This is a genomic window from Pseudidiomarina tainanensis (genome assembly GCF_004214835.1).
Taxonomy (GTDB): domain Bacteria; phylum Pseudomonadota; class Gammaproteobacteria; order Enterobacterales; family Alteromonadaceae; genus Pseudidiomarina; species Pseudidiomarina tainanensis.
The window spans coordinates 1,552,243-1,667,585 of sequence record NZ_PIQJ01000001.1 but is presented as its reverse complement, the minus strand read 5'-3'; the positions used below and the strand labels follow the sequence as shown (position 1 = coordinate 1,667,585).

The window sequence follows — 115,343 nt, the reverse complement described above, 5'->3', positions numbered from 1 at the left end:
GGTCCGATGGACTTGCTGTTATATCTAATTCGCCGCCAAAAGCTCGACATTGTTGATCTTCCAATACTGCCAATTACCAAGCAGTACATGGAATATGTCGACATGATGAAGGACTTAAAACTTGAGTTGGCTGCTGATTATTTGGTGATGGCAGCGATGCTTGCTGAAATTAAAAGCCGTATGTTGTTACCACGCCCACCAAGCGAAGATGAAGATGAACACGACCCTCGTGCTGAATTGGTTCGACGATTACAAGAATACGAAGCCATACGCCAAGGTGCCGAGCACCTTGACGGTTTACCGCAAACCGGCCGTGACAACTTTGTGGCACACGCACAAACCGATGCTCACGAACTGATTGAACAACAGTTACCCGATGTGACGCTGGTTGAACTGGCCGTCGCTTTTAGCCATGCACTAGCTCAAGCTAAATTGCAAAATCATCATCAAGTGCAACGTGAAAAACTGTCAACTCGCGAACGCATGAGCCGAATCTTGGATTTATTGCAGACGAAAAAGCGTCTGCGGTTAAGCGATATATTCGAGCCGCAAGAAGGGCGAGCTGGCGTTGTTGTTAGTTTTCTCGCTATTCTGGAGCTTGTAAAAGAAGCTTTAGTTGAAGTTATTCAGGTTGATGCGTTTAGCGAAATTCACGTGACAAATCGAGAGCAAATTTATGCAGATTCAACAACTTAAGCAGGCCGTTGAAGCGTTACTCTTTGTTGCCGAAGCACCACTTAGCGAGCAGCAACTGGCGGAGCATTTTGACTCGGAAAATGTGACAAAAAAGCAGCTCAAAGAAGTTTTGCGCGAGTTGCAAAGTGATTACCAAGAGCGCGGCGTTCAACTTATTTCAGTTGCATCTGGTTATAGATTTCAGACGCGCGCAGAATTGGGTGGTATAATAAGCCGTTTATGGCAAGAGAAGCCGCCGCGTTATTCACAGGCTCTATTAGAAACACTCGCATTGATCGCTTATCGTCAACCAATAACTCGGGGTGACATTGAAGAAATTCGCGGTGTGAGTGTCAGTTCAAACATTATGAAAACCTTGCAAGAGCGCGGTTGGATTAAAGTAGTTGGACATCGCGAAGTACCTGGTCGGCCGCAGCTTTATGCCACAACCAATGAATTTCTGGACTATTTTAGTTTAAACGATTTATCTGAATTACCTGCAATTCCGGAACCTCCAGAGCGAGGCAGTCAAGCCGGGCAGACCGCTCAGATTAAACTTGAGATAACCGCTGAGACAGCGACAAATACAGAGTAATATCCACCATGAGTGAAAAACTGCAAAAAGTACTCGCCCGTTCTGGTCATGGCTCGCGCCGTGAATTAGAGTCGATGATTGCTGCCGGACGCGTGAGCGTGAATGGCCAAGTGGCCAGTTTGGGTGAGCGCATCGATACCAGCGCCATCGTACGTATTGATGGACGTGAAGTTAATATCAAGCCACCAGAAGATGTGGTTTGTCGCGTGTTGATGTATCACAAACCGGAAGGTGAGTTGTGCACACGTCGCGACCCTGAAGGGCGTCCAACTGTTTATGATCGATTACCACGTATGCAGGGTGCACGTTGGGTTGCGGTCGGTCGTCTTGATGTAAATACTTCGGGCTTATTGTTATTTACAACCGATGGTGAATTAGCCAATCGATTGATGCACCCAGGTCATCAAATTGAACGCGAATATTCGGTGCGAGTGTTTGGCGAAGTTACCGATGCAATGTTGCGTAAACTCAAGCAAGGCGTGCAATTAGAAGATGGCCCAGCGGCCTTTAAAGAAATTAAACGTGGTGGTGGCGAAGGCATGAACCAATGGTTTCGTGTCGTGTTGACCGAAGGCCGCAATCGTGAAGTACGTCGGTTGTGGGAATCACAAGGCGTTCAAGTCAGTCGCTTAATACGAGTTCGCTACGGCAATATCAAATTAGAGCAAGGGCTTCCGCAAAGTGGTTGGGGAGAACTATCGCTCAAGGATATTAATTACTTGCGCGAGTTAGTTGGGTTATCGGAAGAAACCCGGTCATTTATCGACCCACGCCAAGGTGAATCGCGACAGAAACGTTATTCCCGAGCCCGTCGCATCAATGCGCAAAAACTGCAGCAACGTCAGCCGGACACCAACGCGGCAGCCGCTGCACCAGAACAGCGCAGAGCGCCTCGACAGGATTCGCGAGCGGATACGCGAGAAGATTCAAGAAAGGATTCAAGAAAAGATTCGAGAAAAGAGCCACGCAATCCACGCGGCCAAAAGCCTCGTGCGGGAAAACCAACTTTTCGAGCTGGTGCGAACAAAAAACCTAAATCAAGTGGACGCCAACGAACGCGATCATGAAGTTGCTGGCAGACTGGGAACTTACCGGGCCACTACTTGTATTGTGGCCTTTTCGCAATGATGTGTGGCGCCAAAATGGCGAGCCAGCGCAACAACAATTACTCAAGCTGATTGAACATCTTGCACCTTATCATCGTGTCGTTATCGGCGTACATCCGAGTCGATATGATGGTGTTCGCGAGAGCATAGCGAGTGAAATTCAGCTGATTCCCATAAGTTATGACGATGCATGGCCTCGAGATATTGGCCCTCTGTGGGTTTTAGATTCGGCTCAACAACCGCACGCTCATGGATTTCAATTCTCGGCATGGCATGGGTTGTATCCTAACTTTCATAATGATCAACTTTTTGCAAAGCGCCTAGCACATCAAGCCCAAATACCTTTTACTCAGCATGATTTGGTATTTGAAGGTGGTGCTATCAGCACAGATGGCGCTGGCACAGCAATTATTCACAGTGTCAGTGTGGCACGTAATAACCCAACGTGGTCACGTTCCGATATTGAAGCATACATGTGTGAAACGCTCGGAATTAGTAACCTTTTGTGGTTACATTTTGCGCATCCTGATGATGAAACCGGTGGCCATGCTGATAACCAAGTCCAGTTTTTGGATAGGAGCACCCTGGTAGTCAGTCAGCCAACATCTTCCTCACCTTTATATCATGACTATACCAAGCAGCTGAGCCAGGCGCGAAGTTGGCGCAATAGCAGTGGTGAGGCATATCAGATTGTTGTGGTACCACAACCTCAATCACTGACACCTAGTTTTGAAGATTATCTAAGTGTTCAAGAACAGCCAGGGGTTTTTCGTCGTGGCGTACGACCGTTGCTTGCCAGCTACGTGAATTTTGTACGTGTTGGCGACGTTGTTGTGGTGCCGCAGTTTGGGCTAGATACGGATGCTGAAGCACTCTCGCTTTTACGGCAAGCAGCACCGCAATTAATTGTTATTGGTGCTGCTGCTGATGAGTTTATAAAAGCGGGTGGGGCGTTGCACTGCATGACACTAAACCAGCCTGCAACAACTCAACTGATTTAATTTTCAATACGATAACTCACGCTGACTTGCGCGCGTAGTTCATTTTTCCCCGGCAGGCTAACATCTGCGGCCTCTTGTACGCGCATCATCGCCTGCTGGCGCACAGCGGGTGCGTAGCTACTTTCCTCAATCGACACAACGGAGCCGACATTGCTACCTGCAGCCGTAGCCATTTTTTGTGCTTTTTGATACGCATGTTCGACCGCTTGTGCGAGCAATTGCTGATAAATCGCGTCGGTTTCGCTGATAATAAACTCAACGTTCATAATATGAGTAGCACCGGCCTCTAGTGCCTGATCAACAATACTGTCGTACTGCTCTAAGTCGCGTAGCATGATCTGAATCTGGCGCGTGGCGGTATAGCCGCGAGCAATGCGCTTACCATCGACGTAATCGTATGCCGGGCTGGCACTTATTTGGTACGAAGTGATGTCCGTATCGTCTATTTGCTGCTTGCGCAGAAATGCTATGATTGATGCGGTAACTTGGTCAATTTCTTGCTTGATAGCGGCAAGCTCAGCACCGTCTCGGTTGACACTAATGGTCAGATTTGCCTGATCAGGCGCCACCAATGTTGCCGCATGTCCAGTCACACTAACGGTTCGTGTTGCATCAGTTGTGGTTGGTTGGCAACCGACGAGAATTGCACTAAGTAAACTTAAGATAATTGCCTGGCGAAATAACATAGCGCCTCCAAGTAGGGTTGATAGCACATCATAATGACAGTCGACAATGAAACACAACAAGCAGAGGAAACACTCGTGCGTTTGCTGGCACGTCGTGAACATAGTGCTCGAGAGCTAAAGCAAAAGTTGAAACAACGAGGTTTCGACCACAAAATAATTGAAAAGGTTCTAAATAAAGCGCAGGAGAATGGCTGGCAATCGGATCAACGATTCGCGCAAGTTTGGATTCGCGCCTGTATTGCAAAGGGAGATGGCGTACGAAAAATTATGGCTCACGCGCCGCAAAAGGGACTCTCGAGCGAATTGGTCGAGAAGATTTTGCAGACAGAACAGCCAAATTGGAACCATGCCTGTTACGAACGCTTAATCAAAAAATTTGGCGAAACGCCGCCGAATGATCAAAAGCAGCGTGACAAAATGATTCGTCACCTGATGCAACGTGGTTATAGTTTCAGCGAGATAAAGCAGGCGCTTGATCGTCAAGCAAACGCTGATGCAGACTAGTTTACCCGTTTCTTTCGTGGTAGCATTTCGCCCTATATTTTAGTCCATTTTTTACCCAAAACGTCTTAGGAAGTAGTCCATGCAAATGACCAGTGCGGAAATTCGTGAAGCGTTTCTCGCGTTCTTCGCTACCAAGGGCCATCATCGTGTCCCTTCAGCATCTTTAATTCCAGGTAACGACCCAACATTGTTATTTACCAATGCGGGCATGGTGCCGTTTAAAGACGTGTTTTTGGGCGATGAACAACGTGACTACTCGCGTGCAACCTCATCGCAGCGTTGTTTGCGTGCAGGCGGTAAACATAACGATTTGGAAAATGTCGGGTATACCGCACGTCACCACACGTTTTTTGAAATGTTGGGTAATTTTAGTTTTGGTGATTACTTTAAACGCGAAGCGATTCAATATGCTTGGGAATTTCTTACGGAAGAATTAAAGCTTCCCAAAGAAAAGCTTTGGGTGACTGTTTTCACCGAAGACGACGAAGCTTACGATATTTGGGCAAAAGAGATTGGCGTCCCAACTGATCGAATTTCACGCATTGGTGCGAAAGATAATTTCTGGGCCATGGGTGATACGGGGCCATGTGGGCCGTGCTCGGAAATTTTTTATGACCATGGCGAAGAAGTTTGGGGTGGTCCTCCGGGAACGCCTGAAGAAGATGGCGATCGTTATATCGAGATTTGGAATCTCGTCTTCATGCAATACAACCGTCAGGCAGATGGCACGTTATTGCCATTGCCAAAGCCATCGGTTGACACGGGTATGGGGCTAGAGCGTATTGCGGCGGTACTGCAGCATGTGCATAGCAATTATGAAATTGACCTGTTCCAAGCGTTGATCAGCGATGCAGCCAAAATTATCGGCACCGATGATTTAGATAATAAGTCACTGCGCGTGATTGCAGACCATATTCGTTCATGTAGTTTCCTGATAGCCGACGGTGTACAACCATCGAATGAAGGCCGTGGTTACGTCTTACGTCGTATTATTCGTCGTGCTGTGCGTCACGGGAGTATGCTTGGAGCCAATGGTACCTTCTTCCATAAACTTGTTGCCAGCTTGGTAGCTCAAATGGGAGCTGCTTACCCAGAGCTTGGTGATAAACAGAAAGTTATCGAGCAGGCATTGCAACGCGAAGAAGAACAATTCGGTAAAACGCTGGAGCGCGGGTTAAGCATTCTGAATGACGCGCTAGCAAGCCTAGATGGTAAGGTGTTATCGGGCGAGCTGGTCTTTAAACTTTATGACACCTATGGCTTCCCAATGGATTTAACCGCCGATATGGCGCGTGAACAAGGCCTGACCATTGATGAAGAAGGCTTTAACGAAGCGATGGAAGCACAGCGTCAGCGTGCGCAACAGGCATCTAACTTTGGTGTCGATTATAATGAACGTCTGAAATCGAATCAGAAATCGGAGTTTTCTGGCTATACTGAAACAGCAGGTGAAAGCACAATTGTCGAAATATTCGTCGATGGTGAAGCGGTTGCAGAGCTAGGCGCCGGCAGTAAAGGTATTGTGGTGTTATCGCGCACGCCATTTTATGCCGAAAGCGGTGGTCAAATTGGCGATACTGGAAAGTTAGTAGCCAATGGTGGTGAGTTCGTTGTTGAAGATACGCAATATATTGGCAAAGCAATTGCGCACCATGGCCACGCTGCGACGGCTTTAAAAGTGGGCGATAAAGTTGCTGCGCATGTTAACGCTGAACGCCGCGAAGCCGTGAAGCGTAATCACTCAGCAACCCACTTATTGCACGCTGCGCTACGTAACCTTTTGGGTGAGCATGTGACACAAAAAGGCTCATTGGTCACTGCAGAGCGGCTACGCTTTGACTTTTCTCACTTTGAAGCTGTTTCGGCTCAGCAACTTGATGCGATTGAGCGCCAAGTGAATGAAGAAATTTTTAAGAATCACATCGTCAAAGCAGCGGTTATGCCAATTGAACAGGCGAAACAACAGGGTGCTATGGCGTTGTTTGGTGAAAAATACGACGACGATGTTCGCGTGCTAACCATGGGTGATTTTTCAATGGAGCTTTGCGGTGGAACACATGTCAACCAAACGGGTGACATCGGTATGTTCCGCATCGTTTCTGAAGCAGGTATTGCCTCTGGCGTGCGTCGAATTGAAGCGGTTACTGGTGCTGGAGCCGTACAATATACGCAACAGCAACAGCAGCAATTACGTCAAGCTGCCAGCATGCTGAAAACTGACATCATGCATGTGAGTGAGCGATTACAGCAACAGATTGATCGTAGTCGACAATTGGAACGTACTATTGATGAATTGAATCAGAAAATTGCTTCACAAGCTGGTTCTGATTTAGTTAGCGATGCTTTGGAAATCAACGGTGTGAAGGTTGTCCTGGCTGAAGTGAATAACGTAGAAGCAAAAGCGTTACGAAACATGGTTGATGATTTAAAAAATCAACTACAATCCGGTGTAGTGGTACTCGGATTAGCTGCTGATGGCAAAGTTAGTCTTATTGTTGGCGTAACCAAGGATTTGACGGATCGCGTGAAAGCCGGTGAGGTAGTCAATGTAGCGGCTGCCGAGGTCGGAGGTAAAGGCGGCGGTCGACCTGATTTAGCACAAGCGGGTGGTTCAGAGGTGAATAATTTGAGCAAAGCGCTAGTTGTTGCCAAACAGAAAATTGAATCATTATTGCGATAAGTTACACAGCGAGGCGGATGGCTTCACGCTGAATCTGGGTGTGTTAGGTGGCTTTAATTGCTAAACTAACCGCCCTTTTGAAATATGCGATGAATAAATACGCAATCAAGTAGTGAATCTTATAACAATTGTGATATATTCAATGGGGCAGTAAATTAGACAGGCTGATAGTGCGGTAATGTTCTATACTGAACCGTATGGAAAACAGAAGTAGGGAAGGAGTAGGCTAATGTTGATCTTAACCCGCAGAGTGGGTGAGACCTTGATGATAGGTGATGAGGTCACGGTCACTGTATTGGGTGTAAAAGGGAATCAGGTGCGAATTGGGGTAAACGCACCAAAAGACGTCTCTGTTCACCGTGAAGAAATCTATATGCGTATTCAAGCCGAGCACCAAGACGGCGAGAAAACCGACAAAGAATAAGATTGCGTAAAAAAAGCTGACTTTTTAGAGTCAGCTTTTTACGTTTTGAGCAATCCTTCAGCAATTCGAATTTGCTTGAAAATAGACCGTTGTGTTGGAAATTTCGTCCAGATGCTTAAAAATCCCACAAACGATCAGCGAATTCCAAAAAATCGTTTGACATATTTGTCAACATCGCTAGAATTCAACGCCACAAGTAAGCGGTGAGGTGGCCGAGAGGCTGAAGGCGCTCCCCTGCTAAGGGAGTATAGGGTTTGTAGCTCTATCGAGGGTTCGAATCCCTCCCTCACCGCCATTTGTCAACAACGCACTCGTAGCTCAACTGGATAGAGTACTCGGCTACGAACCGAGCGGTTGGAGGTTCGAGTCCTCCCGAGTGCGCCATTTGTTGACAGTCAAAATTGAAATGCGCACTCGTAGCTCAACTGGATAGAGTACTCGGCTACGAACCGAGCGGTTGGAGGTTCGAGTCCTCCCGAGTGCGCCACTTCCTTCTGAAAAGCAAAAGCGATATTAGATATTTGATATTAGCTAAAACCTACATACCCGATACTTCGTTCTAATATCTAATATCTAATATCTAATATCTAATAGCTAATATCTAATATCTAATATCTAATATCTAATATCTAATAGCTAATATCTAATATCTAATAGCTAATATCGCTCCCGCTTATACCGCCTATATTTTTGCTAAACCCTGCCTTTAATTAAATTGTGTTATCCTGAAGTTCGATTAGGATTAAAACAATAAACTCAACACAAGTGGGCGCTGCATGACGAACCTTATCTCAGAAGCATTCATGATTATGGTGACGGGAATGATCACCGTTTTTGTGTTTTTAACGCTATTAATTGGTGCGATGGCTCTTTTGCGCGTTATTGCGGGCAAAGTAGAGTTAGATTCACCAAATCAATCGTCTGATACGCAGCAACCAAGTTCGTCGCAACTCGCGGCAATTACAGCAGCGATTCATCAATATCGTCGCCAACATCGATCGTAAAAGTAAGGAGCGCTTTCATGACAAAACCTTTGAAATTGACCGAATTAGTCTTACGTGATGCTCATCAGTCATTGCTGGCAACGCGCATGCGGCTCGACGATATGCTACCGATTGCTGAAAAGCTTGATGATATGGGCTACTGGTCAATGGAGTCTTGGGGTGGTGCGACATTTGATGCTTGTATTCGCTATTTAGGCGAAGACCCATGGGAGCGTATTCGCGAATTAAAAAAGGTAATGCCCAAGACGCCTCAACAAATGCTATTGCGAGGTCAAAACCTGCTTGGTTACCGTCATTATGCCGATGATGTGGTGCGACGCTTTGTTGAGAGAGCAAAACATAACGGTGTCGATGTATTTCGTATATTCGACGCCATGAATGATGTCCGTAATTTAGAAACGGCAATAAAAGCAGCCAAAGAAGTTGAGGGCCATGCGCAAGGTACTTTGTCTTATACGGTAAGTCCTGTACATACACTCGAAAAGTGGCTGGACATGGCGAAAGAATTAGAAGCGCTTGGTTGTGATTCGATTTGTATTAAAGACATGGCTGGTTTATTGCGACCAGAGCCTGCATTTGAATTAATTTCGGCTCTGAAAAAGTCGGTGGATGTGCCGATAGCGATGCAGTGTCATGCTACTACTGGCTTGAGTACTGCAACCTATCAGAAAGCCATCGATGCCGGTATCGATATGTTGGATACCGCTATTTCGTCAATGAGTATGACTTACGGGCATTCAGCTACTGAAACGATTGTTGCAATGACTGAGGGGACTGCACGTGATACGGGATTAAATCTTGAAGATCTCACCGATATCGCCAGTTACTTCCGAGAGGTTCGCAAAAAATACGCACAGTTTGAAGGCTCATTAAAAGGTGTTGATGCGCGTATTTTGGTTGCGCAAGTGCCGGGTGGCATGCTCACAAATATGGAAAACCAGTTACGCGAGCAGGGCGCTACAGATAAATTTGATGAAGTACTTGAGGAAATCCCTCGAGTTCGTGAAGATCTTGGATTTATCCCATTAGTCACGCCAACCTCGCAAATTGTTGGAACCCAAGCCGTGTTAAATGTGCTGAGCGGCGAGCGTTATAAATCCATTTCGAAAGAAACCCGTGGTGTGTTGCGCGGTGAATATGGTGCGACTGCGGCTCCAGTTAATAAAGAATTGCAACAGCGTGTTCTCGACGGTGAGCAGCCAATTACTTGTCGTCCAGCTGACTTAATTGATGACGAGTTAAATAAGTTAACGCAAGAGCTCAAAACAAAAGCCAAAGAAGACGGTATTGCGTTAGCAAAAAATGAAATTGATGACGTGTTGACGTATGCACTATTTCCACAAATAGGCCTTAAGTTTTTGAAGAACCGTGGCAATCCAGATGCGTTTGAGCCAGCTCCAACTGGTGAGAGTGTTAAATCCGAGAGCGGTTCGCCAACATCGAGTTCGACTAACGAAAGCGGTGTGACCGAGGTTTACGACGTACGCGTTGATGGTCGCACCTTTACGGTAGAAGTTGCACCTTCGGGACAGATTGCTTCAGCAACTCCGAAGGCGGTGCAGCCCAAGGCGACTCAGCCTACAGAGCTTAAAGAAGTCAAAGCGCCGTTAGCCGGAAATGTATTTAAAGTTCAAGTTGAGCAGGGCCAAAGCGTGAAAGCCGGTGACGTTCTAATCATTCTTGAAGCAATGAAAATGGAAACGGATATCAAAGCCGAACATGACGGTACCGTAGCATCACTAACGACCAAAGAAGGTGCTAGTGTCAATGTCGGTGACGTTTTACTGACGTTGGAGTAATACATGGACCGTATAATGACTTTGTGGGATAGCACCGCAATCGCAGCCTTTACGTGGGGCGCCGCAATCATGATGATGGTTGGGGCGTTGCTCCTGTATTTAGCCATTCACAAAAAATTCGAACCGCTCCTGTTATTGCCAATAGGCTTTGGTGCCATTCTAGCGAATATACCGCAAGCAGGTTTCACAGAGCCAGGCGGCTTGCTTTACTACATCTACTATGTCGGCATTGAGACAGGTGTGTTTCCGTTGCTCATTTTTATGGGCGTTGGCGCCATGACCGATTTCGGACCGTTGCTCGCGAACCCCAGAACTTTGCTATTAGGCGCCGCAGCGCAATTTGGTATTTTTGCGACATTACTTGGCGCGATTGCATTAAATGGTCTTCCGGGTTTTGACTTTACTCTGGCTGATGCGTCGGCAATTGCAATAATCGGCGGTGCAGATGGGCCGACAGCAATCTTTTTAGCATCACGATTAAGTCCTGATTTACTCGGTGCAATTGCCGTTGCCGCCTATTCGTACATGGCGCTAGTTCCAATTATTCAGCCGCCAATTATGAAGCTACTTACGACGGAATCTGAACGTAAGATTCAGATGGAACAGTTACGTCCCGTGGCTCGTCGGGAGAAAATTTTATTCCCATTGGCGGTGTTATTCCTGACATTACTGTTCTTACCGACCGCAACACCGTTGGTCGGCATGTTCTGTTTGGGGAATTTGATGCGCGAGGCAGGTGTTGTCGATAGGTTGAGTAAAACCGCGCAAAATGAACTGATTAATATTGTCACCATATTTTTGGGGCTGGCAGTCGGTTCCAAGCTATCAGCGCAAGAGTTTTTGTCGTTACAAACTCTCGGTATTTTGGCCCTAGGTGCTGTTGCTTTTGGTATTGGTACAGCTTCAGGTGTATTAATGGCCAAACTGATGAGTAAAGTCAGTAAACAGCCGATTAATCCGCTAATTGGCGCTGCAGGAGTGTCAGCGGTACCGATGGCTGCGCGGGTAGTTAATAAAGTTGGTTTAGAAGCAAACCCACAAAACTTTTTGTTAATGCATGCAATGGGACCTAATGTTGCTGGCGTGCTTGGTAGCGCAGTCGCGGCAGGTATATTACTGGCGCTGGTGGGTTAGTTAGAAAGCAATCTATGTCATGTGGTTAACAGCGCAGGTGATACAGTTACCGTCCTGTTAACCACAACATGAGAGTGTAAAAACCTGCAATAAATGCACTAAAAATCGCAATATAGATAAACCCTTTTAGTCCTTGTCGTAAAGTCCAACCGTGTGTTCTTAAATAGACAAACCACACGACGCTCAGAATGAGTGGAATTAAGAATAAAAAGCGAGTCATGATTGCTTACCTGCTGTTTGTTGTCGTTGCTGCCACAATGCTAAATCAGCCACGGCTTGTCGAGCTTGTTCTAACAGCGGGTCGAGGCGTGTAATATTATCCGCTACTTCATTCACCGCTCCCTCAGACATACTTTGTTCAAGTTTCGCAGCAACTTTGGAAAGCTTGGTTAATCCGAGGTTTGCAGATGCGCCTTTCAGTGAATGGAAAAAGCGCTTAGCTTGGTCGTGTTGCCCTTTTGATAAGAACTCGACGACTTGTTGTGGCGCTTGGTGATAGTCACTATAAAGACGTTCTACGAGTGTTTGGTATAAGTTTAGGTTGTGCCCAAGCCGTTCCAGCGCACCGTTGAAATCGATGCCATTATGATTGGTTGGATAAACGATTTGATCCGTTGACTCATGTGCTGGCGTTGCCGAAGAAGCGGACTTGTGCGCTGTGTACTCACCTCGGACACACCATTTTTCTAGGGCATCAATGAGCCTCTCTTCATCAATCGGTTTACTAATATGATCTTGCATACCAGCAGCTAGCGAGCGTTCAATGTCTTCGCTACTGCTATTGGCGGTCATTGCGATGATGGGCAACTGCTGATAAGAGAAGAAGCCGCGGATTTTTTCAGCTGCGGTCAGGCCATCCATTACCGGCATTTGAATATCCATAAATACCAGAGCATAATTTTTCGCCTTCACCATTGCGACCGCTTCTTCACCGTTACGTGCAACATCAACCACTAAACCCGCTTGTTGTAGCATTTCTTTGGCGATCATTTGGTTAATATCGTTATCCTCAACCAACAGAACCGGTGCGCTACATATGTCCTCGAGTCGATTTGATGCTGTTGGAGTTTCGGTTTGCCCAGCAATAGCCAACGCTGAGCAAAGCACTCGCAATAACGCTGAGCTGGTATAAGGCTTGACGATATATTCAGCGACACCGATTTGTCGCGCCTGCTCAATCATATCTTTTGCATGATAGTTAGTGGCCAGAATTAAGCGAGGCAGCTGACCCTCTTGGCACAATAACTCTTGGCAAAATTCGAGACCACTGATACCGGGCAACTGCCAGTCAACAATCACTGCATCAAAATCGTGCTGCTCAAGAAGCTGGAGGCCTTCTTCGGCGGTACGGCAACTCACCACATCGACCGAATAACTGCGTAACAACTCGGTGAGCATCTCGCGAGTGGTCAAGTTATCTTCAATGGCAAGTACGTGCTTATGTTGCAAGCGTTTAATAAGAGAGTCACGGCTTGAATCGTCTTGATTCTTTTGTAGCGGGAAGCGCATTTCCAAAAAGAAGGTTGAGCCTTGCCCCAGTGTACTGATCACACCGAGACCATGTTGATTCATCAATTTTACGATGCGCTGACTGATAGCTAAGCCAAGCCCAGTTCCGCCGAAGCGCCGGGTTGTTGATGCGTCAGCTTGCGTGAAAGCGTCAAATAGTCGTGCGCGTTGTGCTTCATCCATGCCGATACCGGTATCCGTCACTGATAAACGCAAATAGACGTTCTCAGAGTCAACATCAAGTAAGGTTGCGGCAACGACAATCTCGCCATCTTCGGTAAACTTAATGGCATTGCTGACCAAATTAACCAGTACCTGATTTAATCGAAGTGGGTCACCAATTAAACGCGTTGGAATATTGGTTGGCAAATTTATAATAAACTCTAAATTCTTATCATATGCTCGATACGCAAACATGTCTGCTAGGTTCGCAAGCACTTCCTCTAAGTCAAAAGGAATCGCTTCAATGGTTAATTTACCTGCCTCGATTTTGGCGAAATCAAGTAAATCATTGACGATACCCAACAAAATCCGTGATGAACTCTCAATTGAGCGTAAATAGCTACGTTGTTGGTCATCAAGATCGGTCTTTAAACTAAGCTGTGTCATACCGAGAATGGCATTTATCGGTGTGCGTATTTCGTGGCTAACGTTAGCCAAAAACTCACTTTTAGCTTGGTTTGCGGCAGCAATTGCATGCAACTGGCGCTCGCGCTCATCGATTGAGTTAGGTGTTGTGTTTGAAACAGGAGCAGGCGGCGCTTCTTGTTCACGTTGACGGCGCCGTGATAGCCATTGTTTTAACTTTCGTGGAAATTGCATCAACTGCCTCAAATCAACGTTACTGTTTCTTCGTTGGTCTATCATGCCATGCAAGCCATGTACTGCCAATGTTTAACAGTGATCAACTAGCATAGACTAACCGTTTATAAACCAGTAATATTTCGCCATAACTTATGGCTCGACGATATAAGGCAGGAAAAATTTTGCAGTCACAATTTGCCGAACTGTTGGCGACTCTCGCCAAATCCGAGCACGTTAACGCCTTACGAGGTATTCAGCGTGGCGTTGAACGCGAAACTTTGCGCATTACCGAACAAGGGAAGTTAGCAGCTACTCCTCATCCTAAAGGGCTTGGCGCCGCGCTGAAGCATCCTTTAATCACCACCGATTATGCTGAGACTTTAATGGAGTTTATCACGCCAGTCGCGTCAGATATCAATGTGACGCTTGAGCAATTGGCTGATATCCATAAAGTAACTTACCAAGAATTAGGTGATGAATTATTGTGGCCACTAAGCATGCCGTGCTTTGTAGGCTCAGCCGATGACATCGTCATCGCGCAATACGGCAAGTCGAACACTGGCAGAATGAAAACCCTTTATCGCAAAGGGTTAACTTATCGATATGGTGGCGGCATGCAGATTATTGCTGGCGTGCACTTTAATTTTAGTCTCTCAGATGAATTTCTTGCGTTGCTTGCCGAACACGAGAATAAGACGTTTAATCAAGATTTTATTTCGACAAAATATTTTCATCTTATTCGAAATTACAAACGCGTATGCTGGATCATCCCGTACCTATTTGGCGCTTCGCCAGCCATTTGCAAATCGTTTTTACAACATACCGAAGACAATATTGAGTTTTCATCAATGGGAAAAGGGACTGTTTATCGCCCTTATGGTACCTCGCTACGCATGAGCGACCTTGGCTACACCAATAAAGAGCAGGCGGATTTAAAAATCACCTATAACACGCTTGAAGAGTACGTTGGTGGTTTACGTCGAGCGATTACAAAGGAATCGACAAGATTTAGCAAAATCGGCGTTAAAGTAGACGGTGAATATCGCCAACTCAACAATAATATCTTACAAATCGAAAATGAGTTTTACTCAGCCATTCGTCCTAAGCGAGTGGCGCGCTCGGGTGAAACGCCAACGCAAGCATTAGAGCGTGGTGGTGTTGAATACATTGAGGTGAGAGCGCTGGATGTAAATCCATTCAGTCCAGTAGGGATTACCGCTGAGCAAATCCGGTTTTTAGATTTGTTACTTATTTACTGTGCGATTTCGCCGAGTAAAGAAATGAGTTGGGATGAGCAGGTTATTGCCGATAAGAATTTTAACCGAGTGGTTATGGACGGTCGTAATCCTCGCCTAACGCTCAACGATAATAATTATGAGCGTCCAATTTCTGATTGGCTGGAAGACATCTTCGCTGATTTGCAACAAATAGCAAAAGTCATGGATGGAGCCAACCATAGCAGTGATTACAGCAACACGGTTGCACAACAGTATCGTTGTGTTTTAAATCCAGAGTTGACCTTATCGGGTCAGTTTCTATCGCATTTGCTCGAAAATCAGATCGACAATAGTGAGTTTGGAATGACTTTAGCTCGTCAGTACAAACAACAACTGACAGGAAAGCCCTTAGCATATTTTTCTGAAGCAGAATTTGAGCGTTTACGCGATGCTTCATTAACTGCTCAAGCCGATTTGGAAGCACAAGACGCAAATTCGAGTTTTGATGATTTTTTACAGGAGTATTTCCGCCGCGCTGCCTGTCAGTCGCCGGATTGTTAAGACATGAAATTACGACTTACGCTGATAGTCACCGCAATGACTCTGGTCGGTTGCGCTTCGGCGCCGCCGGAAGAACCTGAAAACTTGTGTCGGATATTCGAAGAAAAGCGCGATTGGTATGATGCTGCCGCAGATATGCGGGACAAGTGGGGCGTACCGATTCAAGTCCCTATGGCGATGATGTATCAAGAAAGCTCGTTTAAACACGATGCGGTCCCGCCGCGCGATTATATTCTTTGGATTATCCCGTGGGGTCGAGTAAGTAGTGCATATGGTTATTCGCAAGCTAAGACAGCCACTTGGGACGATTATGTTCGAGAAACCGGAAATTCTTGGTCGTCTCGAGATGACTTCGAAGATGCGATCGATTTTATGGGATGGTTTATTTCGAAGAGTCAAAAAATCAATGGTGTTTCGAAATGGGATGCCTACGCACAATACTTAAATTATCACGAAGGTTGGGGTGGTTACCAACGTCAAACGTATCGTAGCAAACGTTGGTTGGTAAGCACCGCAGAGCGCGTTAAAGCACGCGCTAGCCGGTATGGCGCGCAGTTGCGCCAATGTGAGGATGATTTAAAACGTGGTTGGTTATGGCGCTTATTGTTTTAATAAGCGCTATTACTTCTCTTATTACTTCTCTGGTAAAAAGCGCACAACTTTCACTAAGTTGTCGCTACTTTCAATCACTTCCATTGCGTAACCATTTATCCGCAAACATAAAGCCTGTTGTGGAATGTCACCCAAGGTTTCGATAATTAAACCACTGACGGTTTTCGGACCATCGGTTGGTAACTCCCAGTTCATTTCTTTATTTAAGTCGCGGATGTTAGCGACGCCCTCTACGAGTACCGAACCATCGGGCTGAATTTGGGTAGTCTCACTCGGCGCCGGCGTGATACTGGTTGTGAAGTCACCAACAATTTCTTCAAGGATATCTTCTAAAGTCACCAAGCCCTGAATGTCGCCGTATTCGTCAACCACTAGGCCGATCCGTTCTTTGTTACGCTGAAACTTTAGCAGTTGAACATTCAGCGGTGTACCCTCAGGAATATAGTAAATATCGCGGGCTGCACGAACAATTTCTGACTTATCCAAATCGGCATTATTTTTCGTCATGATTTGCATAATGTCGCGGGCATGCAGAAAGCCAACAGCATCATCAATCTCGTTGCGATAGAGCAAAATGCGAGTATATTGCGCTTGGCTCAGCTGCTTGATAATCGATTTCACGTCATCCTGTACATCGATACCAGATATTTCCGCGCGCGGAATCATGACATCTTCAACTGTTACTTTTTCTAAATCCAAGATACTAAGCAGCATCTCTTGGTGGCTCGACGGAATCATCGAATTTGCTTCATTTACCACGGTACGCAATTCTTCCGAGCTCAGTGCATCTTGGCCGGCAGCACCATTGGGATTAATGCCCAGTAACCGCATAAAACCATTGGTAATGAAGTTTACCGTTGCAACGAAAGGATACATGATGCGTAGCAATGGCTTCAGTACAATCGAGCTTGGGAAGGCAATGCGTTCAGGGTGTAATGCCGCAATTGTTTTAGGCGTGACCTCGGCGAAAATCAGTACTATCAGCGTTAGGCCAAACGTCGCGATAACAATTCCAGCATCGCCAAACCAGCGCAGACAAATAATCGTAGCAATTGCAGATGCCGCAATATTGACGAGGTTATTACCAATGAGGATGAGGCCGATAAGTCGATCTGGGCGATCAAGTAAATATTGGACGCGATTGGCTCCGGCATTACCTTGTTGAGCAAGATGTCGAAGTCGATAGCGGTTGACTGACATCATTCCAGTTTCCGAGCCAGAGAAATAAGCCGAAAGCAGTAACAAAACCCCGAGAATGATAAGTAGGGTCGAGGTGGATATCTCGTCCAAAAAATATTCCTATAATTTAAAACTGAACGACTAATTTAGCCAGCTAGGCAAACAAGTCAAGCACTTCGATAGCTTTTCAGCCATTAATTACAGCGAAAGTATAATATCTTTGACGAATCTGCTACCAAAGTAGGCAAGCGATAAAATAATGCTGGCGGCGACACTCGTAATAACCAGTGTTCGACCTCTGGCTTGTTTAACCTGATGCAAGTACAGCACCGCAGCATACAAACTAAATGCAACTAAACTGAGCACAGTTTTGTGAGCTTGTCCCTGTGCAAACATATCATTGAGGAAAATAAAGCCACTGATTATGGCCACTGCCAACAACAAGGTACCGGCACTCAATAACCGAAAGAAATAACGCTCCACTGTCATTAATGGCGGTAATAAACCGGTTAATGCTTGTGAACGGTGGTGTTTCAACACATAGTTGAGATAAAGCAGTTGAACCGCGTACAAAGTCGCCAACATGAGTACTGCATAGGCGAGTAATGACAGCAGTATGTGGATGACCAAGCCATGTGCTTCGCTCAGCGGCGCTCCCCAATTAACCGGGCTCACGACCATGAGAATGACGCTGACTGCGGCAAAAATATAAATAATTGGGCTCAGTAACAGCCCCCCCGCGCGGCGGTTACGCAGCAGGGTTAAGCTTGCGAGTAGTAATGCGACGGTGCTTAGACTGGTGGTGATATTTAAGTGATTAAAGTGATCAGTTTCCAAATATTCCCAGAGCAAGGCCACATGACTAACGATAGCGAGCAAAGGCACAACGAATAATAGCCACGACGCTGGTTTCGCTTGCACCAGATTACGCCATAACAATATGGCTGAGAGTACATATAGTGCGACACTGAACAGAAGCAATATGGTCATGGCGGTTATCATTTTACTGTGGTTAAGAATGAGAATATTCCAAGTATATGCATTGTCGCGCTCAAACCCAATAGGATCAGGAAACTTTGCTTGATTTGCGATATACTCGCCGCCATATCGACTTAAATGCTAATAGATAAGTACCAACAGAATAAGTGCCAACAGAGAGTGAGCAGATTCGCATGTTTGAGAATTTAAGCGAACGATTGTCGCAATCGTTGAAAAACATAACCGGTCGAGGCCGACTCACCGAAGAAAACATTAAGGATACCCTACGCGAAGTCCGCATGGCGTTGCTGGAAGCGGATGTCGCGTTACCCGTGGTGCGCGAGTTTGTAAGTCGCGTAAAAGAGCAAGCGCTTGGCGTAGAAGTAAACAAGAGTTTAACCCCTGGACAAGTATTCTTAAAAATAGTCCAGAAAGAACTCGAGCATGCCATGGGCGACGGTAATGTCCCAATTAATCTTGCGGCGCAACCTCCTGCGGTTATTTTGATGGCTGGTCTGCAAGGTGCGGGTAAAACCACTAGTGTGGGCAAGCTAGCGCGTTATTTGCGCGAAAAACAGAAGAAAAAAGTTCTTGTTGTGAGTGCAGACGTCTATCGTCCCGCTGCAATCAAACAGCTCGAAACATTAGCTACCGAAGTAGAAGTTGAATTTTTTCCTTCAAACACTGAGCAAAAACCAGTAACGATTGCGCAAAATGCTATTGCTCATGCGCGCAAGAAGTTTTTTGACGTTGTGTTAGTGGATACCGCCGGTCGTACCGCCATTGATGAAGCCATGATGGCTGAAATTCAAGCCTTGCACCAAGCGATTAATCCGGTAGAAACGCTATTTGTAGTTGATGCGATGACGGGTCAGGATGCTGCGAACACAGCCAAAGCATTTAGCGAAGCTCTCCCACTAACGGGTGTGATTTTAACGAAAACCGACGGTGACGCGCGCGGCGGTGCAGCTTTATCCATTCGTCACATCACCGGTAAACCGATTAAATTCTTAGGTGTCGGTGAAAAGAACACAGCATTAGAACCGTTTCATCCAGATCGTGTTGCCTCACGCATTTTAGGTATGGGTGACGTGCTGTCGTTAATCGATGAGCTAGAAACCAAGGTTGATCGCAGTAAGGCTGAGAAGGTCGCCAAGAAAGTAATGAAAGAAGGTAAGTTCTCGTTAGAGGATTTCCGTGATCAACTAGCACAAATGCGTGATATGGGCGGCATGATGGGCCTCATGGACAAACTTCCCGGCATGGGAAAAATGTCAGCTCAGGTGAAAGGGCAGCTTGATGACAAGATGACCGTTCGTATGGAAGCAATTATTAATTCCATGACCCCAAAAGAGCGTGAGTACCCGGATTTAATCAAAGGTTCGCGCAAACGTCGTATAGCGGCTGGCTCTGGTACGCAAGTACAAGATGTGAACAAATTGCTCAAGCAATTTATGCAAATGCAAAAAATGATGAAAAAAATGAAAGGCGGCGGCATGGCGAAGATGATGCGCAGTCTTGGCGGAATGGGTGGGAAAATGCCACCAGGAATGTTCCCGAAAGGCTAGTAAAAACTTGCATTCGGACTAAATTTCGGGTAAATTCCACGACCTCTTCGACCCCGGTCGGAGACTTTTTTATTTACTTAACATTAGAAACTGTATCGAGGAACGTAATGGTAACCATTCGTTTACAACGTGGTGGCGCTAAAAAACGCCCATTCTACCAAATGGTAGTTACTGACAGTCGCAATGCCCGCGACGGTCGTTTTATTGAAAACGTAGGCTTCTTCAACCCGGTCGCTCGTGGCCAGGAAGAAAAATTGCGCGTTGATTTAGATCGTGTTGATCACTGGGTATCTAACGGTGCATCACTTTCTGAGCGTGTAGCGAAGTTAGTTAAAGACGCGCGCAGCGCGGCTTAATGAATTAAATCCGTATTATAGGTGGCTATGAATACTCCTGCTGAAACCGTCGTCGTTGGTCAACTGGGCGCAGTGTATGGCATAAAAGGCTGGATTAAAGTTCAAAGCTATACCGATGATCCGGAAGCCATTTTTGAATACAGCCCTTGGCAAATTATTAAGCAGGGTAAAACGCAAGCAGTTCAAGTCGAAGAATGGCGTCGACATAATAAAGGACTCATTGCAAAGTTAGCTGGTGTCGAAGATCGTGACCAAGCCCATGTGTTTACAGGCGCGGAAATCATTATTGATGCAGAGCAACTACCTGAATTGCCAGAGGATGAATTTTACTGGCGCGATTTGATTGGTATGACCGTGGTGAATACTGACGGTTATGACATGGGAGTCGTAGACCAGATTATGGCCACAGCATCGAATGATGTGATGGTGGTGAAAGCGAATAGCAACGATGCATTTGGTCGCTCAGAACGATTGATTCCGTTTATTCAGAGTCAATATGTACAAGCAGTCGACAAAGAAAACAAACGTATTGTTGTGGATTGGCCGTCGGACTTTTAATGACTGCAAAATTACAGGTAGGGGTCATTAGCCTCTTTCCTGAAATGTTTCAGGCCATTACCGATAACGGTGTGACTGGTCGGGCTGTTCGTGATGGGGTGTTGGATATCCAACTGATTAACCCACGCGATTTTACCCAAGATCGGCATCGCACTGTTGATGACCGCCCTTATGGCGGAGGTCCTGGCATGTTGATGATGGTGCAACCGCTCACTGATGCGATTGCAGCAGCCAAACAACAGCTTGGCGCCAATACCAAGGTGATTTATATGTCACCTCAAGGTCGCAAACTTGATCACGCTGGTGCTCATGAGTTAGCTCAGCATGACAAGTTCATCATAATCGCCGGTCGCTATGAAGGCATTGATGAACGAGTAATTACTCGTCACGTTGATGAAGAATGGTCGATTGGAGATTACGTGTTAAGTGGTGGTGAGTTACCCGCCATGGTGATGATTGACACGGTAGCACGCTTGATTCCCGGTGTTTTGGGGCATCAAGATTCAGCTAGCGAGGACTCATTTGCCGATGGCTTGTTAGATTGCCCACACTATACACGACCTGAAGTTTTAGATGGTGAGGCGGTTCCCGCAGTATTACTCAGCGGAAACCACGAAAATATACGCAAGTGGCGTTTGCAGCAGTCTCTTGGGAGAACCTGGTTGCGACGTCCTGAATTGTTAAAACACCTAGCTCTGACTGACGAGCAGAGGCAGTTGTTGGATGAATTCATTCAGCAACATGAAGATGCTTCTGATACAGGTTCGGGCAGTTAATCTAGGCAAGTGAGGCTATCATGGCAAAAGTAAACCAAAATTTGATCAAAGCGATCGAAGACGAGCAATTGAAAAGCGACCTTCCAGCGTACGCGCCGGGTGATACAGTGGTCGTTAATGTTAAGGTAACCGAAGGTAACCGTGAGCGTATTCAGGCATTTGAAGGCGTGGTTATCGCAAAGCGTAATCGTGGCTTACACAGCGCAGTAACTGTTCGTAAAATCTCGAACGGCGAAGGCGTTGAGCGTACTTTCCAAGTACACAGCCCAATCGTAGATAGCATTGTTGTGAAGCGTAAAGGTGCGGTACGTCGTGCTAAGCTTTACTACCTCCGTGAGCGTTCAGGTAAATCTGCACGTATCCGCGAGAAGTTGTCTTAATAAGCATCAAGCTTATTCGAAAAAACCCGCCGCTGGCGGGTTTTTTTATGGTACAAATGCGCTATTACACACTAAATTGCCCTGCGGAGTTGAGGACATGCCGAATTCAAAGCACGAACAACATGAGCTAGACGTATTGCGTCAACAAATTGACGAAACGGACAGTGAGTTGGTGCGATTGTTATTACAGCGACGTCAATTAGCAAGCAAAGTTGGCGTAGTAAAACGTAAGTTAGGGCAACCTTTATATGTGCCAGAACGCGAAGCTGCAATGCTGGTCAACCGCCGCGAGCAAGCCGCTCAAGTTGGTCTATCGCCTGAATTGATCGAGGATGTGTTACGTCGAGTTATTCGTGAGTCTTATCAACAGCAGCAAGCTGCAGATGTTCATCTAGAGACGAAATCGGTGGTTATTTTTGGTGGTGCTGGCGCACTCGGTAAGTTGTTCGTTCGATTGTTCGAATCGGCTGGTGCTGCCGTCAACATCATTGAAAAAGATAACTGGGAAATGACGGAGTTATATTGCGCACAAGCCGATTTGGTGCTGATTGCCGTTCCTGTTGTTACCACCGTCGATGTTATTGAAGCATTACCAGTACTTCCGCCCAGTTGTGTGCTTGCTGATGTGACGAGTATCAAACAAAAGCCATTGGCAGCTATGCTAGCGAAACATAGTGGCCCAGTAGTGGGCCTTCACCCAATGTTTGGGCCGCAGCAAGTAACCCTTGCAAAGCAATTAATGGTTGCCTGTCACGGCCGCGATGAAGAAAGCTATCAATGGGTGTTAGAGAGCATTCAACGTTGGGGCGCACAGATAAAATTTATTGATGCGAGTGAGCACGATCAAGCAATGTCTTTTGTGCAGGTCTTGCGTCATTTATCGACCTTTGTTTACGGCGCTCATCTTGCCCATGAAAAAGTCGACGTACAACAGTTGCTAGAATTAAGCTCCCCCATTTATCGGCTTGAGTTAATGATGGTCGGCCGATTATTTGCGCAAGATGCTCATTTATACGCAGACATTATTTTGTCGGAACCACACAATTTCTCAATGCTACGTCGCTATGTACGTTTGTTCGAGCAGTTATTATCAGAACTTGAACAAGGCAATAAGGCCGGATTTATTCGACGATTTGAACATATTCGTGAGTATTTCGGTGATTTCGCACAGAAATTTTTAACTGAAAGCCAACGCTTATTAGACGTCGCTGGCGATACGAAGTAAATCAGCGAGTTGCTTTGGACTAACCGGTTTATGTAGAAAAGTGTCAATGCCTGCTGCAGTACAATGTTGCGCAAAATCGTCATGTTGATGACCGGTGATCATGGCTGCTTGCGGTGCGGCATCGCCAAGCTGAGCAACTATTTCACAGTACACATCAATCCCATTAATATCGGGTAATTCGTGGTCCAAGAGAACCAGTGCAGGGCGTTGCTCCACTGCCAGTGCAACCGCTTCTTTGCCTGTTTCTGCAGTGATGACCTCAACAGGATATTGCTGAACCATGGCACGTAACACTTCGAGCGAAATATAATCGTCGTCAACAATTAATACTTTATTAGCTGATTGGCTCATTGTTCTATCCTATACTGCTAAAAGAATAATACTGTATTGAACAGAAGGACGACTGAAAATGCAACGGGTAAAAATTTGGGATAGCTTTGTTCGGTTAAGTCATTGGTTGATGGTTATTCTGGTGGTACTCATGTGGTACACCGCAGAAGAAGGGCTGATGGATCGTCATCTACAACTTGCGGGAATACTTGGGGCGTTAGTTATTACGCGCGTTCTATGGGGATTTTTGGGGAGCGAATCTGCGCGTTTTTCGCGTTTTGTCAAAGGCCCTAAAGCTATTTCTCAACATATTTCTGAATTTAAATCTGGGCATTATCAGCCATCAAACACGCATAATGCAGCGGGCGGCTGGGCTGTACTCGCATTGTTATTATTATTATTGGTGCAATTTGGTTCGGGATTATTTGCCAGTGATGACATCTTTTATTCGGGGCCATTAGCGAGCAGTGTTGGCAGTGATTTCAGTGAAATAGCCGGTGAAGTGCATGAAACGATTTTCAATGTCTTACTGGCTGTGATTGTCGTGCACGTTGTCGCGATTATTCTGTATCGGCTTCGTGGTATCAACCTAATAAGTGCAATGATACACGGTTATCGCGAAGGGGTTGCAGCACCGAAACTGGTACCAGGTATCGTTGGAATAATCGCAGCAGCGATTATCGCTGCTGCGTTATATTATTGGATTAATTAGTCTTTATACTGATCGTGGCAGCCCTTGCAGTTGCGAGCGGCTGTCATGAAGGCATTTCGAATAGCGCCTTGATCACCTGAGGCGGCTGCCTGTTGCAATGCTTTAGCATCTTGTTGCAACTGCTCTGAACGCTCGACGAAGTCTTCCCAGTTATCCCAAATAGCTGGTAACGCATCAGTATTATTACCAGGCATTGCACCTTCTTGGCTAAAGCCAACCCAAGGAATGCTCGTTAATGCGGCAAAATCATTCGCGCGCTCGGTAAAAATAGTGCCGTCGAATTCGATATCACCTTTCACCATATCGCCCATCACGGCAAAGTTGTTTTGCATAATTGATAATGCCTTTTGACGGTACTCGACAGCTTTGTCAGCATCATTAAACGCATGTTGTGCAATTGCACTTGCAGAAACAGTCAGTGCAACAATGCTGACGAAACTACCTGCGACCTTGAATATTGACTTCATGTTGTTCTCCTAATTGTGTTGTTTAACGACTGCAATACGCTTTTCATCCTTAAATGGATTGCGCATAGTCATTGATCCCCTTTAATGTGGACATGATAACCGTAAAAATCATAAAAGGGGAACCAGATGAACGGGATTAAACATCTCAGTAAACTGGCACTGTCAGTTTGTGCAGCGTTGCCATTGGTGGCAGCGGCTTCGCAAACGACACCAGTGCGTGGTTTACATGATAATTCGTCAACATTTATTGCATTGCAAAATGCAACAATTGTGACGGAACCAGGAAAAAAGCTAGAAAATGCAACGTTGGTGATTAAAAACGGCAAAGTCGTGGCCGTTGCTCGCAATAACCGAGCGCCAGAAGGAGCTCGCGTTATTGATGTGAGCGGACACACCATCTATCCGGGCTTCATTGATGCCTATAGTAATTACGGCGTACCGGCCGTTGAAAAGCCAAATCGCGCGCCGTATCGCAGTACCACACCGCAGTACAATAATAAACGTGAAGGTGGTAATGCAGCGAATGACGCAATTCACTCACAAGTTGACTGGGTGGATAAATTTGCAACGGATAGTAAATCAGCAAAAGATTACATCAATCAAGGTTTCACCGCGGTTCAAAGTGCTCGTTTAGATGGTATTTTCCAAGGGCAAGCGGTTACCGTATCACTCGCGGATACAATTGCTAACAATGCCGTTTATAACCCACGTGCGCGCCATTTTGGTTCGTTTGATAAAGGCTCATCATTACAGCAATATCCGTCATCATTAATGGGTTCAATTGCGCTGATTCGTCAAACTTTGTCTGATGCAAACTGGTATGAGCAAGCGTATGGCAAAGATGCTTACAACCGTCCTGTTGAATACAATGCGGCATTAGCTGAGCTTGCCAATGTTGAACAAGAAGGGCTGGTATTCAAAGTTTCTGACGACCGCTCACTGTTGCGCGCGTACGATGTGCTTTCGCAATTCCAAGTTCCGGTAACGTTCTTAGGTTCAGGCTATGAATATGCCCGTCTGGATGCGATCAAAAACACTAAGTCAGCGATTATCCTGCCGCTTAATTTCCCAGCCGCTCCAGATGTTAAAGGGGTCGATGACCATTTAGATGTCAGCTTAGCTGATTTGCGTCATTGGGAACGTGCGCCAGGTAATGCGGCGGCTTTGGCTCAGGCAGATATCGACTTTTCATTTACATTGCATGAGTTGAAAAAGGCCGATGATTTTTGGCCGAATTTGCGCCGTGCTGTGCAGCATGGTTTAGATGCGGATAAGGCGCTTGCAGCGTTAACCACGGTACCGGCGAAGATTGCTGGTGTTAGTGATAAAGCCGGTAAACTGGCTCCGGGTTACATGGCCGATTTCGTGATTGCTGAAGGCGACTTGTTCACCAGCGGCACGATTAAATCAGTTTGGTTACAAGGTAGCGAGGTTGAGCTTGCGCCGCTAAATCAAGCTGATTTCGGCGGAACATTGGCTGTGACTGTAGCGAACCAGCAAGCAGAACTTGTATTGAAATCAGGCAAATCGATTTCAGGTGAGTTCAACAGTAATAAGATTCGCGACGCCAAGCGCACCGATTCGACAGTTGAGTTCGTGGTTGATGCAAACTTCGCTGGTTTAGACGGTGCATGGCGTATGCGTCTTGAACAAGCATCTGCGGACGGTTTTACTGGCGTTGCAATTGCGCCAGATGGTCGCGAGCTCCCGCTAACTGCAAATCGTACGGCTGCAGGTGAGTCGGCAACAGATAGCACAGCAAATACCGTTTCTGAGTACGTCAGTAAAGTAACATTCCCAAATGTGGCTTATGGCTTAGACGGTTTGCCTGAGCGTCAGAATGTGCACATTAAGAATGCGACTGTTTGGACAGCCGATGAAGCTGGCGTGCTTGAGAATACTGATGTGTTGATTCGCGATGGTGAGTTCTATCGTATTGGTAAAGACTTACGTACGCCTTCTGGTTACACGGTGATTGATGGCACTGGTAAGCATGTCACGCCAGGGATTATTGATGAGCACTCGCACATTGCAATCGAAGGCGGTGTAAATGAAGGTTCTGAAGCAATTACCGCAGAAGTACGCATCGGTGATGTGGTGAATCCAGATGATATCCATATCTATCGTTCACTTGCCGGTGGTACCACTATGGCGCAGTTGCTGCATGGTTCTGCAAACCCAATTGGTGGTCAGGCGCAAGTCATTAAATTGCGTTGGGGTGCGGATGCAAACACATTGAAGTTCGACGCAGCACCACCAAGCATTAAATTTGCGCTAGGTGAAAACGTGAAACAAAGTAACTGGGGAACCACGTTCACGGTACGTTATCCGCAAACCCGTATGGGTGTTGAAGCGGTTATGCGTGATGGTTTCACAGCTGCGCGAGAGTACAAACAGCGCATGGATGCCTACGAAAAATTAAGTCGCAGTGAAAAAGCGAAAACCGCGCCACCGCGTCCTGATTATCGTTTGCAAACGTTGCTTGAAATTCTGCGTAGCGAACGTTTTGTTCATGCTCACTCTTATGTTCAATCAGAAATTCTGATGCTGTTGCGACTGGCCGAAGAGTTTGGCTTTACCTTGACCACCTTTACGCACATTCTTGAGGGCTACAAGGTCGCTTCAGAAATGGCGAAGCACGGTGCCGGTGGCTCGACGTTTGCAGACTGGTGGGCATTTAAATTTGAAGTGTATGATGCGATTCCGCAAAACGCTTGTTTAATGTCAGAAAAAGGCGTGTTAACAAGTATCAACTCAGATAGTAATGACCTGCAACGTCGCTTGAATACCGAAGCTGCGAAATCAGTGACTTACTGTGGTATGTCTGAGCACGAAGCGTTGCAAATGATCACGTTGAACCCAGCGAAACAACTGAAAGTAGATCAGTACGTGGGTAGTATCAAAGAAGGTAAACATGCCGACTTTGTTATCTGGAATGGTCACCCACTCAGCGCTTATTCAGCAGTTGAGGAAACTTGGATCAATGCTCGTAAATATTTTGACCGTGCGCGTGACATGCAACTGCGTGCTCAGTTAGAAACTGAAAAGCAGCAATTGATTCAGAAGTTACTACGTAGCCCTGAAAGCGCTCGAAACGGCAACGGTAATGGCTATAAGAAACCTCAACCAACTTGGCATTGTGATGATAATCATGATGTTTGGAGCGAACAATTTACCGTTCATGGCGAACATCTACATGTGCAAGCACATCAAGGAGAGCAACTATGAAAAAGTTAATAACAGCCGTTGTTGCTGCGAGTTTGAGTGCGGCAGCCGTTGCCCATGATATGGTTCCTGGTAAAACGCAAGAGCAACCAGTGTTGTTGCAAGGCGGTACGCTTAACACGGTCACCAATGGTGTGTTAGCCGATACCGACTTGTTGTTCGAAAACGGCAAAATCACCGCGATTGGCTCGAACCTAGCAGTACCTGAAAATGCCCGTGTTATCGATGTAACGGGTAAGCAGGTTTATCCAGGTATTGTTGCATTAGATACAACCTTGGGTTTGATCGAGCTCGCTGCGGTTCGTGCTACCAATGATATGAGTGAAGTCGGGGATATCACACCGGAAGTGAGTGGACATACAGCTTACAACCCTGATTCAGAAGTTATTCCTACTGTTCGCTACAACGGTATCACGCACGCTGAAATTGTCCCGCAACGAAATCTCATTGCTGGTCGTTCAAGCTTGTTACAAACTGATGGCTGGACGTTCGAAGACGCTGCCGAAGCGCTCAACGTTGGCGTTCATGTTAATTGGCCTCGAGTTGGCATTAACACTTCGTGGTGGGAACGCCGGTCGCCGGAAGAGCAACGTAAAGCCAATGCTGAAGATTTGAAAAAATTGAAAGCTGCATTTGTTGATGCGAAAGCTTATTACGATGCGAAGCAAGCGAACGAACTCAATGGTACTGATGTGCGTTGGGAAGCAATGACTGGACTATTTGATGGTTCCAGTAAGTTGTTTGTTCATGCTCACGACAAACGCCAAATGGAGCAAGCGATGGAGTTGGCCTCAGAGTGGGGCTTTGAGCTTGTTTTGGTAGGTGCCCGCGACGCTTGGCGTATTGCTGATAAACTTGCAGCGCAAGATATCTCAGTTGTCTACGGCGAACCGTATGGCTTACCAACGCGTCATGATGAGGCTTATGACCAAGCTTACGCAGCGCCAGCGGCTCTCGCAGCAGCCGGTGTTGATTTCGCAATCGCCTATTCAACTGGCTTTTGGGATATTCGTAACCTTGCTTTTGCAGCTGGTAATGCCGTGGCTTTTGGTCTTGGTAAAGACCAAGCATTAGCGGCGATTACGCTAAAACCTGCAGAAGTGATGGGCGTAGCCGATAAAATTGGTTCACTAGAAGTTGGTAAGCACGCATCACTCTTTGTTTCTGACGGGGATGTGATGGATCAACTCGGCCAAAAAGTGCGATTGATGTTTATCGATGGTGCGGAAGTTGATCTTAACAATCGTCATAATCAGCTGTATCAAAAATATCGTCAAAAACCGTAAAGAAATGCTTATTTGATGAGCCTTACGAGAAAGCCAGAACACTGTTCTGGCTTTTTATTGTGTTTTAGCAAAACTATCAAAAGTAAGTATTGTGTTAGTGCACAGTAATTGGCAGTATTTATAGAAAGCTATCTAAAAAGGAACAAACGATGCCATTACACCGCCAATTTTCCAATGACGGAAAAGAGCTGATTATCGCCATTAAAGGAAAATTCGATTTCGGTTTGGTTCAAGAATTTCGTCAGGCATACAGTAACGTAGGTGACCAACAACCGACCGTATTTATCGATTTACGAGAAACTGAATATTTAGATAGCTCCGCGTTGGGGATGCTTCTTAATATGCGTAAATCGTTAGGGAAATCAGTTAAAAGTATACATATTATTAATTGTCGACCTGAGGTAAGAAGTATTTTAGATATTTCGCGCTTCGATAAATTATTTGTTATTGAATAGTGATGGCTAATTTTTACGAGCCTGCAACCCCATCGTGTCACGTTACGGTTATCGATGACGGCTCAAGTATTGCGCGAGAAGTTATTGCGCAACTCTATTCAGCTAAACACTGTGATGTTGCCACTTGTTCGTTAGCGGAATTTCCAAACAAACCGATACGTAATAACTCAATTGTTTGTATAGTTGCGGCAGGTGATATTGGATCCGATTCTCTGAGTAGAATACGAGAGTTCATACCGTCAAAGACGATTAAAAGTATTGTGATTACTGACAACCCAATACTATTTGAACGGTTAGGTATGCTAGCCTCAGATGCTTTGTTATGGCCGTTAGCATCCGGACTTTTGCAACAACGTCTACTCTATCTGCAGCAATTACAGGTAGCCCAAGATCAAATCGATGGTTTACGACAATCGTTAGCTTGGCACAAAGCACGTGTCGACCGAGAGCATCAGCTCGTTGAACACATCTTTCAAAACGCTCTGAGTCGCAATTATCTCGAATATGCCCACGTTCACACCTATTTGACCCCAGTGTCTAAATTCAACGGCGATTTGTGCCTGATTGCACCAGGTCCGTTGGGAAATATTTATATGCTTATGGCCGACTTTACCGGGCATGGCCTAGCTCCGGCTACCGGTGCGTTGCCGCTCTCACAAGCTTTTTTTGCAATGTCTGATCGCGGCGTTTCTGTAGCTGAAATGGTCACAGAGTTTAACTACCGTATGAGTCGGCTTTTACCTGATGACATGTTTTGCGCCGCAATTTTATTGGAATTATCAGCAAACGGTGAGCGTGTTACGTATTGGAATGGCGGTATGCCCGCTGCATTGTTGTTTAACGAACATGGTGAAATTTTAAAGCGCCTGAGTCCGGCGCACATGGCATTAGGTGTTGTTGATGATCATGAATTTGATAGTCGCGTCGCAACATTTCGAGCCCCGCGTGGTAGTTCAATCGCTCTGTTTACCGATGGCGTAACAGAGTTACTTGGTCATCAACATAAGTTCTTAGGCTCAGAAGCGCTTGAAATGTTGTTATCGCGCTATCCTCGCAATGAGGACTTTGCTTCATTAGTTGATGAACTCGAACGGTTTCGAGGCGAAACGCCACTGCATGACGATTTGTCGTTAGCCATCTTAAGTTGCCAACCCACGGGCTTAGGAGAAGTGAAACCTGAACCTGAGCAGTTTGGCCTACCGTTTATTTTTGAATCAGTGCTCCAGCCTGAACATTTAATGACGATAGATCCAGTGGCGCATATTCTCTCAGCGCTGAGTCAATTGCCGCATCTGCGCCGCCACCGTACCACAGTGTATTTATTCTTAGCCGAAGCATTTAACAATGCGCTTGAACACGGGCTACTAGAACTTGATTCATCTATGAAACAAGATCCCGAAGGCTTTGCAGAGTACTATCGACTTCGCTTAGAGCGTTTGCACGGATTACAACAAGGTGAGATTCGTATTCGAGTCCACTTTGAGCCAAGTTCCAAACAATTGACCGTGAGTGTAACAGATAGTGGCAAGGGGACTGCAGATGTCGCAGCTTTGGCAAAATATACTGAAAAGAGCCACGGGCGCGGTTTGGAGCTATTACGCCAGATGACTACAGACCTAAGCTGGGATGCAGCAACGCGAACCGTATCATTTAAGTATCTGCTGTAATATTAGCCACCAGCTAATTTTACTTTGAAGCCATGTTGCTCCAACCAAAGTTTTGCCTTTTCCCGTTGATCGCCTTGTAACTCAATAGTGCCATCCTTTACGGCACCACCGACGCCGCAGGTTTTGCGTAACTGCGAAGCATAATCAGCGAGAAGTTTGGGTTGTTGTGGCAGATCGATTAACACGGTAACGCCTTTCCCTTTGCGGCCTTTCGTCTGACGTTGAATTCGAACGACTTGTGACGTATCGACGGGACTTGCCGTATCGTCGCTGACATTTTCGGGCGTCGCTTCGGCTTGTTGAAAACCGAGTTTTTGAAGTTGTTCTTGTAGACTGCTCACAATTTCCTCAAATTCAACTTGGAATAAATAGACTAGGTGTTATATATTTTTGGCATAAGTGTTTGGTCATAAACGAGCTATGCCATGAAGTTGCAGCAACTGCGTTATATTGTCGAAGTATTAAATCATAATCTCAACGTTTCAGCGACTGCTGATAGTTTATATACCTCTCAGCCGGGTATTAGTAAGCAGGTGCGCATGCTTGAAGACGAACTGGGCGTGCAAATCTTCGAACGCAGTGGCAAGCATCTAACCCATGTGACACCTGCGGGTGAAGAAGTTATTGCGATAGCTCGTCAAATATTATCGCAGGTAGAAGCCATTCGCGCGGTTGCCGGTGAATACACCCAACCCAATCAGGGTAAATTGAATATAGCCACCACGCATACGCAGGCGCGGTATGCACTGCCGAATATGATCAAATCCTTTATGCAACGTTACCCAAATGTCAGTTTGCATATGCATCAAGGTTCACCCGAACAAATTAGTGAGGCGGCGGCAAAGGGGGTTGCCGACTTTGCAATTGCAACCGAGGCATTGCATTTATATCAAGACCTCATCATGTTGCCGTGTTATCACTGGAATCGTTCTATCATTACACCGCCGGATCATCCGTTAGGCAAATTGAGTGAAGTGACAATAACCGACTTGGGTGACTATCCAATTGTTACCTATGTGCATGGCTTTACTGGCCGCTCAGAGCTTGATCGGGCATTTAATCAAGCCGGTATTAAGCCCAATGTCGTATTTACTGCAACCGACGCTGATGTGATTAAAACCTATGTACGAATGGGATTGGGCGTCGGGGTAGTTGCCAGTATGGCGATTGATGCGAATAACGATGCTGATTTGATTAATATTCCAGCAGCCCATTTATTTGCGCCAAGTACGACGAAAATTGGTTTCCGAAAAGGGACGTTTTTGCGTAGCTACATGTATGATTTTCTAGAAGGTTTTGCGCCTCATTTAAATCGTTCACTGGTTGACTCGGCGATGATGAAAAAGTCGCAAGATGAGATCGATCGATTATTCCGAGATATTGAGCTGCCCACACTTTAATCGAGGCGGAGCAGCTCATTTATCAGCGGTTAACACTCGATGATATTAACGGCAAGCCCACCACGTGCGGTTTCTTTGTACTTAGTTTTCATATCATTGCCGGTATCCCACATGGTTTTGATAACCTTATCCAACGATACTTTGTGATCACCGCTACCACGCAAGGCAAGCCGAGCGGCGTTGATAGCTTTAATTGACCCCATTGCATTGCGCTCAATGCATGGTACTTGCACCAAACCACCCACAGGATCGCAGGTTAAGCCCAGATTATGTTCCATACCGATCTCTGCAGCGTTTTCAACGGCACTCACTCCGCCGCCCATTAATTCGGCGAGTGCACCGGCGGCCATTGAACACGCAACACCGACTTCGCCCTGACAACCCACTTCAGCGCCGGAAATTGACGCATTCTTTTTATATAGAATACCAATCGCTGCTGAAGTTAGTAAAAAGCGAACGACGGTTTCCTCATCCAGAGGCGCAATGAACTTATCGGCATATTTCATGACTGCCGGTATAATTCCTGCTGCGCCGTTTGTCGGCGCAGTGACCACGCGACCGCCCGCAGCGTTTTCTTCGTTTACCGCGAGCGCAAAGAGATCAACCCAATCCATGGTCTGCATTGGATCAGCCGATTTTTCATTCTTTAAACGTTGATATAAGCCCGGGGCTCGACGGCGAACTTTAAGGCCTCCAGGAAGAATGCCTTCGGTACGAATGCCTCGTTCAATGCACTCGTCCATGGTTTTCCAGATATGCATCAGGTTTTGGCGGATATCGGCTTCGCTACGGAACACTTTTTCGTTTGCTAGCATTAAAGAGCTAATACGTAACCCATGTTCGTTACAGTGTTTTAATAGTTCATCACAACTATCAAATGGATATGGAATTGGCTTCGAAGACTGCTCAATAGCTTCTTCTAGTGATTCTTCAAAATCGGCATCGCGAACAATAAAGCCACCGCCAATTGAGTAATAAAGATCTTTGTAGACAACTTCATTGTTCTTATAGAGCCGCAATTCCATAGCGTTAGCGTGACGCGGCATCGTTTTGCGGCGATGGAAAACGATGGCTCCTTCGCGCGGAAATTTAATTTCGTGCTCACCCAACAACGCCAAGCGTTGTGTTTCGTCGGTACGTTTTAAAAATTCATCTACAGTTGTGGTATCAACGGTTTCCGGTTGTTCACCCGCCAACCCAAGAATAACTGCTTTGCCGGTACCATGGCCTTTCCCGGTCTGGCCTAATGATCCAAACAGTTCCACCACAATTTCGTCGACATTTGCTAAGCCTATGGCTTTATCTGCCGCCATTAAAAATTCATAGGCAGCGCGCATAGGGCCGACGGTATGCGAACTTGACGGGCCAATGCCAACTTTGTAGATATCAAACACACTGATCATAAATTAATTATGCTTCCATTAGTCGTTTAAGGGGCGATATATAAATTGCCGTTCAGGATACACGTGATCAGCTAGTTCACGCAAAATTCCTGCCGTAGCACCCCAAATATTTCTTTGCTGATAGGGAATAAAGTATACCTGATCGTATATGAAACGTCGTAACCGGTATACATAATGTTTGTTTTGATGGAGCACTTCGCGCAACGGCACGGTGAAAATTTCAGCAACCTCGCGATGATCGCGTTGCAGAGGCTGGCGCGGGTTGATCAGCACAACGTAGGGACGAATCAGAAAATTACTCATGACTGGGTAGTCGTGTAATTGACCAACCAATGTAATGTCTTCTGGTTGCAATCCGATCTCTTCTTGTGCCTCACGTACGGCGGTGGCATACAAATCGCGGTCATGTGGCTCTTGCCGTCCGCCGGGAAAACTTATTTGTCCGGCGTGATGGCGTAATTGGGCACTCCGCTGTGTCAGTATCAAGTGAAGCTCGCCGTTGTCTTCAAACAATGGAACTAATACGGCAGCTGGGCGCAGACGCTTTATCAACGGACGCTGAATGTTTGGTGCTGGGTGCAATTGAAAGCGGCGCAAAAAATCATGACGTGTCATGACTGACGAGCCCCAAATTGCTGTGTTAACACGGGGATAATGCGCGCAACCTTATCAAAGGTTTCTTGATATTCACTCGCACAATCCGAATCGGCGACGAGACCGCCACCAGCCCAACAATGTATGGTTCCTTGTTGCACATTCTGCAATCTTTCAGATCGCGTCGCCACGAGTGTGCGAATCGCAATACTGGTATCTACGCGTCCATGCTGGGAGAAATAGCCAAAACTGCCACAGTAAAAACTACGGCGGTGGGGTTCGAGTTCGTCAATAATTTCCATCGCGCGAATTTTCGGCGCGCCGGTAATTGAACCGCCGGGAAAACAGGCTGCGAACAATTGAATATTGTGGTCGGTTGAAGTCAGTTTACCGGTAACCGTGCTCACTAAGTGATGAACCGCTGGATACGATTCAATAGCAAATAATTTCGGGACGTTAACTGAACCTGGGATACACAAACGGCTCAGATCATTTCTGAGTAAATCGACAATCATGACATTCTCAGCGCGATCTTTGGGCGAACTTTGTAGCTCTGCCGCTAACTGCTGATCTTGTTTACTATCGGTTGCTCGCGGACGCGTGCCTTTGATGGGCTTGGTTTCAACGTTCCCGTGTTCATTGATGGCCAGAAATCGCTCCGGTGAAAGTGATAATAGCGAACCGTGCTCAAGCTGCATAAAAGCCGAAAAGGGCGCATTATTGTTCTTGCGGAGCAATTCGTAGGCGTTCCAAGTGTCGCCTGCGTATAAACTGCTAAAGCGTTGCGCAAGATTAATTTGGTAACAGTCGCCGGCGCGTAAGTAGGTTTGAACCTGAGCAAATTTATCGGCGTACTCGACCGCCGACATGTTGCTTTGCCAAGTTGTCAGCAATTCAAAGGTTGTTGGCTGTGGTTTGCTATCCGGCTGGGTTAACCAAAACGTCTGTAATGCCTCCAGTTCTTCGGTGGGAGCTAACAGCCAAGTTTCACCCGTTTTCCGATTGCGCATCAAGGCTTGGGTGTATAGGCCGACGCAAAGCTCGGGGAGAGTGATATCAGCCTGCGCTATAGCCGGGATTGTTTCGAGTGCTCGACCTGCATCATAACTCCAGGCTCCGGCGAGGCCACCGTGAAACGGCAAGTGACTCGGCCCTTGATAAACCGGTAGCGAATTTAAGGCGCTTTCTAGAACCTCTGGCCATTGTAGCGATGCTGTAACGACTTGTTTGGGTTGGCGAAAGATAAAATCCCACTGTCCCGCAGTATGATCACAACTATCAAGAAATAGCGCCATCGGTTCATCTTTGCAGCGGCGAAATAGCTCAACAAAAGAATCGGTAATGGGTAACTGAACGGCTTGTAGGGACACAACATTTTCTCCGTTGCTTGAATACGCATCAGCATAACATAATCATGCATCATGGAAGAGCCATAGAAACTAGTCAGCCAGCTTGCAAAACGCTATGATAGCGTCAACTTTACGTTACCCCTTGAAATTCGAACCAAGCTAAGTTCCGAGGTATTCATGGCTACAATTCGTCAGGCAGATTTTATCGAGAGTATCGCAGATGCTCTACAGTATATTTCGTACTATCACCCATTAGATTTTGTGCAAGCGCTAGAAAAGGCATATCACCGCGAGCAAAGCGAAGCGGCTAAGAATGCTATTGCACAGGTATTAACCAACTCACGTATGTCGGCACAAGGGCATCGTCCAATTTGTCAGGATACCGGTATCGTGACATGTTTTGTGAAAGTTGGCATGGGTGTGCAGTGGGATAAAACTGACTTGACGGTGCAGCAAATGGTGGATGAGGGAACACGCCGTGCCTATACCAATCCGGACAACCCGTTACGCGCATCGATTGTTGCTGATCCAGCAGGTAGCCGCAAAAACACCGGCGATAATACGCCGGCAGTTGTGCATATTGATATGGTGCCGGGCGAGCATGTGGAAGTGATGATTGCTGCTAAAGGTGGCGGTTCTGAAAATAAATCAAAAATGGTTATGCTCAATCCAAGTGACAATATCGCCGATTGGGTTGTTGAAACGATGCCTAAACTAGGCGCAGGCTGGTGTCCGCCAGGTATGATTGGTTTGGGTATCGGTGGTACGGCCGAGAAGTCAGCGGTATTAGCAAAAGAAGCTTTAATGGATCCGGTCGACATTCAAGAATTACTCGACCGTGGCGCGCAAAATGCCGAAGAAGAATTACGTTTAGAAATTTATCATCGGGTCAATAAATTAGGTATCGGCGCTCAAGGTTTAGGCGGTGTAACGACGGTTATGGATGTAAAAATCAAAACCGCACCGACGCATGCTGCATCGAAGCCGGTTACCTTAATTCCGAACTGCGCAGCGACTCGCCACGCGCATTTTGTGCTTGATGGCTCGGGTCCTGCTGATCTACAACCACCTAAATTAGAAGATTGGCCGGATATTACGTTTGAATTGGGTGATGATGCACGTCGCGTTAACCTTGATACTGTAACGCAAGCGGATATCGAAACTTGGAAGACCGGCGAAACGGTATTGCTATCGGGCAAGATGTTAACGGGTCGTGATGCAGCTCATAAGCGCATTAAAGACATGCTCGATCGTGGTGAAGATCTCCCAGTCGACTTTACCAATAAATTTATTTACTACGTCGGTCCAGTTGATCCGGTTGGTGATGAAGTTGTTGGTCCAGCAGGCCCAACAACAGCAACGCGAATGGATAAATTCACTGATTTGATGCTCGATAAAACCGGCATTCTTGGCATGATCGGCAAAGCTGAACGTGGCCCAGCAACGGTCGAGAGTATTCGGCAGCATAAAGCAGTTTATTTAATGGCCGTTGGTGGTGCAGCTTATCTGGTGGCAAAAGCCATTAAGAAAGCGCGTGTGGTTGCGTTTGAAGATCTCGGTATGGAAGCGATTTACGAGTTTGAAGTAGAAGACATGCCAGTCACCGTGGCCGTAGACAGCACCGGTGAGAACGCTCACGAAACCGGGCCAGCTATTTGGCGCGTAAAACTGGAAGCTGCTGATGCTTAATTTGGAACTGTGGCAATTTATTGCAGCCGTGAGTGCGGCTGCAGTATTTGTTGGGTTGTTGGTTTGGTTAGTGCTGGCGCCACGGAATAAGTCGTTACAGCAAGAAGCGATGCAACAGCAAAGTTTTCTAGAGAACCAACTGCAACAACTCCGTGCACAGAACGACCAGTTAAGTACAAGTTTTGAACAACGTTTGGCGCAGCGTGAACAGCAGCTCCAGCAAGTGCAACAACAACGTAGTGACTTGCAGGCTGAACTGGCTGGCGTTCGCGCTGATTTGAGCGCCAAGTTGCAAGGTGCGGAAGAGAAGCAAAAGTTGTTGGAAGCCAGTGAAGAGCGTTTGAAGAAAGAGTTTGAGCGCTTAGCACAACAAATCTTCGAACAAAAATCAGAGCGCCTTCAAGCTAGCAGTAAACAAACGCTAGAAACGACATTAGCTCCGTTCAAACAACAACTAGAAGCGTTTAAAACCCAAGTCACGCAACAATATACGGAAGAGTTAAAGCAACGCTCTGAGCTGACAGCTCAAGTAAATTCGCTGCGCGACTTGAATAAGCAAATGGCTGCCGAAGCAGAAGCTTTAACGCGTGCACTCAAAGGCGACACCAAAGCGCAGGGTACCTGGGGTGAGGTGGTGCTTGAACGTATTCTAAGCCAATCTGGTTTACGTGAGGGCAATGAATATCACACGCAATCGCAGCATAAAGATGATGATGGCAAAACCTTCAAACCCGATGTGGTGGTTCACTTACCCAATGATAAAGATGTGGTGATTGACTCGAAAGTATCGCTGGTTGCTTATGAGCGTTATTTTAATAGCGACGATGATGCAGAGCGTGAACAGGCGTTAACTGAGCATGTGAACTCGCTTCGTAACCACATTAAGGGATTAGGTAAAAAAAATTATCAGCAACTCGACGGCGTGCGAACTCTTGATTATGTGTTGATGTTTATTCCGATTGAGCCTGCGTTTTTACTTGCGGTTGATCGCGATCCTGAGCTGATTCGATTGGCGTTAGATAATAACATTATGTTAGTCAGCCCAACCAATTTGTTAGTCGCTTTACGTACCGTCAATAATATTTGGCAGTACGAATATCAGAACCAAAACGCGCAAGTTATCGCTACTGAAGCGGCAAAACTATACGACAAGTTTGTTGGCTTTATTGACGATATGCAAAAGATTGGCAACGCGATTGAAAGTGTTCGCAAGCATTACGATGGCGCAATGAATAAGCTCTCAAGTGGGCGCGGAAACTTAGTCGGCCGCGTTGAAAACTTCCGTAAGTTGGGTGTTCAAACCAGCAAACAGATCGATAGCAAGTTGCTTCAAGATGACAGCACTGAAGACGATAACGGCTAGTGTTGCATATGACGAGCGCACAAGTTAATTGTGCGCTACTTCGATAATTTCAATGCGTTGTTGACCGCGTGGACTATCCCAATCGATTTGTTGCCCTTCAGATAAACCTAGAATAGCCGCACCGATTGGTGCAAATACCGAAATGCCGCCATCGATTGCCGCGACTTCTGATGGTAAGCACAACACTTTGGTAAACGTTGCGCCGGTCGCAATGATTTTGAAAGTAACCTTGCTACCAAGCGCTACAACGTTAGCCGGTAAAGCGTCATTCGCCACCACATTGGCGCGCGCTAACTCGCCCTCAAGTTCATCGGCGCAATCTGGCAACGGTTTGGTCGATGCTAATAAAGACTCAATTTGAATGAGATCTTTTTTTGTAATGATAATTTCTGGCTGTTGATTCATATAACAAACTCTCTTAATCAATAAAACGCGTTACAAAAGTCGGCCAATACTTGGCCTGATTGATGTTTCATTTAAATTCTTAGAAAAAATATTGGTTATTCGTGAGGTTCAGCAAAGCGCGCCGGACGTATCCGATTACGCCCGGCTTATATAGGTAAGGTCAGTGTAGTAACAGTATGTTGCGCATTTTCTTGCGCAATATAGTGGTTCATAGGTTTCCTTAAAATTCGTTCACCTAATCATAGTGTCAGGAAAAATAAAGGCAAGAAAAAAAGCCTTGCGCACAGTAGGTGGCGAGGCTTTTAGAAGTATTTGCAGTAAACTCAACTCAACGTTGTACGGTTCCCCACAAATCATATTCGTCAGCGTGCTCAATAAGTACTTGAACGCGATCGCCTGGTTGTACATCAAACTCACCATTAAGATATACCAAACCATCGATTTCTGGTGCATCCGCATAACTGCGGCCAATCGCACCTTCGTCATCAACTTCATCGATTAACACACTGAGTGTACGACCAATCTTCGCTTGCAGACGTGCCGCACTAATTTCTTGCTGAACTTCCATAAACCGTGCGTAACGTTGTTGCTTGATCTCCTCTGGAACTGGGTCTGGCAATTCATTCGCTTTTGCACCTTCAACGTCGGAGTAGGTAAAACAACCGACACGGTCAAGTTGCGCATCGCGCAAAAACTGGAGTAACTCTTCGAATTCTTCTTCGGTTTCACCAGGGAAGCCAACGATAAACGTGCTGCGTATGGTTAAATCAGGACAGATGTCACGCCACTTACGAATGCGTTCTAACGTGCGATCTGCTGAACCCGGGCGTTTCATTAACTTGAGGATACGCTTATTGGCATGTTGTAACGGAATATCCAAATAAGGCAGCAACTTACCTTCAGCCATCAATGGAATGACATCATCAACGCTGGGATATGGATAAACGTAGTGTAAGCGTACCCATATACCGAGCTGACCAAGTGCCTCACACAATGCAAGCATACTGGTTTTAACTGGTTGGCCTTCCCAAAACCCAGTTTTATGCTTCACATCAACACCGTAAGCACTGGTATCTTGCGAAATCACCAATAACTCTTTAACACCAGCATTGGCAAGACGCTGAGCTTCGCTGAGAACATCACCAATAGGGCGGCTAACCAAATCACCACGCATGCTCGGAATAATACAGAACGTACAACGGTGGTTGCAGCCTTCAGATATTTTCAAGTATGCAAAATGACGTGGTGTGAGTTTCACGCCAGTTTCTGGAACTAGATTTTCAAACGGAATTTGAGTTGGCTTCGGAACGTAGCGATGCACATGTCCCATCACCTCCTCATAAGCATGCGGCCCCGTAATTGCTAGTACGTTTGGATGAACTTCACGAATTTCATCATCTTTCGCACCAAGACAACCGGTAACGATAACTTTGCCATTTTCGTTTAGTGCTTCGCCAATGGCGTCAAGAGATTCTTGTACGGCTGAATCGATAAAGCCACAAGTGTTCACAATGACCATGTCAGCATTGTCATAGCTATTAACTATGTCATAGCCTTCGGTACGAAGTTGCGTGAGGATGCGTTCAGAGTCAACGAGGTTTTTTGGACAGCCTAAGCTGACAAAGCCAATGCGAGCTGCAGTTTCGCCGTTAGCAACGGCTTCTGGCTGGAATTTTTCAACGGTCATGTAGTGCTCAGTTAGTTACAGAATAATCTGGTGAAATTATATCACGCTTATTTTATCCAGTGCTAATCGACTCTACCGCGGGGAACTCTCCAACCAGAAATCTTGGGCTTGAATAAAGTGTGGATTATTTTGAACTTCTGGAATGACCTCATTAATTTGTCTGACAGTATCGTCACCCCAAGCGTTTTTGGTGCATGCAACGGCTCCGAGAATAATATCGCCAACCAGTTGCGTGACCGGAATAAATGCGAGCGAACGGCCTTCTGTTTCCTCGTAAAAACGCTTGACCATTGGGTAATCAATTGTGAAATCAAGACGCTTACTGAGTATCATCGACATCATGCTGGTATTCGCAGTATCGCCGGAAACATCAATGTGTTGTGGCGTTCCAATCACATACTCATCAAGCAGTGGCTGTAACTTTCCGTACAACCGACCAACGGGCTGACCAAATCGATATAATTGATCACGAAGTAAAAGCTCAAGATCGATAGGGTTGCCGTATTTTTCGATTAATTCAGCAACTAAACCAGGACGCGTAATGATTCCATGTGTTGGATAAGTATGGGTTGGATTCGAAAATGCAATCAACTCTTGTTCGTTACTACGATGGATCATACATGGAAAACAAATGTTTTTTTCCTGCTCCCACAACATACCAATACGTAATTGGGGAAGGTATTCAACCTTATGTTTCGTGTTCGGTAGCGCTTCTTTGAAAGCGTCGACTAAAGCGTCACAGAGCCCTTGATTAGCATACGGGCCTGAGACGATATGGAAAGGTGGCGCTATGTTAGCTGCCCAAACAATTTCGTGTGGTTGCTGCTGAGCAGCGAGTGGCCAACTCCAGCTGGTCACAATGATAAGAAAACTGAGTAATAATCCTTTATTTTTCATATTATCCTGCAACATTTGCTCGTGTTACAAAAATAGTAGTCATTCTCGTAATGGATTACCAGACTCATTCATCGCAGATTGTATGTGATCTACCCACATTGCCGTTGCACCGCAGACGGCAACCGGAATCATCATCAGATTGATAATTGGAATACTTGCTAACACCGCGACAATACAGCCAAACGATAAGCTCTTACCAGAATGACGCCAGAGTTCTTGGCGCATAGTACGAAATGGCACCTTATGGTTATCAAAAGGATAATCCGCATATTGAATGGTCATCATCCAACCACCAAACAGAAACCATAGAATTTGCCCTAAAATAGGCACAAATAAGAGTAATAGACCGAAGCCAAGAATACGCGGCAAGAAGTAGATAATTTTCTGAAATTCGCGTCCGATGATGCGCGGAATATCCTTTATCATACCGGCGACACCGCCATCGATAGGACCTTTCCCGGTGAGTTTGATTTCGACTTGCTCAGCAAGCAAACTATTAAATGGCGAGGCGATAATATTAGCAACGCTAGTAAACGTCAGCGCAAATATCAAGACAATACCAATGACAATAAGTGGCCACAAAAGAACTTCGAGCCAGTAAAGATAAGCTGGCAACCAAGCCATTAATTTCTCAACGCCAATTGTCGTGTAATGAAATGTTGCGTAAATCGCTGCGCTAAACAAGACAATGTTGATTGCTAAAGGAATCAAAACGTAACGTCGAAGTCCTTTTTGGAAAGCCAGCTCAAAGCCTCGCTGCACATAACTCCCACCAAATTCACTATAAACTTGCATCGTAATCCCTTTATCGGCTGTGTTTCTTTGATAAATTAATTATAACTCGTCTAAAGGTTTCTAATTTCTTGAAAATGTAAGTGTTAGTTAATCATTCTAGAACGTGTAAAGCTATTACAAAATTTACTATTATCTGCTAATGTCGAAACGATAATTAAACATGCAAAGTTTCTTCTTTTGGTAGCGAACTGATAACGATTATAAATGCGCCTAAAACACATTAAATTGGTTGGTTTTAAGTCGTTTGTAGACCCCACCAAGGTTCCATTTCCGCATCAGATGACGTGTGTGGTGGGCCCTAACGGTTGCGGTAAGTCAAACGTCATCGACGCGGTACGCTGGGTTCTCGGAGAGAGCTCGGCGAAAAACCTGCGTGGCGATGCCATGACGGATGTCATATTCAATGGTTCCAGCTCGCGTAAGCCAGTTTCTCAAGCCAGTGTCGAACTCGTTTTTGATAACTCTTCTGGGCGTATTCAGGGTGAATATGCAAACTATGCCGAAATTTCCGTAAAGCGACTAGTTACCCGAGATGGTCGCTCAGATTACTTCCTGAATAACAGTAAGTGCCGTCGCCGCGACATTACGGATTTGTTTTTAGGCACCGGCCTAGGGCCGCGGAGTTATGCCATTATTGAACAGGGTATGATCTCGCGTCTCATCGAATCCAAGCCTCAAGAGCTGCGAATTTTCATTGAAGAAGCTGCTGGTATTTCTAAGTATAAAGAGCGGCGCCGCGAGACTGAAAACCGTATGCAACATACCCGCGACAATCTCGATCGGTTAAACGATGTTCGTGACGAGTTAGGTAGTCAGTTGGACAAACTGCAACGCCAGGCTGCAGCGGCAAGGCGCTACAAGGATTTGAAATCTCAAGAGCGCAAATACAAAGCCGAATTGCAGGCATTACGTTGGTTAGCGCAAGAGCAACAAGCAGAACAAATTCGCACGACGATTCGAGAGCAGGAAACCGAGCTTGAGCGTTGGCTCGCCGAGCAACGTGGTAGTGAGCGCGGAACTCTTGAGTTGCGCGAACAAGCGGAAGAGACGAAGCAAAAGCTGGATGAGATTCAGCAGCAGTTTTATCAGTTGGGCAATGACATTACCCGCCATGAACATGAGCTACAAGGGTTGCGTCAGCAACAACAACAACGTGAACAGCGTCGCCACCAATTACAGGCGGAGATTGGGCAATTTGAACAAACGCTAGAAGATGACAAAGCACAGTGGCAGGAACTTGAACAGCAAAGAGAAATGCTGGCACCAGAGTTTGAATTAGCTGAGCAGCAACTCCAAGAAGCAGAACAGCGACTTGAGACGGAAGAGCATGCCTGGTTGCAATGGCAGGATGATTACCAACGTCATCTTGATGAACTGCAAAGACACCGTGAATCGCAGCAGCAAGTGCAATTGCAACAGCAGCGCATTGAGCATCAACTTCAGCGGCAGCATGAAGAGTTGCAAAGAAACGGCAAAGAAGTTGTCGAGCTTAAGCAGCAATTGAATGAGATTACTAATCCAGAGTTACAGCAGCAAATTGATGAATTATCAGCCACCCGCGAGCAATTAAAAGAACAACTTAGTGTTACCGATGCAAATATAGTCACTAATTCGTCGATGCTAGAGCAACTTCACGCTCAACGAGAACAGCAGCAAAGTATGCAGCAGCAACTGTTGGGCCGGAAAAGTTCACTGGAGCATCTGTTGCAAGCCGCGCAAGCTGAAAGTTGGCCGGTCGCTGTACGAGAATGGTTACTAGAGCAGGGTATTGAACCGCTCGGTCAAGTTCGTGACTTGCTGCAAGTGAATACGACATGGCAATTTGCGGCAGAGCAAATTGTTACTGACTGGCTGGATGCTTGGGTTTTGCAAGAGCGCCCAAAACACTGGCCGGAACACTTGGGTGCGCGAATCGTCGTGCTAAGGGAACAATCTGTTGCCTCTAACAGTTTAGCCGAAGCTGTTTCCGGACCTTTGCGTCAGTGGTCGTTGCTGAATGATATTAAGTGTGGTGACGAACCTAGCGCGGAATCCGTTGTCCTTAACTCAGCTGGACAACTGTGGTCAAGAGCGGGCTATCGAGCACCGCAAGTGGCAGCCGAAGATAGCCAGATTGCGCAACAACAAGAATTACAAAACGTTACCAAAGAGTTGCAGGAGCTCGAACGGCAGCTTACCGAAGTCAATGAAAAATTGGTTGAGCAGAAGTCAGTCGCTGTGGATCTTCAACAACTGCGTGAACAACAACGCGAGCATCTAAGTGAAATGCAAGCGCAGTACCTGAGCTTGTCGGAGAAGCTGCAATGGCAGACTCAACAGCGAGATTCGTTGACTACTAAGTTACAGCTCCTTGACGAGCAGAACGCTGCGACGAATCAGCAGTTGGAAATGCTTCAAATTGAACGCCAAGAACTCATTGAACAAGCTGATGTATTGCTTGAACAAGGCCAGCAGCGGCAGGATGATGATTGGCAAGAACGGCGGGTGAAATTGCAAGAATCACGTCAACAGGCGCAAAGTGCTCTGAGTGGTATACAAAAAAACCACCAACAGCTTGTTTTGCAAATACAGCAAACGGATTCACAACGACAGCACTTGCAAACCCTAATGAGTCGGATTGAGTCACAGAAGCAACAAGCGCAGGAACAGCTATCTTTATTGGAGCAACCAGACGAAGATAGCCATGAGCAATTAGAGATATTAGCTCTACAACTTGAAGAATTGATCCAGAGCCGTGAAAAAGTCGACGAACAGCGTCGTGAGTGGGCGAATCGATTAAGCGAGCAAGAGGCCCAAATTCGAGAAATTAGTTCGGGTGCTCAGGGGGTGCAAGGCCACATAGAGAAAGTGCGGGTAAAACTGCAAAGTAGCCAAATGGAACTAGCTGCGCTGCAAGAACGAACACGCAATGTTTTAGCGGTGCTGCAAGAAATGCAACAGCCACTAAAACCAGTTCTTGAGCAGTTATCTGAACAGGCGAATGAAAAAGCTTGGCAAGCAGAACTTGAGCGCTTACAAAACGCGATTCAGCGCTTAGGTGCAATCAACCTAGCGGCCATCGAAGAAGCTGAAGTATTAGCGGAACGTAAAGAATATTTGGACCAGCAACACGAAGATCTGTCTTCGTCGTTAGAAACACTAGAAACGGCAATTCGAAAAATTGATAAAGAGACCCGTCAGCGTTTTCGTGCCACCTATGATGCAGTGAACAGTGGATTGCAGGAACTATTTCCAAAAGTATTCGGTGGCGGTAGCGCTTATCTTGAACTAACTGATGATGATTTGTTGGAAACCGGCGTAACTATCATGGCGCGGCCACCTGGTAAGAAAAACAGCACAATTCATTTGCTTTCTGGTGGTGAAAAAGCGCTAACGGCTTTATCATTGGTTTTTGCAATTTTCCGTTTAAATCCGGCGCCATTCTGCTTACTCGATGAAGTTGATGCACCGCTGGATGATGCGAACGTTGGGCGCTTTTGCCGACTTGTCGAAGAAATGTCCGCAACGGTTCAATTTATTTATATCAGTCATAATAAAGTGGCGATGGAAATGGCATCCCATTTGGCTGGGGTTACCATGCAAGAAGCCGGCGTATCGCGGCTAGTCGCAGTGGATATTGACGAAGCCGTGGCGCTCACCGAAGCGTCCTAATATAAAAACGAATGATCAAGTGAGTAGCATGTTATGAGTACGATGCAGATTGTTTTTAGTATCATCGGATTAGTGCTGATTGCCGCCATTGTGGGGCATGGTGTGTGGACGATTCGGAAAAATGAAAAGCGTCAGCAAGAGCAAGCTGCGGCTGTGGAACAAAAACGTCAGCGTGCCAGCTCCAGTGATTTTGATGACGATGGTATTGGTGAGGTTCGTGTCGTGAAGCGCACGCCGAGTGCGACACCAGCTAATCCATCTGTCAGCGCAGCTGAACAATCTGTCGATACCACTAAGGTTTCTAACGATAAACCGAAGGCAGAACAAGCGCCAGCGGTTGCTCCGACAATTCGAGCCACCGATGAAGAACCTGAGTTAGATTTGCCAGAAGTGACTGTTGATGATGAAGAGGTGAAGGCGCGTGCGGTGGCAGCGAAGCCAGCGCCACAACAAGCTGATAAGAAAGATATTTCACCCCAGCCGGCGCAACAAAGTATGGATTTGCCGTTGGAACGCGACGATGACGAGCCCATTATTACCGAAGAGCCAGAAGAAGTTATTGTACTGCATGTAACGGGTAACATTGAAGGTGCAATTTTATTACAACAAATGACCGAGTTAGGCTTTAAGTTTGGCGATTTTGACATCTTCCATCGCCATGTTGATACAGCAGGAAATGGCCCTGTATTGTTTAGCTTGGCGAACATGTTCAATCCCGGTAGTTTCAATATCGATACGATCGAAACGTTCCAAACCGAAGGCGTTGCATTGTTTTTAGCGCTTCCTATTAAAAGCAATTCGCTGCAAGCTTTTAACATGATGCACAACGCTGCCGTGAAACTTGCCGCAGCCGTTTCGCGCGGACATGTCTTAGACGAACACCGTAATCCGCTCACGCGTCAGGCTGTGCAGCATATTCATCAGCGTATTCGTGAGTTCGAGCGTAAACGTTTAATTAAGCAAAATTAATCATGACTAAAGATTTATTTGATGAAACACCGAGCGCGTCGCTTGAGCAACAGCAACGCGCGACTTATCTCCGTGATCTTTTAACTCGCTATAACCGCGAATATTACGAACTCGATGAGCCGTCAGTGCCTGACGCAGAGTACGATCGACTCTTCCGTGAACTACAGCAATTAGAACAAAGTTATCCAGAATTACAACACGCTGACTCACCTACGCAGAAAGTCGGGGGGCAAGCGCTTGACGCATTCTCACAGGTTACCCATGAAACACCGATGTTGAGTCTAGATAATGCGTTTTCGGAAGATGAATTTGATGCGTTTGCAAAGCGTGTTGCTGAGCGCCTTGATAGTGCCAGCGACGTGGCGTTCTGCTGTGAACCGAAACTTGATGGTGCAGCGGTAAGTATTCTTTATGAAAACGGCAAGCTTGTTCGTGCCGCTACGCGTGGCGATGGACAAACCGGTGAAGATATTACCGCTAACGTTCGAACTATTCGTAATGTGCCGTTACAGCTTCTTGAAGATTTTCCGGAACGTTTAGAGGTACGTGGTGAAGTGTTTATGCCAATCCACGCCTTCGAGCAATATAACGAGAGAGCCGCTGCTGCAGGAGAGAAAACCTTCGCCAACCCACGGAATGCTGCTGCAGGTAGTTTACGACAACTCGATAGCCGCATGACCGCGCGTCGTCCGTTGCATTTTTATGCCTATAGCATGGGCGTGGTTAGCCCCGATGCCGATTTAGCGGCGACTCACTTCGATCGTTTGCACCAATTGCAACGCTGGGGCTTGCCGATTAGTGAAGAAATTAAGTTAGTCAGTGAGGCGGCCGGCTGCCACGCGTATTACCAAGACATCTTGCAGCGTCGTGACAGCTTGCGTTACGAGATAGATGGTATTGTATTAAAAGTGAATTCGATTGCGCTGCAAAGCGATTTAGGATTTGTTTCTCGGGCACCGCGCTGGGCTATCGCTTGGAAATTTCCAGCACAAGAGGAGTTAACGGTTATTCGAGGTGTTGATTTTCAAGTTGGACGAACCGGTGCAATAACTCCTGTGGCGCGTTTAGAGCCAGTGGCTGTAGGTGGTGTTACGGTTTCCAATGCAACGCTTCACAACGCTGATGAAATTGAACGGCTGGATATTCGCATGGGCGATACTGTTATTATTCGTCGCGCCGGCGATGTCATTCCGCAGGTCGTTCAAGTTGTTCATGAACGTCGCCCAGAAAATGCTGAACAGATTGTTTTTCCGCAACATTGTCCGGTTTGTGAGTCGCATATTGAGCGTGCCGAAGGCGAGGCGGTGGCACGGTGTACGGGTGGTTTGATTTGCGCTGCGCAGCGGCGTGAAGCGTTGAAGCACTTTGCATCTCGCAAAGCCATGGATATAGATGGTTTGGGCGATAAATTAATTGAACAGCTTGTTGAGCGCGATTGGGTTAAATCGCCTGCTGATTTATACCGTCTGCGAGTACGTGAACTTGCTCACTTGCCACGAATGGGCGAAAAGTCAGCAGAAAAAATTGTAGCGGCAATTGCCGCAAGTAAAGAAACAACATTACCGCGCTTTCTGTACGCATTGGGTATTCGCGAGGTTGGGGAAGCAACGGCCGCTAATTTAGCGAGTCACTTTAGTGAGTTATCGCTAATTTCAACTGCAGATATTGAGGCACTAGAACAAGTGACTGATGTTGGTGGCGTTGTCGCAAGCCATATTTATCAATTTTTTCGAGAGCCCCATAATCAGCAAGTCATCGAAGAGCTACTCGAACTTGGTATTGTCTGGCCGGCAGTCAAGAAAATCGCGGAGAGCGAGGCGACGCTTGCAGGTAACACATATGTGCTAACGGGTACCTTAACGCAAATGACGCGTGATGAGGCGAAGCAAGCGCTGCAAGCGAAAGGGGCTAAGGTGTCTGGCAGTGTGTCGGCAAAAACTACAGCTGTTATTGCTGGGGATAATGCTGGTTCGAAGTTAACGAAGGCTGAACAGCTGGGTGTCACAATTTTGAGTGAGGCCGATTTAATCGACCTCCTCAAATAACTCTTAAGATTGGGTATTCAACCGGGTTACGTCAACATACAGTTTCAGTTGCTGACCCGGTTGCAAGTAATTGCTGCGGCTAATTTGATTCCATTTTTCAATATCAGTAATGGTGACATTAAACCGAGAAGCAATACGGGCGAGTGAGTCTCCCGAGCGGACTTTATAGTTGAGACTACGCACCACACCAGCCGGTTTTTCCGATTGAGGCAACCAAACGACTAGTGTTTTGCCGGGGCGTAAGGGGTCGGTTGGTGCCATACCATTCCAGCTTGCTAGCTTGCGCAAATTAACATTGTACTCGCGACTGATATCCCACAAAGTGTCGCCACGTACAACTTCGTGCTCTACTTTGTAAGCTCCGCGTGATTCAGATTGTTTACTAACCAAACGCTGCTCGGCTGATAAACTGTAGTCATCAAGATCACGTGTGGCCACCGGAACTAACAAATGTTCGCCAGCGCGAATAATATGCCCTGAAATGTTATTCGCCTGCTGAATCGCTTTCGCTGTAGTGTGGTATTGCTTCGCAATAACCAACAAACTCTCACCTGACTTCACCTTATGGCGTGTCCACTGCACCAGCTCTTTGCTGTCTGCAGTAGCCAACCATGCTTGAAGCTTTTCAGCATGTTCAATCGGTAACAGCAGTCGGTGAGGGCCAACTGGGTCGGTTGCCCAACGGTTATAGGCTGAGTTGTAATGGTGCAGCGTATCTAAATCGAGTTCTGCCATTTCCGCAGCTTTCGCCAGATCGATTTGGCTTTGCGCTTCGACAATCGCTAAGTAAGGCGTGTTATCGATAGGCAGCCAGTGCTGAGCATAATCGTCGTAGTTCTTCAAAATATCAGCTAGCGCCAATAGTTTGGGTACATAAGCGCGTGTCTCACGGGGTAAATCGAGAGACCAAAAATCGGTTGGTTTACCGGCGCGCTTATTTTTCCGAATGGCATTAGCGACACGCCCTTCGCCTGAGTTATATGCTGCAAGAGCATGTAGCCAATCGCCATCAAAGCGCTTTTGTAACGCATCTAAGTAATCCAAAGCCGCATGTGTTGCTGCGTAAACATCGCGACGGCCGTCGTACCACCAATTGATCTCTAAACCATAGTGGCGAGCGGTACCCGGTATAAATTGCCATACGCCAGCGGCTCGACCATGAGAATAAGCAAATGGATCGAATGCACTCTCGACAATTGGCAATAATGCTAATTCGAGCGGCATATTACGGCGTTCTATTTCATCAACAATTAAGTACATGAAGGGTTGTGCGCGTTTTGCAACCCGCTCCATGTAGGTCGGGTTATTGAGGTACCAGTTACGCTGGCTGACTAAGCGCGGTACTTCAGGAGCTTCCATGGTGAGTTGTCGTTTAATACGAAGCCATAAATCAGCTTCTTCTTGTGGTGTAAGCTCGACCTCGGTAACGGTACTGACTTCCAATTCAGATGTTTCTGCTTCTTTTTCAACATCATTTATTGGCGCCGCAATAGGCTCTTCTGGAACCGTTTGCACGGTCGTACTGGCGTCTGCAGGTTGATCTTGCCACGGCAGAGTAGAGCAGCCACTAAGGATGCTTGAAGATATTGCGATAGCTAACCATTTTTTCATGTACATCATTCCAAAACTCTAAATTGCTGGCAGTTTACGGGATTAGAACTGGTCTTTCCACTGTCGCAGTCGAGCGAACTCTGCAACCGTTGGTGCCCGCAAAAACGGATTAATTTGTTTTTCGAAGCCGATCGTGCTGGGTAACGTTTTTAACCCATGTTCACGCAGCGCTTTCACTTGTTCACTATACCGGCGAATTTCCTGATTATTAGGTTCGGCCGCCAACGCAAACTCAAGGTTTGCTGCAGTATACTCATGAGCACAATAGACGTTGGTAGCGTCAGGTAGTTCAGCTAAGCACTGTAAAGATTTGTGAAACTGTTCAGGCTTACCTTCGAACATTCGGCCACAGCCAGCAGAAAATAATGTATCACCCACGAAAACGTGGCCTGGAGTATAAAAACAAATATGATCGAGGGTGTGCCCTGGTGTACAGAAAACGGTGTATTCACGGTCATCGCCATCAACTGAAAAGCGTTCAAGGTGTTCGAGTGGGCGACTCACGCCCTGAATATGTCCGCCACGAGGGCCATAAACCGGAACGTCATAATCTTTTAATAAATCGACCAAGCCGTTGGTGTGGTCCCAGTGATGATGGGTAATAAAAAACGCCATAATACCGACATCATGACCGCGTAACCAATCGCGAACAGGTTCTGCTTCGCCGGGATCGACAATAATTGCATCCGAGCCAGCATATGGCTGAATGGCCCAAATATAGTTATCATCAAATGCAGGAATCGCAGCGATATGCATGTAATCACCTAATGAATTAATGAATATAAACACTTTATAGGCGCAGATTATAAAGGGGGCAAGCAATGATGTTAATGCCAGCGCGTCGAATAACGTCGACACCTGCACCAACAAGCTGGTCACAGCTGCCTCATGGCGAATGGCTCCAAGCAGAGTTAAGTAAGGCGTTGGCACCGAGTTGTGCAAAAGTTTTTGGCTATCACTTTGCCCGGGTTGGACAGCTTGCGAAGGCGTTGGAACTGCCAGATTTAAGAGTACAACATGAGTTTTCTGCGGCGCTTACTGCAGGGGCTGATATTCAAACCGATCTAGAATATTGGCCATTTGCCGAAGGTGTACTCGATGCTGTTATGATGATCGGCCAGCTTGAATTTGAGCGAGATCCACACCAAGTATTACGAGAGCTGAGTCGCAGTCTGATTGCTGACGGTCATTTAATTTTGGCGAGCTTTAATCCGTTTAGCCCAGCGGTTTTGACCGGTTTTTGGCCAAGTAATACAAAAAAAGCACCATGGCGTGGGCGTTATTTTAGCAAAGCACGTATTAATGATTGGCTAGCTCTGTTAAATTTTGAAATTATTGATAGCGGTTATGTTGCACCAACGATGATGTTTGCGAAAACAAACTCACCAAGTGTCGGTTTGGGTCACATTGCAAGATACCTTCCGCAAGTTGGGTCAATGTATTACATCGTCGCTAGAAAACGAGAGTTTCCGCTGACGGTAGTGCGGCATAAACAGCGAGCAAAACCTCGTGTTAATGCATTACCGGTGGCAAATCGAGTGAAATAATCTGATTAAGAACTAAATAGGAGTTGTTGATGTTAAGTTCACAGGAATTATGTGCTCAGGCGCGCTCAAACGTGTCTGAAATTGATGTTCACGAGTTACAACAGAAAATTGCTGAAGGCGCGCGCGTCATCGATGTGCGTGAACCGGGTGAATTTGCCGCAGGTCATATCCGCCAAGCAGTCAACATGCCGCGAGGTGTATTGGAAATGCAAATAAATCAGCACCCAGCGGTCGCTGGCTATGATGATGCATTGCAGCGCATTGCGGCAGAGCCACTTTATTTAATCTGTCGCTCAGGCGGACGCTCTGCTTTAGCTGCAGAATCACTCGTTCGCATGGGATTTGAACAAGCGAAAGTTATTTCCGTCGCCGGTGGCATGCAGGCGTGGGAAGAAGCGAAATATCCACAGGTAGCAGGTGAGTAATTAGCTACTGGGATTAAAACCCGTGTCGTCCTGCAGTTTCGAACTTTCTGCGGCGGCACGGGCCAATTCGTCACAACGCTCATTTTGCGGGTGGCCATTATGGCCCTTAACCCAGTCCCAACGAATCGTGTGGCGCTGTACTGCAGTGTCGAGCGCTTGCCATAAATCTGCATTTTTTACCGGCTTTTTTGCCGACGTACGCCAACCGTTCTTTTTCCAGTTGTGAATCCACGATTGAATGCCCTGACGCAGATACTGACTGTCGGTTGTTAAGATGATATCACACGGTCGTTTAAGTGCTTCTAAAGCTTTGATAGCGGCAAGCATTTCCATACGGTTATTCGTTGTCAATTTATAACCAGCTGAGAGCTCTTTTTTATGTTCACCGTATTCGATAACAATACCATAGCCACCTGGCCCTGGGTTACCAAGGCATGAGCCATCAGTATAGATATGCACCTTTTTAGACATGAAAGCGTTACTCGTTTTTAGTTATTTGTTACTGGTTATTTGAACAACCGAGTCTAGCAGATAAACAAGACAATGTGCGTTAGATAAATTTAAATGTATTTACTTGTCCCATCACACGAAAACAAGCACACTAATAACGAATAACGAATAACGAATAACGAATAACGAATAACGAATAACGAATAACGAATAACGAATAACGAATAACGAATAACGAATAACGAATAACGGAATCCTCATGCGACAAATAGTACTAGATACAGAAACAACCGGTTTAGACCCCGCACAAGGGCACCGCATTATCGAAATCGGTGCAGTTGAAGTTATTCGTCGAAAATTAACCGGACGCACCTTCCACGCCTATATCAATCCGCAACGTGTGGTAGAGCAAGAAGCAATAGAAGTTCATGGCATTACCAATGAATTTTTAGAAGATAAGCCAGTGTTTGCACAGATTGCAGATGAGTTTCTGGCTTTTATCGACGGCGCAGAGTTAGTCATTCACAACGCCGCATTTGACGTCGGATTTATTGATCATGAATTTCGTTTGCTCCGCAATGGATTTGGTAAAACGACGGATTATTGCCAAATACTCGATACCTTGATGCTGGCTCGAGAAAAGCGTCCCGGACAAAAGAACAACCTTGATGCGCTATGTCGCGCTTATGGTATCGATAACTCAAATCGTACCTTTCACGGGGCTTTGCTAGATGCTGAGTTATTAGCTGACGTTTATCTCATGATGACTGGTGGGCAGACTAAACTTGAATTAGCCGGTCAAAATAAGAATGCTCAAGGTAGCCATAGTACTGGATGGACGCGTGTTGAGAATAAACCATCGTTAAAAATCGTTACGGCAACCGCAGAAGAAGAGCAACAGCACCAAGCTCGATTACAGCTTATTCAAAACCACATTTGGTCATAAAATCTATACTTTTTGCTGGTTTTGATGATTTTTCACGCAAACGAATCAAAAGTTGAAAAAAAAGGTTGACGATAGAATCCGGCGCTCGTAATATTCGCTCCGCATTCAGGGGGACCCATCCGGGAAACTCGGAATTAGGAAAGCGGAGCGGTAGTTCAGTTGGTTAGAATACCGGCCTGTCACGCCGGGGGTCGCGGGTTCGAGTCCCGTCCGCTCCGCCACTTTCCTGAAATTGGTTTCATACCGCTGCGGAGCGGTAGTTCAGTTGGTTAGAATACCGGCCTGTCACGCCGGGGGTCGCGGGTTCGAGTCCCGTCCGCTCCGCCATTTCAAACGATTATCTTGTCTTTTTGGAGTGTCGTGCGATGAGTTTGGCTAACGCCTGCTTGACGTGTGGGGCTTGCTGCGCGTCTTATCGTGTGTCGTTTTATTGGGGAGAGGCTACTGGCGCTCCTGAAGGCTATGTTCCAAGCGAACTAACCGAATCATTTCATCCTCATTTATTGTGCATGCAAGGCACGAATCAAAAAAGTCCGCGTTGTGTCGCTCTAGAAGGCGAAATTGGGCAACAGGTCAGTTGTTCTATTTACACGAATCGGCCGAGTCCTTGTCGTGAATTCAATATTTCTGAAAATGGCTCTAACCCGTATTGCGATAAAGCGCGCGCGAAATACGGTTTAAGTCAGCTCATTCCTGTGCAAGAAGTAGCCTAGAAGCCGTTAGATTGGGGCAAATTGTTACAATTGTGCCATGAACGGCTCTTGAGCGTGGTTGCTATGAGGGGTACATTAGTACAGTTAAATACAACCACAAGGGAGAATCATTATGCGCAAGAGCCTTATCGCTGTTGCTATTGGCGCGGCATTAACAGTTGCCGCATGTTCAGATAAAGAAGCGACTCAGCAAGTTGCAGACACTGCACAAACTGAACAAGCACAGTCTGCTGAATTCAATCAAAATAACCCATTCTATGCTGAGAGCACTTTGCCATATCATGCTCCAGATTTCTCAAAGATCAAATTTGAGCACTATAAACCAGCTTTTGAAGCGGGTATGGCCGAGCATGCTGAAGAAATTGCAGCAATTGCTAACAACTCTGAAGCCCCTACATTTGAGAACACTATCGTTGCAATGGAACGTTCCGGTGCATTATTAGGTCGTGTTTCCTCAGTGTTCTACAATGTTGCTGGATCGAACGGTAATGATGATACCCGTGCACTACAAGGTGAACTTGCACCTAAAATGGCGGCGCATCGTGACAACATCATGTTGAACCCAGATTTGTTTGCTCGCGTAAAAGCCGTTTACGACAATCGCGCTGGTCTTGAAGGTGAGGCGTTACGCTTGACCGAAGATACCTATAAAGGTTTTGTTCGCGCTGGCGCTGAATTAAGCGAAGACGCGAAAGCACAAATTCGTGAAATCAACAGCGAAATTTCTTCGCTAACAACTGAATTCCAACGCAACTTAATGAATCTTGCCAAAGAAAACATGGTTGTTGTTGAAGATAAGGCGCAATTAGCAGGCTTGAGTGAAGCTGAGATCAAGCAACTTGCTGAAGCTGCAACGGCTGCAGGTCATGATGGTAAGTATGCGATTTCCATTACCAATACAACACGTCAGCCAATTCTAGCGTCGCTTGAAAATCGTGAATTACGGCAGCGTGTTTGGGAAGCTTCAGCATACCGTGGTACTGGTAATACAGCGACGGACAACCGCCCATTAGTGAAACGTCTCGCTGAATTGCGAGCAGAAAAAGCGCAACTCCTCGGCTACGATAACTGGGGTAAATATGTTCTCGAAACCAGCATGGCTGGAACTCCTGAAGCGGCACAAAAAATGCTACGCGATTTGGTGCCTGCGGTTGTGAGCAATGTCGAAGCCGAGCAAGCTGAAATCCAAGCAATGATTGATGCGGAAGGCGGCGACTTTGAAGTTCAACCGTGGGATTGGGCATATTACGCAGAAAAAGTGCGTGCTGAAAAGTATGCGTTAGATGCTGAAGAAGTGAAGAAGTACTTCGAATTCAACCGCGTAGTTGAAGACGGTGTATTCTTTGCGATGAACCAATTGTTCGGCATTACGTTTGACCAACGCGATGACATTCCTACATACGGTGACAATATCCGCGTTTATGAAGTGAAAGACGTTGACGGTGAAACCTTAGGTCTGTTCTATGGCGACTGGTTTACTCGCGATGGTAAGCGCGGTGGTGCATGGATGAGCTCGTTTGTTAGCCAATCGAACTTGCTCGATCAGAAACCTGTTATTTTGAATAACCAGAACATCAAAAAAGCAGCAGAAGGTCCAACTTTCTTGAGCTTTGATGAAGTGAGCACCATGTTCCACGAAATGGGTCATGGCTTACACGGTATGTTCTCAGACGTCATGTACCCGTCACTTGCCGGTACCTCTGTATCGCGTGATTATGTTGAGTTTCCGTCAACTTTCCAAGAAGACTGGATGCTCAATGAAAAGGTGTTGAATAACTTTGCGAAGCATTATGAAACTGGCGAACCAATGCCAAAAGAATTGCTTGATAAAGTGATGGCAGCGAAGAACTTTAATATGGGTTACGACACGCTTGAGTATATTGCGTCAGCCCTGTTGGATTTCGAATATCACACGTTAACGCCAGAAGCCGCTGCAAGCATTGAAGACGTTGCTGCGTTTGAAGCCGCAGCGTTAGAGCGCAATGGCGTCGCAGTTGATGCGGTACCACCGCGTTATAAATCAACGTTCTTCGCGCACGTATTCGCTGGCGGTTACTCAGCAGGGTACTACGCATACATGTGGTCTGAAATTTTGGCTGCCGATGCATTCAAATATATGCAAGAGCAGGGTGGTTTAACATTGGAAAACGGTCAGAAATTCCGTGACACCATCTTGTCAAAAGGAAATAGCAAAGACCCAATGCAACAGTACATTGATTTCCGTGGCCAAGAACCAACTGGTGAAGCGCTTCTTGAGCGTCGCGGTTTAACGACACCGAAAATCGATTAACATAAATACAAAGTTAAAAAGGGGTAAAGCTTCGGCTTTACCCTTTTTTTTGTTTAATAAATAGCTGAATACTGTCAGTAAGGTGATGTTTAAGCTTAAAAATTTGATTTTTGTCAAAAATGCATCATAAATAAAGGTGACCATTTTGTCACATTAATAAAACAACCAGGGGACATTATTATGACAAGTTTAACTAAGTCATTTAACTTATCGCTGAGTGCTCTTGCTGTCGCGTCATTGCTGCCTAGCGTTGCTGCGGCACAAGACCAATCAGAAAGTCAGAATGCTGATGAGGCACAAGAACGGATTATTGTAACGGGTTCACGAATCAACCGTACTGACATGGAAACCGCTTCACCGATTGATATTATTTCTCGGGAAGACATTGAAGCTTCGGGCTTCTCAAACCTTCAACAAATTCTAGAACGCTCACCGGCGGCAGGTGCAGGGACGTTTTCGACTCGTGGAAATAGCCAAGATTCAACGGCTAACGGCGGTGCTGCAGTAAGTTTACGCGGCTTCGGTGCCGACGCAACGCTAGTATTAGTTAATGGTCGACGGGTTAATGTATCAGCGTTCGCTGAGGGGGTAGCGAATTCGTTTGTCGATATTAATACTATTCCGGTATCTGCAATTGAACGTATTGATATCTTAAAAGATGGTGCGTCAGCGCTCTACGGTTCCGATGCAGTTGCCGGTGTCGTAAACGTTATCTTGCGTAAAGACTTCGATGGTATGGAATTAAGTCTAAGTCATGGTAGTACCACCGGACCAAGTTACGACGAAACTTCAATGAGTACCGTGTGGGGTACCGGTTCAGGGCGTAATAATACCACAGTAATTTTTGATTATTATCGCAACACTTCAATTATGGGGAGTGAAATGGGTCGTTTTGGTACAGCAAACCAAGCGCCGTATGGTGGTAATGATTTTCGGTCATCACGCGGATATCCGGGTAATTTTATCCTAAATGGCGAAGTTGTGATCGACCCAGGCTGCCCGGAAGAAAATACGTTTGGTCAAACCTGTGTGTATGATTACGGTCCCGCTACGATGACTTGGCCTGAAGCAGAACGTGTAGGGGCCATGGTTCTATCAAACTTTGAAGTTAGCGCTAATGTTGATGCATACATTGAGTTTGCTGTACAACACAACAGTTCAAAAGCTGGTGGGGCGGCCACACCGCTAGACGGTGATGCTGGATTATATGTACCGGCTGATCATCCGAACAATCCATTTGGTGAGTATGTTGATATTAACCGCTATCGCACAGTTGATGCAGGTAATCGAGTTTGGGATATCGAGTCTGATACATTACGGTTCGTCGCAGGTTTGCGTGGTATGCTTGGCGCTTGGGATTGGGATGTATCGGCAACCAAAGCACGTAGTCGCGGATTGCAGACCGGCAGTAAAGACCAAGGTTGGGTACGTACAGACTTCTTGCAAGAGGAAATTAATGCAGGCCGATATAATCCATTTGGCGGTGTTACCAATGATCCGGAGGTTATTGATGCCATCACAACCAGTCTCGTCCGTCGTGGCGAATCCCATCTGACTGCAGTCGATGGAAGCATCACCGGTGAATTATTCCAGTTAGGCGATAACTATGTATCGATGGCGGCTGGCTTTGAATATCGCGAGGAAGATGTTGTCGACACACCAGATGATCAGTTCCAGCGTGGTTTGATTTTTGGTACTGAGTCGGTGTCGGCTCAAGCAGAACGAGATCAGTGGGCAGCCTATGCTGAGTTTCTAGTGCCAGTGGGTGACGCTGTCGAGGTCAGTTTAGCCGTACGCCATGATGATTATAGCGATTTTGGTTCAAGTACCAACCCGCAAGGTAAGATTCAATGGTTTGTCACTGATGACTTTACCTTAAGAGCTTCGGCCGGCACCGGATTCCGTGCGCCATCACTCGCGCAAATTGGTTTAGGTCCATCACAAGTATCCCAATTCTTTACTGATACCTATCGCTGTCCGACTCCTGATCCGAGCAATCCAGCGTGTGCTGCAACCGATTACACAATTGTGTTTAGCGGTAACCCAAATCTGGAAGCTGAAGAATCGGAAAGCTGGAATATCGGTGGCGTATGGCAGGTCAGTGATGCGTGGGATGTTAGCGCTGACTACTGGTCAATTACTCAAGATAATAAAATTGATCGGAACGATTTTGAGTTGGTTTATGAAGCAGAGTGTAACAATCAAAACAGCACTATATGTGTGCGTCTAGATCCGTTACCAGGGCAAGAGTTAGGCTCATTATCAACGTTATACAACAGCTATATCAATATCAGCTCGCAGGAAGCGAGTGGTCTCGATCTCTCTACCAACTATTTAATGTCATTGAATGATATGGGTGATCTGAAATTCGCACTAGATTGGACCTACATGACTAAGTTTGAGAAAAACGGTATTGATTATGCTGGTGAATATAACTATCCAGAGCACCGTTGGATTGGTAGTGTTGACTGGAGTCGCGATGCATGGGGCGCAACAGCCATCGTGACATACATCGGTGAATTTGAAGACTATCAGTCTCCACAAGATGTCGAGGCGAGTAAAGCGCGTACCGTAGATGCAATGATGTTGCTCGATTTACAAATGCGCTATGACTTTAGCCAAAGCACCCGTTTAACTTTTGGTGCTAATAACGTACTTGATGAAGAGCCGCCATTTGCTATTGGCGATGGTGACGGCGATTTATATGGTTATGCGTCCAGTGTCCACAATCCTCGTGGTGCATTCGTATATGCCAAAGTAAACTTCAAGTTCTAACATCGTAAAATGCAATGTTAAAAGGAGGATGGAGCTAGCTCTGTCCTCCTTTTTTTGATATACAGGTTAGTAAATAATTTGTAATCAATCGAGTACGAAAATGTCCGAGATTTTATTTGCTTCACAGCCTATCTATAGTCGCAATAATGATGTTTATGCGCACGAGTTGTTGTATCGTCACGAAAATGGTGTCAGTGCGTTTGAAGTCGGCGACAGTGTGGCAACTAGCGAAGTTTTATACAATCTCTGCACGGGGCTCCTCGATTACGTTGAACACGTGAAATTGCCTGTATGCGTGAATGTCTCAACAGAATTTCTACTCTCTGGTTTATTCCTCCCATTAGCCCCAAATCATGTCATTGTCGAATTGGTTGAACGAATAGAACCGACGCCTGAAATCATTGATGCGGTTAAACGCTGGGTAGATAAAGGTTTTCGATTTGCTTTAGACGACTTTGAATTTCAAGATAGTTGGACTCCGCTGTTAGAGTTTGCATCAATAATTAAGGTTGATATTGAGAGAACATCGTTTGATATCGCGCAACAACGGTTTGAGCAATTAAGCCAGCTTGATGCGTTATGGCTCGCCGAACGCGTTGAAGATGAAGCAACCTACGAACGGTATAAAGAACTCGGTTTCGATTTATTCCAAGGCTACTACTTAGCGCGCCCAACGGTGGTAGAAGGTAAACGTGTTCCTTCAGCAGCTGCTACTCAATTAACGCTAGTTATCAATCAATTGTTTAGTGAAGACCCTGAACTGTATGAGATTGTCGCGGCACTGCAAACCGACCCGGTGTTGGTGGTGAACCTTCTGCGTATTGCGAATAGCCCCTATTATGGCCTGTCGCGAAAAATCGAGTCGTTGAAAGAAGTTGTCATGTTGCTCGGCCTTGAGCCGCTAAGAAAGTGGGTACTGCTGATTGTTTCGGTAAAAGGGCAGGCGCCAACCAAAACGAAACTCGTTCTAATTCGAGCTTACATGTGCAGTGAACTCGCTCGCAAAAAAGATCCATTTAATCGTCTCTCAGGTGCGGCGTTTTTAGCGGGATTATTGTCCGGTTCTGATGTGTTACTCGGTATCGACAAGGAAACATTCCTAGAAGACTTACATATTTCAGAGCACGTACGTGAGGCTGTCTTGCAGCAAACTGGCGAACTCGGCAAATACCTCACTCAAATACTCGACTTTGAATATGATTTAGCCATGAAAAAGCCGGTGGAAGAGCACGGTGATTTGTTCGAAATCTATCAACAATGCCACTTCTTAGTTGATGAATTACTGAACAATGTGGTAATTGACTAAGTGCTAAGCGCTAGTGATTCGCGGCATATCCTGCTATAATTCGGGCCACTTTTTTTCTGTCCTGAACTAATGAATAGGAATCACTATGTCGACTGATAGTTCAAAGATTATTTATACCGAAACTGATGAAGCACCTCGTTTAGCAACATATTCATTGCTTCCGATTATTCGTGCTTTTACGGATGCTGCCGGTGTTTCTGTTGAAACTCGCGATATCTCATTAGCGGGTCGTATTATTGCGAATTTCCCTGAGTATTTAAAAGAAGAGCAACGCATTGGTGATGCTCTTGCTGAGCTTGGTGAATTAGCTAAAACCCCAGAAGCAAATATCATCAAGTTACCGAATATTAGTGCCTCAATTCCGCAGCTAACTGCTGCGATTAAAGAGTTGCAAGAACAAGGTTATAATCTTCCGAACTATCCGTTTGAGCCACAAACCGATGAAGAGCGCGATGTTAAAGCGCGTTACGACAAAATCAAAGGTTCTGCAGTAAACCCGGTTCTTCGCGAAGGTAACTCAGATCGCCGTGCGCCAGCATCGGTAAAGAACTATGCGAAGAAGCATCCACACCGCATGGGCGCATGGTCAAACGACTCACAAACTCATGTTGCTCATATGAGTGATGGTGATTTCTACAGCAGCGAGCAATCAACGACGTTTGCGCAAGCTGACGATCTTAAAATTGTTCTCAACACGCCTGCAGGCCAAACGGTTTTGAAAGATTCAATCAAAGTATTGGCTGGCGAAGTTGTCGATGCCGCGCGTATGAGTGTTGCTCAGTTACAAGCTTTCTTTGCAAAAGAAACTGCAGCAGCTAAAGAACAAGGCGTGTTGCTGTCATTACACTTAAAAGCCACCATGATGAAGGTCTCTGATCCAATCATGTTCGGTCATGCAGTAAAAGTTTATTTCGCCGACGTATTTGCAAAACACGCTGATTTGTTCAAAGAATTGGGCGTTGATGCAACGAATGGCTTCGGTGATGTGCTTGCTAAGATCGCTGAATTACCAGCCGATCAGCGTGCGGAAGTTGAAGCTGACATTCAAGCGGTTTACGACCAGCAACCAGAATTAGCAATGGTTAACTCTGACAAAGGTATCACCAACTTGCACGTTCCAAGTGATGTGATCATTGACGCATCAATGCCTGCGATGATTCGCGACGGCGGCAAAATGTGGAACCGTGCGGGCAAAACCCAAGATACTTTGGCAATGATTCCAGATCGCTGCTATGCGGGTGTATACCAAGCAACCATCGATTTCTGTAAGGAGTACGGTGCATTCGATCCAGCGACAATGGGTACAGTACCAAACGTTGGTTTGATGGCGCAAAAAGCAGAAGAGTATGGTTCACACGATAAGACCTTTGAAATTCCTGCTAACGGCACCGTGGTTGTGTTAAACAAAGCGGGCGAAACTGTATTCTCTCATGACGTTGAGAAAGGTGACATTTGGCGCATGTGCCAGGTGAAAGATGCGCCAATTCGTGATTGGGTGAAATTAGCGGTAAATCGTTCACGTTTAAGTGGTATGCCTGCGGTTTTCTGGCTTGATGAAAAGCGCGCACATGATGCTGAGCTAATCAAGAAAGTAAATGAGTATCTAAAAGAACACGATACTGATGGTCTTGATTTACGCATTTTGGCGCCAACTGAAGCGACTGAACACACACTGGCGCGCATGAAAGATGGTAAAGACACGATTTCTGTTACCGGTAACGTCCTGCGCGATTACTTAACAGATTTGTTCCCAATTCTTGAGTTGGGTACGTCTGCAAAAATGTTGTCAATTGTTCCCTTGATGAATGGCGGTGGCTTATTTGAAACTGGCGCCGGCGGTTCAGCTCCAAAACACGTTCAGCAATTTGTTGAAGAAAACTATTTGCGTTGGGATTCACTTGGTGAGTTCTTAGCATTGGCCGCTTCACTTGAGCATTTGGCGCAGCGTAACAATAATGACCGCGCACAAATTCTTGCCGATGCGCTTGATGCTGCAACTGCGAAGTTCTTAGAAAACGACAAATCGCCAGCACGTAAGCTTGGTCAGATTGATAACCGTGGTAGCCACTTCTATCTCGGCATGTACTGGGCCGAAGCGCTTGCAGCGCAAAGTAAAGATAGTGCTCTAGCTGAGCGTTTTAGCAAGTTAGCTAAGTTCTTAAATGAGAACGAAGCGAAGATTGTAGAAGAGCTTAACGGTGTTCAAGGTCAGTCAGTTGAGATTGGTGGTTACTATCAACCAAACGCTGATCTGGTTGATAAGGCGATGCGCCCATCACAAACCTTGAATAGCGCACTAGCAAGTCTGTAATTTATTTCAGTTACCGACTAATTCAGGGCATCCCTAGTGGATGCCCTTTTTATTTGGTTAGTGCTAGAATGCGGCTCTATTTTTCTAGTGACTTATTGAGGACATCGTATGACAGATGCGGTTGAGTATATCCAGAGCCCGTTATGCCAAGATTTTTCGGCAGAGGGTTTAACGGTAAATATTGATATCTATCGCACCGAAGACAGCGATTGGATTCTTGAAATTGTCGATGCTGACAATAACTCGACAGTGTGGGAAGATCATTTTGAAACAGATGCAGCAGCTCTTGAAGAGGCATTAGATGCATTGAAGCAAGAGGGTGTTCATGCTTTTGTTGGCTCGTTTAGCTAACGCTCCCTGTTACTGTTCATAGCAATGAAACGCTATAGCGACGTTACATTGGTGACGTCGCTAACCATTCCAGTAAATCTTGGCCGACTTCGGCGCTTGCTGAACTTAGCGCAGTTACCGCATCACTTGTCTCATTGCCGCTTAATGGCCTTTGTGCGCTGAAACTCATGCTTTTGACGACTTTGCGTTGTTTGGTGGCAATCAGTTGCGCATCGTAACGCACTATCGCAACCGGCCCAGCAGAAGTTTCTTCAATATGAAACGACTGTAAGCGCCCGGCAAGCCGCCAGTCGCTATCCAGACCTTGTTGCTCCGAACTAATATTGCTGAAGCGACTGTCGCGCCATAATGCGTCTAGCAACCAACTTTGCCATAGCGCTGAAATTGAGGTGCTCCATTTGGCGTTGGGGTAAGCTAAAATACTGCCGTTATCAGTAATGCGAACAATACGTTCGAGTTGCAACGCATCGTTGAGCTCCGGCTGTGAAACGCGAATATCAGATAATTTCACAGACGCATTTTGTTGGGCAACGGGTGCTGGTTGCAGTGTGTAATAGTCGATAGGCGTTGCCTGAGGTAACACGCTACATGCGCTCGCAAAAACAGCAAAGCCAACTGCTAAAGTAACGGTTCTTAGCATCATGGTTGGTACTCCTTCATTTGTTCTGTTTCGAAGCGCGCAGCAATCGCATTCAATCGTTTCAGCGTGACTTGTAATTCCATTAAAGTTGGCCCAACTTCCGCAATGCCTGCCATACCAGCATCAATATTACCGCGATTTTGTTGCATCAGTTCGTTAAGTTGATTGCTAGCAGCAGCTAGGTTGCCGAGAGTTTCTTCCGCTTTGTTAAATAAGGGCTCGCTGCGTTCGGTTAACTCACCTTCCAGTGCCACCAAAGAATCATTCAATTGTTTGGTACTTTGTTGTAAGTTATCGAGAACTGAAGCAAAGTTCTGCGATTGCTCAGCAAGCTCACCACTAAAGGTATCGACGTTAACTAGAATCGACTCAATGGCTTGCATATTATTTTCAGAAAAAAGTCGGTTGGCGTTATTGATGACCTGACTGACGCTGACAAAAAGCTCTTCGGTGTTGAGGCGTAACTGGGTTAGTTCAGATGGTTCTGCGACAATTTCAGGAATACCATCTTGTTGATTAATCGGCTGGCTCTTAGCCACGCTTTGTTCTAATGCAATACCGCTCGCGCCCGTTATATTCAGCAACGTCCGGGATGCCTTGGTCGCTTTTGTAATAGGCGTTTCCGCAGTAATCCGAATACGAGCTCGTACCATGCGCGCATCATTTCTATCTAAACTCAACTGTGTTACTTCACCCACACTAATACCGTTAAATTGCACAGGGCTACCAACCGTTAAACCAGAAACCGGTTCTTTAAAAAGCACATCGTAATTTTTATAAGATTGTTCTGAGTCAGCTTTTGCTAGCCAGAGGCTAAATGCTAAAGCTGCAACAAGCAGTAACAGGGTCGCAATACCGACAATAATATGGTGCGCTTTGGTTTCCATGATTTAATTCTCCGCAGTATTAGCTGACTGATTAGAATGCTGCTCAATAATGGCACGTCCGCGTGGACCATGAAAATAAGCTTGAATCCAAGCGTCTTCATGCTCCGCAACTTTCGCTAGGCTATCAATAGCAATGATGTGCTTCTTAGCAAGTACAGCAACCCGATCACATATGGCGTAGAGCGTGTCTAAATCATGTGTTACGAGCACAACGGTTAAGCCAAGTGCTTTTGATAGAGTCAAAATTAGTTGGTCGAAAGCAGCCGCACTGATTGGGTCCAAACCGGCAGTTGGTTCGTCTAGAAACACCATGTCAGGTTCTCGAATCAAGGCACGAGCGAGTGCTGCACGTTTGATCATGCCGCCGGAAAGTTCGGCAGGATAGCGTTCGCCAGCGGCGCTATCTAGACCCACGAGTGCTAGTTTTAAACGAGCTAATCGCAGTGCCTCGTTACGTGACAATGAGGTATGTTCAAATAACGGCAAAGCAACGTTCTCAGCCACAGTCATGGACGAAAATAAGGCGCCATGTTGAAATAGCACACCAATTTGCTTTGCACGCAAATGAACGGAACCTGTGGTAGGTTTATTTAAGCCAATAGCAGTGCGCAACAATACGGATTTACCCGCTCCAGAACCGCCGACCAACCCTAAAATTTCACCGGTATTAACATCCAGGTCGAGGGCTTCGTGAACCACGGAAGTGCCAAATTTAGTGGTAATGTTTTTAAGGGTTAAAATGGGCTGTACGTTTGTCATTACCATTGCATCTCCATAAAAAACAAAGCGGCAATGGCATCAAGTAAAATCACGGCGAATAGCGCTTGAACCACACTTGATGTTGTATGTTCGCCAATTGAGCGGGCGCTGTTCGTTACTTTAAAACCTTCAAGACAGCCAATCACCGCGATAATAACGGCAAAAAATGGCGCTTTGCTTAGCCCAACCCAAAAGTGACGAATTGGTACTTCATTCAAAATTGTTAAGTACTGGGTTGACGAGATATCAAGACTCGCAATGGCGACCACAGCGCCGCCAAGCAACCCAGCAATCGTTGAGATAAAGCTAAGTAGAGGCAACATAATCAGAAGTGCCAAAATGCGTGGAATAACGAGCAGTTCAACGCTATCGAGCTGTTCAACTTGCATCGCATCGAGCTCTTCGTTGACTTTCATGGCGCCGATTTGAGCGGTAAACGAGCTTGCCGTTCGCCCCGCGAGTAATATTGCTGCCAATAGCACGCCAAGCTCGCGCATAAACCCAAATGCAACTAAGTCGACGGTATAAATCGTGGCGCCGAAATCACGAAGAACGGTAGCTCCTAAAAACGCGACGACGGCACCAACTAAAAACCCCATTAAGGCAACAATCGGAATAGCCGCTAAACCCGCTTGTTGCATATGGAAAAACCATGAAGTAATGCGCCATCGCTGCGGTCGTGGCAGTACTTGCAACATTGTTAGCGATACACGCCCAATAAAATTCATCAGAACAATAAATTGGTAACCGAGTTTCGATACCCACGCGCCCAAATCAGCAATAAACGAGTACCAAGGCCTTGTTGCTTGAGGTTCTGACTGCGCTTGGATATCGTAAGCACGCAGTAATTGATGAAAAATGTCACGATGCGTAGGTTGAAGTTGTTGAGCCGATTCGAGGAGTTTTTTAAGCTGAGTCGGGGATATTAATTCGGCAAGTAAACTCGCGGTATTCAAATCGAGACGTTCAAGTTCAGCGAAGTCTAAAAGTTGGATCGGCTGTTGCGACGAGACTTGGCGTAAAGATTTATCAATGGCTGAGTAATTCTCAAAGCTCCACGCGCCACTTAGTTTAAGTAACTGTTTTGAACTATCGTATGCAACAAAGCTAGAATCTGACATTGCGCTCAACTTAGTGATTCGATTAAGAAATACTATAACAACCTTTCAACTTTTAGTCAGTTTTTAGGCATTTTTTACAGGGTTTTGTTAAGGCTAAAATCACTACATGACATACATCAACGCATACGGCACAATAGGCGAATGATGACTAGATACTGTATGAAATAGCGCATGAGCGATGTAAACCAACCGCCGCAATTTATTCACTTACGCATTCACAGCGATTTTTCTATGATCGATGGATTAGCGAAAGTGAAACCAATCTGTGAAGCAACCGCAAGTATGGGGATGCCTGCGCTCGCCTTGACTGATCAAATGAATATGTGTGGTTTGGTTCGGTTTTATCGCACCACCCACGATAAAGGCTTAAAGCCGATTGTTGGCTGTGATTTGTGGGTGTTGCCGGAAGGTTGGTCAGAAGATTCGCAAGACGAGCCTTTCAGATTGACTGCGTTGGCGATGAATAACGACGGTTATCAGCAGCTTACGCAGCTGATTAGTCGGGCATATTTAGCTGGACATCGCTGCGGTAAGCATTGTATTAACAAAGAATGGCTAGCTGAACATCAGCGTGGAATCATTCTTCTATCCGGTGGCCGTGAAGGCGATATCGGCAGAAAACTTTTGCAAAACCGTCAAGACGAAGCGCAACAGTTGCTCGAGTTTTATCAGCAACATTTTTTCGACCGTTTTTACCTCGAGCTGCAACGAACAGGACGAGCCGGCGAAGATGAATACGTGCATGCCGCAGTCACATTGGCCGCTCATTGTGATGTTCCGGTTGTGGCAACCAATGAAGTGATGTTTCTCAAACCAGAAGATTTTACGGCACACGAAGTACGCGTGGCGGTGTCTGATGGTTACACGCTCGATGATAAGCGCCGCCCGAAAAAATACAGCGCTGAGCAATATCTTAAAAGCCCAGATGAAATGGCCGAATTATTCTCGGACATTCCAGAAGCTTTGGCGAATACGGTTGAAATAGCAAAGCGTTGCAACGTAACCGTCACATTAGATGAATACGTTTTGCCGGAATTTCCGACGGGCGGAATGACACCGGAAGATTTTTTAGTCAAAAAATCGCAAGAAGGCTTAGAGCAGCGCCTAGAAGTGTTGTTTCCCGACCCAGAAAAACGTAAGGAGTTACGCAAGCCATACGATGAGCGTTTAAAAATCGAACTCGACGTCATTAACCAGATGGGCTTTCCGGGATACTTCCTCATCGTGATGGAATTTATCCAGTGGTCCAAAGACAACAATATTCCGGTTGGTCCAGGGCGTGGTTCTGGTGCCGGTTCATTGGTCGCTTATGCGTTGAAAATCACGGATCTTGACCCACTCGAACTTGATTTGCTTTTCGAGCGATTCCTCAATCCAGAGCGGGTGTCGATGCCCGATTTTGATATCGACTTTTGTATGGATCGCCGTGATGAGGTCATTGACCATGTCGCTGAGCTATATGGTCGCGAGGCGGTATCGCAAATTATTACGTTCGGTACGATGGCAGCCAAAGCATCGATACGCGATGTCGGCCGTGTTCTGGGGCATCCATACGGCTTTGTCGATAAGATTACCAAGTTGGTGCCAGGCGATCCTGGCATGACGTTAGAAAAAGCGTTTGAAGTCGAACCGCGCTTAGTCGAAATGTACGAACAAGATGATGATGTTCGGGAAATTATCGACATGGCGAGAATTCTCGAAGGTGTCACGCGTAATGCCGGTAAACACGCCGGCGGTGTTGTCATTGCACCGGAGCGAATTACAGACTTCTCGCCGCTATATTGTGATGAAGAAGGTAAACAGCCGGTTACTCAGTTTGATAAAAACGATGTTGAGGCTGCCGGATTAGTAAAATTCGACTTTTTGGGGCTGCGGACACTCACGATTATTCAGTGGGCACTAGATATGGTGAATGCGAATCGTCGACGTGATGGTCAGCCACCAATCGATATTAATCACATTCCGCTTGATGATCCTGCTTGTTTTTCGCTCCTAAAAAAGGGTGCGACCACGGCTGTCTTCCAGTTGGAATCGTCGGGTATGAAGCAGTTAATTAAAAAGCTGCTCCCCGATAGTTTTGAAGACATTATTGCTTTGGTGGCGTTATTTCGACCTGGCCCATTGCAATCAGGCATGGTTGATAACTTTATTGACCGTAAGCACGGTCGTGAAGCCATATCTTATCCTGATAAAGACTACCAGCATGAATCATTGAAGCCGATTCTTGAACCAACCTATGGCGTTATCCTTTATCAAGAGCAGGTTATGCAAATTGCTCAGGTATTGGCGGGCTATTCATTAGGTGGCGCAGACTTGCTGCGCCGAGCGATGGGTAAGAAAAAGCCGGAAGAAATGGCAAAGCAGCGTGCAGTATTTGAAGAAGGCGCGCGCAAGAACGGGATCGATGGCGACCTAGCCATTAAGATTTTTGACCTTGTGGAAAAATTTGCGGGTTACGGTTTTAATAAATCGCACTCGGCTGCCTATGCGTTGGTTTCGTATCAAACACTCTGGATGAAAACCCATTATCCCGCTGAGTTTATGGCGGCCGTGATGTCAGCTGATATGGACAATACTGACAAAATTGTCACGCTGGTTGATGAATGCGAGAACATGGGCTTGAAAGTACTTCCTCCTGATGTGAATGTTGGGCGGTATAAATTCACTGTCGATGAGCAACAGCAAATTGTATATGGTATTGGCGCCATTAAAGGTGTTGGCGAGGGGCCAATTGAAGCCATTTTAGCTGCCCGCGAAGATGGCCCATTTACCGATCTCTTTGATTTCTGCTGTCGAGTTGATTTGAAAAAGCTCAATCGCCGTGTGTTGGAAAAATTAATTAAAGCTGGTGCGATGGACTCATTAGGTCCGCATCGTGCGACAATAATGGCAACACTCGAAAAAGCAATGCGCCAAGCCGAGCAACATGCACGTGCAGAGGCGATTGGTCAAAGTGATTTATTCGGCGTTCTGACATCAGCAGCGGATGACGTTGAGATTGAACATGAGTTTGTAACGGTACCAGCTTGGCCAGAGGCAATGTGGCTTGAAGGCGAGCGCGAAACACTTGGACTATACTTAACAGGGCATCCGGTAAACCGGTATCGAAAAGAGTTAAAAAACTATGTGCCGTGCGTCCTTGCTGACGTGCGACCTACAGGTCGCGACCAAACAACAACGGTAGCAGGGCTTGTGGTCGATGTGCGCACCATGTTGAATCGACAAAATCAACGTTGGGCGATTGTCACATTGCATGACAAAACCGCGCGTTTTGATGTACGTTTTTATGCTAAAGATTATGAAAAGTATCAGCACCTACTCGAAAAAGACCAAATTTTAGTGGTAAAAGGAGAGGTCAGCTTTGATGATTACTCCTCTGCCAATACAATGACGGCGCGAGAAGTGATGACTATTGTTGGCATGCGAGAGCAATACGCCAAAGTATTGCGTTTAATAGTGCGTCATGAACAATTAGCAGGGCAAGGGCTCGCACAATTAAGACAATTGATTGAGCCATTTAAACAGGGCACATGCCCGTTGCACATCCGTTATGTGCGCCCCGATTTAACGGCAGAATATGTGGCGGCCACAGAATGGTATGTGACCCCAACCGATGAATTGATGTATGAGTTGCAGCAACAGCTTGGTCAACAGGCGGTTGAACTCGAATTTTAATGGCAAATGGGAGCCATAATGAGTCTTAAATTTTTAGATTTTGAACAGCCTATTGCAGAACTTCAGGCGCAAATCGAAGAATTAAAAGCGGTTGGCGCTAAAGGTGATTTCGATATTTCGATTGAAGAAGAAATATCGAAGCTTCAAGAGAAGCGCGAGCAATTAGTTGAAAAGATCTTTGGTGATTTAGGTGCTTGGCAAGTCGCACAATTGGCGCGCCATCCGTTACGCCCGTATACGCTAGATTACATTAAGCACATTTTTGATGACTTTGATGAGTTAGCTGGCGATCGTGCGTTTGCCAATGATGAAGCGATTGTTGGCGGAACAGCTCGAATTGATGGCACACCAGTGATGATTATTGGTCATCAAAAAGGGCGTGAAACCAAAGAGAAAATTCGTCGTAATTTTGGTATGCCGAAACCTGAGGGTTATCGCAAAGCGTTGCGCCTCATGGAAATGGCGGAACGTTTTAAAATGCCAATTATTACCTTCATTGATACCCCTGGTGCATATCCTGGTATTGGTGCCGAAGAGCGTGGTCAATCAGAAGCGATTGCACGTAACTTAAAGGTTATGGCGCGCTTGAACACACCAATTATCTGTACCGTTATCGGTGAAGGTGGTTCTGGTGGTGCCTTGGCAATTGGCGTGGGTGACCGAGTCAACATGTTGCAGTACTCGACCTATTCAGTTATTTCGCCTGAAGGTTGTGCATCGATTCTTTGGAAAAGTGCCGAAAAAGCACCATTAGCAGCTGAAGCGATGGGTGTCACGGCACAACGTTCAAAAGAACTCGGATTAATTGACTCGATTATCGCAGAGCCGATTGGTGGTGCGCATCGTGACCATGAAGAAATGGCGCGACGCCTGAAAAAGCAACTCTTAACCGATCTGGATGCGTTGGTAAATCTCGATAGCTCAGCTCGTCTTGAGCAGCGTTATCAGAAGTTGATGTCATTTGGATATTGCTAACACGGAGTGATGCGCGTTGGATAATGCGACATCGATAGCGAAACATGAAGGGGACAGTGGCAACGCTGATCTCCTTTATACGTTATTCAAGCAACGCTTGTTAGCCTTAAAACCCGAACCACATCAGCAAATTGTGGTGTGTTTAGGTGGCGGCGCTGATTCCCAAACCGTATTAGATTTAACGGATAGTTTTCGTCAAGAATTTCCCCAATTTGATTATCTCGCGGTGCACTTGGATCATGCCTTTCATCCGAGCTCGGCTGAGTGGGCGCAAGGTTTGATTGCCGATTGTGAAGATCGCGATTTCACCATGATTTGCGAGCCGCTCAAAGTTTTGTCAGGTAGTCGTATCAGCAAAGAAGCTGCCGGTCGAGAAGCACGCTATCAGCGATTGAGCGAAATTGCCGATGCGAATGCTATTTTTTTGCTAGGGCAACATCGTAACGATCAAATCGAAACGTTTCTGCTACAGTTGAAACGTGGCGCTGGGCCCAAAGGGCTGGCAGCTATGGCAATGCAGAGCACAAAGGGACTGCAGCGATGGTTACGACCGCTGTTAGATGTCAGCAAAGAAGAAATTTACCGATACGCCCACGCTCATCAGTTGTTTTGGATTGAAGATGACACCAATTACGACACCAGTATTGAACGAAATTTTCTTCGGCATGAGGTGATTCCAAAGCTCGAGCAGCGCTGGCCGCACTTTGGCCAAGCTGTACTACGAAGTGCGCAACTGTGTAGCGAAACTCAGGAGTTGATGGAACAATTACTTGCAGATCGTGTTAACCCGCACATCGATAGCGATGGCCGATTAGCAACGCGTTGGTTGGCAAATTCAGCAGAGCAATTGCAACGAGGCGTTTTGCGGTATTGGCTGCAACAAAATCAAGCGGCAATTCCTTCGTATGCGCAATTAGAACAGCTACGTACACAAATGTTATTGACTACGAATGATGCGAACCCCCGTGTAGAGTGGGGGAATTGTGTCGTGACTCGGATTACCGCAGATAATAAAGACAGACTTCTTGTTCTCACCATGCAGCCACGTTAATTTTAGTGTCTTCATCTTCTTGCTCAAGGAACAGCATGGATCAGCGTAAAGCTATTCTGTACGCGCTTGCCGCAGTATTACTGTGGTCAACCGTCGCCACCGCATTTAAATTAGCACTGCGTTATCTTACGCCCTTGCAACTGCTCACTATTGCCGCTCTTACGAGTTTACTCACCTTTACTCTGATTCTATCGGTACAACAACGCTGGCGCGAAGTCTGGCAAGTTGGGCGCAGTCGCATCGGGTTTTATGCGCTACAAGGGTTTATTAATCCGGCCGCCTACTATTGGGTTCTTTTTGCCGCCTACAATCAGTTACCTGCGCAACAAGCGCAAGCGATCAATTACACTTGGGCAATCACTATGTCGTTGTTAGCGGTGCCATTTTTACATCAAAAACTCACCGCAAAAGAACTGTTTGCTATGCTGTTAGCGTACGTTGGCGTTTTCTTAATAGCGACAGGTGGAAATTGGGACTTTGCGCAAACGAATTGGGTTGGTATTGGGTTGGCGTTATTCAGTACGTTGCTATGGGCAAGCTATTGGCTGATCAACACAAAAAATACCGACAAACCGGTACCAGCGTTATTTTGGTGTTTTGCATGGGGCTCCGGTTGGTTAGTTATCTTTAATCTCATGAACATGATTACTGATACAGAATCCACGTATTTAAACCTTAGTTGGCAAGGAATTGGCGCAGGAATTTATGTTGGATTGTTTGAAATGGGTATCACCTTTTTCTTGTGGCTCACCGCCATGCGGTTAGCTACAAAAACCGCGCAGATTTCGACGCTGATTTTTTTAAGCCCATTTATTTCATTGATCTTAATTTATTTTATACTCGGTGAAACCATTCAAATAACCACACTCATTGGTTTATCACTTATTTGTGTAGGTTTGTATCGACTCAGGGAGTGACCGTGAATAGCGGGTTTACTGATATTCTATTATTGTTGGCTATTGCTGTCGTATTGGTTTGGGCGTTTCGAAAAGTCAAACTACCAGCAATCTTGGCCTATTTAACGGCTGGTATCATCGCAGGCCCTGATATTATGGGCTGGATTGCTGATCCGGACGAATACCACTTTGTAGCAGAACTCGGCATAGTCCTATTACTCTTTTCACTCGGTCTCGAATTCTCGTTGCCAAAAATGATAGCGATGCGCGGTCAGGTATTTGGCCTCGGCGCGGGGCAAGTTGTGATTTGTACGACTTTGTTCGCGGTTCTCGCTGTTTACTTTGTTGAAGACTGGGTGAGTGCGTTTATTATCGGTTGTACGCTGGCACTCTCATCAACCGCAGTTGTCATTAAACAACTGGGTGAGTCTTCACAACTGACGTCAAAGAAAGGTCAAATGACGGTCGCAGTCCTATTGTTCCAGGATGTTGCTGTCGTCCCCATGTTGATTGTTATTCCGTTACTTGCATCAAGCAGTGATATCTCGATGTGGGAGAGCCTTGGTTATGCCTTATTGAAGGGAGCGGGAGTAGTTCTGGTATTGATGGCTATTGGTAAGTGGGTATTGCCGCATGTGTTTCGTGAAATCGCAAAGTTGCGAACTGACGAACTATTTGTATTGGCAACATTACTCGTAGCCCTCGTTGCTGGTGGTATGACGCACTTGTTTGGCTTATCAATGGCATTAGGCGCGTTTTTAGCCGGTATGATGCTTGGTGAAAGTAAATATAAGCACCAATTAGAAGCGGATATACGACCATTTCGCGACATTTTGATGGGCCTATTCTTTATTACTGTAGGCATGCAGTTAGATCTTGATGTGTTTGTGGCAAATATCCATTGGATTATTGGCATTGTCCTCGGCGTTGGCGTTGTCAAGTTAGTGATTGTCCGAGTTCTTGCCGGATTAATGGGCGAGCGCAAAGAAGATGCTTGGGGTTCAGGGTTGATGCTGTTCCAAATGGGAGAGTTCGGCTTTGTGCTGGCATCACTTGCATTGAGCTTTAAGTTATTCGATCAAACCACCGCTTCAATTTTGGTTGGTGTCGGCGTGTTTGGCATGGCACTAACGCCATTAGTTATTCAACGATGTAAATCGTTCGTGAGTTATATTATTCGCCCGACGACACAACCAGAAGAAGATAATCTGCCGTATCCTACGGATGAGCATTCTCGCGTTCTTATTCTCGGGTTTGGTCGCGTTGGCCAAACAATCGCTCGATTTTTAACGAACGAAGGTATTGATTATTTAGCCATTGATCATGATGCTAAGCGGGTTCAAGAAGCGGTTGCTGGTGGTCAAAAAGTATTCTTTGGTAATGCCATCCGCCGCGATATTTTGCGCGCTGTCCATGCAGATGAAGCGGAACTCATCATTATCAGTTTTGCCGATGACGAACGTGCGATTGATGTACTCAAAGCAATCCGAAATCTTAATGAACATGCTGAAATTATTGTTCGCAGTCGCGACGATGTGCGACTGAAAGCTATGATGGAGGCAGGTGCCACCCAAGTCGTGCCGGATACTCTCGAAGCGAGCTTGATGTTGGTTTCGCAAATTCTCAGTCGCTCTGGTGTACCGATTCGCAAAATCCTTTCACGACTGGATCACGCGCGGCGTTCACATTACGGCGACATGCATGGATTCTATCCTGGAGAAACGACAGATATGGATCCTGAAAAACTTGATAGGTTGCAGTTTCTCCATGCAGTATCACTGCCTAAAAATGCCTTCGCATGCGGTAAAAAATTGATCGAGTTGGGCCTTGATGACTTGAATCTACAAATAAAATCGGTGCGTCGTGGTGAGCAAGAATTTACAGAAGTTCATGGCGACTTCGAATTAATGACGGATGACATTGTATTACTCTCTGGCGGCCCGCGGGCTATAGAAGCTGGTGAGAGTTATTTGTTAAACGGTTAAACATGGCAAGTGGTCTTGTTTACAACTGCTAACATATTGTTACTAACGGCTTAGACAAGAATTCGTCATACTATAAGCCAAGAAATTTATCTTCAGAATATTCACCTATGGAACTGGGAAGTTATGGCTTTCAAGAAACGCGCACTATTACCCCCACTCATTTTGCTCATTGCAATTTTGCTTCTGGTATTAATGACGGCATTGCGTCCACAGCCTCCACAACGAAGCAATGAACGACCGCCAGTGTTGGTCGAAGTTGTTGAAGTGCAGCCTGCAAATATTCGCTTTGAAGTCGAGGGGCAAGGTAATGTGCGGCCGAAACACATGACCAATCTTGTTTCGCAAGTCAGTGGTCAAGTTATCGAAATTTCTGCGAACTTTGTGAACGGTGGATTCTTCGACAAAGGTGAAGTCATTATTCAGATCGACCCGGCCGACTATCGTGTTGCCTTGCAGAGTGCTAAAGCTTCATTGGCGCAAGCAAAAGCAGCATTGGCAGAGGAAAGTGCACGGGCAAAAGTGGCCAAAGACGAATGGGAATCGCTCCAGATGGGTGAGATTCCAGCCTTAGGTATTCGCGAACCACAAGTTGCTAGCGCTGTGGCCGCCGTGCAATCGGCAGAGGCTGCAGTCGCCAAGGCGCAGCGTGATTTGGACAGAACGACGATTCGCGCGCCATACGCAGGTATTTTGCAAAACAAAAACGTTGATATCGGCCAGTTTCTCACAATGAACACCCAGGTCGGCTCTTTGTATGGTTCAGAAGTTGCAGAAATCAGAGTCCCGCTTAGCGACCGTGATTTAGCTTACATTGATCTCCCTGACGCGAACCATGATGGCGCATATCCACATGTTGCCTTAACTAGTGAGGTAGCAGGTGAGACGTATACTTGGCACGGTAACCTTGTGCGTAGTGAAGGAGTGCTCGATCAAAATAGCCGTGTAATTTATGGGGTGGTGGAAGTTGAAGACCCGTATAACCAACAGTCAGACCGTCATCCAGTTCCACTGCGATTCGGGCGTTTTGTTGAGTTGGTGATTGATGGCATTGAAGCACAGCAAGTGTTTCGTGTACCACGTTACGCACTGTCAATTAATAATACACTTTGGGTTGTCGGCGATGAGCGTCGCTTAGAGCAGCGTGAAGTGAATATTGTACGTTCAGAAGCGCAACATGTTGTCATTAATAAGGGTTTAGAAAGTGGCGATTTGGTTGTGCTAACCCAACTGTCGAATGCTTTACCGAGTATGAAAGTGCGTATTCCAGGTGATCCAGTGATCAAACAACAGGAAACGAAAGAAACGCAAACCGCTGGTGTAGCAGGTAACGACAATGAGTAAGTACGATATCGATCCAAAACGAGGCATTATCGCTTGGTGGACGAACAACTCTGTTGCCGCCAACCTGTTAATGGCGCTTATCATTATTACGGGTATTTTCATGGTGGGGCAGGTGCGCAAGCAAATGTTCCCCGAAATCGAGCTTAATATCATCAGTATTCAGGTGCCGTTTCCCGGGGCAGCACCTCAAGAAGTCGAACAGGGTGTTTTAGTCAGAATTGAAGATGCCATTGAAGACGTAAACGGCATCGAGCGGGTTACTTCAACAGCACGTGAAGGCAATGGTTCAGTTTCAATCGAAGTAGAGAGCGGCTATGACGTTGAAGTGGTCATGGACGAAATCAAAATGTTGGTTGATGCAATTCCAAGCTTCCCTCAGCAAATTGAAAAACCCAATATTTATCGGATTCGACCACAACGCCAGGTGATTTGGATTAGTGTTTTTGGTGATGTCGGTGAGGCAACCCAAAAAGAGCTTGCGAAACAGATTCGCGACGATATTAAAGACATTGGCGGGATTACCAAAGTTGAAGTTGTCGGCGCGCGAGACTATGAAATTTCGGTCGAGATTTCGGAAGCTGATTTACAGCGGTACAACTTAACCTTTCAAGATATCGTGTCGGCCATTCGTGGCACCTCGTTGGATGTCGCAGGTGGCTCAATTCGGACACCCAACGGCGATATTTTACTCCGCGCAAATAACCAGGCTTATGTTGGTGATGAGTTTGAACAAATTGTTTTAATTAAGCGCCCAGACGGCACACGTTTGACGCTAGGCGATATTGCTACCGTGCAAGATGCCTTTATTGAGCGTCGTCGCTTCACGGAATTTGATGGAAAGATGGCGACTTTTGTGCGAGTTGATTCGGTTGGTGATCAAAACGATTTAAGAACAGCTGAACTAGTTAAAAATTATATCGACCGTAAACAAAAAGAGCTGCCACCGGAAATTCAAATAGCGCATTGGGGAGATTCATCATACTACCTCCAAGGTCGCCTCGATTTAATGATAGACAATATGCTGTTTGGGGGAGCGTTGGTTTTCATTATGCTAGCGTTATTCTTGCAGTTACGACTCGCGTTCTGGGTCATGATCGGCATTCCGCTTTGCTTTTTGGGCACAATTGCACTCATGCCACTACCGATGTTCGATATCTCTATCAACATGATCTCGTTGTTCGGGTTTATACTCGTGCTCGGCATAGTGGTGGACGACGCCATAGTTATCGGTGAAAGTGCCTACTCCGAGATAGAAAAGAACGGTAAGTCGATTGATAACGTTGTTATTGGCGCTAAAAAGGTCGCTATGCCGGCGACCTTTGGCGTACTCACAACGATGGTAGCTTTCATTCCAATGCTGATGGTTGAAGGCGGTATGGGCGCAATCTGGGAATCAATCGCTTGGGTTGTCATCTTGTGTTTGGCGTTTTCCTTAATTGAATCAAAATTCATTCTGCCAGCGCACATAGCCCACATGAAATTTTCGAAAAGCGGCAATGAAAAGCAAAATGGCTTTCAACGGGTGCGTAATAAAATTTCTAACGGATTGCTTTATTTCGCTAAGAACTTTTATCAGCCATTCTTGAAAAAGTGTCTGCATTATCGCTACACCACCTTGGCTGCGTTTATTGGGCTATTCATTCTTGCCATCGGCCTCATTGCTGGCGGTACCGTGCGTTGGGTATTTTTCCCGAATATTCCAAGCGACTTCATTCAGGCGAATGTAACCATGCAACCGGGTGCTTCTGAGGAAGCCACGATACGTACTTTGCAGGCGGTTGAAAAATCACTGATAGATGTTGATAAGCAAGCCGAAGAAGAAAATGGTGAAAACATTATCAAGCACATCAACGTGTGGATGAATGGAACCACCAGCGGAACCGTATTCGCTGAGCTTGAGAAAGGTGAAGATCGCAATCTGGATGGTTTCGCAATCATCAATAATTGGCGCGAAAGCACGCCAGAAATTGCTGGCGTGAAAGCACTGAACTTCCAAGGAAGCATCGGCGGTGGTGGTGGTTTTGACGTTGAGTTCCAGCTCACTGGTGAAAACCTCGAAGAACTTGCTGCAGCGGCGACCTTGTTGAAGCAAGATCTTGCCCAATTTGATGGCGTGTTTGATATTGAAGATACCTTCGGTGAGGGCAATGATGAGATTATTCTTGAGCTAAAACCGTTAGCGACCGCTATGGGCATTACCTTGCAGGAGCTTGCAAGTCAGGTGCGTTATGCGTTCTATGGTGCAGAAGCGCAACGGATTCAGCGTGACGATGAAGAAGTCAAGGTGATGGTCCGCTATCCGCTATCGGAGCGTCAGTCGGTCGGCAACCTAGAAGACATGAAATTGCGCACTGCTGATGGTTCATTGATTCCGTTCACTGAGCTGGCAGATGTGCGTTTCGCCAAAGGCTACAACACGATTACACGTATTAATCGTGAGCGTTCGGTGAATGTGCGTGCTCGTGTCGATAAAGACAAAGTGCAACCATTTGATATCGTTCGTCAAGTTCGTGAAGACAAAATTCAGCCAATTCTTGACCGTTATCCATCAGTTGGGTTCCAGCTTGAAGGGGCGTCACAAGATGAAGCAGAAGCAACAAGTTCACTGGCGCTTGGTTTTGTTCTCGCATTGTTTGCAATTTATGCATTGATGGCCGTGCCTCTGAAGTCTTATAGTCAGCCGCTCATTATCATGTCGGTTATTCCGTTCGGTATGATAGGCGCAGTTGTTGGCCACTGGATTTTAGACATGCCAATTTCGATTTTGAGTTTATTCGGGATTATTGCTTTGGCGGGTGTTGTCGTGAACGACTCACTGGTTATGGTGGATTACGTCAACCGTGCACGTGCTGACGGTGAAAGCTTACGCAAAGCTGTCGCTGAAGCTGGCGTGGCGCGTTTCCGTGCCATTATATTGACCTCGTTGACGACCTTCTTCGGTTTGGTGCCTATCGTGCTTGAGAAGAGTATGCAAGCGAAGTTGGTCATTCCAATGGCAATATCACTTGCATTCGGTATCTTATTTGCCACTGTGATCACGTTACTATTGGTACCGAGTTTGTACTTGATTCTTAATGATACGCGCCGTGGTATGAAAACGATGTTGAGCTGGTATGGTCTGACCAAGCCGCCAGAACCGAAATCAGAACAACAAAACTCTGTCACATAATGTTAAACTATTGACCTTACACTAATTGACGCTAGCAGCAATTGTGCTGCTAGCGTTTTAGTCACAGGAAGGTCATGCATGAATTTGGCGCTTATCGATATTCTCGCATTGGTATTTTTTGTGTCTGTTTGGGTTATCTACACCCAATTTGCACGTCTGCGAGCCCGCACTACTTATAGTCTGTCACACATCTTGCGCCAACTTCGTATCGATTGGATGCGCACCTTAACGCGTAAAGAACACCAGATTGCTGATGCTGCATTACTTGGAAATGTCGAGCGAACCGTCACGTTTTTTGCATCATCAACAGTCTTGGTTCTCGCAGGTGTACTAACCTTGCTGGCGTCAGCCGATAAAGTGGTTGAAGTACTACATTCAATTCCCTACACCGCAGATACCGCGCCAGATAAAGTTCAATTCAAATTAGCCGTACTATCCTTGTTGTTTGTATTTGCGTTTTTTAAATTTACCTGGTCAATTCGGCAATTTGGTTTTGTCTCAGTACTGATGGGGGCGGCGCCGCAATATCGCTCGACCGATTTCACCGATGAGCAACGCGAAGTGTTCGCACGCCAAACTGCCAAGGTCATTGATCAAGCTGGCCATGAATACAATAACGGTTTGCGTGCGTATTACTTTGCTTTGGCTTATCTGTGTTGGTTTATTCACCCATACTTATTTATTGCTTCAACTGCGGTTGTCGTACTGGTTTTATATCGGCGTGAATACCGCTCAAAAGTATTAAGAGCGCTACTAGCCACCAAAGGCTGGGAGCCAGGCCCAATTAAAGATAATGGAGAATCATAGTGACACTTGATGTACTGAAGTGGACGATTGCGAGTTATTTCGAAGCAACTGGGAAGGTTTTGCCTGACCTTCCGGATGTACTTGGGCCTTATGACGGCGAGACTTTAGTGGGGAAATCAGTGCGTGTCGGCGCAACCCAAATCGAATTTTGGGATGCGGGTGTTATCGCAGTAGAACCTGATCAACCCGGCGACAAAGACGTGATTTTTTCTTGCGCAGTGCATGGCGATGAAACGGCGCCTATCGAAATTGTGCGAGATATGCTGACAGATATACTTGCCGGCAAGCTACAGGTGACACATCGAACTTTATTTCTAATTGCTAATCCAGCAGCGATTGTGAATGGTACCCGGTTTATTGATGTGAATATGAATCGATTGTTTAGTGGTGCTCATAAACAGGGGAATACTCCAGAACATCGACGCGCCGCTAAGCTTGAACAATACGTCACGCGTTTTTATCAACAACAGCGCCGCTATCATTACGACTTACATACGGCAATTCGTGATTCAGCGCACGAAAAGTTCGCGGTTTATCCATTTACGCACGGTGGTCCATACAAAATGGAGCAGCTAACCTATTTAGCTGAATGTGGTGTTGACACGATCTTATTGAATCAAGCGCCAACCACGACATTCAGCTATTACAGTGTTCGTGAACACCAAGCTGACGCTTTCACGGTAGAATTGGGTAAAGTTCGGCCGTTTGGTGAGAATGACATGAGTCGCTTTGCTGACGCCGATGCCATGTTCCGTAAACTTATTAGTACAACTGAAATTGATCTTCCGGCTTTCGATAGCAACCGTCACCATGTTTATGACGTAAGTCGTTCTATTGACCGAACGGCTGAAGACTTCCGTCTCAATTTTGCCGATGACGTTGCTAACTTTACCGAGTTCGAGCTGGGACACTTGTTAGCAGTAGACGGTGAGAATGAATATACAGTGGAACAGCCGGGTGAGCGGATTATCTTCCCTAATGCGAAAGTAGCCCTGGGGCAACGTGCTTTACTCACTGTTGTACCGATGCCAGTTGAGAACCTGAAACTGGTCTGATTTTTAGATTTTTATGACGCACCTTGTTTGCATGTCAGTTGACGTAAAGGTAAAGTGTGCGCAATTTTTCTTAGAACGAGAAAGTTATGGCGAAAGATAAACAACATCAGTTGGACATCGTGACCAAACCGCAGTTTATTGACGGTTCGGCGCTGAAGATTCCAATGCTACAAATCCTCGCAGAGGACGGTACCATTCGTAAAGGTGCTGAGCAGCCAGAAATGGACAAAGAGCTCGCCCTGAAGATTTTCGACACGATGCAATTTATCCGCATTTTGGATGAGCGCATGATTGCTGCGCAGCGCCAAGGCCGGATCAGTTTCTACCTGTCCTCACTTGGTGAAGAAGCGGCCAGTATTGGTTCCGCGGCTGCTCTGAGTGATCAAGATATGATCATGGGACAATACCGTGAGCAAGGCGCATTAGCGTTCCGTGGCTTTACGGTTGAGCAGTTCATGAATCAGCTATTCTCGAACGAACGTGATCTTGGTAAAGGTCGCCAAATGCCTGTGCATTACGGTTGTGCTGAACTCAATTTCATGACCATTGCCTCGCCACTTGCAACTCAGATTCCTCAGGCTACTGGTTACGCCTATGGCCAAAAAATGGACAAGTCAGGCAACTGTACGATTTGTTACTTTGGTGAAGGTGCTGCTTCTGAAGGTGATTTCCATGCCGCATTGAATATGGCCGCGGTTTACAAAGTACCAGCTATATTTTTCTGCCGTAACAACGGTTATGCGATTTCGACGCCATCGCAGGGCGAACAATATGCTGGTGATGGCATTGCACCGCGCGGTGTTGCCTATGGCATGAAGACCATTCGTGTTGACGGTAACGATGTATTTGCCGTATATCAAGCGACGCAATTAGCGCGTAAATTAGCCGTAGAAGAAAACGAGCCAGTGCTGATTGAAGGTATGAGCTACCGTATGGCGGGTCACTCAACCTCGGATGACCCAACGGGTTATCGTACACGCGAAGAAGAGAATGCGTGGCGCGCTAAAGATCCGGTTGTACGTTTCCAAAAATGGTTACAAAACCAAGGCTGGATTAGCGAAGAAGAAGCGCAGCAGAATTACGATGAGAAAAAGGCTGCGGTATTGGCTGCATTGAAGTCTGCAGAAACCGTACCTGTGCCGCATATTGATGAAATCATTGAAGACGTTTATGACACCCCACCTAAGCATCTCAAGAAGCAGCTTGAGGCGCTAAAAGCGCATATCCGCAAATACCCGGAAGCTTATCCGAAAACTGCGTCGCGTATTGATGGAGGTGACAAATAATGGCCAAGATGAATCTCTTACAAGCCATCAATAATGCGCTTGATATCGCTATGGCGAAAAGCGACAAAGTTTATAGCTTTGGTGAAGACACCGGTGCTTTTGGTGGCGTATTCCGCGCGACTTCTGGACTAACTGAGAAGTACGGGCGTCACCGTAACTTCAATACGCCACTTGTCGAGCAAGGTATTCTAGGCTTTGCCAATGGCTTAGCCTCGCAAGGTAGTTATGCGATTGCCGAAATTCAATTCGGTGACTATATCTTCCCTGCATTTGACCAAATCGTGAATGAATCAGCGAAATTTCGCTATCGTTCTGGTAACGAATTTGATGTGGGTGGTTTAACCATTCGTACGCCGTACGGCGGCGGCATTGCGGGTGGTCATTACCACTCACAGTCACCAGAAGCATACTTTGCGCATACACCTGGATTGAAGATTGTTATGCCACGTAACCCATACATGGCAAAAGGCTTGTTATTGAGCGCTATTTTCGACAAGAACCCAGTGTTGTTCATGGAGCCGAAGCGTCTTTATCGTGCGTCGGTTGGTGAAGTTCCAGAAGAAGAGTACACGCTTGAGCTGGGCAAAGCTGACGTGGTGAAAGAAGGTAAAGATATTACCGTTCTTGCTTGGGGTGCACAGGTTGAAATGGCCGAGAAAGCAGCTGAAATGGCAGCCAACGACGGCATCGATTGCGAAGTAATCGATTTGGTTAGCATTCTTCCGTGGGATGTTGAAACCGTTGCTGAATCAGTCCGCAAAACGGGTCGTTTAGTCATCACGCAAGAGGCACCAATTACTGGTGGCTTTGCGAGTGAAGTGGCGGCAACCATTCAAGACGAATGCTTCTTGTACCTTGAATCGCCAATTGCTCGCGTATGTGGTTTAGATACGCCGTATCCGTTAAGCCACGAGAAAGAATACTTTGTCGATCATTTAAAAGTATACGAAGCCATTAAAGCTTCGATGACTTACTAAGAGGCCTTTGATATGAGTAAAGATTTTATCTTACCAGACATCGGCGAAGGTATTGTCGAGTGCGAGATCGTTGAGTGGCTCGTTAAAGAAGGTGACAGCATTAAAGAAGATCAGCCGGTTGTTGATGTGATGACCGATAAAGCTTTAGTGCAGATCCCGGCCAAAGAAGATGGTGTTGTTGCGAAGTTATATTACGAAAAAGGTGATATCGCCAAGGTTCATGAGCCTTTGTTCGCAATTGATAGTGGTGCAGGAGACACGGCGGAAAAGCCGTCTGCACCTGAGCCGAAACAAGAGTCAGCACCAGCGCAAAACAATACTGAAAGTAGCGTTACCGACTTTATTTTGCCTGATATCGGTGAAGGTATCGTTGAGTGCGAAATCGTTGAATGGCAAGTGAAAGAAGGCGATAGCATCAAAGAAGACCAGCCGGTTGTTGATGTGATGACCGATAAAGCCTTGGTGCAAATACCCGCAAAAGAAGATGGTGTCGTTGAAAAGCTTTATTACAAGCAAGGTGATATTGCTAAGGTGCATGAGCCATTATTTGCGATTCGTGTTGCAGGCAGTTCAACTAACACAACGTCTGCTGAATCAAAACCAGCAGCACCAAGTTCATCATCTGCTTCAACTGCGACACACGCGCAAGCTGGAAGTGCTGTAGCGCCAACGGCTGCGCGTCAAGGGAAAGCGATTGCGAGCCCAGCAGTGCGCCGTCGTGCACGTGAGCTTGATGTAGATATCAGCCAGGTGTCAGGCTCCGGCGCGAAGGGTCGCGTCATGAAAGAGGATGTTGAAGCATTCGCCAATGGTGAGCAAGCTGCGCCAGCAACGGCTGCGGCAAATACTGCCACTGTAACAGAAACGAAAGCAGGCGGTACGCGTGTTGAACCAATTCGCGGCGTAAAAGCAGCTATGGCGAAACAAATGATGAAATCGGTAAGCACCATTCCGCATTTCACCTACGCCGATGAATTCGATTTGACCAACGTAATGGCATTGCAAAAGCAATTAAAAGAACGTTATGCCGACGACGGCATTCGCATCACCATGATGCCGTTTTTTATCAAAGCATTGTCGCTTGCGTTAAAAGAGTTCCCTGTGATGAATGCGCAGGTGAATGAGGACTGTACAGAAATCACGTATTTTGACGACCACAACATTGGTATGGCTGTCGATACCAAAATTGGCTTGTTAGTTCCGAATGTGAAGCAAGTGCAAAACAAGAGCATTATCGAGGTTGCGCAAGAAGTAACGCGCTTGACTCAAGCTGCTCGCGAAGGCCGCGTCGCTCAAGAAGATATGAAGGGTGGAACGATTTCTATCTCAAATATTGGGGTGATTGGTGGTACGGTGGCAACGCCTATCATTAATAAGCCTGAAGCCGCGATTGTTGCGCTTGGTAAAGTGCAAGAGTTGCCGCGGTTCGATGCAAATGGCAACGTGGTCGCGCGTAAGATCATGACTGCAAGTTGGTCTGGTGATCACCGTATTATCGATGGTGGAACTATTGCGCGCTTTAACAAACGTTGGCAGGAGTTCCTCGAAGACCCTACCAGCATGTTAGTGCACATGAAATAATGCTAACAGGTATTAGAAAGGCCGGCTCTGCTGGCCTTTTTTTATGAATAATTAAACTAAATTGCTAAAGCTCTGCGTATATGTGACGATAACTGTTGACTAGCTTCATTAAACGTAAAGGCAACTATGGACTTTCCTGATTCGATAAAGCAACAAACCTGCCGAGACTGCTTGAGTGGCGTGTCTTTAGGATTCGAAATTCGCATGGCGTTTCAGCCCATTGTGGATTGGCAGAAGAAGCAAATAGTTTCTTACGAAGCTTTAGTGCGAGGCCCCGAGGGACAGGGCGCGGGTTGGGTATTTGAACGAATAAATGAAAATAATCGTTACTACTTCGATCAAGCCTGCCGAGTAAAAGCCATTGAAACAGCAGCGCGTTTAGGATGCGAGACTTACTTGAATATCAACTTTTTACCAAATGCTGTTTATAACCCCGAAACATGTATTAAAGCCACTATAGAAGCGGCGGATATGTATGATTTTGATTTGACAAAATTGATATTTGAAGTAACTGAAAGTGAGCAAATTATAGATAAGGATCATCTTCAGCGTATTTTTAGCAGTTACTCTAAACGTGGCTTTAAAACGGCCATTGACGATTATGGTTCAGGTTTTTCCAGAATAGATTGGCTGACTGATTTGCGGCCTGACATTTTAAAACTCGACATGTTGTTAATACGTGACATTGAGCAATGTGAAGAAAAGCAAAAGGTGGTTCGAGACGTTGTAAAAATTTGCCAACTTCAAGGCTCACAAGTATTAGCTGAAGGTGTTGAGACCCAAGCTGAATTAGATTGCCTATTAAATCTTGGTATTCACTTGTTTCAAGGGTATTATTTAGCTAAGCCAGAACTTGAAGAACTGGCAGAGGTGCCATTTGATTCGTTGTAGATAAATGGTCAATAAAAATTATAAAACAGGGAGTGTAGAAAATGCACTTTTGGCGTTTGGGGATACTTGGCCTTGCTGCCATATTGAGTACCACTACGCTCGCATCTTTTCAATCACTCCCTCTCAGTCAGTCCCTAGAACAATCCTCAATTCCTCTAAACCAGTACGCTTTGCGTAGCTGGAATACACGCGATGGATTACCGCATAACTCAATCAACCGCATCACCCAGTCGCAGGAAGGTTATTTGTGGCTAGCAACATGGGAAGGCCCGGTTCGCTATAACGGTCGGTCGTTCAAAATTTACGATGATACGACAGTCACGAAAATGCGTGAATCAGGCGCATTAAGTGTTGAATACGATGCGTTACAGCAAAAGCTTATTTTTAGTGGGCCACGAGGAAGTGTGGTGACTTACGATAAGCAATCTTGGACGCCGCAAGTTATTGGCGCCAATTTTGTGTTTGATACTATTGTTGACCACAATAATATTCGCTGGGCGGCAACCGCGAAGGGCGTTTATCGATTATCTGATAACGGTAGCGCAGTGCACTATACAACAGCCGACGGGCTTCCCACTGATTTTACCTTTCGATTATTTGCGACACCTACTACCGGCGAACATGACGCGCGACTGTACGTCGGAACTCGCCGTGGCGCCGCGTATTTCGATGAAAAAACCGATTCTTTTATATTTCGGTAGACTCAATCTCGCAAGCACAGGTGCGCGCATTTACAAGGCTTAATAACGGAACGTTGATTGTCGCAAATGATGATGGGTTGTTCTATTTAGCACCCGAGGCTGATGATTTTGAGGCTTGGCCATATCCGATGAAAGATCGTGTCACCGCCCTCAGTGAAGCCAGCGATGGTTGTTTGTTGATTGGTACGTTTGCACGCGGTATCGGCCGACTTTGTCATGATTCAGAAGACTGGCTCAGTATTGAAAATGGACTTCCTAACTCACACGTTCTTGATATTTTCACAGAACAAAATGGCACCATTTGGATAGGGACTCACGGTGGGCTGGTTCAGATACGTGAAGCTTTGTTCCGCAGCTTTACGCCAAATCATGGCCTTAGAGGTGCATACGTTCGTTCGGTTAATACCGATAGCGCTGGGCATATTTGGGTGGGCACAAATGATGGTATCAGTCGTCAACTCAGCAGTGAAAGTGGCGCTATCGCTTTTGAAGCCGTTAATGGCGACCCTCAACTTGCCGCACTATCGGTGCTAAGTCTGGCTCATGGCGACACTGATGTTGTCTATATTGGCAGTTATACGGAAGGATTGTTTCAGCTGACCAACGGCAAAGTTACTGCCCGTTTGAATCGAAAGCTCGGCCTTGCGAGCAATGAAATACGCGTCGTTTTACCTATGTCGCAAACCGATTTGATCTTGGTTGGCACAGCGAAAGGATTATATTTGGTCAGAAGCTCGCTAGGTTCGCTCGATGTAGTGCGCCACTATACTGTTGCTGATGGTATGGCGGCTGATTTTGTGTCGTCGGTTACTATTGATGGCAATGGCGCATTATGGGTGAGCTCGACACAATCTTTAAGTTATTTCCGCCCACTAAGCGACGGGACTTGGCAGCCAGAACCTATTGAACTTGCCACATTTACTGGCGCGAGCAACATTTTTTCAGGCACCTTTCATAATAATCGTATCTGGTTTGCCACCGATCACGGTATGTTGTCGCGTTCTTTAAATGGAAATGATTGGCAATGGCTATCGCGTCGCGACGGCTTGCCTTTTGATAAGACCTTTACGATTAATTTTGATGCTGACGATAACCTCTGGCTTGGCGGTGCACGAGGCATTTTGCGTATCGCAAAGAGTGACCTTGAAAAGTGGATGATTGATAATCGGGTTACCATTAACTACCAGTTATTCACCGAGGTTGATGGCATGGTCAGTCGACAACTGACTACTGGAGGACCGGCGTCGATTATCGATAAGCATGGACGGTTGTGGTTTGCATCTGCGCTTGGTGCAGTGATGGTCGACCCACGAGTGGTAGCAGAATACAACAGCCATGCGCCGGCCCCGATTATTGAGTCGATAACGACGGATAACGGTGAACTAGGGACTGATAAACGAATTGAAGCAGGTAATACACGCACTGAGTTTCGTTATGTTGCGCTCGGCTATCACATGCCGGAAGCCTTGCTGTATCAAGTTAAGCTAGTTGGTTATGATTTGCATTGGATTAACCGCGGCAATCAATTAGAAACGGCATACACTGCGCTACCGCCGGGCGATTACGAGTTTATGGTGCGCAGTCGTTATCCGGGTGGGGATTGGTCTGAAGCCACGCGTTTTACCCTACACAAATCAGCATTCTTTTATCAACAGCCATGGTTTTGGTTTACTTTCTCACTAACCGTGATTGCGTTCGTGAGTATTGCGTTGCACTTGCGTATTCGTACGCTGCAATACACCAAACGCCGTTTACAGCGCTTAGTTCAGAAAAAGACACAAGAGCTTGAAGCGATGGCTCTGCGAGATTCATTAACAGGGCTGGCGAATCGTCGCTCATTTGACCAGCAACTCGATCATGAATTACACAATAGCCGCCGCTATGGTACACCATTGAGTGTGGCGCTTATTGATATCGATTATTTCAAACAAATTAACGATACCTACTTACATACGGGCGGTGATGAAGTGCTGAAGCACGTCGCAAAGCTGCTACAGAGCCTTGTTCGTGAAGTTGATGGCGTTGCCCGTTGGGGGGGGGAAGAGTTTGCGATTATTTTCCCACAAACACGAATAAGCGATGCATTGCAAGTGCTTGAGCGGATTCGCGTGGCGATTGAAAAGTTACGTATTGCCAAGTTTGAGCAAGCGAGAATTACAGTCAGTATTGGTGTTACGGAATTAAGTAAAGAAGAGAGCTCTGCAGAGTTATTAAAACATGCTGACAGAGCTCTATATCTGGCAAAAGAGCAGGGACGTAATTGTATCGTTACCGATTAGCGATCATGCGTCGCACAAGCGCTGGGAAAAAGCGTTGTAGAAACGGGGCAAGCTTTGAGAGTCCTGAGCCAACCACTACTTCTGCTTTTTGTTTCGCAATCGCTTCGAGTGACTTGCGTGCGCATTCTTCGGCTGAAATACCGCCGGCATTATCCGGATCTTCATGACCCAATACAGAGCCGTCACCAGTTAATGAATTATGTGCCACTTGCGTATTGATAAAGCCAGGTAAAATGGATGTGACGGTTAAACCGTACTGTGCCATTTCAGCGCGTAGTGAATCCATAAAACCGATAACGCCAAATTTCGCGCCGTTATAGCCGCTGCGTAGTTTGGTTCCGACTTTGCCGGCGACGCTTGAAACAGTCACGATTTGCCCAGAGCGACGCTCGACCATTCGGGGCAACACCAGCTTGGTAAGCGCAATGACACCAAAATAATCGATTTCCATCAGTTGCCGATACACTTTCATATCGGTTTCTAAAATTAGCGAGCGTTGTGAAACACCAGCATTGTTGATGAGAATATCGATCACTTGGTCACCGAGTATCTCCTTAGCTTGAGCTGCCGCCTGTTCGGGCTGACTCAAATCAAGCGCTAATACTTGATGGCGTTCAGGATGCGCCAGTGATTGACGTACCTGTTCAAGTGCATCTTGGCGCCGCGAGGTCAGAATCAAGTGAGCACCGGCATGCGCCAATTGTTGCGCCATGGCTAAACCGATGCCTGAAGAGGCACCGGTTAGCCAAACGGTTTTACCTTGGAAGTAACTCATGAGTTATTAGCCTGCTGGGTAAACGTAATTTGCTTGGAAGCCAAGCGGAATACCAATCATCCAGTAAATGATTAAGAAGGCTGACCAAACGACTAATAACGTCAATGTAAACGGCAACATCATGGCAACCAATGAACCGATACCGGTACTCTTAACATAACGCTGGCAATACAACACCACGAGCGGGAAGTAAGGCAACAATGGGGTGATGATATTACTGATGGAGTCACCGACACGATACGCCGCTTGGGTTAAATCTGGTGAATAACCGAGCTGCATCAACATCGGTACAAAAATTGGTGAAATCAATGCCCATTTGGCTGAGGCAGAACCAATAAACAAGTTGATAAACGCAACCAAAATGATAATACCTACCATGGTCACGCCGCCGCTTAATTGCAGCGAACTTAAGAATTGAGCCCCTTTAATTGATATTAGGGTACCGAGGTTTGAATCGCCGAAAGCTTTAATAAATAAGGCACAGAAGAACGCCATAACCATATAGTAGGCCATATCTTCCATTGATTTCGACATCGCTTTTATGACGTCTTGTGAGTTCTTGAAGCTACCAGAAATATACCCATGCACGATGCCCGGGATAATAAACAGCAAGAAAATCAACGGGACGATCATTTGCATAAGCGGGGCAGTGAATGATGCTAACTCACCGCTTGCATCCGCTAGAGGTGTATTCTCGGCAGAAGCAGCGAAATACAATGCAACGAGGCCTAGCGCCATAGTCAGCACACCCGCATAAAACGCTTTACGATCGCGCGGAGTAACATCATCAAGTGCTGGCATATCTTCTTGATCACCATCAATGCGAGCAGTGCGCTGTAGGCGTGGTTCAATGACGCGATCAGTTAAGTACCACCCAACAATAACCACAACGATTGATGAAGCTGCGGTAAAGAAATAGTTATTCAATGGGTTTAACTGAATGGCTGGATCGAGAATCTGTGCCGCGCTTTGCGTAAAGCCTTGTAATAACGGGTCGATTGCCGACGGCACAAAGTTTGCGCTAAAGCCGCCAGAAACACCGGCAAAGGCAGCCGCAATACCCGCTAGTGGATGCCGACCAGCCGCATAGAAAATCACACCGCCCAACGGAATAACTAGAACATAACCAGCATCTACAGCCGTATGACTAACGATGGCTACCAGAATCAATACTGGGGTTAATAACATTTTCGGCGTGACGTTCAGCATGAGTTTAATGGCAACGTTAATAAAGCCACTGCGCTCAGCAACACCGACACCCAACATAGCGACAAGCACCACGCCTAAGGGTGCAAACCCCATGAAAGTACCAACCATGTTGGCTAAAAAGTCTGCCATTTGGTCGCCGGCTAGCAAATTCGTAATGCCGACATTTTCTCCGGTAAGCGGGTGAACAGCGTCGAATTCAATGCCAGAAAGCAGATAACTGAATACCCAAACGATGATCAGCAAGCCAAAAAACATGACCGCTGGATCAGGAAGCTTATTACCGACTTTCTCAACCTTATCAAGCATGCGGTTGAGAAAGGTACCTGAGTCGTTCGAATCACTCATGAGGAAACCCCTTGTTGTATTGTTATTATGTATGAGACGAAAGTATCATACCGTATCAACCAGCAACAACAAGACGAAAAACATGATTTGTGGAACAGACGAAGCAGGGCGCGGGCCTATCGCCGGACCCGTAGTAGCGGCTGCGGTCATACTTGACCCGAATAACCCAATCGCCGGAATTAACGACTCGAAGAAGTTGTCTGAAAAAAAGCGTGAAGCGCTAAGCGTCGAAATAAAAGAAAAGGCACTATATTGGGCGATCGCGCAATGTGATGCGGACGAAATCGATGCGCTTAATATTCTCCAGGCGTCGCTGTTAGCGATGAAGCGAGCGGTTGAAGCGCTGCCGGTGCAACCCGACAAAGTACTCGTTGACGGTAATAAACTGCCACAATTAAATGTTCCGGCAGAAGCAATCGTCGGTGGCGATGCGATTGAAGCATGTATTGGCGCGGCGTCGATTCTGGCAAAGGTAGAACGCGACCGCCAAATGTTGGCGTGGCACGAACTCTATCCACATTATGATTTCGCCAAACATAAGGCGTATCCAACCAAAGCACATTTAGAAGCGCTTGCTGCGCATGGGCCGTGTCCGGTTCATCGGAAAAGCTTTGGCCCCGTAGCGCGGCATCTTGCGGCTACATGCACACCTGACGAATAAGAGCACGTAGTTGGTTTTGTGCAGGTGCAATTTCATCGATTTGGATAAATTCATCCGGTTGATGTGCCTGCGCAATATTGCCTGGACCCATCACAATAGTCTGGCAACCGAGCGCTTGCACAAATGGCGCTTCGGTACAGTAGTTCGCAGGTTGAGCTGCGTTACCGGTTAGTTCACTGGCTAAACGCACAATTTCCGCATCTTTGTCACAACGATAGCCAGGCACGGGTTCATGCATGTGTTCAAGACATACAGCACCTGGATATTGCGCTTTAACTTCAGCTAACCGTTGATCAATTAAGCCGTATAGCTCAGTTATATTCATCCCTGGTAGAGGGCGCATATCAATATGCAGCTCGCAACACGCGCAAATGCGGTTGGCGGCGTCACCACCGTGAATTGCTCCGAAGTTTAGCGTTGGGTAAGGTACTTCAAAAGCGTCGTCGTGATAGCGTTGCTGAAACTCCTTTTGTATTCCGCGAAGTTCAGTGATGACATCATGCATGACTTCAATAGCGTTAATACCCGCCGCAGGGTTTGAGCTGTGTCCTGATTTTCCGGTAATACGTACGGCTTCGGTCATGTGGCCTTTGTGGGTAATCACCGGCGTCATTGAAGTTGGTTCGCCAATGACGGCAAAGTCGGGCTTTAAATGACCAAACGCATCAAGTTCTCGTGCACCGGCCATGGTCGTTTCTTCGTCGGCGGTTGCAAGAATATAGAGTGGTTTTTTCAATTGGCGGAGGTCAGTGCTCCGCAGCGCTTCAATAACAAACGCGAAAAAGCCTTTCATATCAGCCGTACCAAGACCATATAAACGGCCATTATCTTCACGCAGTTTAAACGGGTCTTGGGTCCAACGGCCTTCGTCCCATGGTACTGTATCGGTGTGTCCAGCTAACATTAAGCCGCCCGATTCAGCATCTTCGGGAATGTAATGAGCAAGCAGATTAAATTTACCAGCCTGATGGTCTAATTCGTGAACATCGATTTGAAAACCGAGACATTCGAGCCATGTTGCCAATTTATCGATAACCGGCTTGTTACTTGTATCCCAACTTGGATCGAGGCAGGACACGGAAGGAATCGCGACAAGATCGCGATACATTTGAATAAAACTAGGAAGCTGCGGCACATCGAATCTCCAAAACAACCATCAATGTGCCACAGCATAGCGCATTTAATTAAAAGTGATAACTACCGCGGAAGCGAACACCATCACCATATTCACTATCTTGATAGCCAACACCCACAGATAGGTTAGAATCAATGTAATAATTCACGCCAAACTGATACTGGTTGTCGCTACCGGCATCGGTGTAATCAACCCAGCCAATACCACCATAAAACTCGAACTGTTCGATGCGCTGGCGCAGATTACCTTCAACGCCCCAGAAGTTGCTATCAACAGCACCGAAATCAACGTTACCAGCGCGCACGCCAACATCTGCAGTTAGGCCGCTACTGAGCCAAAAATAGCGGCTCAATTTAATGCTCAATGCGTCACTGCTACTGCCCGCATCATTATCGAAGTTGCGATAATAACCACTGACTACATATGGCGATTTGAATTCATACGAACCTTCAACGACAATGCTGTCGCCGCCATCATGATCAGATACCCCAATACCAAAGTAATTATATGTAGCATTACCGCGATATTGCGTCTGATTCTGTTGCGTTTGTGCATGCGCAGTACCTGCAAAAACGATACCTGCGGTCAATAATGCGACAGAAAGAACACTGTGTTGCAATTTCATCGTGATTTACCTCACTTTTTGCTAGAATCTGCAAATTACGGTAGCAACTTAAAAATGTAAGCAAAAGGCGGTTTACGCAAGATTTACCCTTGTCTAGACAGGCTAAAATCCTTAGCATATACGCCTATTTTGATATCTTCATTCCCTAGGAAAAATGTTTCATGAAATCCATTCCGCATATTGATATGAGCCTTTATGGTCAAGACTTTGATGCTTTTGCACAACACGTTGGCGAAGGCTATGAAGCCAATGGTTTTGTCGCATTGACGAAGCACGGTATTGACCAGCAACTAATTGAAGATGCGTTGGATATTTCGCGTGAATTATTTGCGCTTCCAGAAGCGGTGAAAAAGCAATATCACATTCCTGGTGGCGGTGGCGCACGTGGTTACACGCCGTTTGGTACTGAGATTGCCAAAGATGCGAAACATGTCGATTTAAAAGAGTTTTGGCACGTCGGGCGCGAAATCGAAGGGGAGCCACCGTTCCCACAATTAACACCTAACGTGTGGCCACAAGAAGTTCCGGAGTTCAAAGGTAAAATTCTAAAACTCTATGAAGCACTGGATGCTTTGGGGCTTCGTGTATTAGAAGCGCTTGCCGTGTACCTCAAGCAGCCGCGCGACTTCTTTAACGATAAAGTGAACCTTGGCAACTCAATTTTGCGTCCGCTACATTATCCACCAATTATTGACGAGGGTACGCCGTCTGTTCGTGCTGGTGCACATGAAGACATCAACGTACTCACATTGTTGGTTGGCTCGCGCGAACCTGGTCTCGAAGTTTTGGCAAAAGATGGCTCGTGGATTCCTGTAACGATTATTGAAGGCGCAATTATTTGTAACGTCGGCGATATGTTGCAGCGCTTAACAAATGGTGTTTTACCCTCAACCACGCACCGCGTCGTCAACCCGCCGGCGCCGTATAGCCATAAATCACGTTATTCAATTCCGTTCTTCTTGCACTTTAATCCAGATGTGATGATCACGCCGCTGGCAAGCTGTATCTCCGATGAAAATCCGCAGCGTTTTGAGCCAATCAGCTCGCATGATTATTTGATGGAGCGTCTGCGCGAAATCGGCTTAGTGAAGTAAAACACAAAGACGATATTAGATAATGGATATTGGATATTAGAAAAAGGCTAAAAACTTAGTCGCAAATATCTAATATCAAATAGCTAGTAGCTGTTTTTAAAAGGGGTGAGAATGAGAAACTTGGGAAGCATTTTATTGGGCAGTATACTGCTGGCTGGATGCGCGCATTTACCGGAGCCGCAACCCTTTCAGCTAACCGTTGCCCATGTCAATGATCATCACTCTCATCTTCTGCCAATGGAGCGTACAGCACTTGTTGTTGATGGTGAAACACATCGTGTTGAAACCGGTGGGTTTGCCCGCGTTGCGACACAAATCGAATCAATCCGGGCCAACAATGAGAACGTGCTAGCGCTGCACGCTGGCGATGCGATTACTGGCACGTTGTTTTACACCTTGTTTGATGGTGCGGCCGATGCTGCACTCATGAACCTCGTTTGTTTTGACGCGTTCGCTTTAGGCAATCATGAGTTTGATAATGGTGACGCGGGGCTGAAGCGTTTTCTGGATGCGTTGAGTTTAAGTTCGTGCGGCACCGTTGTGCTTGGCGCGAATGTTGAACCGGAGGTGGGCGTATCGCCGTTGACGCCGAAAACGCATTGGGACAGCTTTAAACCTTATGCAGTTTACGACATGGGGGGCGAGCGAGTTGGGATAATCGGTCTCGACATTGCCATCAAAACCAAGAATTCATCACAACCCGATAAAACCACCATGTTTGCCGATGAATACGACACTGCACAGTATTACATCAATGAGTTGCGTGGGCTTGGTATCGAGAAAATCGGCTTACTCACGCATATTCAATACCGTAATGATTTGACCCTAGCTGAGCGTCTACCAGCGGTTGATTTTGTGATTGGCGGTGATTCTCATACATTGCTTGGTGATTACGGGCGTTTTGGGCTACCAAGTGTGGGGCCGTATCCAATGCAAGTTACCAATGCTGATGGCGGACAAGTCTGTATTGCGCATGCTTGGCAGTACAGCCAAGTGGTCGGTGAGTTAGCGATAACGTTTGATGGTGACCAAGTAGCCGATTGTGGTGGACAAGCCCACTTTCTAGTTGCAGAAGACGCACCTGAAGCACTGCAAAAATTCCCACAGTTTAGTGCAGTCAAAGAACATCCCGATGCTGTTGCCATGATTGCGCAATATCAAACTAAATTAGATGAATTGACCCAACAAGTGATTGGTATGGTTAACGAACGCTTGTGCATCAAACGTATGGGGCCATTGATGTCAGCTGAGTGTGGCATGGGACGTCAATCAGACGCACATCGGGTTGTTGCGGAAGCGTTCTTGGCCAGTGCACCACAAGCCGATTTTGCCTTACAGAATGGCGGTGGCGTGCGCCGAGAGATTAATGCAGGGGAGTTAACTGTTGCCGATGCTTATAGCTTGTTGCCGTTTGCGAATACTTTAGTTGAAATACAAATCACCGGCGCAGAAGTGAAACAGGTTTTGGAACAAGCGCTAAGCTACGCCATTTCGGTAGGGGGCTCAGATGGCGCTTACCCACACGGCGCGGATATTCGTTTTGATGTTGATATGACGCAAGCCGATGGAGAGCGTGTTAGTGGCCTTGAAGTTCTATCTGAAGCGGGTTGGCAAACGTTACAAGAAGACACAACCTATACAATGATCACGAATAGCTTCCTAGCCGCAGGTAATGACGGTTGGGCGCTACTGGGAGAGCTCTCTGCACAAGGGCGTACCACCGATACCTACGTTAATTACGCACAATCATTTGTTGATTGGGCCCGTAAAACAAAAACAATAAAACGGCCGAATTCGCATAGCACCAAAAGCTATCGAGCGGCCGAACAATGACAGTATTCCACGTTTCCGACAAAGCTCGGTTTGACCTAACCGTCATCGTTCTCGCTCTATTAACGGCCTTCGGGCCGTTATCCATTGATATGTACCTGCCAGCGTTTGGCGACATTGCATCAAGCTTCTCGACCGATTCAAACCGAGTCGAGCTATCACTTACGTCGTTTTTTCTTGGTCTATTTATTGGCCAGCTACTTTACGGTACCGCTTCAGATCGATTTGGTCGTAAGCCACCGTTATATTTTGGCCTTGTGCTCTATGTTGTGACGTCCATTGCTTGCGCCTATGCGCCGAACCTGGAAAGCCTGATTGTATTGCGCTTTTTACAAGCTATCGGCTCTTGCGCCGGACTGGTTATCGCGCGGGCAATGGTACGTGATTTGTATACGCCTCAAGCCTCTGCACAGGTTTTTAGTTTTTTAATCTTGGTTATGGGTATAGCACCCATACTGGCGCCATTAGCGGGAGCCTACGTGACGGCGGCATGGGGATGGCAAGCCATTTTTATCATCGTCGCGAGTTTAGCCGTGGCATGTCTCGCCATCGTTCATGTGCGTCTGCCAGAAACGCGCGCACCCAATACGGCTGTAAGAATACGCTCAAGTTTGCCAATTTATTGGAGCGTTTTACGTGACCCATCGTTCTTACGCTATTCATTAAGTGGCGGCATTGCGCAATCGGGTATGTTTGCCTATATAACCGCATCGCCATTGGTATTTATTGAACATTTTGGTTTATCACCAACGCATTACAGCTGGTTGTTCGGTGCTAATGCAGTCGGCATTATTGGTATGGCGCAGTTAAACGCGTGGATATTGCGTCGCCGCGATTCCCGCAAGATTTTAAATAAATCGTTACCAGTACTGGGTGTTGTTTCGGTACTACTCATTATTGCGGGTTGGAATAATTTCGGGCTTATTGGCGTTCTGGTGCCATTATTCCTTTATGTCAGTACATTGGGCATGGTGTTCCCCAATGCGATGGCTGGCGCGCTTGCTGAACAGCAAGAACGGGCCGGTTCAGCATCGGCAGTCACCGGCAGTCTCCAATTCTTAATTGCAGGCTTAATTTCGGCGTTGGTGAATGTGTTGGGTCATCAGCACGAGTTGGCGATGGTATTTGTGATGGGCGGCTGCGGTTTGACGGCTGTTATCATCTATCGCCTCCTGCGTTGAAAACAACGGCGATATTAGCTATCGGATATTAGATATTAGAAAAGAAAGGCCGCTGGCAAATGCTCAGCGGCCTTTTTTGTTTTTAACTAATATCTAATATCCAATAGCTAATATCGTATTTGATCTTTTAAGGGTTGTAGTAGGTTGGGGTGTTGACGCCTACAGGCATATCCAATGCAAAAACCCACAAGAAGAATAAGCTCGCCCAACCAATTAAGAATACAATCGTATACGGCAACATCATTGCTATCATCGTGCCAATACCAGTGTCCTTCTTGTATCTCACTGCAACGGCAAGTATCAGGCCGAAATAACTCATCATTGGCGTAATAATATTGGTCACCGAGTCACCAATACGGTAAGCCGCTTGGATAACCTCTGGTGCGTAGCCGATAAGCATGAGCATTGGCACAAAAATTGGTGCGGTAATCGCCCATTGTGCTGATGCTGAACCAAGCATCAGGTTGACGAACGCGCACATCAAAATAAACAAGACAAACACCGATGGACCGGTTAGGCCAACTTCTTGCAAGAAGGTGGCGCCTTTGATGGCGAGAATGCTACCAAAGTTTGTCCAACCAAAGAACGCAACAAACTGAGCGGCAAAAAATACCAACACAATGTACATGCCCATGGTGCTCATGCTTTCGGACATGGCATCGATAACATCGCGGTCGCTACGCATGACTTTGGTGATTCGTCCGTATACATAACCGGGTACGGCGAAGGTAATAAAGATAAACGCAACAATGCCTTTTAGAAATGGCGAGCCAGCGACTTCGCCAGTTTCTGGATTACGCAGAATTCCCCATTCAGGCACGATGGTGAGCGCTAATAAAATACCCAAAATCAGGAAGCTGAGACCAGCGCCAATGAGTCCTTTTTTCTCTAATGATGAAAGTGCCTCAATTTTTTGCTCGCTGAGATTAATCGACGCCTCTTTCGGGTTGTATTTGCCTAGCTTAGGTTCAACGATTTTCTCAGTCACGATGGTACCCATAATCGCGATTAAGAATGTTGAGATAAACATGAAATACCAGTTCGCTTCAGGGCCAACATAGTATTCAGGGTCAATTATGTTCGCTGCTTTGGTGGTGATACCAGCAAGCAACGGATCGACTGTACCAATCAGTAAGTTAGCGCTATAGCCAGCAGATACGCCCGAGAATGCGGCGGCAAGACCAGCGAGAGGGTGACGCCCCAGAGAATGGAAAATCATCGCTGCAAGAGGAACCAATACAACGTAACCGAGTTCAGCGGCGGTATTTGAAACTACACCGGCAAAAACGACGGCAACGGTCACGGCACGCGGATGCGCATTCATCACTAAGCCGCGCATCGCTGCTGAAAGCATCCCTGAGCGCTCAGCAATGCCCACACCGAGCAAGGCAACCAATACCGTACCCAATGGGGTGAAGCCAGTAAAATTGGTGACAAGGCCAGTGACAATGCGTTGTAAGCCCTCAGCATTCAGTAAACTGACCACCTCAATCATTTCGCCACCTGGGCGTGGGTCTTGTGCGCTTAGGCCGAAGTAGCTGGCAACGCCACTTAAAATAACGATGCCGAGAGCAAATAAAGCGAACAAGGTGATTGGATGGGGTAGAAGGTTACCGAGCCATTCGACAGTGTCGAGAAAACGCGTAAATGCGCCGCGCTTTTCAGTTGGTTGTGAGGCTTGCGTCATGCAATTCCAGCTCCTGTATTTCGAGTTGTTTTATTGTAATAAGGGCCGAATTGTACACATAAAAAAGGCCAATCGCGAGGATTGGCCTTTGATTCAGGATAAGCAGTTGTTATGCCGCGTTATCTTGCTTTTTAACCGATGCTAACGCCACTTCGCGTGCATGTTTGCCGGCAATCAAATCTTCATGAGCGAAATCATCAACATTGATTACGCGCAGACGACCTTGCTCAGCGCGGCGTAATAAGTCGACTTCTTCGTCGCTGAGTACGCCAAGCTCTTTGCCTTTTTCCGCCACTTTATCTAGGAACATAAATGGCATACGGCGATCGTCGGCGGCTTTGCGAACACGGTCGAACAATGGTTCGGCAGCAATGATATCGCGCAACGTTTGTTCTAGGTAACCAAACTGACCTTCAGGTGCCAAGAACTGACCTTGACCTAAACGCTCGCGGCTCGCATTCGGCACTAATAAGATTTTAGCAACTTTGCTATCTAATTTATCCGAAGGGCGCTTCGCGATACGTCCAAACGGATACATAATCGCTTTCATGGTTTTACCCACGGCACCAAAGTTATCTAATAATGCCAACTGGCTTTCTTGTAACTTGTACAAGGTATCCTGTAAGGCCCAATGTACCAGCGGCAAGTCGTCTTTTTGACGGCCTTCGTCTTCAAAGCGTTTTAACGTAGCTGAGGCAATAAATAAGTAGCTCAACATGTCGCCTAAGCGCGCAGAAATACGCTGTTTACGCTTCAATGAACCGCCCAATACGCCCATCGCAACGTCTGAAAGCAACGCTAAATTGGCGCTAAAGCGGTTCATTTGTTTGTAGTACTTCGCAGTGCTGTCGCTAAACGGTGCACTAGTGAAGCGCCAGAAACCTAAACCGAGTACTAACGAACGCACAAAGTTGCTCATACCGAAACCAATATGGCCCCAAATTGCTTTGTCGAAACGCTTCAAACCTTCTGCATTGGTTTCAGCTGACGCCAGCATTTCTTCCAACACGTAAGGATGACAACGAATTGCACCCTGACCGTAGATCATTAAGTTACGGGTAAGAATGTTTGCGCCTTCTACCGTAATTGCGACCGGTACACCCTGGTAACCGCGGCCTAGGTAGTTATTCGGACCTAAACAGATACCTTTACCACCGTGGATATCCATCGCGTCATCCATACATGCACGTAATTTCTCGGTCATGTGGTACTTCGCAATGGCTGAAATCACCGATGGCTTCTCGCCCAAGTCGATTCCTTTGGTAGAGAATGAGGTAACAGCATCCATCAAGTAGGCATTACCACCAATACGTGCCAATGCTTCTTGTACGCCTTCCATTTTACCAACAGGTAAGCGGAACTGACGACGAATGTAAGAGTACGCACCTGTAGCAAGCGCGATAGATTTCACACCACCAGCACTGTTTGAAGGCAAGGTAATTGCACGACCAACCGACAAACATTCAACCAGCATACGCCAGCCTTTACCGGCCATTTCTGGGCCACCAATAATATAATCGAGTGGAACGAATACATCTTTACCGCGCACTGGACCATTTTGGAATGGCACGTTCAGTGGGAAGTGACGACGACCCGTTTCAACACCTTTGGTATCATGCGGAATCAATGCGGCAGTGATGCCGAGCTCTTCTTTGTCGCCGAGCAACTTGTCAGGGTCTGACAATTTAAATGCTAAACCAAGCACTGTAGCCACTGGCGCAAGCGTGATATAGCGCTTGTTGAAGTTTAAGCGAATACCGACAATTTCTTTGCCTTCCCATTCACCCTTACAGATAACACCAGTGTCAGGAATCGAGCCTGCATCTGACCCAGCTTCTGGGCTCGTTAACGCAAAGCATGGGATTTCCTGACCGTTAGCTAAGCGAGGTAAATAGTAATCTTTCTGCTCTTTCGTACCATAATGCTGTAATAATTCACCCGGACCAAGCGAGTTAGGTACGCCGACTGTTGATGCCAAAATAGTGCTCACACCAGCAAGTTTTTGTAGCACACGCGATTGCGCGTATGCAGAAAACTCCAAGCCGCCGTATTCTTTTTTGATGATCATGGCGAAGAATTTATGATCTTTCAGATACTGCCAAACGTGCTCAGGCATATCTGCCAGCTCGTGGGTTGCTTCCCAGTCGTTCATCATTTTGCAGATTTCTTCACAAGGACCGTCTAAAAACGCTTGTTCTTCAGCGGTTAGTTCAGCTTTTTGAATACTGTGTAGATTCTTCCACGTTGGTGCGCCGCGAAATAGTTCGCCTTCCCACCAAGTGGTACCCGCATCAATTGCATCTTTTTCAGTTTCTGAAATTTCTGGCATAACTTTGCGGTAAGCATTGAGAATTCCCTTCGACAGCACACCACGGCGGAATGGGGTGAGGTTCAAAGGCACTAAAACTAATGCTAATAAAATCCACAGCACTGGGCCGACGATGTCGAACCAGCTACCAATGGCGAACATACCCACAATGCCAAGGCTCGTGACGAGCAATGAACTGCGGTAATACAAAAAGCCACCTAAGACTAGCAAGGTAGCAATAACCCATAAGGCAATGCTCATGTTTTTAACTCCGTTGTTCTACTAGAGGTCTGACCAGTAATTTGTACGTTGAGGGTAGTTGGTTTGATCACTTTTTTCAAGCATAAAAGTGTTGGTGAGAGGGATAATTAAACTTTCTTTTAATGTTTCTGTCTTAAGCTATAGTTAACAGGTTCTATTGAGAAACAATAAGTTAGGAAGGTGTATGAAACGTGTGCAAGGTTTAATGGCTGCTATAGCGCTAACAATTTCTGCATATGCAGTCGCAGCTGACGGTTTAACACCGTACGAGACACGTTATGAGGTTATTCGTGGCGGCAGTAATTATGGCGAAGCCGTGCGAACGTTGACGTTTAACGACGGGCGTTACAATTTGTACACTGAAACTGAAATCTCGCTGTTATTTTTGTCCGATCGACGCCGCTTCTGGTCTGAATTTAGCCTGAATGACGCGCAGGTCATGTCCCATGAATTCACTTACAAGCGTTCCGGAACAGGCCGTAACAAGGACTTTAGTGGCTATTTTGATTACGACCAAAAAGTGATTGTCGATAATGACAGTAAGCAGGCAATGGTAATTGATCCAAACGTTTACCATATGGATGAAGCGGCAAGTATTGAGCAGTTGCGTCTGGATATTCAGGGCAAAGACAGCACTTATCGTTACGCTGTATTAGATGAAAAAGGGCAAGCGGACGAGTTAGTGTTTAAGCGTGTCGGTGAAGAAATGCTGACTTTACCTTATGGTGAAATCAACGCGATAAAGGTAGAGCGAGTGCGAGAAAATTCGCGTCGCGAAACAGATTATTGGTTTGCACCTGAGCTTGATTACGTGCTGGTTAAAATGGCACAGCGTGAAGATGGCGATGAAGTCGCCACCTTGCAGCTCAAAACTTTCAATTAATTGCTATTCCGCGGCATAACCAGCAGGGCCAAGTAATTCCCCATCAAGTTCGGCGCCGTCTGCAGTTAAACGCAGACGGTTCGTGCAGAACCAGTTCACCACTAACGGATAAATGGCATGCTCCTGCGTGTGCACCCGTTGTTGCAAGTCAGCTGCGGTATCTTCTGGGAAAACAGGCACCGTTGCTTGTAGTATAACCGGGCCGCCGTCGAGTTCTTCCGTAACGAAATGAACGCTGACACCGTGTTCGGTATCACCAGCATCAAGAGCGCGTTGGTGGGTGTTCACGCCTTTATATTTCGGTAGTAAGGACGGATGGATATTCAACATACGACCATGATAATGGCGTGTAAACTCAGGCGTCAAAATACGCATGAATCCGGCTAACACGACAAGATCAGGCTGATAAGTATCAATTAAGCGCTGCAAATCAGCGTCGTAGGCTTCACGACTTGGATAGTCTTTGTGTGACAGCACTGCGGTGGCGATGCCAGCAGCTTGTGCTTTTTCCAAACCGCCAACATCCGCTTTGTTACTAATTACGGCAACAACTTCACCAGCGACGCGGCCATTATTGCAGGCCTCAACGATGGCCTGCATGTTGGTACCCGAACCGCTAATTAAAACAACAATTCGTTTCATGAATGGATTTCTACTTGCGCTTCGTCGCCCGTACGAGCTGCAACTTGACCAATAACCCAAGCATCTTCACCGTGCTCGCGCAGTAAACTTACCGCTTGATCAGCATGTTGTTGTGGTACAGCCATAATCAAACCAACGCCGCAGTTAAAAGTGCGATACATTTCTTTGGTGGTGACGTTGCCGTGCTGCTGTAGCCAATTAAATACAACCGGCCACTCCCAACTGCTATCGTCGATAACCGCTTTCGCTGATTCAGGTAATACCCGTGGAATATTTTCCCAGAAACCGCCACCAGTAATATGCGAAATAGCATGCACTTCATGCTTTTCAAGCAAGGCCAGTACCGACTTCACGTAAATTTTGGTTGGCGCCAGTAAATGCTCAGCTAGCGGTTTGCCGTCAAGCATTTCAGCCGCTGCATCGGTTTCACTCACTTCAAGAATTTTACGTACTAGTGAGTAGCCGTTTGAGTGTGGGCCTGAAGAGGCGAGGGCAATCAACGCATCGCCCGGAGCAACCTTGCTGCCATCAATAATTTGTTCTTTTTCGACCACACCCACACAGAAGCCAGCGATATCGTAATCGCCATGCTCATACATGCCCGGCATTTCTGCCGTTTCGCCGCCAATCAGCGCACAACCCGCTTGCATGCAGCCTTCGCCAATACCGGTTACCACATCTGCAGCAACATCGACATCCAGTTTGCCAGTAGCGTAGTAATCGAGGAAGAACAACGGCTCAGCACCTTGAACAATCAAGTCGTTTACACACATAGCAACTAAGTCGATACCCACGGTGTCGTGCTTTTTCAAGTCGATAGCTAAGCGTAGTTTTGTACCAACACCATCGGTGCCTGAAACTAAAACAGGCTGTTTGTATTTGGTTGGTAACTCGCAGAGTGCACCGAAGCCACCAATGCTACCCATTACTTCTGGGCGTTTGGTGCGTTTAGTGACGCCTTTAATACGTTCAACTAAAGCATTACCTGCATCGATATCAACGCCAGCGTCTTTGTAACTTAAAGATGGTTTTTCAGTGCTCACGGGTGGGTCCTCAGCTCGGGCAAAAAATTTGCGCGCTAGTTTAGCACTTTCAATGCGTTTGCGCGATAGTGGATTGCGTGCAGATAGTTGTTTTTTCGTTCAACTTTCAGCGTATAATAAACGCTCTCATCGTAGCGCGTGTTCGCACGCTTAGGCTGTTGTATGCAATTCAATGTTAACCAACTACAACTTGTTCCCGCGAGTCGTGAAGATATTGAAGCTTTAGAGCAAATTGAAAATTTAAGCTTTGTTACTGATCGCATTAGTCGCCGCAGTTTCCGGCGTTTTATTGATCAAAACATTGGTGATTTCAAAGTTGCGAAATGGCATCAGCAGGTGGTGGGTTATTATATTGTCTTGTACCGACAAGCCACTGAATTGGCGCGGCTATATTCGCTAGCGGTACATCCTGATTTTCGTCGTCGTGGAGTCGGCCGGCTGCTACTTCATAGCGCAGAAGATGATGCTGATGCGCGCTACTGTTTATTCATGCGTCTTGAAGTGAAAACCGATAATACTGCGGCGCTCAAGATGTATCATCATGCCGGCTATTACGATATGGAAATTCGTCCGGAATATTACGAAGACGACAGCGATGCATTAGTTTTGCAAAAACTTTTACCGCGATTCGAATCCAATGAACTAGATAACGGTAATCAGCGATTAGTGCCATACCGCACTCAAACCACCGAGTTTACCTGCGGGCCGGCAAGTCTGCTGATGGCGATGGCGTATTTTGATATTCCCTGCCATGACCCACATCATGAAGAATTAGAAATTTGGCGCGAGGCGACCACTATTTTTATGACCTCGGGGCACGGTGGTTGCGGCCCGCATGGCTTGGCTCGAGCCGCATTAAAACGCGGACTCTCGGTCGAATTACATGTGAGTGAACAGGGACCATTACTGCTTGATTCAGTGCGCAGTGCTGAGAAAAAGCAAATCATGGCGCGCATTCAAGAATCTGATATTGCTGCGCTACAGCAAGCTGAAGTACCAATTGTGGTTGGCGACTACTCGGTGAGTCAGCTATTACACGATTTATATCAAGGGAAGCTGGTCATAGCGTTGATCAGTACCTATGTATTCGACGAGAGTAAGGCACCGCACTGGGTGTTGATATGTGCCGCCGACGAGCACTATGTGTATATTAACGACCCTGATCAAGACAGTTTTCCATGGCAATCGCCAGCTGAACGCCAATACCTTCCTATTCCTTTAGCAACCTTTCGACGCGCCTTTGGATTCGGCAAGCGAAAGCAAAAAGCTGCGGTTGTCGTTCATACAATGTAAACGTAACTCACTGACTTTATTTACTTTCTCTTAACTTTGTTGTGGTTCGGTTGTGGGCTTTTGTCTGCTACGTTGAACATCTGGTGGATTTTTACTCACCAGTTTCTTGCAGCCGAATGTCGTATCCCGCCGCTGCTGTGTATCACTGGCTTGCAATAAGCCAATGACAACAATAAAAAGAGATAATACAGCATGAGAAAAACGAATATCATTGCGCTGTCAGCATTGGCAGTATCTATTTCTGCTGCCTTTGCGCAGCCTCCAGAACACTCAAACGCAAAGCCACTTCAAGCAGTCCAGTCGGTTGAATCCGACCAACCTCAGCGTTACATCATTAAATTCAAAGAGAACAGCAAAGCAGCTAAGCGCGCGGGTAATCGTGGCCGCTCTGAGCTAGCACTAGCACATGCCAGAGGAATGGTCGAAAAGGCCGGTGGTAAGGTAAAAGTGAGCATGCGCCACAATCTCGCCATTGCCGCTGAAATGTCACCGAAGGATATGAAACGGTTCCAGAAGAACCCGAATGTCGAATTTATCGAAGTTGATCAAAAACGCCGCTTTATGGCGCAAACCGTGCCTTACGGTATTAATATGGTGCAGGCAAATTTAGTTGACGATAGTGTTGCTTCCGCAGCTGCCGGCGGTAAAAAAATCTGTGTAATCGATTCAGGTTTAGATTTACCGCATGAAGATATGGGCACCCGCTTCGACACCATCAATGGCACAAATAACAGCGGTACTGGCAATTGGTATGATGAAGGCGGCCCGCACGGCACTCACGTTGCCGGTACTATTGCCGCATTGAATAACGGATTAGGTGTGCGTGGCGTGATTGGTAGTAACCCGAACATGCACATTGTGAAAGTGTTTAATGCCAGTGGTTGGGGCTACTCATCATCGCTGGTAGCAGCCATCGAAACCTGTGCTGACAATGGCTCAGACGTGGTGAATATGAGCTTAGGTGGTGGTGGTGCAAGCCAAACCGAAGCAAACGCCATGCAGAACTTGTTTAACCAAGGTGTGTTGTTAATCGCTGCGGCAGGTAATGACGGTTCTGCCTACAGCTCAACTGACGCGCTCTCATACCCAGCGTCATACAACGCTGTAATGTCAGTTGCAGCTGTCGATAGTAATAAAGCGCTTGCGTCGTTCTCGCAAAAAAACAGTCAGGTAGAAATTGCGGCACCAGGCGTGAACGTACTTTCAACTTATCCTGAGGGCACCGGTAGCCAAGGTAACTATGGCAACATGAGCGGAACCTCGATGGCATCGCCACATGTCGCCGGTGTTGCCGCGTTAGTTTGGTCACATCACCCGACTTGTAGTGCTTCGCAAATTCGTGATGCGTTGAATGCATCAGCGCAAGATCTCGGCTCAGCAGGCCGTGACGTGAAGTTTGGTTACGGGTTAGTGCAAGCAAAAGATGCTGTTGATTATCTCGATGCCAACGGTTGTGGTGGTTCAGGTGGCGGTGGCGATCCTGAGCCGCCTGCAGAAGGTGAGTTGAGCAACGGCGTTACGGTTTCAAATCTAGCTGCGAGTACTGGTGCTGAGCTCTATTACACGCTCAATGTGCCGGCCGGCGCTACTGATTTGAGCTTTAGCATGAATGGCGGCTCAGGTGATGCTGATTTGTATGTGCGTTTTAGCGCACAGCCAACCACATCAACCTATGATTGTCGTCCATACCAAACAGGTAACACCGAAACATGTACGATTTCGAACGTACAAGCTGGCACTTATCACGTCATGGTACGTGCTTATTCAAGCTTTTCCGGTGTGAACTTAACCGGTTCATTCACCGAGCCAAGCAGTGGCGGTGGAGAAGGTGGTTCAGCCTCAGCAACAGACCTATCTGGTGCAACCGGCTCGTGGACGCATTATTATGTTGACTTGCCAGCAGGTATGACGAGCTTGAACGTAACCATGTCAGGCGGCACTGGTGATGCCGACCTATATGTTCGCCAGGGCTCACAGCCAACTGGTTCGAGCTATGATTGTCGTCCGTACCGTTCAGGTAACAACGAAACCTGTGCGATTGACAATCCAGGCAGCGGTCGCTGGTACATCAGCTTGCAAGGTTATCAAGCCTATTCAGGCGTCGACTTACTGGTTGAATGGCAGTAACGCTGTTTAATTGCGCTGTCGGCACTTGAAATGGCTGACAGCGTCACCATATAGGTGTAGACTTAAATACGTTAACCTTAGGGGCTGATTTGGATTCGACGGAATACACGAAACCCAAGGTGCATGCCGAGGTGAGGCAGGCCTCGTAAAAAGCCTCAAACTAATAGTTGCAAACGACGACAACTACGCTTTAGCGGCTTAATAACCCGCTGAGTCCGACCCCTAGCGCTTTGTCTGTGAGACTAGGATCAGTCGGTTCACCCCAAAGCAGACTCGCGTGGAGGCTTCGCCCGTAGCCAAAGCGTTAAAACCAATCGGGATCGTCACCTTAAGTAGCCTGTCTGTCGGCGACTTGGTGATTAACTAAAAGACTGACTAAGCATGTAGGACCGAGGATGTAGGTATTACGGACGCGGGTTCAACTCCCGCCAGCTCCACCACATTCAAATAAAACGCCGCTCAATGAGCGGCGTTTTTGTTTTCAAAACTAGAAGCAATAGCTACGCGACTTTACTCACCGCTGGCGCAGCTTTCGGTGCCGCTTTCTTCGCTGGTTTTTTCGCACCAAGGGCAATCAATACTTGGTCGCGCTCTCGAGCGAGGAAGAATGCCAAGTCTTCAATGGTTTTCTCATCGGTGACGGTTTCGCTACGTTCAAGTAGAGGCAATAGTCCGTCCACCATGTCCAACATTTTGTCGTAGGCGTCGGCTTCAGCTTTACTTTTAAACGTCATTTTTTCCTCTCCGTCTCGCACAACAACGTATTGGGTTACTACAGCCATGGTTCATCCTCTTGGATATCGATAATATACTGTGCATTTATACAGTTATCGTGTACCTCTTGCAACCTTACCAGCAATGTTTACGAGGTGAACCAAAGGTAACTCACTGATGAGGTTTCAATTTTTTCTTTGCGGCGAGAATTTCATCTAACGGAGCTTCTTGCGAACCGGGCATATTTTCGTCAGCTGCAACTTGCAGTTCACGCGCGTCGTATTCCCATTGTTCTAACACTTCCAGCTTTTCATTATCGCTTAAGTTGGTGTCGTTCAGAATGTCGCTTGGCTTGTTGTAGACCGCTGATGGGTCTCGTAATATCGCGTCGAGTCTCATAACGCCTCCTTAACTCAAGTGAGTTAATGCTAAGTCTCGTGTGATTTCACCCTTAAGTTTAGTCAAGTTAGCCGGTCTTGCCATTCTTCGTCATTCTAATATGGCAACATTGCCTGACAGTTTAAAACTTTGGCCGTGATTCTAATTTAAGAGCGAAAGCGCTATGATCGCGCCACTGTTAACCGCTACGTTAAATAAGAAGTGACACCATGAGCTTACCTAATTGTCCGAAATGTGATTCAAGTTATGTTTACGAAGACCAAGCACTGCTGATTTGCCCAGAGTGCGGTCATGAGTGGAATCCAAATGAAGTTGTCGAAGACGATACCAAGCAACTCAAAGATGCGAACGGTACGCCATTAGCCGAAGGCGATAAAGTAACGCTCATTAAAGATTTGAAGGTGAAAGGTTCGTCGCTAGTGTTAAAAGTAGGTACTAAAGCGGTGATTAAACGCTTTGTTGATGGCGATCACGATATCGATTGCAAAGTCGATGGCGCTGGCGACATGATGCTGAAATCACAATTTGTAAAGCGCCAAGGTGGCAAGGACGATTAAGCGTTATTCGTAAATCCCCATAAATAACTTAAGTGCCGACCTAGCGTTTGCTACGTCGGCACCGTTCTGAGCAGTATTTCACTTCATCCCAACAGCGTTCCCACTTTTTACGCCAAGTAAATGGACGGTCACAAACTGGACACACTTTTGTTGGTAAGTTTTGTTTCTTCTTCATGCCCCATTATTAGTATCAAACTCATTATTCAGATCAGTTTGAAAAACAACCAAATTTGACGGTGTAACAAGCGGTTGATAGGGTGAAAAACACACTCTCATTAAAAAGGCGTGCGCATGGACAGTTTTCTTACAAGTTGGGGGCAGTCTGTTTACACCAGTTTGGGATTTTTCTGGATGGCGCTCTGGGCGTTCGTGCTTGGCTATTTTATTAGTAGCCTGATCCAAGTTTTGATTACCAAACAACGCATGCGTAAAGCTATGGGAGATAACAACTTAAAGTCCGTCTCGTTAGGCACGTTCTTCGGCTTTATCTCGAGTTCATGTAGCTTTGCTGCGTTATCAACCACACGTGCTTTATTTAATAAAGGTGCGGCTTTTAGCGCGTCGATGGCATTTATGTTGGCATCGACCAATTTGGTTATCGAATTAGGATTTGTGATCTCGATTTTTCTCGGCTGGCAATTTGTGGTTGGAGAATATATCGGCGGGCTTTTATTGATTGCTTTGGTCTGGCTCTTCATCACGTTAACAAAGCCACATAAGTTGATTGAGAACGCTCGCCAAGATGAAGATGACGAAACTCACGAGCATGGCAGCGCTTGGTCTGATTTATTGCAATTAGATACTTGGCGCCAGGTTGGGCACAAGTATGTGATGGAATGGCAAATGGTGTGGCAAGACGTATTACTTGGCTTCACAGTCGCCGGAATTATCTCTGTGTTTGTGCCCAGTAGCTTTTTTGAATGGCTCTTTTTAGGGGTAGGAACGAATACGGAGATGAGTTTCTGGGCACTGTTACAACAAGCTGTGGTGGGCCCTATTGCTGCATTCTTCACCTTCATTGGTTCCATGGGAAATATTCCGTTAGCAGCGGTTCTTTATGGTGAAGGTGTTGCTTTTGCTGGTGTCATGGCCTTTATTTTTTCAGATTTAATTGTATGGCCGGTGCTACGTATTAACGCTCGCTATTACGGTTGGAAGATGGCGCTATACATTGCGCTCATGCTGTTCGTCTGTTTAGTCGCTGCTTCTCTTATCATGCATTACGGCTTCTATTGGTTTGACTTGTTACCGGACGCATCGCAGTGGGCATCACCAGCGGAGCAAGAGCACTTTAAACTCAATTATGGCTTTGTGCTAAATATTCTATTCTTGATTATTAGCGCCGTGCTAGTGCTGCTATGGCGTCAACACCGCCGCAATAGCGAGCATCACCATCATCATGATCACGGCAGCTCAGATGGTGTCGGTGCCAAAATTATGAATGGTTTAAGTGTTATGAGTGTGATCTGGTTAGTCGGTGGTCTTTGCATTTATTTGCTTGACTTATAACCAAATGTTAACGAGCATCCTGTTGATAAAAACAACAAAATGGGATGCTCGTTGTGCGCAAATTACTACTAATCATTGGATTCTTTCTTTCAACATCAGCAGTAGCTGGTGTATCCGCATGGGTGCCTTTTGAGCACGAAAGCGGCCATATTCGTGTCAAAGTCCTGGTTGAAGGCGTTGAAGGTTGGGCGATTATGGACTCGGGCGCCAATATCAACGGTATTAACCAAGCATTTCTCGAAAAGCATGGTATTTCGCCAAAACAGCATCGCGGTAAAATCAAAATTCAAGGCGTGCACGGTACCCAAGAGCGCACCGCTTATCGAGATATTCAAACTGAGATGTTTGGACAAAAACTTGCGTTAGATTATGTTGAGTTGAACTTTGGTGGCGAGGATACTGCTATTATTCTTGGTTCACCGGTGCTTGAACAATATGTGCTGCAGTTCGATTATCCCAATAGTCGGATGCGGTTTATTGATCATGACTCGATCGATATGGCCAATGTCAAAAACTTACCGATGCGCCCACGCCGAGGTATTGGTGACCCGATTGTTAAAGTCGAACTGAATGGTGAAACTGAAGTTTGGCTGATTCTTGATACCGGCAGTACCAGTGGTGTCTATCTCAGTCGTGAAGTTGCAGAAAAGCATGACTGGTTAACGAAATTTCCAGTCGTGCAAGGTATTTCACGCGGCGTGAATACAACGGGTAATGTTGAGATGTTTCGAATTCCAACGTTAAGCTTTGGTCCGTTCGAACTAGAAAACGTTGGTATTACGGTGCCAGAAGCCGGTGTTAATGCAAAGTTTGGTGAAGCTGAAGATGAGCTGAATACCCGCATTGGCAGTGTTCGTGTCGACGGCTTAATTGGTTATGACGTGTTACAACACTTTATTTTGACCATCGATTATAAATTCGGACGTGGTCACATTTACGCCGAGTAATTTAATTCTAGAGGTAGGTTTATGCGTACAAAGATATTAACGTCTTCTGTTTTATTGTTGGCTTTAGCCGTCAACCATGCACAGGCTCAAGAAACAGAAACGACTCTTAATGCGTACGCGGCAGGCTATGTTGCAGGTTATACCTGTAGCGCAGTATTTAACGCGAATAAATCTGAAGCGGCTATTCGTGAACATGAGTTAACCGGCATTTATCCGCTTATTGCCGATAGAGTTGCTGACTTAAGTTCCTCTCTAAATCGTTATATTGATCGTGACAATAAATGGGTGCGGGTGGCATACGACGATGGCGCTCGCGAGCGCATATCGGTGTGGCGTGATCGCTTAGGATGTGTTGACCTTCCAGTCGGGGCTACCATTGCTGACGCCGCTAAGGTATCGCGACCTTTTACCAACCAAGAAGTTACGAAAGACAAAGGTGAACCTTGGCGTGAGCGCCAACCGGTGAATCATGTCACCGGAAATTTAGAGCTTGATGGGGTGATTCAAAAGGCCTTTTCAAAACACTATGGTGCTGGCGCTCGCACCACCGCGATTTTGATTGCTACACCTGAAAAGATTATTGCCGAGAACTATATTGATGGTTTTACACCAGAAACTTCGCAACGTACGTGGTCGGTAGCTAAAAGCATTGCGGCCAGTGTGGTTGGTGCAGCCGTATTGCATCGCGATGTTGATGTTAAAGCGCCTGCAACCATTGAAAATTGGCAATCTGAGTTAGACCCTCGCCGTCATATTACCCTCGAAAATTTATTGCACATGGCTTCTGGCCTAGATAGTAACGCGGCAGGGAATCGTACTGACCGTGTCTATATGGGGGGAGGTCGCGTTGTTGATACTGCGGCAACGACCGCACTTGAAGTAACGCCGGGCTCGCGTTGGAAGTATGCGAATAACGATACCATGCTAGCCATGCGCGCCGTGCGCGAAGGGTTCGACAATGCTAATGATTATCTGAAATTTCCGTATGAGATGTTACTCGACAAAATCGGCATGCAACATACGTTTTTGGAAACCGATTGGAATGATGATTTTATTATGTCGTCACAAGTGTGGACAACGGCTCGTGACCTTGCGCGGTTAGGGGTATTGCACTTACAAAATGGCATGTGGCAGGGCGAACGTATTTTGCCTGAAAACTGGTTAAGCTATATTAGTGAAGCGGCGCCGGCTCAGCCTGCGACAGGTTCACCGGGTTATGGTGCGCAGTGGTGGCTATATAATGAACGCTTCCCTGATTTACCGAATGACACCATAGCCGCTCGTGGTAATCGTGGGCAGTACTTGGTGATTATCCCGAGTAAGAACCTAGTTGTTGTGCGGCGTGGCTATGATATCGCTGGCGAAGCCGGCTTTAGCGAACACGATTTTGTGCGCGATGTTCTTGCGGCACTTAAATAACTTGAAAAAAATGGCAACGCAGGGAACCTTTCTGCGTTGCCGTAATACAGCGTTATCTTTCCTTCTTTAAGAATTCCTTAAGCTTCCCCCTCTAATCTTACTGCATGACTAAACAGCATCTATTGCTTTAAGCAGGAGTCGCTCATGCAGTACGAACTTATAAACCGTTCTCACACGC

General features: G+C 46.4%; 97 protein-coding genes, 5 tRNA genes and 1 other RNA gene (2 of these 103 only partly in view). 71 read left to right on the top strand and 32 right to left on the bottom strand.

From position 1 onward, the window contains the following. The 4 genes in view from CWI82_RS08125 to CWI82_RS08110 are tightly spaced (at most 8 nt apart) and all read left to right on the top strand, a layout consistent with a single transcriptional unit that may run on beyond the window. A protein-coding gene (locus tag CWI82_RS08125; protein WP_130203133.1) for a segregation and condensation protein A crosses the window boundary here: on the top strand, positions 1–696 show its 3' portion. It extends 138 nt beyond the left edge of the window; only the last 696 of its 834 coding nucleotides appear in the window; the start codon falls outside the window, past its left edge; its stop codon occupies positions 694–696. Beyond that, a complete protein-coding gene (gene scpB, locus CWI82_RS08120) occupies positions 677–1,270 on the top strand; it encodes an SMC-Scp complex subunit ScpB (protein WP_130203132.1) in 594 nt (197 codons plus the stop codon). The genes CWI82_RS08125 and scpB overlap by 20 nt, the downstream gene beginning before the upstream one ends. A gap of 8 nt (positions 1,271–1,278) precedes the next feature. Next, positions 1,279–2,337, top strand: coding sequence for a 23S rRNA pseudouridine(2605) synthase RluB (rluB, locus tag CWI82_RS08115; RefSeq protein ID WP_130203131.1), 1,059 nt, complete (start codon positions 1,279–1,281; stop codon positions 2,335–2,337). Continuing rightward, entirely contained in the window at positions 2,334–3,377 is a 1,044-nt protein-coding gene (locus CWI82_RS08110; RefSeq protein ID WP_130203130.1) for an agmatine deiminase family protein, read from the top strand. Before rluB ends, CWI82_RS08110 begins: the two co-directional genes overlap by 4 nt. Here the strand turns inward: CWI82_RS08110 and CWI82_RS08105 are convergent. Further along, on the bottom strand, positions 3,374–4,063 hold the full coding sequence (locus CWI82_RS08105) for an SIMPL domain-containing protein (RefSeq protein WP_165383899.1): 690 nt from the start codon (positions 4,061–4,063) through the stop codon (positions 3,374–3,376). The two genes, CWI82_RS08110 and CWI82_RS08105, sit on opposite strands and share 4 nt — an antisense overlap. Positions 4,064–4,096: 33 nt before the next feature. Here CWI82_RS08105 and CWI82_RS08100 point away from each other — a divergent pair, with 33 nt between their 5' ends. The 9 genes from CWI82_RS08100 (at position 4,097) to CWI82_RS08060 (ending at position 11,608) form a co-directional block, all read left to right on the top strand. Beyond that, the gene (locus CWI82_RS08100; protein WP_092854228.1) at positions 4,097–4,567 is read left to right on the top strand and encodes a regulatory protein RecX; all 471 of its coding nucleotides are present in this window, start codon (positions 4,097–4,099) and stop codon (positions 4,565–4,567) included. A 79-nt stretch (positions 4,568–4,646) separates the two neighbouring features. Beyond that, positions 4,647–7,247, top strand: coding sequence for an alanine--tRNA ligase (gene alaS / locus CWI82_RS08095; RefSeq protein WP_130203128.1), 2,601 nt, complete (start codon positions 4,647–4,649; stop codon positions 7,245–7,247). A gap of 229 nt (positions 7,248–7,476) precedes the next feature. Next, positions 7,477–7,671 (top strand): carbon storage regulator CsrA, encoded by a 195-nt coding sequence (gene csrA, locus CWI82_RS08090; RefSeq protein WP_092854232.1) that lies wholly within the window; start codon positions 7,477–7,479, stop codon positions 7,669–7,671. Between the two features lie 202 nt (positions 7,672–7,873). Continuing rightward, a tRNA-Ser gene (locus tag CWI82_RS08085) sits at positions 7,874–7,966 on the top strand. Positions 7,967–7,978: 12 nt separating this feature from the next. Beyond that, a tRNA-Arg gene (locus CWI82_RS08080) sits at positions 7,979–8,055 on the top strand. Positions 8,056–8,081: 26 nt separating this feature from the next. Continuing rightward, positions 8,082–8,158, top strand: a tRNA-Arg gene (locus CWI82_RS08075). A 289-nt stretch (positions 8,159–8,447) separates the two neighbouring features. After that, the gene (locus CWI82_RS08070) at positions 8,448–8,675 is read left to right on the top strand and encodes an OadG family protein (RefSeq protein WP_092854234.1); all 228 of its coding nucleotides are present in this window, start codon (positions 8,448–8,450) and stop codon (positions 8,673–8,675) included. A gap of 17 nt (positions 8,676–8,692) precedes the next feature. Beyond that, positions 8,693–10,474, top strand: coding sequence for a sodium-extruding oxaloacetate decarboxylase subunit alpha (oadA, locus tag CWI82_RS08065; protein ID WP_130203127.1), 1,782 nt, complete (start codon positions 8,693–8,695; stop codon positions 10,472–10,474). Between the two features lie 3 nt (positions 10,475–10,477). After that, positions 10,478–11,608 carry a sodium ion-translocating decarboxylase subunit beta gene (locus CWI82_RS08060; protein WP_092854238.1) on the top strand — a complete coding sequence of 377 codons (1,131 nt, stop codon included), beginning with the start codon at positions 10,478–10,480 and terminating at the stop codon, positions 11,606–11,608. A 216-nt stretch (positions 11,609–11,824) separates the two neighbouring features. On the opposite strand, the gene CWI82_RS08055 is transcribed toward CWI82_RS08060, so the two are convergent. Beyond that, a complete protein-coding gene (locus CWI82_RS08055) occupies positions 11,825–13,939 on the bottom strand; it encodes a response regulator (protein WP_165383898.1) in 2,115 nt (704 codons plus the stop codon). A gap of 164 nt (positions 13,940–14,103) precedes the next feature. Between CWI82_RS08055 and gshA the strand changes: the two genes are divergently transcribed. Continuing rightward, positions 14,104–15,699, top strand: a complete 1,596-nt coding sequence (gene gshA, locus CWI82_RS08050; protein WP_325049926.1) for a glutamate--cysteine ligase — start codon at positions 14,104–14,106, stop codon at positions 15,697–15,699. Positions 15,700–15,702: 3 nt separating this feature from the next. Further along, the gene (locus CWI82_RS08045) at positions 15,703–16,311 is read left to right on the top strand and encodes a transglycosylase SLT domain-containing protein (protein WP_130203124.1); all 609 of its coding nucleotides are present in this window, start codon (positions 15,703–15,705) and stop codon (positions 16,309–16,311) included. Positions 16,312–16,332: 21 nt separating this feature from the next. On the opposite strand, the gene CWI82_RS08040 is transcribed toward CWI82_RS08045, so the two are convergent. Beyond that, on the bottom strand, positions 16,333–17,601 hold the full coding sequence (locus CWI82_RS08040) for an HlyC/CorC family transporter (RefSeq protein ID WP_092854246.1): 1,269 nt from the start codon (positions 17,599–17,601) through the stop codon (positions 16,333–16,335). A gap of 87 nt (positions 17,602–17,688) precedes the next feature. Then, entirely contained in the window at positions 17,689–18,480 is a 792-nt protein-coding gene (locus CWI82_RS08035) for a cytochrome C assembly family protein (RefSeq protein WP_130203123.1), read from the bottom strand. Between the two features lie 182 nt (positions 18,481–18,662). Here CWI82_RS08035 and ffh point away from each other — a divergent pair, with 182 nt between their 5' ends. The 6 genes from ffh to tyrA all read left to right on the top strand — a co-directional run bounded on the left by ffh (position 18,663) and on the right by tyrA (position 23,331). Next, entirely contained in the window at positions 18,663–20,036 is a 1,374-nt protein-coding gene (gene ffh, locus CWI82_RS08030) for a signal recognition particle protein (RefSeq protein WP_130203122.1), read from the top strand. Between the two features lie 107 nt (positions 20,037–20,143). Next, positions 20,144–20,392: a 30S ribosomal protein S16 gene (gene rpsP, locus CWI82_RS08025; protein ID WP_055438631.1), complete on the top strand. Its 249-nt coding sequence runs from the start codon at positions 20,144–20,146 to the stop codon at positions 20,390–20,392. A 27-nt stretch (positions 20,393–20,419) separates the two neighbouring features. Beyond that, positions 20,420–20,950 (top strand): ribosome maturation factor RimM, encoded by a 531-nt coding sequence (rimM, locus tag CWI82_RS08020; protein ID WP_130203121.1) that lies wholly within the window; start codon positions 20,420–20,422, stop codon positions 20,948–20,950. Next, positions 20,950–21,726, top strand: a complete 777-nt coding sequence (trmD, locus tag CWI82_RS08015; RefSeq protein ID WP_092854252.1) for a tRNA (guanosine(37)-N1)-methyltransferase TrmD — start codon at positions 20,950–20,952, stop codon at positions 21,724–21,726. The genes rimM and trmD overlap by 1 nt, the downstream gene beginning before the upstream one ends. 20 nt (positions 21,727–21,746) lie before the next feature. Then, positions 21,747–22,106: a 50S ribosomal protein L19 gene (rplS, locus tag CWI82_RS08010; RefSeq protein ID WP_092854254.1), complete on the top strand. Its 360-nt coding sequence runs from the start codon at positions 21,747–21,749 to the stop codon at positions 22,104–22,106. A 97-nt stretch (positions 22,107–22,203) separates the two neighbouring features. Further along, a complete protein-coding gene (tyrA, locus tag CWI82_RS08005) occupies positions 22,204–23,331 on the top strand; it encodes a bifunctional chorismate mutase/prephenate dehydrogenase (RefSeq protein ID WP_130203120.1) in 1,128 nt (375 codons plus the stop codon). Here tyrA and CWI82_RS08000 read toward each other — a convergent pair. Then, positions 23,305–23,682, bottom strand: coding sequence for a response regulator (locus CWI82_RS08000; protein WP_092854258.1), 378 nt, complete (start codon positions 23,680–23,682; stop codon positions 23,305–23,307). The two genes, tyrA and CWI82_RS08000, sit on opposite strands and share 27 nt — an antisense overlap. A gap of 58 nt (positions 23,683–23,740) precedes the next feature. Between CWI82_RS08000 and CWI82_RS07995 the strand changes: the two genes are divergently transcribed. Beyond that, positions 23,741–24,373: a cytochrome b/b6 domain-containing protein gene (locus tag CWI82_RS07995; RefSeq protein WP_130203119.1), complete on the top strand. Its 633-nt coding sequence runs from the start codon at positions 23,741–23,743 to the stop codon at positions 24,371–24,373. Here CWI82_RS07995 and CWI82_RS07990 read toward each other — a convergent pair. Then, the gene (locus tag CWI82_RS07990) at positions 24,370–24,840 is read right to left on the bottom strand and encodes a c-type cytochrome (RefSeq protein ID WP_130203118.1); all 471 of its coding nucleotides are present in this window, start codon (positions 24,838–24,840) and stop codon (positions 24,370–24,372) included. The genes CWI82_RS07995 and CWI82_RS07990 overlap by 4 nt on opposite strands. Positions 24,841–24,966: 126 nt before the next feature. Here CWI82_RS07990 and CWI82_RS07985 point away from each other — a divergent pair, with 126 nt between their 5' ends. From CWI82_RS07985 to CWI82_RS07970, 4 genes are all read left to right on the top strand, one after another. Continuing rightward, positions 24,967–28,068, top strand: a complete 3,102-nt coding sequence (locus CWI82_RS07985; RefSeq protein WP_130203117.1) for an amidohydrolase family protein — start codon at positions 24,967–24,969, stop codon at positions 28,066–28,068. Beyond that, a complete protein-coding gene (locus CWI82_RS07980; RefSeq protein WP_130203116.1) occupies positions 28,065–29,351 on the top strand; it encodes an amidohydrolase family protein in 1,287 nt (428 codons plus the stop codon). Before CWI82_RS07985 ends, CWI82_RS07980 begins: the two co-directional genes overlap by 4 nt. A gap of 149 nt (positions 29,352–29,500) precedes the next feature. Then, on the top strand, positions 29,501–29,806 hold the full coding sequence (locus CWI82_RS07975; RefSeq protein WP_130203115.1) for an STAS domain-containing protein: 306 nt from the start codon (positions 29,501–29,503) through the stop codon (positions 29,804–29,806). A 2-nt stretch (positions 29,807–29,808) separates the two neighbouring features. After that, the gene (locus tag CWI82_RS07970; protein ID WP_130203114.1) at positions 29,809–31,473 is read left to right on the top strand and encodes an ATP-binding SpoIIE family protein phosphatase; all 1,665 of its coding nucleotides are present in this window, start codon (positions 29,809–29,811) and stop codon (positions 31,471–31,473) included. 2 nt (positions 31,474–31,475) lie between these two features. Here CWI82_RS07970 and CWI82_RS07965 read toward each other — a convergent pair whose 3' ends face one another. Further along, positions 31,476–31,814, bottom strand: coding sequence for a translation initiation factor (locus CWI82_RS07965; RefSeq protein WP_130203113.1), 339 nt, complete (start codon positions 31,812–31,814; stop codon positions 31,476–31,478). An 84-nt stretch (positions 31,815–31,898) separates the two neighbouring features. Between CWI82_RS07965 and cysB the strand changes: the two genes are divergently transcribed. Further along, a complete protein-coding gene (gene cysB, locus CWI82_RS07960) occupies positions 31,899–32,873 on the top strand; it encodes an HTH-type transcriptional regulator CysB (RefSeq protein ID WP_092854275.1) in 975 nt (324 codons plus the stop codon). A 29-nt stretch (positions 32,874–32,902) separates the two neighbouring features. Here the strand turns inward: cysB and CWI82_RS07955 are convergent, their stop codons facing one another. Genes CWI82_RS07955 through pabB form a run of 3 tightly spaced genes read right to left on the bottom strand, consistent with a single transcriptional unit; the run spans position 32,903 to position 36,240 of the window. Further along, positions 32,903–34,276 carry an L-serine ammonia-lyase gene (locus tag CWI82_RS07955; RefSeq protein ID WP_130203112.1) on the bottom strand — a complete coding sequence of 458 codons (1,374 nt, stop codon included), beginning with the start codon at positions 34,274–34,276 and terminating at the stop codon, positions 32,903–32,905. A gap of 18 nt (positions 34,277–34,294) precedes the next feature. Then, the gene (locus CWI82_RS07950; RefSeq protein ID WP_092854279.1) at positions 34,295–34,891 is read right to left on the bottom strand and encodes a CoA pyrophosphatase; all 597 of its coding nucleotides are present in this window, start codon (positions 34,889–34,891) and stop codon (positions 34,295–34,297) included. Continuing rightward, on the bottom strand, positions 34,888–36,240 hold the full coding sequence (gene pabB / locus CWI82_RS07945) for an aminodeoxychorismate synthase component I (protein ID WP_233340215.1): 1,353 nt from the start codon (positions 36,238–36,240) through the stop codon (positions 34,888–34,890). Before pabB ends, CWI82_RS07950 begins: the two co-directional genes overlap by 4 nt. A gap of 156 nt (positions 36,241–36,396) precedes the next feature. Between pabB and CWI82_RS07940 the strand changes: the two genes are divergently transcribed. Both CWI82_RS07940 and rmuC read left to right on the top strand, forming a co-directional pair. Further along, entirely contained in the window at positions 36,397–37,908 is a 1,512-nt protein-coding gene (locus tag CWI82_RS07940) for a fumarate hydratase (RefSeq protein ID WP_130203111.1), read from the top strand. Continuing rightward, positions 37,901–39,271: a DNA recombination protein RmuC gene (rmuC, locus tag CWI82_RS07935; protein ID WP_130203110.1), complete on the top strand. Its 1,371-nt coding sequence runs from the start codon at positions 37,901–37,903 to the stop codon at positions 39,269–39,271. The genes CWI82_RS07940 and rmuC overlap by 8 nt, the downstream gene beginning before the upstream one ends. A gap of 24 nt (positions 39,272–39,295) precedes the next feature. Here rmuC and rnk read toward each other — a convergent pair whose 3' ends face one another. From rnk to cysZ, 4 genes are all read right to left on the bottom strand, one after another. Next, positions 39,296–39,676: a nucleoside diphosphate kinase regulator gene (gene rnk / locus CWI82_RS07930; RefSeq protein WP_092854285.1), complete on the bottom strand. Its 381-nt coding sequence runs from the start codon at positions 39,674–39,676 to the stop codon at positions 39,296–39,298. A gap of 328 nt (positions 39,677–40,004) precedes the next feature. After that, the gene (rimO, locus tag CWI82_RS07925; protein WP_092854287.1) at positions 40,005–41,363 is read right to left on the bottom strand and encodes a 30S ribosomal protein S12 methylthiotransferase RimO; all 1,359 of its coding nucleotides are present in this window, start codon (positions 41,361–41,363) and stop codon (positions 40,005–40,007) included. A 72-nt stretch (positions 41,364–41,435) separates the two neighbouring features. After that, positions 41,436–42,260 (bottom strand): hypothetical protein, encoded by an 825-nt coding sequence (locus CWI82_RS07920; protein ID WP_130203109.1) that lies wholly within the window; start codon positions 42,258–42,260, stop codon positions 41,436–41,438. A gap of 39 nt (positions 42,261–42,299) precedes the next feature. Continuing rightward, positions 42,300–43,055 carry a sulfate transporter CysZ gene (gene cysZ, locus CWI82_RS07915; RefSeq protein WP_130203108.1) on the bottom strand — a complete coding sequence of 252 codons (756 nt, stop codon included), beginning with the start codon at positions 43,053–43,055 and terminating at the stop codon, positions 42,300–42,302. A 204-nt stretch (positions 43,056–43,259) separates the two neighbouring features. Between cysZ and CWI82_RS07910 the strand changes: the two genes are divergently transcribed. Genes CWI82_RS07910 through ligA form a run of 3 tightly spaced genes read left to right on the top strand, consistent with a single transcriptional unit; the run spans position 43,260 to position 49,720 of the window. Continuing rightward, complete coding sequence (locus tag CWI82_RS07910; RefSeq protein ID WP_130203107.1) at positions 43,260–46,706, top strand: AAA family ATPase; 3,447 nt, start codon at positions 43,260–43,262, stop codon at positions 46,704–46,706. Between the two features lie 33 nt (positions 46,707–46,739). Beyond that, positions 46,740–47,675, top strand: a complete 936-nt coding sequence (gene zipA, locus CWI82_RS07905) for a cell division protein ZipA (RefSeq protein WP_092854295.1) — start codon at positions 46,740–46,742, stop codon at positions 47,673–47,675. 2 nt (positions 47,676–47,677) lie between these two features. After that, the gene (gene ligA / locus CWI82_RS07900; protein WP_130203106.1) at positions 47,678–49,720 is read left to right on the top strand and encodes an NAD-dependent DNA ligase LigA; all 2,043 of its coding nucleotides are present in this window, start codon (positions 47,678–47,680) and stop codon (positions 49,718–49,720) included. A gap of 3 nt (positions 49,721–49,723) precedes the next feature. Here ligA and CWI82_RS07895 read toward each other — a convergent pair whose 3' ends face one another. Both CWI82_RS07895 and gloB read right to left on the bottom strand, forming a co-directional pair. After that, positions 49,724–51,337: a LysM peptidoglycan-binding domain-containing protein gene (locus CWI82_RS07895; protein ID WP_407681426.1), complete on the bottom strand. Its 1,614-nt coding sequence runs from the start codon at positions 51,335–51,337 to the stop codon at positions 49,724–49,726. 36 nt (positions 51,338–51,373) lie between these two features. Continuing rightward, positions 51,374–52,087, bottom strand: a complete 714-nt coding sequence (gloB, locus tag CWI82_RS07890) for a hydroxyacylglutathione hydrolase (RefSeq protein WP_092854299.1) — start codon at positions 52,085–52,087, stop codon at positions 51,374–51,376. Positions 52,088–52,152: 65 nt separating this feature from the next. Between gloB and CWI82_RS07885 the strand changes: the two genes are divergently transcribed. Beyond that, on the top strand, positions 52,153–52,878 hold the full coding sequence (locus CWI82_RS07885) for a class I SAM-dependent methyltransferase (protein WP_130203104.1): 726 nt from the start codon (positions 52,153–52,155) through the stop codon (positions 52,876–52,878). A gap of 29 nt (positions 52,879–52,907) precedes the next feature. Continuing rightward, complete coding sequence (locus CWI82_RS07880) at positions 52,908–53,303, top strand: rhodanese-like domain-containing protein (RefSeq protein WP_130203103.1); 396 nt, start codon at positions 52,908–52,910, stop codon at positions 53,301–53,303. On the opposite strand, the gene rnhA is transcribed toward CWI82_RS07880, so the two are convergent. After that, entirely contained in the window at positions 53,304–53,774 is a 471-nt protein-coding gene (gene rnhA / locus CWI82_RS07875) for a ribonuclease HI (RefSeq protein ID WP_130203102.1), read from the bottom strand. A 238-nt stretch (positions 53,775–54,012) separates the two neighbouring features. On the opposite strand from rnhA, the gene dnaQ reads away from it, so the two are divergent. From dnaQ to CWI82_RS07830, 9 genes are all read left to right on the top strand, one after another. Then, on the top strand, positions 54,013–54,699 hold the full coding sequence (gene dnaQ, locus CWI82_RS07870; protein WP_130203101.1) for a DNA polymerase III subunit epsilon: 687 nt from the start codon (positions 54,013–54,015) through the stop codon (positions 54,697–54,699). Positions 54,700–54,843: 144 nt separating this feature from the next. Beyond that, positions 54,844–54,920, top strand: a tRNA-Asp gene (locus tag CWI82_RS07865). A gap of 29 nt (positions 54,921–54,949) precedes the next feature. Further along, positions 54,950–55,026: transfer RNA gene (locus CWI82_RS07860), tRNA-Asp, on the top strand. A 38-nt stretch (positions 55,027–55,064) separates the two neighbouring features. Then, positions 55,065–55,412: a YkgJ family cysteine cluster protein gene (locus CWI82_RS07855; protein WP_130203100.1), complete on the top strand. Its 348-nt coding sequence runs from the start codon at positions 55,065–55,067 to the stop codon at positions 55,410–55,412. 112 nt (positions 55,413–55,524) lie between these two features. Beyond that, the gene (locus tag CWI82_RS07850) at positions 55,525–57,702 is read left to right on the top strand and encodes a M3 family metallopeptidase (RefSeq protein WP_130203099.1); all 2,178 of its coding nucleotides are present in this window, start codon (positions 55,525–55,527) and stop codon (positions 57,700–57,702) included. Between the two features lie 180 nt (positions 57,703–57,882). Beyond that, on the top strand, positions 57,883–60,477 hold the full coding sequence (locus CWI82_RS07845) for a TonB-dependent receptor plug domain-containing protein (RefSeq protein ID WP_130203098.1): 2,595 nt from the start codon (positions 57,883–57,885) through the stop codon (positions 60,475–60,477). Between the two features lie 100 nt (positions 60,478–60,577). After that, entirely contained in the window at positions 60,578–61,783 is a 1,206-nt protein-coding gene (locus tag CWI82_RS07840) for an EAL and HDOD domain-containing protein (protein WP_130203097.1), read from the top strand. A gap of 85 nt (positions 61,784–61,868) precedes the next feature. Continuing rightward, entirely contained in the window at positions 61,869–64,094 is a 2,226-nt protein-coding gene (locus tag CWI82_RS07835; RefSeq protein ID WP_130203096.1) for an NADP-dependent isocitrate dehydrogenase, read from the top strand. 108 nt (positions 64,095–64,202) lie between these two features. Further along, positions 64,203–64,445: a hypothetical protein gene (locus tag CWI82_RS07830; RefSeq protein WP_130203095.1), complete on the top strand. Its 243-nt coding sequence runs from the start codon at positions 64,203–64,205 to the stop codon at positions 64,443–64,445. Positions 64,446–64,488: 43 nt separating this feature from the next. Here the strand turns inward: CWI82_RS07830 and CWI82_RS07825 are convergent, their stop codons facing one another. The 4 genes from CWI82_RS07825 to CWI82_RS07810 are packed head-to-tail and all read right to left on the bottom strand — an operon-like array spanning position 64,489 to position 67,852. After that, positions 64,489–65,088, bottom strand: coding sequence for an ABC-type transport auxiliary lipoprotein family protein (locus tag CWI82_RS07825; protein WP_130203094.1), 600 nt, complete (start codon positions 65,086–65,088; stop codon positions 64,489–64,491). Next, a complete protein-coding gene (locus CWI82_RS07820; RefSeq protein WP_130203093.1) occupies positions 65,085–65,972 on the bottom strand; it encodes an MlaD family protein in 888 nt (295 codons plus the stop codon). The genes CWI82_RS07825 and CWI82_RS07820 overlap by 4 nt, the downstream gene beginning before the upstream one ends. Before the next feature lie 3 nt (positions 65,973–65,975). Continuing rightward, complete coding sequence (locus CWI82_RS07815; protein WP_267899172.1) at positions 65,976–66,731, bottom strand: ABC transporter ATP-binding protein; 756 nt, start codon at positions 66,729–66,731, stop codon at positions 65,976–65,978. Then, positions 66,731–67,852: an MlaE family ABC transporter permease gene (locus tag CWI82_RS07810; RefSeq protein ID WP_130203091.1), complete on the bottom strand. Its 1,122-nt coding sequence runs from the start codon at positions 67,850–67,852 to the stop codon at positions 66,731–66,733. The genes CWI82_RS07815 and CWI82_RS07810 overlap by 1 nt, the downstream gene beginning before the upstream one ends. 171 nt (positions 67,853–68,023) lie before the next feature. Between CWI82_RS07810 and dnaE the strand changes: the two genes are divergently transcribed. The 15 genes from dnaE (at position 68,024) to CWI82_RS07735 (ending at position 90,521) form a co-directional block, all read left to right on the top strand. Continuing rightward, the gene (gene dnaE, locus CWI82_RS07805) at positions 68,024–71,527 is read left to right on the top strand and encodes a DNA polymerase III subunit alpha (RefSeq protein WP_130203090.1); all 3,504 of its coding nucleotides are present in this window, start codon (positions 68,024–68,026) and stop codon (positions 71,525–71,527) included. Between the two features lie 18 nt (positions 71,528–71,545). Then, positions 71,546–72,502 (top strand): acetyl-CoA carboxylase carboxyl transferase subunit alpha, encoded by a 957-nt coding sequence (gene accA / locus CWI82_RS07800; RefSeq protein ID WP_130203089.1) that lies wholly within the window; start codon positions 71,546–71,548, stop codon positions 72,500–72,502. Between the two features lie 16 nt (positions 72,503–72,518). Then, positions 72,519–73,553 (top strand): tRNA lysidine(34) synthetase TilS, encoded by a 1,035-nt coding sequence (gene tilS / locus CWI82_RS07795; protein WP_130203088.1) that lies wholly within the window; start codon positions 72,519–72,521, stop codon positions 73,551–73,553. A gap of 35 nt (positions 73,554–73,588) precedes the next feature. After that, positions 73,589–74,470 carry a DMT family transporter gene (locus CWI82_RS07790; protein ID WP_130203087.1) on the top strand — a complete coding sequence of 294 codons (882 nt, stop codon included), beginning with the start codon at positions 73,589–73,591 and terminating at the stop codon, positions 74,468–74,470. Between the two features lie 2 nt (positions 74,471–74,472). After that, complete coding sequence (locus tag CWI82_RS07785; protein WP_130203086.1) at positions 74,473–76,434, top strand: monovalent cation:proton antiporter-2 (CPA2) family protein; 1,962 nt, start codon at positions 74,473–74,475, stop codon at positions 76,432–76,434. Positions 76,435–76,557: 123 nt separating this feature from the next. Next, complete coding sequence (locus CWI82_RS07780; RefSeq protein ID WP_130203085.1) at positions 76,558–77,775, top strand: efflux RND transporter periplasmic adaptor subunit; 1,218 nt, start codon at positions 76,558–76,560, stop codon at positions 77,773–77,775. Continuing rightward, positions 77,768–80,944 carry an efflux RND transporter permease subunit gene (locus CWI82_RS07775; RefSeq protein ID WP_130203084.1) on the top strand — a complete coding sequence of 1,059 codons (3,177 nt, stop codon included), beginning with the start codon at positions 77,768–77,770 and terminating at the stop codon, positions 80,942–80,944. Before CWI82_RS07780 ends, CWI82_RS07775 begins: the two co-directional genes overlap by 8 nt. Positions 80,945–81,022: 78 nt before the next feature. Beyond that, a complete protein-coding gene (locus tag CWI82_RS07770) occupies positions 81,023–81,751 on the top strand; it encodes a DUF599 domain-containing protein (RefSeq protein ID WP_092854344.1) in 729 nt (242 codons plus the stop codon). After that, positions 81,751–82,806, top strand: a complete 1,056-nt coding sequence (astE, locus tag CWI82_RS07765) for a succinylglutamate desuccinylase (protein ID WP_325049924.1) — start codon at positions 81,751–81,753, stop codon at positions 82,804–82,806. The genes CWI82_RS07770 and astE overlap by 1 nt, the downstream gene beginning before the upstream one ends. Before the next feature lie 86 nt (positions 82,807–82,892). Further along, positions 82,893–84,092, top strand: coding sequence for a thiamine pyrophosphate-dependent dehydrogenase E1 component subunit alpha (locus CWI82_RS07760; protein ID WP_092854346.1), 1,200 nt, complete (start codon positions 82,893–82,895; stop codon positions 84,090–84,092). Then, complete coding sequence (locus CWI82_RS07755) at positions 84,092–85,069, top strand: alpha-ketoacid dehydrogenase subunit beta (protein ID WP_092854348.1); 978 nt, start codon at positions 84,092–84,094, stop codon at positions 85,067–85,069. The genes CWI82_RS07760 and CWI82_RS07755 overlap by 1 nt, the downstream gene beginning before the upstream one ends. A 12-nt stretch (positions 85,070–85,081) precedes the next feature. Next, positions 85,082–86,650: a dihydrolipoyllysine-residue acetyltransferase gene (locus tag CWI82_RS07750; RefSeq protein WP_092854350.1), complete on the top strand. Its 1,569-nt coding sequence runs from the start codon at positions 85,082–85,084 to the stop codon at positions 86,648–86,650. Between the two features lie 126 nt (positions 86,651–86,776). Beyond that, entirely contained in the window at positions 86,777–87,541 is a 765-nt protein-coding gene (locus tag CWI82_RS07745; RefSeq protein ID WP_130203083.1) for an EAL domain-containing protein, read from the top strand. A 41-nt stretch (positions 87,542–87,582) separates the two neighbouring features. Further along, positions 87,583–88,242 carry a two-component regulator propeller domain-containing protein gene (locus CWI82_RS07740; RefSeq protein WP_130203082.1) on the top strand — a complete coding sequence of 220 codons (660 nt, stop codon included), beginning with the start codon at positions 87,583–87,585 and terminating at the stop codon, positions 88,240–88,242. 20 nt (positions 88,243–88,262) lie between these two features. Further along, on the top strand, positions 88,263–90,521 hold the full coding sequence (locus CWI82_RS07735) for a ligand-binding sensor domain-containing diguanylate cyclase (RefSeq protein ID WP_130203081.1): 2,259 nt from the start codon (positions 88,263–88,265) through the stop codon (positions 90,519–90,521). On the opposite strand, the gene CWI82_RS07730 is transcribed toward CWI82_RS07735, so the two are convergent. After that, entirely contained in the window at positions 90,511–91,296 is a 786-nt protein-coding gene (locus CWI82_RS07730) for an SDR family oxidoreductase (protein ID WP_092854356.1), read from the bottom strand. The genes CWI82_RS07735 and CWI82_RS07730 overlap by 11 nt on opposite strands. A gap of 6 nt (positions 91,297–91,302) precedes the next feature. Further along, the gene (locus CWI82_RS07725; RefSeq protein WP_092854358.1) at positions 91,303–92,850 is read right to left on the bottom strand and encodes an AbgT family transporter; all 1,548 of its coding nucleotides are present in this window, start codon (positions 92,848–92,850) and stop codon (positions 91,303–91,305) included. Positions 92,851–92,932: 82 nt separating this feature from the next. Here CWI82_RS07725 and rnhB point away from each other — a divergent pair, with 82 nt between their 5' ends. Further along, positions 92,933–93,511, top strand: a complete 579-nt coding sequence (gene rnhB, locus CWI82_RS07720) for a ribonuclease HII (protein WP_130203080.1) — start codon at positions 92,933–92,935, stop codon at positions 93,509–93,511. On the opposite strand, the gene argE is transcribed toward rnhB, so the two are convergent. Both argE and CWI82_RS07710 read right to left on the bottom strand, forming a co-directional pair. Next, positions 93,489–94,619, bottom strand: coding sequence for an acetylornithine deacetylase (gene argE / locus CWI82_RS07715; RefSeq protein ID WP_407681425.1), 1,131 nt, complete (start codon positions 94,617–94,619; stop codon positions 93,489–93,491). The genes rnhB and argE overlap by 23 nt on opposite strands. Before the next feature lie 76 nt (positions 94,620–94,695). Further along, positions 94,696–95,271 carry a hypothetical protein gene (locus CWI82_RS07710; RefSeq protein WP_092854364.1) on the bottom strand — a complete coding sequence of 192 codons (576 nt, stop codon included), beginning with the start codon at positions 95,269–95,271 and terminating at the stop codon, positions 94,696–94,698. A 161-nt stretch (positions 95,272–95,432) separates the two neighbouring features. Here CWI82_RS07710 and CWI82_RS07705 point away from each other — a divergent pair, with 161 nt between their 5' ends. From CWI82_RS07705 to CWI82_RS07695, 3 genes are all read left to right on the top strand, one after another. After that, a complete protein-coding gene (locus CWI82_RS07705) occupies positions 95,433–96,365 on the top strand; it encodes an isopenicillin N synthase family dioxygenase (RefSeq protein ID WP_092854366.1) in 933 nt (310 codons plus the stop codon). Between the two features lie 111 nt (positions 96,366–96,476). After that, the gene (locus CWI82_RS07700) at positions 96,477–98,198 is read left to right on the top strand and encodes a 5'-nucleotidase C-terminal domain-containing protein (RefSeq protein ID WP_130203079.1); all 1,722 of its coding nucleotides are present in this window, start codon (positions 96,477–96,479) and stop codon (positions 98,196–98,198) included. Next, positions 98,195–99,376 carry a multidrug effflux MFS transporter gene (locus CWI82_RS07695; protein WP_092854369.1) on the top strand — a complete coding sequence of 394 codons (1,182 nt, stop codon included), beginning with the start codon at positions 98,195–98,197 and terminating at the stop codon, positions 99,374–99,376. The genes CWI82_RS07700 and CWI82_RS07695 overlap by 4 nt, the downstream gene beginning before the upstream one ends. A gap of 127 nt (positions 99,377–99,503) precedes the next feature. Here CWI82_RS07695 and CWI82_RS07690 read toward each other — a convergent pair whose 3' ends face one another. After that, the gene (locus CWI82_RS07690; RefSeq protein ID WP_092854371.1) at positions 99,504–101,063 is read right to left on the bottom strand and encodes an AbgT family transporter; all 1,560 of its coding nucleotides are present in this window, start codon (positions 101,061–101,063) and stop codon (positions 99,504–99,506) included. A gap of 109 nt (positions 101,064–101,172) precedes the next feature. Then, the gene (gene fadE, locus CWI82_RS07685; RefSeq protein WP_092854373.1) at positions 101,173–103,632 is read right to left on the bottom strand and encodes an acyl-CoA dehydrogenase FadE; all 2,460 of its coding nucleotides are present in this window, start codon (positions 103,630–103,632) and stop codon (positions 101,173–101,175) included. Between the two features lie 184 nt (positions 103,633–103,816). On the opposite strand from fadE, the gene CWI82_RS07680 reads away from it, so the two are divergent. After that, positions 103,817–104,515: a DUF3108 domain-containing protein gene (locus tag CWI82_RS07680; protein ID WP_130203078.1), complete on the top strand. Its 699-nt coding sequence runs from the start codon at positions 103,817–103,819 to the stop codon at positions 104,513–104,515. A gap of 3 nt (positions 104,516–104,518) precedes the next feature. Here CWI82_RS07680 and purN read toward each other — a convergent pair whose 3' ends face one another. After that, a complete protein-coding gene (gene purN / locus CWI82_RS07675) occupies positions 104,519–105,157 on the bottom strand; it encodes a phosphoribosylglycinamide formyltransferase (protein WP_092854377.1) in 639 nt (212 codons plus the stop codon). Beyond that, positions 105,154–106,200: a phosphoribosylformylglycinamidine cyclo-ligase gene (gene purM / locus CWI82_RS07670; RefSeq protein ID WP_092854379.1), complete on the bottom strand. Its 1,047-nt coding sequence runs from the start codon at positions 106,198–106,200 to the stop codon at positions 105,154–105,156. The genes purN and purM overlap by 4 nt, the downstream gene beginning before the upstream one ends. A 162-nt stretch (positions 106,201–106,362) precedes the next feature. Here purM and CWI82_RS07665 point away from each other — a divergent pair, with 162 nt between their 5' ends. The 3 genes from CWI82_RS07665 (at position 106,363) to ssrA (ending at position 110,060) form a co-directional block, all read left to right on the top strand. Next, on the top strand, positions 106,363–107,493 hold the full coding sequence (locus CWI82_RS07665; RefSeq protein ID WP_092854381.1) for a GNAT family N-acetyltransferase/peptidase C39 family protein: 1,131 nt from the start codon (positions 106,363–106,365) through the stop codon (positions 107,491–107,493). A gap of 192 nt (positions 107,494–107,685) precedes the next feature. Further along, the gene (locus tag CWI82_RS07660) at positions 107,686–109,620 is read left to right on the top strand and encodes a S8 family serine peptidase (protein WP_092854383.1); all 1,935 of its coding nucleotides are present in this window, start codon (positions 107,686–107,688) and stop codon (positions 109,618–109,620) included. A gap of 80 nt (positions 109,621–109,700) precedes the next feature. Beyond that, positions 109,701–110,060, top strand: a transfer-messenger RNA (tmRNA) gene (ssrA, locus tag CWI82_RS07655). A gap of 60 nt (positions 110,061–110,120) precedes the next feature. On the opposite strand, the gene CWI82_RS07650 is transcribed toward ssrA, so the two are convergent. Then, positions 110,121–110,402, bottom strand: coding sequence for a YebG family protein (locus CWI82_RS07650; RefSeq protein ID WP_130203077.1), 282 nt, complete (start codon positions 110,400–110,402; stop codon positions 110,121–110,123). Between the two features lie 103 nt (positions 110,403–110,505). Further along, a complete protein-coding gene (locus CWI82_RS07645; protein WP_092854387.1) occupies positions 110,506–110,733 on the bottom strand; it encodes a hypothetical protein in 228 nt (75 codons plus the stop codon). Between the two features lie 209 nt (positions 110,734–110,942). Here CWI82_RS07645 and CWI82_RS07640 point away from each other — a divergent pair, with 209 nt between their 5' ends. Beyond that, on the top strand, positions 110,943–111,290 hold the full coding sequence (locus CWI82_RS07640; RefSeq protein ID WP_092854389.1) for a zinc ribbon domain-containing protein YjdM: 348 nt from the start codon (positions 110,943–110,945) through the stop codon (positions 111,288–111,290). A gap of 40 nt (positions 111,291–111,330) precedes the next feature. Here CWI82_RS07640 and CWI82_RS07635 read toward each other — a convergent pair whose 3' ends face one another. Beyond that, complete coding sequence (locus CWI82_RS07635) at positions 111,331–111,465, bottom strand: DUF2256 domain-containing protein (protein ID WP_092854391.1); 135 nt, start codon at positions 111,463–111,465, stop codon at positions 111,331–111,333. A 116-nt stretch (positions 111,466–111,581) separates the two neighbouring features. Between CWI82_RS07635 and CWI82_RS07630 the strand changes: the two genes are divergently transcribed. From CWI82_RS07630 to CWI82_RS07615, 4 genes are all read left to right on the top strand, one after another. Beyond that, a complete protein-coding gene (locus CWI82_RS07630) occupies positions 111,582–112,799 on the top strand; it encodes a permease (RefSeq protein WP_092854393.1) in 1,218 nt (405 codons plus the stop codon). 53 nt (positions 112,800–112,852) lie between these two features. Then, positions 112,853–113,746: an aspartyl protease family protein gene (locus CWI82_RS07625; RefSeq protein ID WP_165383896.1), complete on the top strand. Its 894-nt coding sequence runs from the start codon at positions 112,853–112,855 to the stop codon at positions 113,744–113,746. A 21-nt stretch (positions 113,747–113,767) separates the two neighbouring features. After that, complete coding sequence (locus CWI82_RS07620; RefSeq protein WP_092854397.1) at positions 113,768–115,165, top strand: serine hydrolase domain-containing protein; 1,398 nt, start codon at positions 113,768–113,770, stop codon at positions 115,163–115,165. Between the two features lie 144 nt (positions 115,166–115,309). Then, positions 115,310–115,343, top strand: partial view of a thermostable hemolysin gene (locus CWI82_RS07615; protein ID WP_092854399.1) — the 5' end (the start) only. It continues 566 nt past the right edge of the window; only the first 34 of its 600 coding nucleotides appear in the window; it begins with the start codon at positions 115,310–115,312; its stop codon lies beyond the right edge, outside the window.

Bases quoted from the DNA above. Each gene is read 5' to 3' on its own strand.
- scpB (WP_130203132.1), top strand. From the start codon at position 677: ATGCAGATTCAACAACTTAAGCAGGCCGTTGAAGCGTTACTCTTTGTT.
- rluB (WP_130203131.1), top strand. From the start codon at position 1,279: ATGAGTGAAAAACTGCAAAAAGTACTCGCCCGTTCTGGTCATGGCTCG.
- CWI82_RS08110 (WP_130203130.1), top strand. From the start codon at position 2,334: ATGAAGTTGCTGGCAGACTGGGAACTTACCGGGCCACTACTTGTATTG.
- CWI82_RS08105 (WP_165383899.1), bottom strand. From the start codon at position 4,063: ATGTTATTTCGCCAGGCAATTATCTTAAGTTTACTTAGTGCAATTCTC.
- CWI82_RS08100 (WP_092854228.1), top strand. From the start codon at position 4,097: ATGACAGTCGACAATGAAACACAACAAGCAGAGGAAACACTCGTGCGT.
- alaS (WP_130203128.1), top strand. From the start codon at position 4,647: ATGCAAATGACCAGTGCGGAAATTCGTGAAGCGTTTCTCGCGTTCTTC.
- csrA (WP_092854232.1), top strand. From the start codon at position 7,477: ATGTTGATCTTAACCCGCAGAGTGGGTGAGACCTTGATGATAGGTGAT.
- CWI82_RS08070 (WP_092854234.1), top strand. From the start codon at position 8,448: ATGACGAACCTTATCTCAGAAGCATTCATGATTATGGTGACGGGAATG.
- oadA (WP_130203127.1), top strand. From the start codon at position 8,693: ATGACAAAACCTTTGAAATTGACCGAATTAGTCTTACGTGATGCTCAT.
- CWI82_RS08060 (WP_092854238.1), top strand. From the start codon at position 10,478: ATGGACCGTATAATGACTTTGTGGGATAGCACCGCAATCGCAGCCTTT.
- CWI82_RS08055 (WP_165383898.1), bottom strand. From the start codon at position 13,939: ATGCAATTTCCACGAAAGTTAAAACAATGGCTATCACGGCGCCGTCAA.
- CWI82_RS08045 (WP_130203124.1), top strand. From the start codon at position 15,703: ATGAAATTACGACTTACGCTGATAGTCACCGCAATGACTCTGGTCGGT.
- CWI82_RS08035 (WP_130203123.1), bottom strand. From the start codon at position 18,480: ATGACCATATTGCTTCTGTTCAGTGTCGCACTATATGTACTCTCAGCC.
- ffh (WP_130203122.1), top strand. From the start codon at position 18,663: ATGTTTGAGAATTTAAGCGAACGATTGTCGCAATCGTTGAAAAACATA.
- rpsP (WP_055438631.1), top strand. From the start codon at position 20,144: ATGGTAACCATTCGTTTACAACGTGGTGGCGCTAAAAAACGCCCATTC.
- rimM (WP_130203121.1), top strand. From the start codon at position 20,420: ATGAATACTCCTGCTGAAACCGTCGTCGTTGGTCAACTGGGCGCAGTG.
- trmD (WP_092854252.1), top strand. From the start codon at position 20,950: ATGACTGCAAAATTACAGGTAGGGGTCATTAGCCTCTTTCCTGAAATG.
- rplS (WP_092854254.1), top strand. From the start codon at position 21,747: ATGGCAAAAGTAAACCAAAATTTGATCAAAGCGATCGAAGACGAGCAA.
- tyrA (WP_130203120.1), top strand. From the start codon at position 22,204: ATGCCGAATTCAAAGCACGAACAACATGAGCTAGACGTATTGCGTCAA.
- CWI82_RS08000 (WP_092854258.1), bottom strand. From the start codon at position 23,682: ATGAGCCAATCAGCTAATAAAGTATTAATTGTTGACGACGATTATATT.
- CWI82_RS07995 (WP_130203119.1), top strand. From the start codon at position 23,741: ATGCAACGGGTAAAAATTTGGGATAGCTTTGTTCGGTTAAGTCATTGG.
- CWI82_RS07990 (WP_130203118.1), bottom strand. From the start codon at position 24,840: ATGAAGTCAATATTCAAGGTCGCAGGTAGTTTCGTCAGCATTGTTGCA.
- CWI82_RS07985 (WP_130203117.1), top strand. From the start codon at position 24,967: ATGAACGGGATTAAACATCTCAGTAAACTGGCACTGTCAGTTTGTGCA.
- CWI82_RS07980 (WP_130203116.1), top strand. From the start codon at position 28,065: ATGAAAAAGTTAATAACAGCCGTTGTTGCTGCGAGTTTGAGTGCGGCA.
- CWI82_RS07975 (WP_130203115.1), top strand. From the start codon at position 29,501: ATGCCATTACACCGCCAATTTTCCAATGACGGAAAAGAGCTGATTATC.
- CWI82_RS07970 (WP_130203114.1), top strand. From the start codon at position 29,809: ATGGCTAATTTTTACGAGCCTGCAACCCCATCGTGTCACGTTACGGTT.
- cysB (WP_092854275.1), top strand. From the start codon at position 31,899: ATGAAGTTGCAGCAACTGCGTTATATTGTCGAAGTATTAAATCATAAT.
- CWI82_RS07955 (WP_130203112.1), bottom strand. From the start codon at position 34,276: ATGATCAGTGTGTTTGATATCTACAAAGTTGGCATTGGCCCGTCAAGT.
- CWI82_RS07950 (WP_092854279.1), bottom strand. From the start codon at position 34,891: ATGACACGTCATGATTTTTTGCGCCGCTTTCAATTGCACCCAGCACCA.
- CWI82_RS07940 (WP_130203111.1), top strand. From the start codon at position 36,397: ATGGCTACAATTCGTCAGGCAGATTTTATCGAGAGTATCGCAGATGCT.
- rmuC (WP_130203110.1), top strand. From the start codon at position 37,901: ATGCTTAATTTGGAACTGTGGCAATTTATTGCAGCCGTGAGTGCGGCT.
- rnk (WP_092854285.1), bottom strand. From the start codon at position 39,676: ATGAATCAACAGCCAGAAATTATCATTACAAAAAAAGATCTCATTCAA.
- rimO (WP_092854287.1), bottom strand. From the start codon at position 41,363: ATGACCGTTGAAAAATTCCAGCCAGAAGCCGTTGCTAACGGCGAAACT.
- CWI82_RS07920 (WP_130203109.1), bottom strand. From the start codon at position 42,260: ATGAAAAATAAAGGATTATTACTCAGTTTTCTTATCATTGTGACCAGC.
- cysZ (WP_130203108.1), bottom strand. From the start codon at position 43,055: ATGCAAGTTTATAGTGAATTTGGTGGGAGTTATGTGCAGCGAGGCTTT.
- CWI82_RS07910 (WP_130203107.1), top strand. From the start codon at position 43,260: ATGCGCCTAAAACACATTAAATTGGTTGGTTTTAAGTCGTTTGTAGAC.
- zipA (WP_092854295.1), top strand. From the start codon at position 46,740: ATGAGTACGATGCAGATTGTTTTTAGTATCATCGGATTAGTGCTGATT.
- ligA (WP_130203106.1), top strand. From the start codon at position 47,678: ATGACTAAAGATTTATTTGATGAAACACCGAGCGCGTCGCTTGAGCAA.
- CWI82_RS07895 (WP_407681426.1), bottom strand. From the start codon at position 51,337: ATGTACATGAAAAAATGGTTAGCTATCGCAATATCTTCAAGCATCCTT.
- gloB (WP_092854299.1), bottom strand. From the start codon at position 52,087: ATGCATATCGCTGCGATTCCTGCATTTGATGATAACTATATTTGGGCC.
- CWI82_RS07885 (WP_130203104.1), top strand. From the start codon at position 52,153: ATGATGTTAATGCCAGCGCGTCGAATAACGTCGACACCTGCACCAACA.
- CWI82_RS07880 (WP_130203103.1), top strand. From the start codon at position 52,908: ATGTTAAGTTCACAGGAATTATGTGCTCAGGCGCGCTCAAACGTGTCT.
- rnhA (WP_130203102.1), bottom strand. From the start codon at position 53,774: ATGTCTAAAAAGGTGCATATCTATACTGATGGCTCATGCCTTGGTAAC.
- dnaQ (WP_130203101.1), top strand. From the start codon at position 54,013: ATGCGACAAATAGTACTAGATACAGAAACAACCGGTTTAGACCCCGCA.
- CWI82_RS07855 (WP_130203100.1), top strand. From the start codon at position 55,065: ATGAGTTTGGCTAACGCCTGCTTGACGTGTGGGGCTTGCTGCGCGTCT.
- CWI82_RS07850 (WP_130203099.1), top strand. From the start codon at position 55,525: ATGCGCAAGAGCCTTATCGCTGTTGCTATTGGCGCGGCATTAACAGTT.
- CWI82_RS07845 (WP_130203098.1), top strand. From the start codon at position 57,883: ATGACAAGTTTAACTAAGTCATTTAACTTATCGCTGAGTGCTCTTGCT.
- CWI82_RS07840 (WP_130203097.1), top strand. From the start codon at position 60,578: ATGTCCGAGATTTTATTTGCTTCACAGCCTATCTATAGTCGCAATAAT.
- CWI82_RS07835 (WP_130203096.1), top strand. From the start codon at position 61,869: ATGTCGACTGATAGTTCAAAGATTATTTATACCGAAACTGATGAAGCA.
- CWI82_RS07830 (WP_130203095.1), top strand. From the start codon at position 64,203: ATGACAGATGCGGTTGAGTATATCCAGAGCCCGTTATGCCAAGATTTT.
- CWI82_RS07825 (WP_130203094.1), bottom strand. From the start codon at position 65,088: ATGATGCTAAGAACCGTTACTTTAGCAGTTGGCTTTGCTGTTTTTGCG.
- CWI82_RS07820 (WP_130203093.1), bottom strand. From the start codon at position 65,972: ATGGAAACCAAAGCGCACCATATTATTGTCGGTATTGCGACCCTGTTA.
- CWI82_RS07815 (WP_267899172.1), bottom strand. From the start codon at position 66,731: ATGACAAACGTACAGCCCATTTTAACCCTTAAAAACATTACCACTAAA.
- CWI82_RS07810 (WP_130203091.1), bottom strand. From the start codon at position 67,852: ATGTCAGATTCTAGCTTTGTTGCATACGATAGTTCAAAACAGTTACTT.
- dnaE (WP_130203090.1), top strand. From the start codon at position 68,024: ATGAGCGATGTAAACCAACCGCCGCAATTTATTCACTTACGCATTCAC.
- accA (WP_130203089.1), top strand. From the start codon at position 71,546: ATGAGTCTTAAATTTTTAGATTTTGAACAGCCTATTGCAGAACTTCAG.
- CWI82_RS07790 (WP_130203087.1), top strand. From the start codon at position 73,589: ATGGATCAGCGTAAAGCTATTCTGTACGCGCTTGCCGCAGTATTACTG.
- CWI82_RS07780 (WP_130203085.1), top strand. From the start codon at position 76,558: ATGGCTTTCAAGAAACGCGCACTATTACCCCCACTCATTTTGCTCATT.
- CWI82_RS07775 (WP_130203084.1), top strand. From the start codon at position 77,768: ATGAGTAAGTACGATATCGATCCAAAACGAGGCATTATCGCTTGGTGG.
- CWI82_RS07770 (WP_092854344.1), top strand. From the start codon at position 81,023: ATGAATTTGGCGCTTATCGATATTCTCGCATTGGTATTTTTTGTGTCT.
- CWI82_RS07760 (WP_092854346.1), top strand. From the start codon at position 82,893: ATGGCGAAAGATAAACAACATCAGTTGGACATCGTGACCAAACCGCAG.
- CWI82_RS07755 (WP_092854348.1), top strand. From the start codon at position 84,092: ATGGCCAAGATGAATCTCTTACAAGCCATCAATAATGCGCTTGATATC.
- CWI82_RS07750 (WP_092854350.1), top strand. From the start codon at position 85,082: ATGAGTAAAGATTTTATCTTACCAGACATCGGCGAAGGTATTGTCGAG.
- CWI82_RS07745 (WP_130203083.1), top strand. From the start codon at position 86,777: ATGGACTTTCCTGATTCGATAAAGCAACAAACCTGCCGAGACTGCTTG.
- CWI82_RS07740 (WP_130203082.1), top strand. From the start codon at position 87,583: ATGCACTTTTGGCGTTTGGGGATACTTGGCCTTGCTGCCATATTGAGT.
- CWI82_RS07730 (WP_092854356.1), bottom strand. From the start codon at position 91,296: ATGAGTTACTTCCAAGGTAAAACCGTTTGGCTAACCGGTGCCTCTTCA.
- CWI82_RS07725 (WP_092854358.1), bottom strand. From the start codon at position 92,850: ATGAGTGATTCGAACGACTCAGGTACCTTTCTCAACCGCATGCTTGAT.
- rnhB (WP_130203080.1), top strand. From the start codon at position 92,933: ATGATTTGTGGAACAGACGAAGCAGGGCGCGGGCCTATCGCCGGACCC.
- argE (WP_407681425.1), bottom strand. From the start codon at position 94,619: ATGTATCGCGATCTTGTCGCGATTCCTTCCGTGTCCTGCCTCGATCCA.
- CWI82_RS07710 (WP_092854364.1), bottom strand. From the start codon at position 95,271: ATGAAATTGCAACACAGTGTTCTTTCTGTCGCATTATTGACCGCAGGT.
- CWI82_RS07705 (WP_092854366.1), top strand. From the start codon at position 95,433: ATGAAATCCATTCCGCATATTGATATGAGCCTTTATGGTCAAGACTTT.
- CWI82_RS07700 (WP_130203079.1), top strand. From the start codon at position 96,477: ATGAGAAACTTGGGAAGCATTTTATTGGGCAGTATACTGCTGGCTGGA.
- CWI82_RS07695 (WP_092854369.1), top strand. From the start codon at position 98,195: ATGACAGTATTCCACGTTTCCGACAAAGCTCGGTTTGACCTAACCGTC.
- CWI82_RS07690 (WP_092854371.1), bottom strand. From the start codon at position 101,063: ATGACGCAAGCCTCACAACCAACTGAAAAGCGCGGCGCATTTACGCGT.
- fadE (WP_092854373.1), bottom strand. From the start codon at position 103,632: ATGAGCATTGCCTTATGGGTTATTGCTACCTTGCTAGTCTTAGGTGGC.
- CWI82_RS07680 (WP_130203078.1), top strand. From the start codon at position 103,817: ATGAAACGTGTGCAAGGTTTAATGGCTGCTATAGCGCTAACAATTTCT.
- purN (WP_092854377.1), bottom strand. From the start codon at position 105,157: ATGAAACGAATTGTTGTTTTAATTAGCGGTTCGGGTACCAACATGCAG.
- CWI82_RS07665 (WP_092854381.1), top strand. From the start codon at position 106,363: ATGCAATTCAATGTTAACCAACTACAACTTGTTCCCGCGAGTCGTGAA.
- CWI82_RS07660 (WP_092854383.1), top strand. From the start codon at position 107,686: ATGAGAAAAACGAATATCATTGCGCTGTCAGCATTGGCAGTATCTATT.
- CWI82_RS07650 (WP_130203077.1), bottom strand. From the start codon at position 110,402: ATGGCTGTAGTAACCCAATACGTTGTTGTGCGAGACGGAGAGGAAAAA.
- CWI82_RS07645 (WP_092854387.1), bottom strand. From the start codon at position 110,733: ATGAGACTCGACGCGATATTACGAGACCCATCAGCGGTCTACAACAAG.
- CWI82_RS07640 (WP_092854389.1), top strand. From the start codon at position 110,943: ATGAGCTTACCTAATTGTCCGAAATGTGATTCAAGTTATGTTTACGAA.
- CWI82_RS07635 (WP_092854391.1), bottom strand. From the start codon at position 111,465: ATGAAGAAGAAACAAAACTTACCAACAAAAGTGTGTCCAGTTTGTGAC.
- CWI82_RS07630 (WP_092854393.1), top strand. From the start codon at position 111,582: ATGGACAGTTTTCTTACAAGTTGGGGGCAGTCTGTTTACACCAGTTTG.
- CWI82_RS07620 (WP_092854397.1), top strand. From the start codon at position 113,768: ATGCGTACAAAGATATTAACGTCTTCTGTTTTATTGTTGGCTTTAGCC.